The organism is Providencia sp. PROV252, from assembly GCF_033676005.1.
GTDB classification, from domain to species: Bacteria; Pseudomonadota; Gammaproteobacteria; order Enterobacterales; family Enterobacteriaceae; genus Providencia; species Providencia vermicola.
The window spans coordinates 749,727-865,069 of sequence record NZ_CP096294.1; the positions used below are offsets into that span (position 1 = coordinate 749,727).

The window sequence follows — 115,343 nt, forward strand, 5'->3', positions numbered from 1 at the left end:
GAAAGTTGCACTGCAAGACGCAGGTTTAAGTGTGAGTGAAATCAACGATGTTATTTTAGTTGGTGGCCAAACACGTATGCCAATGGTTCAAAAAGTTGTTGCTGACTTCTTTGGTAAAGAACCACGTAAAGACGTTAACCCAGACGAAGCGGTTGCAATGGGTGCTGCAGTACAAGGTGGTGTTTTAGCAGGTGATGTTAAAGACGTTCTGTTACTTGACGTAACGCCTCTGTCTTTAGGTATCGAAACCATGGGTGGCGTGATGACTTCGTTAATTTCGAAGAATACCACTATCCCAACAAAACACAGCCAAGTGTTCTCAACCGCGGAAGATAACCAAGCAGCCGTGACGATCCATGTTCTGCAAGGTGAACGTAAACGTGCGGGTGACAACAAATCACTGGGTCAATTTAACTTAGACGGTATCCAAGCAGCACCACGTGGTATGCCACAAATCGAAGTGACTTTCGACATTGATGCTGATGGTATCTTACATGTGTCTGCGAAAGACAAAAACAGCGGTCGTGAGCAAAACATCACCATTAAGGCTTCTTCAGGCCTGAACGACGAAGAAATCGAAAAAATGGTACGTGACGCAGAAGCGAACGCAGAAGCTGACCGTAAATTTGAAGAGTTAGTGCAGGTTCGTAACCAAGCTGACCAACTGGTTCACGGTACACGTAAACAAATCGAAGAAGCAGGTGACAAATTACCAGCGGACGATAAAGCAAACATCGAAAAAGCAACATCTGAGTTAGAAGCTGCAGCGAAAGGCGAAGATAAAGCAGATATCGAAGCGAAAATCCAAGCTTTAGTCACTGCATCTGCAAAACTTCTGGAAATCGCACAGCAACAAGCTCAATCAGGCGGTGCCGGTGCAGCTGGCGCAGAAGCGAAGAAAGATGATGATGTTGTTGACGCTGAGTTTGAAGAAGTTAACGACAAAGACAAAAAATAATGCCCTTAGCGGGCGCAGTAGCTGTAGCGAAGATGGTTAATAGTTACTGATACCGGATACGGGCGTTGAGGGAACTCTGCGCCCGTTCCGCATGTTAAGGGTAAATTAAATGGCAAAAAGAGACTTTTATCAGGTTTTAGAACTTGAAAAGAATGCTTCAGAAAAAGACATAAAAAGAGCGTATAAGCGCTTAGCAATGAAATACCATCCTGACCGTAATCAGGGCAATAAAGACGAATCTGAAGAAAAATTTAAAGAAATTAAAGAAGCTTACGAAGTTCTTTCCGATGAGCAAAAACGTGCCGCTTATGACCAATATGGTCATGCTGCGTTTGAACAAGGCGGAATGGGCGGCGGCGGGTTTGGCGGTGGCGCTGACTTTAGCGATATCTTTGGTGACGTCTTCGGTGATATTTTCGGAGGCGGTCGCAGACAGCAACGCCCAAGCCGTGGCTCTGATCTGCAGTACAACATGGAATTGACTCTTGAAGAGGCTGTCCGTGGAGTGACCAAAGAAATTCGTATTCCGACGCTAGAAACCTGTGATGTGTGCCATGGTAATGGTGCGAAACCAGGAACCAGTGCTGATACTTGTTCCACTTGTCATGGTATGGGCCAAGTGCATATGCGCCAAGGCTTTTTCTCGGTACAACAACCTTGCCCAACTTGCCACGGTCGCGGAAAAGTTATCAAAGACCCATGCAACAAATGCCATGGTCATGGTCGTGTTGAAAGATATAAAACACTATCAGTTAAAATTCCAGCGGGGGTTGATACGGGTGATCGCGTTCGCTTATCGGGTGAAGGTGAAGCGGGTGAAAACGGAGCTCCAGCAGGCGATTTATTCGTTCAAGTTCATGTATTACCTCATAACATTTTTGAGCGTGATGGTAATAACCTGCATTGCGAAGTACCAATTAACTTTGCCGATGCAGCTTTGGGCGGTGAAATTGAAGTTCCAACCCTTGATGGCCGTGTAAAACTGAAAATTCCAGCAGAGACACAAACAGGTAAAATTTTCCGTATGAAAGGAAAAGGTGTGAAATCTGTGCGTGGAGGTCTGCAAGGCGATTTGATGTGCCACATTGTTGTTGAAACTCCCGTAAAACTGAATGAGAAACAAAAAGCGTTACTCAAAGAGTTTGGCGAGTCTTTAGGTGGCAAAAGCGGAGAAAAAAATAGTCCGCGTTCCAAAAGCTTCCTAGATGGCGTGAAAAAATTCTTTGATGATTTAACGAACAAATAATGTGTTAATTATTTAATAAATTAGAATGGCTGGTCTGTGAAATACAGAACCAGCCATTTTTTTATGTTATTTAACCACTTCCCCGCTAGCAATAACGGTTTCACGTACTTTGTTTGCAAAGTCTTGTGCTTCTTGGATAATCACTTTTTCATCAGCGGTGAGTAATTGGCGGTCTTGCATCAAAACTTTACCGTCTACTATCGTATGGCGAACATTAGCCCCATTCGCGCCATAAACAAGTGCGGCATATGGGCTATACATTGGAACCATATTAGGTGATTTAGTATCAATAACAATAATATCTGCAAGTTTACCCGCTTCAAGTGAGCCTAATTTATCTTCCATATGCAGAACTTTAGCTGAGCCTTTGGTGGCTAGCTCGACAACAGTGAGCGGCGGCATTGCAGCTCGGTCTTTGTTCTCTAGTTTATGAATTTTACCGACTAAATTAAGCTCATTTAATGTTGTTAGAGTATTGCTCGACATTGGGCCATCGGTTCCTAACCCTACCCGAATGCCTTTTTCTAACATAGTCGTGACAGGCGCAACGCCTTTTGCTGATTTGGTGTTGGCACTGATATTATGTGCGACACCGACATCGTATTTTTTCAGCAAATCCATATCTTGCTCATTCACCATAATTGCGTGTGCAGCAATGACTTTATTATTCAGTGCACCAATGTCAGCCATGTATTGAACAGGGCTTTTACCACCTGTTCGCTTAGCAATTTCTTCTTGCTCGCGATCGGTTTCGGCTAAGTGGATCATGACTGGAACATTTAATTCTTGAGATAATGTTGAAATTTGCTGTAAATGCTCAGTTGAGTTGGTATATGGAGCATGGGGTGCAAAAGCTGGAGTTATGCGTGGATGGTCTTTGTATTGATTAATAAAACTCACTGCATATTGAATACCTTCATCTGCATTTTGCGCATCAGCAACAGGAAACTGGATCACGGACTCACCTAAAACAGCTCTTAAGCCAATTTTATCAACCGTTTTTGCCACTTCGTCTTCAAAATAATACATATCGACATATGTTGTGACGCCCCCCTTAATCATTTCAATATTGGCAAGATTCGCACCAACGCGTACCATTTCACGGCTTACCATCTTGTTTTCTAGGGGAAATATATAACGATGTAAGCGGTCTGGAACATCATCCGCCAATGAACGAAAAACAGTCATTGATGCATGAGTATGGGTATTAATTAGACCTGGCATGACAATGTCTCCCTCGACATTGAGCACATTCGTAGCTTGATAGTCTTTTGCAAGCTCTGGTCCACCTACGGCAATGATTTTATTTTCTTTAATGACAACGGTACCGTTTTTGATGATGTGGTTTTTAGCATCCATCGTTAAGACTGTACCATCAACTATCATCATATCCACAGGTGTGACAGAAAAGCTTGCAAAAGAAGACGTCATTGTTGCAAGTGCTAATAAAGACTTTGTAAAAGACATTGTTACCTCATATCCAAATGAAAAATCAGTTTTTATTCTTTATAAAAGGCTCAAGTGGATTTATTAAAAACCACACTCTAATACCTAAATATAAGGGATTGGTATTTATGTTCAGTCCCTTATCGCGGGCTAACTGCTAAGTTTGGCAAGTAAAACACCCGATAAAATAACTATGCAGGCAAGAACTCGCATTAAGTTGAACTTTTCTTTTAAAAAGACAATCGAAAGGAACATTGCAAAGAGTACGCTGGTTTCTCTGATGGCTGCTACCATAACTATAGGTGCTTGGCTCATTGCCCAAATAGCAATGCCATAGCTCACTAATTGCATTAACCCACCTAATAACCCAGAACGCCAATATTGCTGAATACCGATTACAAGTGTTGTGCGATATTTAATAATACCTGAAATAGTTAAGACGATACCATTTAATAAAAATAGCCAAAGTGTGTAGACGACAGGGTCTTCACTGGCTCGAGCTCCGTGGCCATCTGAAAGTGTGTAGCAGGCTGTGAAAAAGGCTGTACATAAGGCAAAAGTTAACGCTTTTCCTTTGATATTTAATTGAAATTTTCTTCCAGCAAAGGCGATGAGTAAAACACCACTAATAATGAGCAGTATGCCAATAAAACCCATTAATGGAATAAACTCATTGAATAATACAGCGCCAAGCAATGCTGTAATCAGTGGCGCGGAACCTCGTGAAATAGGGTAAATCTGGCTCAAATCACCGTGAGTATAGGCCTGGCTTAAAAAGTAGGTGTAGCCAATGTGGAACAATACCGATAAGGCCAACCAGTGCATTGCTTGGGGAGAAGGTAGCCCCAACCAAAATATTGCTGGAATGGCGAGCACACCCGAAAAAAAAGAAATCATGACGAGACCAAAAAAACGGTCATTACCAAATTTAACTAAGGCGTTCCAAGTTGCATGGCAAAAAGCAGCAAAAAGGACGGCGAGTAATACGTAAGTAGTCATAATTTAAGGATAAAGATTATTTTTTTGTTTGAAAAATAAATAACGTTGTTGTTGCGAAGCGCTTCGCAAAACGATTGTAACTCAGTCTCCCATATTAAAAATTATTGCGAAACCCTTCGAACAGAAAAAAATAGATGATTGCGACAAGAACATCAAAAAATGTAAATTAGAAAAACGAGAAAAAGTTGAATTTATAAAGTCACTTTTTAAAAAATTTATTATTTGTTTTTATAAAAGTTGTCTATAGTGAAATTAACGTTTTTTTATCATTTCGAGTGATCTCTAACCTAAATAGATCGTTAATTCCGAGTTTTAATGGATGAATAAACGATTTTTTACGAATTAATAATTAGCATAATATTAACATTCAAAAAATATTGAGGTTAAAATAAATGACAGCAATTATTCGTAAATTTTTAAGGTTAGAAGCAGCAGGGGGCTTACTCCTGATTATTGCTGCCATAGTTGCTTTGATTATGGCTAATACGCCATTGCAAGGCGCTTATCAGCAATTTTTAACGATCCCAGTATCGATTAAAATTTCAGACTTTGGGCTAGATAAACCATTAATTTTATGGATTAATGACTTCCTAATGGCTATTTTTTTCTTAGTCGTGGGTCTTGAGGTTAAACGTGAATTATTGGAAGGATCCTTAGCTGGTCGTGATAAAGCTATATTTCCAGCAATTGCAGCATTAGGTGGGATGATTGTTCCTGCGCTAATTTATCTGCTTTTTAATGGTGGAAATGAAATCACTCAACAAGGTTGGGCAATACCAGCGGCAACAGATATTGCATTTGCTTTAGGTGTTATGGCGTTATTAGGTAAGCGCGTACCCACTGAGTTAAAGGTCTTTTTATTGGCGCTAGCTATTATCGATGATCTTGGTGTTATTGTGATTATTGCCTTTTTCTATACAAGCTCTGTATCAATGATTGCGCTCGGCTTAGCTGCTTTATGTATTGCAATATTGGTCACTATGAATTGGCGCAAAGTGGAAAATACAGCAGCTTATTTAGTTATAGGGCTGATATTGTGGGTATGTATATTAAAGTCAGGTGTTCATGCTACATTGGCGGGGGTGATTGTTGGTTTCTTAATTCCATTAAGGGGCACAAATCAAACAAAACCTTCTGAAGAGCTTGAGCATGTCTTACATCCGTGGGTTGTCTATTTAATCTTACCTATTTTTGCATTTGCAAATTCAGGCGTTCAATTACAAGGCATCACCTTTGATGGGTTATTGAGTCCGTTACCGCTTGGTGTGGCTGCAGGGTTAGTATTGGGTAAGCCAATTGGGATTTTCTTATTTAGTTGGATTTCGGTAAAACTTGGCTTTGCGAAATTACCTGAGTCGATTAATTTGAAGCAAGTTTTTGCCGTTTCGGTGTTATGTGGGATCGGTTTTACTATGTCTATTTTTATAACTGGGCTCGCATTCGATGGTATTGATGAGGTATATAGTACTTACTCACGCCTAGGTATTTTAATTGGCTCCACAGTGGCAGCAGTGCTCGGTTATTTTATGTTAAGAGTAGTCTTACCGAAACAAAAACAGTTAGCGTGAACTAGAATTATAAAGTAATTTAGTTAATTCTTAGTAAGAATTTCCGAACTAATATTCTATGATATGCCGTAGTGTATCTTTTGCAGATACACTACGGTTATACATAATAAAAGCCCCTGATTCATGGGGACAGGTAGATATGTATGGTGAATAGCACCAAGTGTGGTTATTGACGATACAAAAGGAATCGATATGCGGGTTTCACATTTAAATTTTAACCATCTTTACTACTTTTGGCATGTATGTAAAGAGGGCTCTGTCGTGGGGGCGGCTGAAGCACTTTACCTGACTCCTCAGACCATAACAGGCCAAATCAAGGCGCTAGAAGAGCGTTTAGGTGGTAAATTATTTAAGCGACAGGGGCGTGGTTTAGTGCCTTCCGAACTCGGGCAACTTATTTTTCGCTACGCAGATAAAATGTTTATGCTTAGCCAAGAAATGCTCGATATAGTTAATTACAGCAGAGAGTCCAACTTACTATTTGATGTTGGTGTTGCTGATACATTGTCAAAACAGTTAGTTAGCCGAATATTGGAAACGACAGTTGTTGAGCATGAACAGATTCACTTGCGCTGTTTTGAATCAACTCACGAGCTATTATTAGAGCAACTTAGCCAACATAAGTTGGATATGATTTTATCGGACTGCCCAGTTGATTCATCACAGCAGGAAGGCCTGTTTTCCGTTAAATTGGGTGAATGCAGTATGAGCTTTTTTTGCCGTCAGCCAATACCGAAAAAGCCATTTCCTGAATGTTTAGAAGAGCGTCGCTTACTGATTCCTGGAAGACGTTATCTTTTAGGTCGGCATATTTTAGCTTGGATACGGAATAAAAATTTACAAGTTGAGGTATTAGGCGAGTTCGATGATGCTGCATTAATGAAAGCGTTTGGCATGCATTATAATGCTATTTTTGTTGCTCCTTCTCAGTATACACCTGACCTTTTAGGCGGAGAAGATATTGTAGAATTAGGGCGATTAGAAAATGTAAAAGAAGAATATTACGTTATTTTTGCAGAAAGAATGATTCAGCATCCAGCAGTGCAGCGAGTTTGCAATAAAGATTTTTCAGAATTATTTTCAGTGTCATTTGACAAGTTAGGGCAGTAAATTAAGCAAATAAAAAAACCGGCCTAGGCCGGTTTTTTTAGCTAATCAAGAAGCAAAATTACATTGCTTTAATTTGAGCAACTAAGTTAGCTTTATGACGTGCTGCTTTATTTTTGTGGATCAGGCCTTTACTGGCGTGACGATCAACAATAGGTTGCATGTCATTGAATGCTTTCTGAGCAGCTTCTTTATCGCCTGCAGCGATAGCAAGGTAAACTTTCTTGATAAAAGTACGTACCATAGAGCGACGGCTAGCGTTGTGCTGGCGACGTTTCTCTGACTGAACGGCACGTTTCTTAGCTGATTTGATATTAGCCAAGGTCCAACTCCCAAATGTATTCTATTGAGGACAATTCAAAGGTCGAGGAATATGCCCTTTCGCCCTGCATTTGTCAATGGATTTGTGCAAATAAACATCGTGTACTTCGATGTCCATGCGCTGTGAATGGTGCAAGATTCTATCAGCAAATATGAGAAGAATACAGATCTTAGCGTGAAAAAATGCGTAATTGATGTCAGAAAATTAAAAACAATCACGATAGAAAAAAATTTTAGCCCATCAATAAGAGGGGAGTATGATATTTGCTCGCTTATTGATTGCTTATTAATCACGAAATGTGTTTAGCTATAGGCATTGATGAGAAAACGATAAAAATTGAATATTTTTAGAGACCTCGGAACAAATTTGTTGTATTGATAATCCATTGGTTATCCCAACATTTTTTGATATCTATGCCTAATTGCTCATATTGGGTAGCATTGTGGCTTGTTGTTCACGTAAAATAGATGGCTATTAGGTCGTGTTAGAATCAAAAAAATAGGGTTTAATGTAACCTTTTGCGAACTAAGGTTAACCTTATGCGTCGTACAAGGTATAATCCTGCAATTTCCTCGGTATTGAGCCTGTTATGGAGCTAATTCGCGGTATACAGAATATCCGGGCGTGCCATCATGGTTGCGTGCTGACTATTGGTAATTTTGACGGTGTTCATCGTGGGCACCAAGTATTACTTCAAAATTTGAAACTCAAGGGTAAGGAACTTGGCTTACCTACGGTTGTGATGATTTTTGAGCCACAACCTCTTGAATTTTTTATTGGTGACAAAGCGCCTGCGCGTTTGACACGTTTAAGAGATAAAGTTAAATACCTCGCAGACAGTGGTATTGACTACCTTCTTTGTGTTGAATTTAACCAGCACTTTGCCTCTTTAACACCCGCTGAGTTTGTCTCAGATTTACTGGTTGACAAATTAGGGGTGAAATATCTCGCCATCGGTGATGATTTCCGTTTTGGGAAAAATCGCATGGGGGATTTTGCCTTTTTGCAGCAAGCAGGTGAAGAGTTTGGGTTTGAGGTTGCTGATACAGAAAGCTTTTGTGATTCAGGTCTTCGCATCAGCAGCACGGCCATTCGTAAGGCTATTCAGGTTAACGACCTTGAATTGGCGGAAAACCTGTTAGGGCATGCCTATCGTATTAGTGGGCGAGTGGTTCATGGTAACCAGCTTGGCAGAACAATAGGTTTTCCGACGGCAAACCTACCATTAAAACGTTTAGTCACACCAGTGACGGGTGTGTATGCTGTAGAAGTTTATGGTTTAGGTGATAAGCCTTTGCCTGGTGTGGCGAATATCGGCACACGACCGACTGTATCTGGAAAAGGAACGCAGTTAGAAGTTCATCTGATTGATGCCACTATGGATTTATATGGGCGTCATATCGATGTAGTGTTACGTAAGAAATTACGTGATGAGCAGCGGTTTGCTTCGTTGGAAGCGCTTAAGGAGCAAATTGCTAATGATGTAATTGCAGCAAGAGAATATCTTACTGCAATAGGAATCAGATAATTTAGCGGAAAATTGGAACTGAGAATCGATGAGTGACTATAAAAATACCCTGAATCTACCAGAAACAGGGTTCCCAATGCGTGGCGATCTTGCTAAACGCGAACCACAGATGTTAGAGCGCTGGTACAAAGAAGGTTTGTACCAAGCAATCCGTAAAGCAAAATCGGGCAAGAAAACCTTTATTCTGCACGATGGCCCTCCATATGCTAACGGCAGTATTCATATTGGTCACTCAGTTAACAAAATTCTCAAAGATATTATTATTAAATCCAAAGGATTAGCGGGTTATGATTCCCCGTATATTCCTGGTTGGGATTGCCATGGCTTACCGATTGAACACAAAGTTGAACAAATCGTGGGTAAACCAGGAGAAAAAGTTTCCGCCGCTGAATTTCGTGCACAATGCCGCCAATATGCAAAAGAGCAAATTGAAGGCCAAAAAGCTGACTTTATACGTCTTGGTGTATTAGGTGAGTGGGATAAACCCTACTTAACCATGGACTTCAAAACCGAAGCCCACATCATCAGAGCGTTAGCAAAAACCATTGCAAACGGCCATTTAGTGAAAGGTGCTAAGCCTGTTCATTGGTGTACAGCATGTGGTTCTTCATTAGCTGAAGCTGAAGTTGAGTATTATGACAAAACTTCCCCATCTATCTACGTTCGTTTCCCTGCAGTAGATAGCAAAGTGGTGTGTGAAAAATTCGGGGTTACGAGTGATAAAACGCCATCACTGGTTATCTGGACAACAACACCGTGGACATTGCCTGCTAACCGCGCAATCTCGTTGAATCCTGAATTTAAATACAACTTGGTACAAGCGAATGGCGAATTAGTCATTTTAGCAGCTGACCTTGTTGAAGATGTAATGAAAACTGTTGGTATCGACGAATGGGCAGTTTTAGGTGAATGTGAAGGTTCTGCGCTTGAACTGCTGCGTTTTGAACATCCATTTATGGGCTTTGATGTTCCTGCTATCTTAGGTGACCATGTTACATTAGATGCAGGTACAGGTGCCGTTCATACTGCGCCAGGTCATGGTCCTGAGGACTATGTGGTTGGCCAAAAATACGGTTTAGAGACAGCAAACCCTGTTGGGCCAGACGGTTGTTTCTTAGCCAATACCTATCCAACACTGGATGGTGTGTTCATTTTTAAAGCTAATGATTTAATTGTTGAGCTGTTAAATGAAAAAGGCGCGTTGCTGTATAAAAAAGCAATCACGCACAGCTACCCATGTTGCTGGCGTCATAAAACCCCCGTTATTTTCCGTGCAACACCACAATGGTTTATTGGCATGGATAAAAATGGCTTACGCGAACAATCATTGAAAGAAATTGATATCGTTCAGTGGATCCCTGGTTGGGGTCGTGCACGTATTGAGTCAATGGTTGAAAACCGCCCTGACTGGTGTATCTCTCGCCAGCGTACTTGGGGAACGCCGATGTCTTTGTTTGTTCATAAAGATACGGAAGAGCTGCATCCTCGTACGTTAGAATTAATGGAAGAAGTCGCTAAACGTGTTGAAGTTGACGGTATTCAAGCATGGTGGGATCTTGACCCAGCTGAATTACTGGGTGATGAAGCTGAAACCTACCGTAAAGTACCAGATACACTAGACGTCTGGTTTGACTCTGGGTCTACACACTTTGCCGTAGTTGATGCACGTCCTGAATTCCATGGTAATTCAGCTGACATGTACTTGGAAGGCTCTGACCAACACCGTGGCTGGTTCATGTCCTCATTGATGTTATCAACAGCAATGAAAGGCAAAGCGCCATATCGCCAAGTGTTAACGCACGGTTTCACCGTTGATGGCCAAGGCCGTAAAATGTCTAAATCATTAGGCAATACGGTAAGTCCACAAGATGTCATGAATAAACTGGGTGCAGATATTCTGCGTCTATGGGTTGCTTCGACGGATTATACAGGTGAAATCGCGGTCTCTGATGAAATCTTAAAACGTGCAGCGGATTCATATCGCCGTATTCGTAATACTGCCCGCTTCTTGTTGGCGAACCTTAATGGTTTCAATCCAGAAACGGACATGGTGAAACCTGAAGACATGGTGGTGTTAGACCGTTGGGCGGTTAGCCGTGCGCTTGAAGCACAACAAGAAATCGCCAAAGCGTATGATGAATATGATTTCCTTTCCGTTATTCAGCGTTTAATGCATTTCTGCTCTATCGAAATGGGTTCGTTCTATCTGGATATCATTAAAGACCGTCAGTACACAGCGAAAGGCGACAGCTTAGCGCGTCGTAGCTGCCAAACAGCTCTGTTCCATATCGTTGAAGCGTTAGTACGTTGGATAGCCCCAGTACTTTCTTTCACTTCAGACGAAATCTGGAATGAATTACCAGGAAAACGTGCTCAATTCGTTCTAACCGAAGAATGGTATAACGGCTTATTTGGTTTAGATGAGTCAAATGAAATGAATAACAGCTTCTGGTCTGAACTGCTGGCGGTTCGCGGTGAAGTGAATAAAGTGTTAGAGCAAGCGCGTACAGATAAACACATTGGTGGCTCACTAGAGGCTGCGGTGACGTTATATGCAGATAAAGACTTAGCAAACAAACTGCAAAGTTTAGGTGATGAACTGCGTTTCGTTCTGCTGACTTCTCAAGCGACTGTCGCGGATATTGCAACGGCGTCTGCTGATGCGCAAGAGAGCGAGTTAAAAGGCCTTAAAATTGCCTTTAGTAAAGCGGAAGGCGAAAAATGCCCACGTTGCTGGCATTATGCGAGCGATATCGGCTCATCAAGCGAGCAACCAGAAATTTGTGGTCGCTGTGTGACGAACGTAGCCGGTGACGGCGAATTGCGTAAGTTTGCTTAATGAAGACGCCTATTTGTTCTACTGGCCTGCGTTGGTTATGGCTAACCATCGTGATTATCGTGGCAGATTTAGGAATAAAGCAGTTGGTGCTAAAAGACCTGAATCTGTATGAACCACATGCTGTAATGCCATTTTTCAACATCATGTACGCCCAAAATTTTGGTGCGGCATTTAGTTTCTTGGCTGATGAAGGCGGCTGGCAGCGTTGGTTCTTTGCGGGTATTGCGGTGGGAATTTCCATTATTTTAATGGTGATGATGTACCGCCAAAGCGCGCAAAAACGCCTATCCAATATTGCTTACGCACTCATTATTGGCGGGGCAATTGGCAACCTTAGCGACCGTCTGGTTCATGGGTTTGTCGTTGATTACCTTGATATTTATGTCGGTAATTGGCACTGGCCAACATTCAACCTAGCTGATATGGCAATCTGTATTGGTGCTGCTTTAGTTATTTTGGAAGGTTTTTTACCAGAAAAGCCAAAGCAGGAAAAAGCCAAATAAATTGGTAGCACAATAGGTTACAATGTAATGACACACAGCCCAGATTTTCTGGGCTGAATTTTATGACAAAATAGGTTTGGTTTATGTCTACTCAAATACAGGCTCAGAGCGCAGTTTTACTGCATTTCACATTGAAATTGGAAGATGGCTCTACAGCCGATTCTTCACACGCACAAGGAAAGCCTGCGTTGTTTGTGTTAGGGAATGATTCGTTATCACCTGAACTTGAGGCCAAATTAATTGGGCTTAACGAAGGTGAAAAGAAAAATTTTTCATTACCTGGTGATACTGTTTTTGGTAAACATAACCCTGATTTAGTGCAGTATTTTTCATTGCGTGATTTTATGGATACAGGTATCCCTGAAATTGGGACTATCATGTTATTTACCGCAATGAATGGCAGCGAAATGCCTGGTGTAGTAAAATCGATCGAAGGTGAATCGATCACTGTTGATTTTAATCACCCACTCGCTGAGCAACAAATTAGCTTTGAAATTGAAGTGCTTGAAGTAGACCCGCAATTGGAGAATCACAATGCAAATATTAATGGCTAACCCTCGTGGTTTTTGTGCTGGTGTTGACCGCGCAATTAGCATTGTAGAAAGGGCATTAGAACTATACGGCGCACCTATCTATGTTCGTCATGAAGTGGTTCATAACCGTTATGTAGTTGATGATTTGCGTCAGCGTGGTGCTATTTTTATTGAAGAAATTTCTGAAGTACCAGATGGTTCAATCTTAATTTTTTCTGCACATGGTGTGTCACAAGCTATCCGCCAAGAAGCACGTTCTCGTGATTTGACCATGCTATTTGATGCAACATGCCCACTAGTGACTAAAGTACACATGGAAGTCGCTCGTGCAAGCCGTAAAGGTAAAGAAGCGATTTTGATTGGGCATGCGGGGCATCCAGAAGTCGAAGGGACAATGGGGCAATATAGCAACCCTGAAGGTGGTATGTATCTTGTTGAAAGCCCAGAAGATGTTTGGAAATTGAAAGTTAAAGACGAAAATAATTTATCGTTTATGACACAAACGACACTTTCTGTGGATGACACTTCAGATGTCATTGATGCACTAACCGCACGTTTCCCTAGTATTGTTGGGCCACGTAAAGATGATATTTGTTATGCAACAACCAATAGGCAGGAAGCGGCAAGAGAGCTGGCTGAGCGTGCAGATATTGTGCTAGTTGTAGGCTCTAAAAACTCATCAAACTCAAACCGTCTTGCTGAACTTGCATCAAGAATGCAAAAACCTGCATTTTTGATTGATGGTGCAGAAGACATCCAAACTGAGTGGCTAACGGATAAAAATATTATTGGTTTAACGGCTGGGGCGTCAGCGCCTGATATTTTAGTTCGTCAAGTTATTGATAGATTAAAAGAGCTTGGTGCAGACTCTGTTGTTGAACTACAAGGCCGTGAAGAAAATATTGTTTTTGAAGTGCCAAAAGAATTGCGAGTCGAAGTTAAAGAAATTAACTAATACATAGCATACATAGCAGCATATTATTCAAAGAGTCATTTTGTATCATCAAGGTGGCTCAGTCTTTTTTATTCTGATTTTTTCTTTCCTACTTTTCTTATCATCAACACTTTTTCTGATAATCAGTCCACGTTCTACGTTTTTGTTAATAACTGTCGATTAATACTGGCAGAATCTCATCATGATGGTTAATCTGTAACGCAATAATAAACTAAATTGTTTGTGAAAAATATTGATATTCACGTGAGATACTCAGTTTAAATTTAGTCATTTGCATCAATAATGAAAAAGGATGAACCATGGAAAATTCAGTGGTACGTGTTGCGATTGTCGGCTCAGGTGGTCGTATGGGACGGCAGTTAATTCAAGCGGCACAACAACAAGATGGCATTCAATTAGGCGCTGCTATTGAGCGAGAAGGCTCTTCGCTGATTGGCGCAGATGCAGGTGAGCTTGCAGGAGTTGGTAAACTAGGAATTTATATTACGAATTCTCTTGATAAAGTCGTTGATGATTTTGATGTTGTTATTGATTTCACCCGGCCTGAAGGCACGCTGCATTATTTAGCATTTTGCAAAGCTAACCAAAAGGGCATGGTTATTGGCACAACAGGTTTTGATGAACAAGGGAAACAAGCTATTGCTGATGCGGCAAAAGTCATTCCAATTGTGTTCGCGGCAAACTTTAGCGTCGGTGTTAATCTAGTCCTTAAATTACTGGAAAAAGCAGCAAAAGTGATGGGAACTTACACCGATATTGAAATTGTGGAAGCTCACCATCGTCATAAAGTTGATGCTCCGTCTGGTACTGCATTAGCTATGGGGGAATCTATTGCGGGTGCGCTAGGAAAGGATCTAAAAGACTGCGCAGTATATACCCGTGAAGGTTATACTGGTGAGCGTGAAGCTGGCACTATCGGTTTTGCAACAATTCGAGCAGGAGACATTGTTGGTGAACATACGGCGATGTTCGCTGATATCGGCGAACGCGTAGAGATCACACATAAGGCATCAAGCAGGATGACCTTTGCAAATGGTGCTATTAAAGCATCCTCTTGGGTTTTTTCTAAAAAATCTGGGTTATATGATATGAAAGATGTGCTTTGTCTTGATGATCTTTGATTTTTTATTATAAATTATCATTATAAATCAATAAATTATTTATTGTTTATTGGTTTATAATGGCTTTTGTTATTATTTTATTTTAAATTGATATTTTCCGTTTAATTCATCTGTAAAACTGACTTTTATTCGAGTTAATTTCCCTTTAATCTCAATTCAAGCTGCGTTATTATCAATTGTGCAGTTATCTTACTTGGCAACCGTTTACTTATTCATATTGGCTATCATTTTCAGTGCTCACGTTAAGTAAACTGGGGTTGTTGTCTATAAAAGTAAGATAAAAGTGTAAAAAATGCATTTTTTTCTAGACAAGACCCTATCTCATCATTAGAATGCGCGCAATTTGCCAAAAATTTGCTTAAAAACTCATTTTGGCATTGATTTAGATCGCAAAATCTGAATTAATATGCAAAAAACGTGATTTATTATTCTCCGGAGGGTGTTTTGATTAAGTCAGCTATATTGGTTCTGGAAGACGGAACCCAATTCCACGGGCGTGCCATCGGTGCTGAAGGGGCCGCAGTTGGAGAAGTCGTTTTCAATACGTCAATGACCGGATATCAAGAAATAATTACAGACCCTTCCTATTCCCGCCAAATTGTTACTCTCACTTATCCCCATATTGGTAATGTCGGCACTAATGCTGATGATGAAGAATCCCCAAATGTTCATGCTCAAGGCTTAATCATTCGTGACTTACCATTGGTTTACAGTAACTTTCGTGGGCAAGAAGGGCTATCCGAGTATCTGAAGCGCCACAAGGTTGTGGCAATTGCAGATATCGATACACGTAAACTGACCCGTTTATTGAGAGAGAAAGGGGCTCAGAATGGGTGCATTATTGCAGGAGATAACCCTGATGTGGCGCTTGCGCTAGAAAAAGCACGTAACTTTTCTGGGCTTAATGGGTTAGATTTGGCAAAAGAAGTGTGTACTAAAGAAGCCTATAGTTGGACCCAAGGCTCATGGACGCTAGAAAACGGCCAACAAGGTGCTAAATCAGTTGAAGAGTTACCATTGCATGTTGTTGCTTACGACTTCGGTGCAAAACGCAACATTCTACGCATGTTAGTTGACCGTGGTTGTCGTTTAACGGTGGTGCCTGCGACAACATCAGCAGAAGCAGTACTCGCAATGAATCCAGACGGAATTTTCTTGTCGAATGGCCCTGGCGACCCAGCGCCATGTGATTATGCAATCAAGGCGATTAAAACATTTTTAACAACGGATATCCCTGTTTTTGGTATTTGCTTAGGGCACCAATTATTGGCTTTAGCTAGCGGTGCAAATACCCTGAAAATGAAATTTGGTCATCACGGAGCAAATCATCCTGTGAAAGATTTGGATCGAGATATTGTGATGATCACGGCACAAAATCATGGTTTCGCAGTCGATGAATCTACACTTCCCGATACATTGCGTGTGACTCACAAGTCACTATTTGATGGAACACTACAAGGTATTCACCGTACAGATAAACCTGCATTTAGTTTCCAAGGCCATCCTGAAGCAAGTTCAGGGCCACATGATGCAGCCAATTTATTCGATCACTTCATTGATTTGATTAACGAATATCGTCAAACCACACCACGTCAAAACGCACAATAATCGGGAGCAAATCATGGCAAAGCGTACAGACATAAAAAGCATTCTGATTTTAGGTGCGGGTCCAATTGTTATCGGTCAAGCATGCGAGTTTGATTATTCTGGGGCTCAAGCATGTAAAGCCTTACGTGAAGAAGGTTATCGTGTCATTTTAGTTAACTCTAACCCTGCGACGATTATGACCGACCCAGAGATGGCCGATGCGACGTATATTGAGCCGATTCACTGGGAAGTGGTTCGTAAAATTATTGAAAAAGAACGTCCTGATGCAATTTTACCAACAATGGGTGGGCAAACAGCGCTTAACTGTGCGCTTGAACTTGAGCGTAAAGGGGTTCTTGCTGAGTTTGGCGTTACGATGATTGGTGCAACAGCAGACGCCATTGATAAAGCCGAAGATCGTCAACGCTTTGATAAAGCGATGAAAAAAATTGGTTTAGGTACTGCACGCTCAGGTATTGCTCACAACATGGAAGAAGCGTATGCCGTTGCAGACGATGTGGGGTTCCCTTGTATTATTCGCCCATCGTTTACGATGGGCGGAACGGGTGGTGGTATCGCTTACAACCGTGAAGAATTTGAAGAGATTTGTACGCGCGGTTTAGATTTATCGCCAACCAATGAATTATTAATTGATGAGTCATTGATTGGTTGGAAAGAGTATGAAATGGAAGTTGTTCGCGATAAAAATGACAACTGCATTATTGTCTGCTCAATCGAAAACTTTGACGCAATGGGGATCCACACTGGTGACTCAATCACCGTTGCACCCGCTCAAACCTTAACAGATAAAGAATACCAAATCATGCGCGATGCCTCGATGGCAGTTTTACGCGAAATTGGTGTTGAGACGGGGGGTTCAAACGTTCAGTTTTCGGTTAATCCAAAAGATGGGCGCTTAATTGTTATTGAAATGAACCCGCGGGTTTCTCGCTCGTCAGCGCTAGCTTCTAAAGCGACGGGCTTTCCAATCGCGAAGATTGCAGCGAAACTGGCGGTCGGTTATACCCTCGATGAACTGATGAATGATATTACTGGTGGCCGTACACCTGCTTCGTTTGAGCCTTCTATCGACTACGTTGTGACTAAAATTCCACGCTTTAACTTTGAGAAATTTGCGGGTACCAATGACCGTTTAACCACGCAGATGAAATCGGTGGGTGAAGTGATGGCGATTGGCCGCACTTTCCAAGAGTCGATGCAAAAAGCGTTACGCGGCTTAGAAGTGGGCGCAACAGGTTTTGATCCTAAAGTTGAACAGGATGACCCTGAAGCACTGACGCGCATTCGTCGTGAATTAAAAGATGCAGGCGCAGAACGCATCTGGTTTATTGCAGATGCATTCCGAGCGGGCTTGTCCGTTGATGGTGTCTTCAACTTAACCAACATTGACCGCTGGTTCTTAGTACAAATTGAAGAGCTGGTGCGTCTAGAGGAAGAAGTTGCGGAGTTAGGTATCAACGGCTTAACCAAAGATTTCTTACGCGTATTAAAACGTAAAGGGTTTGCGGATGCACGCCTAGCAAGTTTAGTTGGTGTATCAGAAGCTGAGCTACGTAAATTACGCCAAAGTTATGATTTGCACCCCGTTTATAAGCGTGTTGACACCTGTGCTGCTGAGTTTGCAACCGATACTGCCTATATGTATTCCACGTATGAAGATGAGTGTGAATCCAACCCAAACCATAGCAAGCCAAAAGTGATGGTTCTGGGGGGAGGGCCTAACCGTATTGGTCAAGGTATTGAGTTTGACTATTGTTGTGTGCACGCTTCACTCGCGCTACGTGAAGATGGCTATGAAACTATCATGGTTAACTGTAACCCAGAAACCGTTTCAACTGACTATGATACGTCTGACCGTCTCTATTTCGAACCTGTTACGCTCGAAGATGTGCTAGAAATTGTGCGTATTGAGCAGCCAAAAGGTGTGATCGTACAGTATGGTGGTCAAACGCCACTGAAATTGGCACGTGCACTTGAGGCCGCCGGTGTTCCTGTCATTGGAACTAGCCCTGATGCGATTGACCGTGCAGAAGACCGCGAACGTTTCCAACAAGCGGTTAATCGTTTGAATTTAAAACAACCGCAAAATGCGACGGTGACAGCGATTGAGCAAGCTGTTGAAAAAGCGGCTGGAATTGGTTATCCACTTGTTGTACGCCCATCATATGTTCTCGGCGGTCGTGCGATGGAAATCGTGTATGATGAAATCGACCTGCGCCGTTATTTCCAAACTGCAGTCAGTGTCTCAAATGATGCACCAGTACTACTTGACCGTTTCTTAGATGACGCTGTAGAGGTGGATGTTGACGCGATTTGTGATGGTGAAATGGTGCTGATTGGCGGGATCATGGAGCACATCGAACAAGCGGGCGTTCACTCTGGTGATTCTGCTTGTTCATTGCCAGCGTATACACTGAGCCAAGAAATTCAGGATGTGATGCGTGAGCAAGTTCGCAGCTTAGCATTCGAATTACGTGTACGTGGCTTAATGAATGTTCAATTCGCAGTCAAAAATAACGAAGTGTATTTGATTGAAGTGAATCCTCGTGCTGCGCGAACTGTCCCATTTGTTTCAAAAGCAACGGGCGTACCGCTGGCAAAAGTGGCTGCTCGTGTTATGGTTGGCCAGACATTGACCCAGCAAGGTGTGACGAAAGAAGTTATTCCTCCTTACTATTCAGTCAAAGAAGTGGTTCTGCCATTTAACAAATTCCAAGGTGTTGACCCAATTCTTGGCCCTGAAATGCGTTCAACAGGGGAAGTCATGGGAGTTGGTCGTACTTTTGCAGAAGCGTTTGCTAAGGCGATGTTAGGTAGCAGCTCAACCATGAAAAAATCAGGTCGAGCATTGTTGTCCGTGCGTGAAGGCGATAAAACTCGCGTTGTTGATTTAGCGGCTAAATTGCTAAAACATGGCTTCGAGCTAGATGCAACGCACGGTACGGCGATTGTTCTTGGTGAAGCAGGAATTAACCCGCGCTTAGTTAACAAAGTACATGAAGGTCGCCCACACATTCAAGATAGAATTAAGAATGGTGAGTACGATTACATCGTGAATACAACCGCAGGGCGTCAAGCGATTGAAGACTCAAAACTAATCCGTCGTAGCGCATTGCAGTATAAGGTTCACTATGACACGACGTTGAATGGTGGTTTTGCAACCACAATGTCACTGAGTGCAGATCCGACTGAAAAAGTGATTTCAGTCCAAGAGATGCACGCGTTGATTAAGTAATCAACGCGTATTGAATTGAGCCCCAGCGGTAGCCTGCCGACTGGGGCTTTTTTTATATATTGCTTACTTGAGGGGGAAAGGTGCAAAAAAAATAAAAAAAGGCAAAATGGTCATTGACTCTCACGTAACGTGAGGCCGTAACCTCAGTCTCACTTACAGGAGGAACGTATGCTATTTCAAGTGGGTGAAATCGCGGAAAAAACGGGGTTAACCATCCGAACACTTCATCATTATGAAGAAATTGGCTTATTGCTTCCAACTGCAAGAACCGATGCAGGTTACAGACTCTATAACATGCAATGTATTGAGCGATTAACGCAAATTCAATTACTGCGCCAAGTTGGAGTCAAACTCAAAAACATCGGTGAAATATTGGATGGTCAGAGTGGAGATATGACAAACCTTCTGCAGGAACGAATTGCTTTATTAACTGAACAAATGCAGCAAATGGCAACATTGCGTTTTCGGTTGGAGCAACTTCAAAAACAGATGCAAATGGGCGATACCTCAACTCAGGTCGATTGGTTCTCTGTATTGGAGATGATGACGATGTTTGATAAATATTTTACACCGCAAGAGTTAGAACAATTACCGCTATACACCGCACATACGCTGAAAAACCAAGAGTGGCAGCAACGAGTGGCGGCGGTGAATGCATTAATGCAACAAGGTATGACACCTCAATCAATTGAAGCACAGCAACTGGGGTATGAATGGATGGTCGCTCTGGAAAGAGATACGGGTGGAAACCCAGATTTTTTTGCAAGGTTGAATAAAATTCACTTAACAGACAACGCGTTAGCTTATTCATCAGGTATTTCTGAGTCAATGATCCAATTTGTTGCACAAGGGTTTAGTGAATATCAATTAGCGCTGTTTAAGCCCCATTTAACAGAAGAGCAGTTTGCGCTTGTTCGGCAACATTATTTTACTGCGGGGCAAGTTTGGCCTGAGCTGATTGCTGGGCTGCATAATGCATTGAAAGCACATAAATCTCCAGACTCACCTGAAGTACAAGTGCTGGCTCGTACATGGTTAGACATGTTTATTCAATTCACTGGAGGTGACCCAATCATTCAGGAAAAGATCCGCACAGTTTACCGTGAAGAACCTAAAGTTTCTCGAGGTACTTGGATGACGCCAGAAATCGGGCAATATTTATTTTCAGCGGTGAATATTTTGATGGGGAAATAATGCAAGTGGCCGCAATATTGCGGCCATAGATATTTGTGTTATTTATTGCTACTTAATGCCTTGCGGTGTTTCCAATACATCACAATAGAGCCAATTAATCCACTAATTAATAAGATAACAGGGATGATCATTAATGCGCTAATAACCACTTGCTCGTGCTCTTTTACAAACGGGATTTGGTTAAGGGCATAGCCTAAAGAAACGATAATACCTACCCACAAAAGTCCGCTTAGCCAATTGAAAAACTGAAAACGGCGATGGCTTAATTCAGAGAGCCCTGCAAGTAAAGGTAATAATGTACGAACAAAAGCTAAAAAACGACCAATAAGTAAGGCGTATAAACCTTGTTTATTAAACATATTATTTGCTTTTGCATGATACTCATCAGGAATTTGGGCTAGCCAACGCTTGACCGTTTTCGTTTCACTGAGCCATCTACCTTGCATAAACCCTAACCAACAACCCAAACTCGCAGCTGTGGCGAGCAATAAAATGGTTGGGATAAAGTGCAAAACTCCTTTGGCGATTAATGCGCCAGAAAGGATTAACAAGGTATCTCCAGGCAGAAAAGCGGCGGGAAGAACCCCATTTTCCAAAACAATAACAACAAAAAGTACGGTATAAATAACCCAAAGTACTTCGGGGTTGGAGAGTTTTAGGAAATCGTGATCCCAAAGCGCTAGTACGATTTCGCGTAGGACTTCCATAATCATTCCTGTATTTGTCTAAAAGCGAATTTCCTTATTTATATTACAGGAAAAAATAAGATTGGGTTTGATTTGTTTGGGGGTATTCATTCATTAGTCGATGAATTGCAGAAAACATTTTAGTGTTTTCTGCAATTTTCATTTTTTATTTTAAATGCGTTCAAAAGCCAATTGTAGGTCATCAATTAAATCTTGTGGGTGTTCAAGCCCCACGTGAACACGGAAAAAAGTCCCTTCGTTCAATTGAAAATCATATTGTCTCATGCTGAGTAAATCTTCTTTTTGGTAACCTAAAATTAGCGATTCAAATCCACCCCATGAATACCCCATTTTAAAATGAGCTAAATTTTCGATAAAAGCAGCGAACTGTTCAGTGGATAGGCGTGACTTAAGTTGAAAAGAAAATAAGCCATTACACCCTGAAAAATCCCGAATAAAGAATTCATGACCAGGCGAAGTTGGCAGGGCTGGATGAAAAACCTGTTCGACTTCGGGGCGTTCTTGCAGCCAGTTTGCTACTTGTATACTGTTTTCTTGGTGCTGTTTTAGGCGCGTAGGGAGGGTATGCAAACCACGATTAGCCATATAAACGGTATCGGGGTCTGCGGTTTGCCCAAGCAGATATGAATTTTCACGTAAAGTTTCGATGCAGCGCTTATTTGCTACTGCGACTCCTAACATGCCATCAGAATGCCCATTAATATATTTTGTTGCGGATTGTATTGAAATATCCACATCGAACAATAAAGGTTTGAGCAGGACACCCGCTGCCCATGTATTGTCAATCATAATGATGATTTCAGGTGCTTTGTTACGTATAGCTTGAACGAGAGCAGGTAAATCGTGGACTTCCATGGTAATTGAACCTGGAGATTCTAAAAAGACAATGCGCGTATTCGGTTGAATCAAATCTGTAATCTTTTCGCCAATGAGCGGGTCAAAGTAGGTCGTTTTAACCTGTAATTTGGTTAAAATATGGTCGCAAAAATTCTGTGTTGGGTCATAAGCGGAGCCTGTGACTAAAATGTGCTCTCCTGCAGAAATAAAGGATAAGATTGCATTGGTGATGGCAGCAGCACCTGATGGGTAAAGTACAGAACCTGCTCCACCTTCTAATTCAGCCATGGCTTCTTGGAAAGCAAAATGGGTTTGTGTGCCTCGGCGGCCATAAAAAAGCACACCATCCGCACGATGCCGAGTTGCATGACGTTTTTCTTCAAGCGTGTCAAAGATAATCGAAGATGCTCGTTGAATGACAGGATTTACACCTTTTTGTGTGAATTTAGGGTTCCGACCAATGTGCACTAATTGGGTTTCTGGTTTGGTGTTTGCCATGATCTTTCCTTTATGGTTTCAAATTTAGCCTATCCAGAGGCGTGGATACTATGACGTTAATGCATTCGTGGGGAAATGTAACTTGAGTTTTCTTCAGTATTACAAAGTTCAATAAATCGTATTGGTATAGAAGAAGGAGGGAGTATATTTGTCCATTGAATACCTTTATTGCATTAATAAGAATAAACAAGTAATACCCGTGTAATAGGCGTGGACTTCATTGTTTGAGAACAAAAAATATAAAAAAATTTGTGAATACTAATGATAATTACTATCAATTCGCGCTGTCTTTGATATCATCAGCACCGTCTTTTTGAAAAGAGACGAACAGCGCGAGTTAAATTTCGCTTTTAAAGGTTAGTCGATGAATGGCACAATCATCGATATGAATTTTTTTATACAACACTAAAAAGAGAGTAAAGGCCAACTGATGCGTAAACTAACAGCTTCTATTCTATTGGCGTTCGGCTTGATGGGGACGGCGGTCGCTGAAACCACACCAGCAACAACACCAGCTGCGTCTCAAAATACATCATCGACACCTGCTGCAAATCCTGCGGCGCCAATTACAGCACCAAATGGTGAAGTTGCTCCCGTATCTTCTGAGCCTGCAGTCAATACTGCTGTTGTGAATGAAAATATCGAAATTGCGACAGAGGCGCCAACAGGGGGTTTTGATCAGGATTTATCTGTTTGGGGTATGTACCAAAATGCGGATAATGTCGTGAAGACGGTGATGATAGGTTTGGTTATTGCATCAGTCATTACATGGGCACTCTTCTTCTCTAAAGGCCTCGAAATTTTAGTTGCTCGTCGTCGTTTAAAAGACGAAGCGAAAGCGATCGCAGAAGTGAAATCCCTTGATGAAGCCGTGAAAATTGCTGAAGGTTTCAAAGGAAATAGTATTACACGAATGCTGCTTAATGAAGCAGTAACAGAAAGAGCGTTATCGGCAAATAGTACCGACCTGTCTGGTACGAAAGAGCGGACGTCATTCCGCCTTGAAAGGGCCGTTGCTGCAATCAGCCGATATATGGGCCGTGGTAATGGTTACTTAGCGACTATTGGTGCTATCTCTCCTTTTGTTGGTTTGTTTGGAACGGTATGGGGCATCATGAATAGCTTTATCGGGATCGCTCATTCACAAACCACTAACTTAGCAGTGGTTGCGCCTGGTATCGCAGAGGCACTTCTTGCAACGGCAATTGGTCTTATCGCTGCGATCCCAGCAGTGGTAATTTATAACATTTTCGCCAGAATGATTAATAACTACCGTGGTCAGGTAGGGGATGTGGCTGCACAGTCTGCATTATTATTAGGGCGTGATCTTGATCTGGCAAATAGCAAAGCAAGGTAATTATTATGGCAATGCGTTTAGGTGACGAACAAGATGATAGCGGTGAAATGCATGAAATTAACGTAACACCGTTTATCGATGTGATGTTGGTTTTATTAATTATCTTCATGGTCGCGGCTCCCTTGGCAACTGTAGATATTAAAGTTGACTTACCTGCTTCAACCGCGAAGCCGCAGCCACGGCCAGAAAAACCTGTGTTCTTAACAGTTAAAGCGGATAGCCAGTTATTTATTGGCGATCAAGCTGTATCAAAAGAACAGCTTTCTGCAACACTTGACCAAGCAACAAGTTCAAATAAAGAAACAACGATCTTCTTCCAAGCAGATAAAAGTGTTGATTATGAAACGATGATGGATGTGATGAATGCATTACGCCAGTCGGGTTATCTAAAAATTGGCTTAGTTGGAATGGAAGCTACTTCGTCTAAATAGTCAATATCAACGATATCAACGATATCAGCGGTTATCACGCGTTTTATCTTTAAGGATAAAGCGCGTTTTTTATGAATCAAACAAAAGTGCATCAAAGCGAGTGTATAGCTGCCTGATTTTTCTATCGAATGCTAATTATTCTGTGTAATGTCATATTTATTTGTATGATTAAATCATGATTAAAAGATTTTTATCCTATATTCACGCGTTTTATTTGTGTTTGATTGAGAGGACAGAGCCTTAGTCGCATGTAAAATACTCTCTTATGGGGTATTTAGCGCTAAGATAAAGTGATAAAACAAGAAGTATATTAAAATAACTGATGAATATTCGATATTTTTTATCTGGCTTCAGATAAGGTAATTGAATGAAACCGTATTTCAACGTGACATTTTTGACTCAATTATAAGCTGAGCTTCTTTTTTTAATGCGGTTTTTCATTGAAAATGTAGCTTAGTGTAGTCTGAAATAGGGTGTATTTGACTACTTTCAATGTGATTAAACCAACAAAACATAACAAAAAATAAACCATTATATTTGAATGGTTTTATTAATAATGACTATTTTATCAATATAATAATTAAACCACATAAATCACATGGGTAAATTAAAAAATTAAAATTTAGATAAAATGATTGTTTTTTATGGGGAAATTTAGTTTTGATAGAATAGGTATATGGATGTAAATAAAAAAAGGATTATTTTTACTTCGAAGAAAGATAATGATTATGTAAATATTTTTTATGAAATTAGAATCGAGTATTTATTTTGAATATATTTACATCAGCACTTTATATTTAAAATAATATAAATATATTTAATTTAAATATAAAGTAAATAGTGAATGAATAGTAAATATGTATATATGTAAATAGATTGTAATATCTTAACAATAGGCGTTTTATGTTGCTTGGTTTCTTTAACTATTTGATATTTAGGTATTTGATTAAATTTAGATGACTTCTTAAGTTAAACAAAAAAACACTTGCGCAACCTAAGTGTTAGGCTATAATACAATCAATAACATTTGGAAACACTTTTAAATATTTTATTATACCAAGTTATTTATTTTTGAAATTTACTCGAGCTAGGGAAATAATCAAGCCATGCTAATTTTAAAAATAATTTAGATTAGCAAGATTTTAGGCTTTATATTAAAAGTAGATATAACTACTTAATTGGGTAACTCAGGTAGAACATTATATTTTTGAGTCAACATGAATGTTATTACTGGAGTCAAATGGGCTGACTACAGACTACGCATAGCAAGCGAAGCCAGAAATGGCAATTTCATATTATACTCCTCTATAGATAAAATAAGACTACATTTCCAGCGTTACCTTTAAGGTAACGCTTTTTTTTTACTCAATATTTTATCGTATAATAAATGTGTATTTTTTCGCACCAATAACATAATCAGAATGGAATAACCGCCAATCTAGCACCAAATGTCCCTTAATAATGCAGAAAATCAATCTTTTCCCTATTTTTTGATAAAAGAACTTCACGAAAAGAAATATCCGCGTATGATATTTTCACTTCGCTGTGGGGCATCGATATAACAGATTATAAAGATAATTATACAACGGCGAATTTCTCTGCCAGGATCTGGCGTGAATAAATTGGATGTAACAATGACTTGGTCTGATTTCAAATCTCACTATCTCATCGGTTTTTGGAAACCTTTGCCCGCAGTGATTGCCGCAGGTATTTTATCAACCTACTACTTTGGCTTAACGGGTACATTTTGGGCCGTTACGGGTGAGTTCACTCGCTGGGGTGGACACATTATGCAACTCTTTGGCGCTCATCCAGAAACGTGGGGTTATTTCAAAGTCATTGGCTTTGAAGGATCACCACTTGATCGTATCGATGGCGTCATGATTATTGGTATGTTTGCGGGGTGTTTTGCCGCAGCGCTTTGGGCCAATAATATTAAATTACGAATGCCACAGCATCGTATTCGCATTTTCCAAGCTATTCTTGGTGGTATTATTGCTGGATTTGGTGCGCGTTTAGCGATGGGATGTAATTTGGCAGCATTCTTTACTGGGATCCCTCAGTTTTCTCTACACGCATGGTATTTCGCTGTTGCGACTGCGGCAGGGTCATATTTTGGCGCTAAGTTTACATTGATGCCGATGTTTAGGATCCCAGTCAAACTGAAAAAAGTCAGTGCGGCATCACCATTAACGCAAAATCATGATGTGGCGAAACGACGCTTTAAGTTAGGGATGATTATTTTTACCTTAGCATTGGCGTGGGGTTTTTATACCTTGCTTGACTCTCCAGTGATGGGTTTTGCTATCCTTTGTGGAATTGGCTTCGGCTTATTAATTGAACGAGCTCAAATTTGTTTTACTTCTGCTTTTCGTGATTTATGGATCACCGGTCGAACCCATATGGCTAAAGCCATTATTATTGGGATGGCTGTCAGTGCGATTGGTATCTTTAGCTATGTTCAATTGGGGGCTACACCTAAAATTTTATGGGCAGGCCCAAATGCAGTGATTGGCGGCTTACTATTTGGTTTTGGTATTGTCCTAGCGGGTGGCTGTGAAACAGGTTGGATGTACCGAGCAGTGGAAGGCCAGGTTCACTATTGGTGGGTTGGTTTTGGTAATATTATTGGTGCCACTATCCTCGCTTATTATTGGGATGATTTAGGCCCTTGGTTAGCGACCGATTTTGACAAAGTGAATTTATTAGAGACCTTTGGGCCACAAGGTGGTCTGTTGGTGACGTATGCATTATTGGCAGTGGCTTTTGTGCTGATGTTAGTCTGGGAGAAGCACTTTTTCCGTAAGCGTACACAAAAATCACAGCAAACATCAGCGGAGGCAATATGAGTAAGAAAGAAATTATCCCTGATTATCGTTTAGATATGGTCGGGGAACCTTGCCCATACCCTGCAGTCGCAACATTAGAAGCGATGCCATCACTAAAAAGTGGCGAAATATTAGAAGTGGTAAGCGATTGCCCACAATCCATTAATAATATTCCGTTAGATGCAAAAAACTACGGCTATACGGTTTTGGATATCCAGCAAGATGGGCCGACGATACGTTATCTTATCCAAAAATAACGGATACCCGAGATACCCGTCATACTTTGCGCCGCAGCGTTGTTGACTGCGCTCACAGGCTCTAGTCACATACTTTAGTATGCTCCTAGAGCCTATTCGATTGTCGCCTAGCTGCAACACAAATTATTTAGGGTATCTTGGCGGTATGATAGGCCATATCATTCGTTGATTGACGAGGTGAATTCTTGCCGCCGCGTTATTGACTGCACTCACAGGCTCTAGTCACATACTTTAGTATGCTCCTAGAGCTTGTTCGGTGGTCGCCTAGCTGCAACACAAATTATTTAGGGTATCTTGGCGGTATGATAGGTCATATCATTCGTTGATTGACGAGATGAATTCTTGCCGCCGCGTTGTTGACTGCACTCACAGGCTCTAGTCACATACTTTAGTATGCTCCTAGAGCTTGTTCGGTGGTCGCCTAGCTGCAACACAAATTATTTAGGGTATCTTGGCGGTATGATAGGCCATATCAATCGTTGATTGACGAGATGAATTCTTGCCGCCGCGTTGTTGACTGCACTCATAGGCTCTAGTCACATACTTTAGTATGCTCCTAGAGCCTGTTCGGTGGTCGCCTAGCTGCAACACAAATTATTTAGGGTATCTTGGCGGTATGATAGGCCATATCATTCGTTGATTGACGAGGTGAATTCTTGCCGTCGCGTTATTGACTGCACTCATAGGCTCTAGTCACATCCCTATGATTGCTCCCCATATTTCAAGTGGTGGCTTTGTTGGCTTCGTTAGTCACATACTTGTGTATGCTCCGCGTATCCTCACTCGCCGTCTTGCCACCTCATGACTATTTAGAGCAATGCAGTGATTATCATGATGCAATGCATTCATATTTTGAATTAGTGGTGGTTATTCGTCCTGCCAGCTAGCAATATCTAACACCAGCTCACATTCATCATCGATGTATCCGCCAGTTGGAATAAACCCCAGTTTTTTATAAAACTCAAATGGGCTTTCTTCCCCTTCACCACAGCTATTATAAAGGCGTGGATAACCTTTCTTTTTTAGATAACGTATTACTTGGATTAATGCTTCGCGACCAAAGCCTAATTTTTGGTAAGGCTCCGCTATCATGAAGCGCCAGAGCATGATGCCATCATATTCGAGCTCGTCATCATCTAAACCAGAGTGCAGCATGATAAATCCAACGGGGGTATCATCCGCATAAATCCCTCTGTACCAGGCACAGTCTGAAAACTGTGCCTCAACCATTGAGTAAGCATTATCAGCAACCATATTACGTTGTGCTTCACTCAGTGTGTGGCTAAGTAGGCAAATTTCTGAGAAATTGTCCGCAGTGATTTTTTGTAAGGTAACTAATGAATTTTCATCCACTTCAGGTTCGATAAGCTCTTTCATGACTATTCCTTCGATAGAATATTGACCATAATTCCAATAATGGAGGCTGATATTTATTATTTTTATTTAACAAATTTGAAACTAAAGTAAATTTGTTACAGGGTTGTAATTTAATCAACCAGAGATTTCACAACCAGTCAATGACTTAATTGTGGCTATGCAAGCGGAGTCTAAAAAGAAATGGCAACTTACTTTTTAGTGCGTTGCCATCGTGAGATAAGAAAGAAAATTTAAGAAGGGTTAGTGTTCTGCTTCACCGCCCAGAACATCAATCAAGCGAGCGATTAAGGCGCTCAGTTCGCTTGTCATTAGAACATAATCCGCATCAAATTTTTGTGCGTAATCTTCTTTGCCGATGTCGTCATTTTGGTCTTTCAATGTATCACTGAATTTAAGTCTTTTTAGCGAACCATCATCAGATAACATAAATTGAATGCGCTCTTCCCAATCTAAAGCGAGCTTCGTGACGAGTTTACCTGCCTCGATATGTGTCGCAATTTCATCAGAGATCAGATCTTGCTTCTTACAGCGAATAATTCCGCCTTCTTCTAAGATAGCTTTTAGCTCAGCTTCATCCATCACAGCAAAGCCTTGAGGGAGTGAGCCTGAACGGATCCATTCGGTGAGTGTGAGTTCAATTGGGTCTTTAAATGTAAGAGGAACAACAGGAAGAGAGCCTAAACTTTTACGTAATAAGGCTAAGTTATCTTCAGCGCGTTTCGCACTTGCTGCATCGACAATAATGAGTTGATTGACGGTATCAATCCAAATATAGGTTTTGCTAAATTTACTGAATGCGCGAGGTAGTAAGGTGTGAACGACTTCGTCTTTTAAGGCATCTTTTTCAGTTTTTTTGAGTTTTCGGCCTTGGTCTGCTTCGAGTTTCTCTATTTTGTCCTGTACTTCTTGTTTAATGACAGGAGATGGCAGCATTTTTTCTTCTTTTTTAGCACAAATCAGAATTTGGTTACCTGCAGCGTGGGTTAAGGCATCTGCACCATTCATCGGCGCGACCCAACCTGTTTGCATCATGTCTTGGCTGCCGCAAGGGTGATAGGCAAGTGCGGCAAGTTGTTTTTCCAGATCGTCTGCAGAGAGTGCCAAATCTCGATTCAGGCGATAGACCAATATATTCTTGAACCACATGAAAAACCTACCTTTGTTGATAAATAGCCAGTTAGAGCAGGGGCCTATGATAACGAATTGTCGGTTATTAAGCGAAAAAAATATATTTGGCCTAAGGTCCTATTAAGGAAGTTAAGCAATCCCTCAGTTTTTATCTCTTATACTTGAAAAAAGCATCCTAGACAGGTCATGATGGTGAAGATAAACAAGAAAATCAAAGAGAGCTGCGCAATGAGAATAGGAATTGACCTAGGTGGCACGAAAATTGAAGTGATTGCATTAGATGATGATGGTGAAACCTTATTTCGTAAGCGTGTTTCAACACCAAAAGGCGACTATCCTGCAACACTCAGCGCTATTGTCGGTTTGGTAAATGATGCGGAAACGGCAACTGGGCAAACAGGAAGTGTGGGAGTTGGAATTCCAGGCACCTTATCTCCTGTGACTGGAAAAGTGAAAAATGCCAATTCAACATGGCTGAATGGCCAGTTTTTTGATGCCGATTTAGGAAAATTATTAGGGCGTGAAGTTAAAGTCGCGAATGATGCGAATTGTTTAGCGGTATCCGAAGCGGTTGATGGCGCAGGTGCGGGGGCAAAAGTGGTCTTTGCCGTGATCATTGGGACGGGGTGTGGCGCAGGTATTGCACTTGATGGGCAAGTACACTCAGGCGGCAATGGCGTAGCAGGGGAATGGGGACACAATCCATTACCCTGGCAAGATGATAGCGACAGGCAGTTCTTATCAAATGAAAACTGCTATTGTGGCTTAACAGGCTGCACAGAGTTGTTTGTCTCTGGGACAGGCTTTATGGCCGATTATGCTAAATTATCGGGTGAGGCAAAAATAGGTTTAGACATTGTTAAGTTAGCCCAAGAAGGGGATAAATTTGCTAAAATTGCGATGGATAATTATTTGAATCGACTAGCAAAAGCATTAGGGCAGGCGATCAATATGCTTGACCCTGATGTCATCGTGTTAGGGGGAGGAATGAGTAACGTAGATAGCCTCTATGAAGAGCTACCCACACGCATTCGCTCATGGGTATTTGGGCGTGAGTGTGATACACCCATTCGTAAAGCGGTGCATGGCGATTCGAGCGGGGTACGCGGCGCGGCTTGGCTATTTTCGTCCTAATTTACGTTGTGGCGGTGTTAGCTGCACTCGGCTACTCAGGTCACATACTTGTGTATGCTCCCTGAGCTAGCCTCCTTTGCCGCCTAGCCACACCGAAAATTAGTTAGAAAATAATAGGGTTCTCTATTTGTCCTAATTTACGTTGTGGCGGTGTCAGTTGTACTCGGCTACTCATTTTTTCATCATACTTCAAGCTGTGACTACGTTGGCTTCATTCAGCCACCCTAGTCACATACTTGTGTATGCTCCTAGGGATGTCTTCATTTTGCCGCCTTGCCACAACTCGAATTATTTAGAAAAAAGTGTGGATGTGATGAAAATTAACAAGAAATAGAGTTTTACGTTGTGGCTGTGTTAGCTGCACTCAGCTACTCATTTTTTCATCATACTTCAAGCTATGACTACGTTGGCTTCATTTAGCCACCCTAGTCACATACTTGTGTATGCTCCTAGGGATGTCTTCATTTTGCCGCCTTGCCACAACTCGAATTATTTAGAAAAAAGCGTGGATGTGATGAAAATTAACAAGAAATAGAGTGTTAGTTTTCATGTTTAAATAATCATCTTTTATTGCTTAAATTAAATTTATATTAATTAAAAATTAAATAATACGTATATTTATAAAACATAAAATTTAAGTTAAATAAGTTTCTCAATACTAAGTGATATCAATCACAATTCTTTTTTTCCTACGAAAATTATTCACAAAACACTAAAAAAATAATTTCAGTTATTTGGCGTGAATTTGTCATGAATAATTCATTTTTGTGACAGATATAAAAATCAGGCTCGATAAAAAGATGAAAACCGTGATTTAGTCACAAAAAATGGTTACTGTTTGCAGTGTATTATCATTAAAAATTGACGTTATGCACATTGTGTAAAATTTTAATGTCATTTTGTTGGTTATTTGCTCAATGGCATAAGGTGTGTATACGGATTCGAGAGGCAATTTTCTCTCAATAAGGCAACTAAGGGGATCAAATGAATAAAGTATTGAAGCTCTCAACACTTGCTATGTTAGTCGCATTTAATGCGAACGCGGCAACGGTTGATTTACGTGTTATGGAAACATCAGACGTTCACAGTAACCTTGTAGACTTCGACTATTATAAAGATAAACCAACAGAACAATTTGGTTATGTTCGTACTGCGACTTTAATTAAAGCGGCAAAACAAGAAGCTACAAACGCTGTACTCGTGGATAACGGAGACTTAATCCAAGGTAGCCCACTGGCTGACTATATCGTTGGTGAAGGCCTAAAAGATGGCGAATCTCACCCTGCGCACAAACTACTGAATACAATGGGTTACACCGTCGGTAACTTTGGTAACCATGAGTTCAACTTTGGATTAGATTTCTTGCATAAAGCCATTGAGGGGGCAAAATTCCCATATATCAATGCCAATATTATTGATGCAAAAACAGGTAAAAACTACTTCAACCCATACATTATTGTTGATACGCCAGTTAAAGATAGAGACGGGAAAACGCATACCATTAAAGTGGGTTACATCGGTTTTGTTCCACCTCAAATTCTTATTTGGGATAAACCAAACTTAGAAGGCAAAGTTTTAGTTAATGACATTACTGAAACGGCGAAAAAATTTGTGCCTCAAATGAAAAAAGAAGGCGCTGATTTAGTTGTTGCTATTCCTCACTCAGGTTTCTCTCAAGAGCCTTACAAGGCAATGGCTGAAAACTCCGTGTATTACCTCAGTGAAGTCCCAGGAATTGACGCCATTATGTTTGGTCACTCACATGGTGTGTTCCCAAGCAAAGACTTTAGCGATATCAAAGGTGTCGACATTGCAAAAGGAACTGTCAATGGTGTTCCAGCTGTTATGCCAGGTCAATGGGGGGATCATTTAGGGGTTGTCGATTTAGTGGTTAGCAATGACGATGGTGCATGGAAAGTGGTTGATGCAACAGCACATGCTCGCCCTGTTTATGACAAACCAAATAAAAAAGCCCTTGTTGAACGTGATGGCGACCTTGCGAAAATTATCGAAAAAGAGCACGAAGATACCCGTAAGTTTGTCGGTAAACATATTGGTAAAGCGTCTGAAAACATGTACAGCTTCTTAGCGTTGGTGCAAAGTGACCCAACGGTACAAATTGTCAATGATGCGCAAATCGATTACACCAAAAATTTCATTCAGGGTGACCCTGATCTGGCCGATTTACCCGTGTTAGCAGCAGCCGCACCGTTTAAAGCGGGTGGTCGTAAGAATTCACCAACTGAATTTATTGAAGTCGAAAAAGGTGATTTAACGTTCCGTAATGCAGCGGATCTTTACCTGTATCCAAACACGTTAGTTGTGGTTAAAGCAACGGGGGCGGATGTGGTTGAATGGCTAGAATGTTCTGCGGGTATGTATAACCAAATCGACCCACAATCAACGGCGCCACAAAGCTTGCTGAACTGGAACGGTTTCAGAACGTATAACTTCGACACAATAAGTGGCGTGGATTATCAAATCGACCTGACCCAGCCTGCGAAATATGATGTTGATTGCCAAACCGTGAATAAAGATGCTAACCGAATCAAAAACGTCACTTACCAAGGTAAACCGATTGATCCAAAAGCAACTTTCTTAGTGGCAACCAACAACTATCGTGGCTACGGTGGTAAATTCGCAGGTACAGGTGATAGTAATATTGCATTTGCTTCTCCAGATGAAAACCGTTCAATTTTAGCCGCGTATATTGCTAAAGTGTCTAAAGAAAAAGGTGAAATTTCAACGAAAGCGGCAAACAACTGGTCATTTACACCAATTAAGACAGACAAAAAACTGGATGTTCGCTTTGAAACTGCACCAAGTGAAAAAGCGGCTAACTTTATTAAAGAAAATGCACAGTATCCAATGAAAAAAGTGGGTACTGATGACATTGGTTTCGCTATCTACCAAGTGGATTTAACGGCTAAGTAAGCGTTTTAATTAACGTTATAGTGAGCCTGCCCTATTGGGTGGGCTTTTTTATATTAATAAAATAAGAAAAATGGGGTAGGAAGATATTTTGATGGTAAATAAATAACGCTCGGCGCATTTTACTGACAACTATCGAAACACGTCGAGCGGTTATTGATTTTTGACACCTAATAAATTATTCATAAAACACATTCAACATAGGTAGTTTACTGAACTTATCGTATTCGACTTTAACATACTCAGATTCTATTTTTTTGCCATTTTTTAAAGAGCCTGTCATTGAAATGTCTTTTCCTTTTCGGTAGCACACAACATTGACACGTTCTTGGTCATTCGCATTTATAGCACATTGTGGTTCATACACAGAACCAGTGAATGTGATTGTCCCTCCTGATGAGTTATTACTAGCATAGGTGAAAGAACAACTTGAAATGATTATAGCAACTACAGATGTGAGTAAAGATAAACGTTTCATAGTCCACCCCCTAAATAACACTGAGAACAGTGTTTTTTTGCCTTCACTTTTAGTGTAGTTCAATTATTAGTAATGCAAACTAAATTTTCTAAATATATTTGGATTTTAGTATTGGAGCGATTTAGTTCATTGATAAACATCAAAATTTATTTGATTCTTATATCATTCGATTGATCGTTAATCATTGTTTTTTTTGAATTAATAGCAAAGAAGGGTAGTGTGAAATTATCTTTTTATTTAAGTTAAATTTTATTGGTAAATATGTTTTTTGAATTTATTGTTCCATTAAATAAACTTTAAATATAAAAGTAATTTGGTGTTCTATTTTCTTTATTAAGGTAATCGTTAGTGATGATTTATTTTGTGGGGGATTTAAGAAATGGTGAAAATAAAATGCCCTTATAAATAGTTTTATAAGGGCATTTATTTTAAAATCTTACTGTTTCATTTTATTTGAAAACTTTGAAACGTACATCGTCATCCATAAAGGCTTTATCACCTGCTGGCGCATTAATCGAACCAAATACCATTTGAGCACGTAAGACCCAATTAGCAGGTGTGTTCCACGTTTTTTGTACATCATTATCCACTAATGGATTGTAGTGTTGTAATGATGCGCCGATATTTTCTTGAGACAACGCAGTCCACACAGCGAATTGTGCAATACCACTTGCTTGCTCTGACCAAATTGGGAAGTTATCTGCATATAAAGGGAATTGCTCTTGCAAACCTTTTACAATGTCTTGGTCTTCAAAAAACAGGATAGAACCTGCTCCCGCTGCAAAACTATCAATTTTTTGTTCGGTAGCGGCAAAAGCTTGATCTGGCACAATTTTACGCAGAGCTTCTTTGGTCATATTCCATAATTTCTTATGTTCAGCGCCAAACAGAATGACCACACGCGAAGTTTGTGAATTAAACGACGATGGTGAATGCTTTACAGCTTCTTTAATTAATTTTGTTACGTGTTCTTCAGATACAGGTAAAGCATCGCCGAGGTTATAAATAGTACGACGATTTTTAATCATTTCGATAAATGCGTTAGACATTTTAGTCTCCTAGATCTTCATTAGCGCACGGCATTTTATAGAATCTATCTTAGAAGCCGCAGTTCGTTTCAATAGTAACTACTATAACGGGGGAAAGTTAAAATCATAGAAAAAAAATTTAACCGTAAGGTTCAAAATTTTAGGCTAAGATTTATTTTTATAAATAAGTAATAAATTCAATATATTAAATTTATTTTTTTGCAGTATTTAGTTTTTGATAAGTTAAAATAGGACATTGGGCATCAAATGGGTAGAAAAAAATTGAGGATATTAAAGGGGGAAAGATGTATCAAGATAAAGGGTCTAGCGGGGGCGTAATCCCGCTAGACAAAAATGATAACTAGTTTTACTTAATTGAGTTCACTGACATCTTTGGTAATTTCAATTTTGGTTCCACCAAAGTTATCAATGATATATTTTCTGACAGCTTCAGTGTGGTACAACTGTGCTAATTTAGCAAATTTAGGGTCATCTTTATTATCCGATTTTACGACTAATAAATTAATATTGTTCTTTATAGTGTCATCATTTTGTTCTCTAAATAAAGAATCTTTTAACACATTAAGTCCACCTTCTTGTGCTGCAGTATTACCGATAATGGCAATATCGACATCAGGCAAAGCTCTTGGGCCATGTGCATATTTTATTTGTCTAAATACCAAATCTTTTGGGTTTGAAATAATATCATTAGTCGATCCAGTCGCTTGATTAAAATCAGGTTTTAATGTGATTAATTGAGCCTTTTCAAGTAATTTTAGTGCGCGTATATGATTAGCTGCATCATTAGGGATAGCCACAATGGCTTGTTTAGGCAAATCTGCAAGGTTTTTATGTTTTACCGAATAAATGCCCATTGGTTCAAAATAAGTGGTGGAAATCGCGGCCAATTTATTATTATGGTTTTTATTGAAGTCTTTTAAAAAACCCCATGATTGAAATGCATTGACATCAACGTCCCCATCAATTGTTGCCACATTAAGTGTGATCCCATCATCAATGATTTTGACATCAATATCTAAATTTGCTTCTTTCGCACTTGGAGATTGCGCAATAAATTTCCATATATCAGCATCACTTCCATGGCTGCCAATAATAATTTTTTGCGATGTTTGTTCTTGCTGATTTGGCTTATCGGTTGAACTTTCCTCTTGTGAACAAGCGGTTAGCGTAGAAAATGACAAAGCTAATAATAATGCAGATATTTTTTTCATTCGATTATCTCTAATAATTTTTGTTGGTGATATCTAATCAAACAAAAATAGTTTTTTATAAATAATATTTTATTCAGACTCTAAGCTTTTGGTTATATACAGAAAATACACATGGACTCATTCGAAATTGTTATATCGATATAGTTTTAAATTATTTTTAGCAATATTTATTGTGGTATCTAATCAGATATTAAAAATAAACGTGAAAATTCTTCACCATCTAAAAAATAATTTAAAAGGTTGATTAATTATGTCTTTAACACAATTGCCTATTATTGATTTACATGAACTTGATAATCCTGAAACCAGAGATGACTTTTATAAAAAGCTACGTTTTATCGCTCGTGAAATCGGTTTCTTTTATTTAGTTGGTCATAACATTACACCAGAATCTCGTGAGCAGCTCTTAACCACGACAAAACAATTTTTTGCCTTACCAAAGGCAGAAAAAGAAACGATTTCTATGGCGCATTCTCGCCATTTTCGCGGCTACACTGCGTCAACAGAAGAAAGCACTCGAAATCAGCCTGATTACCGTGAACAAATTGATATTGGTGAAGAGTTACCCGCGCTCGAACTGACAGAAAATGACCCAATTTGGTTTAACTTACATGGACCAAACCAATGGCCTCAGGCCTTACCCGAGCTGAAACAGCAAGCGCTGGCATGGCAAAGTGATATGCGTGCCATTGCAGTGAAGCTCATCAAAGCATTTTTGGTTGCTTTAGATCTCCCTGAAAATAGCTTTGAGCACATTATTGCTGAACCTGCCCAGCATTTATTGAAGCTTATACACTATCCCGCGAGAGAAGATAATAACGATGGAGAACAAGGTGTTGGTGCTCATAAAGATGCAGGTATTTTAACCTTATTGTGGCAAGACAACAGTGGCGGCCTACAAGTCGAAACGGATAATGGCTGGATTGATGTCGCGCCATTGGAAAATGCATTTGTTGTAAATATTGGTGAAGTGTTTGAATTAGCAACTAACGGTTATTTACGAGCTAACGTGCACCAAGTTGTGAGAAAGAAAAACAGTGATTCCCGTTATTCCATCGCTTATTTTATTACCCCAAGTGTGTTTGCTGATGAAGTGCCATTATTAACCTTACCAAGTTATTTAGCACAACAAGCTTTAGGGCCTGATAGCGATCCTCTCAACCCTTTATTTACCAATTTAGGAAAAAATGTGATTAAAGGCCGTTTACGTTCACATTTAGCTGTAACACGCAGATTTTACCCTGCGGAATATGCGCAAATAATAAATAACAGTAATATCCTATAACGAATAGAACAAATTGACATTGATAAAAGAAAATCAGTTGGAGCTAAGTATGTCAGATCAAAGTTACAAAAAAGACTTAAATGGAAGGGCATTATCGCCTGAAACCTTAATGATGAGTTATGGGTATGACCCGCAGCTTTCAGAAGGGTCGATTAAGCCTCCCGTTTTTCTGACGTCAACGTTTGTATTTAAAACGGCTCAGGAAGGAAAAGATTTCTTTAATTTGGTTAGTGGGCGCACACAAGCGCCTAGTCACCAGAAGCAAGGGCTCGTCTATTCACGATTTAATCACCCCAACAGTGAAATTGTTGAGGACCGGTTAGCGTTGTATGAAGGGGCACAAAGTGCCGCTTTATTTTCATCCGGTATGTCAGCGATTACCACTTGTTTGATGGCGGTGTTACAACCTGGAGATGTATTACTGCATTCACAACCACTCTATGGTGGAACAGAAACTTTGTTTCTCAATACGTTAAAGCGGTTTGGTATTACATCAGTGCCTTTTCAAAATGGCTGTGATTTAAACGCTGTTTTAGACGTGGCAAATAGTATTGAGCAAGGCCAAAAGATTGCGGCCATTTATATTGAAACGCCATCAAACCCGCTAAATACAGTGGTTGATATTGAGTTATTGAGCCAAGCAGCGAAACTAATTGGTCAAAAACAAGGTGGAGAAGCCCCACTATTGATTTGTGACAATACGTTATTGGGCCCTGTATTTCAAAAACCTCTCGCATTAGGTGCGGATTTAAGTGTGTACTCACTAACTAAATATGTGGGTGGACATTCGGACCTTGTTGCAGGGGCTGTTGCAGGTAGCCATGAACTGGTGAAAAAAGTCAAAGCGCAACGTAATGCCATCGGAACGCAATTAGACCCGCATTCAAGCTGGATGTTAGGACGTTCTTTGGAAACGCTGCAATTGCGGATGGAGAGGGCAAATAACAGTGCACAAACGCTGGCTGAATTTTTATATCAGCACCCGAAAGTGAGCAAAGTGCATTTCCCTGCATTTTTTCCGAAAGGCAGTGTTGAACACCACGTTTATCAGAAACAATGTAGTGGTGCAGGTTCAACGTTCTCCATTAATGTTGGAAAAGATGAAGCTGATGCGTTCCGTTTTTTAGATAATCTCGCGATTTTTAAACTAGCAGTGAGCTTGGGGGGAACGGAATCATTGGCAAGCCACCCTGCTTCAACAACGCACTCAGGTGTTGCACAAGCAGTACGTGAGAAAATTGGGATTAGTGATAACTTAGTGCGTTTATCTATTGGTATCGAGAATGTAAATGACCTAAAACATGCATTAGAGCAAGCATTAGACGCCATCTAAGCGATTAAATATTATGGAGAGGAATAGGTTTGCTCCTCTCCATTTTCTTGACTAATTTAACCGATATTGAGATGGTAGCTCGCTAAAACCAAGGCCATTGGCTTTTTTCACGTTAATCTGTACTGGAATACGCTCTTTCATCGCTTCTACATGACTAATAACGCCAATCATTTTCCCTGAAGCATTCAGACTTTCAAGAGCATCAAGGGCAATATCTAGCGTTTCGGCATCCAAAGTACCAAATCCTTCATCTAGAAATAGTGACTCTAATTGTGTGCGGTTGCTGACCATGTCTGAAAGTGCCAGTGCTAATGCTAAACTAACAAGAAAGCTTTCTCCCCCAGATAACGTTTTGATATCTCTGACAGAATCAGCCTGCCAGCTATCGATAACTTGTAACTCTAAGTTAGCTTGGTGGCTACGTTGCAATATATAGCGGCCATGGAGCTTATCGAGTTGTTGGTTGGCTAACGTTACCAAACAATCAAGCGTTAGGCCTTGTGCATAGCGGCGGAATTTATCCCCTTCAGCGGAACCAATGAGTGCATTTAAATAACTCCAATCATCGTAACTGAGTTGGCTTTTTTCTATTTCTTGCAGTAAATCTTGTTGCTGGTGGCGTTGTTGTCTATCGGTATCTAAGCGATTAATAATGCGCCCTTGTTGTTGATTATATTGTTTAATTTCCTCATCGAGGGTTGTGATAATGTCGTTTAATTGTGCCTCAGAAAGTGACGAAAAATCTGTGGAACGTTGCTGACTAAGGGCTTCGAGTGCTTGCATGCCTTCTTGATGGCGGGTCTCACTTTGCAATAGCGTTTGGCTGACTCGTTGCTTTAACGCTTCTAACTGTTGTTTTTCTTCAAGGTTTAACAATGCCTCAAGGAAGGTTTGTTGCGTGCTAAATGGGCTTTTTGCCAGTGCATCATTAAATTGCTCTTGCGCTTGTTGATGTTCGAATTTGGCTTTATTGAGTGTCTTGATAATCTCCTGCAAGCGACCATTAAGTGAGGCAATATTTTTATCAACTTCATTTAGCTGTTGACTAAGTTGTTCTTGAGCTAACGAAAGCGCCTCTTGTTGAGTATTCATCTGTTGGATAAATAGAGGTATAGGTAGTCCTGAAAGTTGTGTTTTGCGCTCAGCGTTTTTTTGCTGAAGGACTATATTAGCTTGTTTAAATTGAGTTTCTTCTTTTTCAATTTGCTGATTGAGTTGCTTTAATTGGTCGGATTCAGATTTAAGTGTGGCGCTTGTGACCTCAATTTTTTGGTTTAGAGCCTGCGCGGTGATTTTTTGAGTATTGTAAAACTCACCACGTTGAGTGATATCACTCACCCATTTATCAAAGTTTTCACTTTCTGGTAAGTTCAGATCAAAATGGACTAAAGCTGTTTGAAATTGCTCAGTTTGTTCATTTTTTCGTTGCTGTAATTGAGCTAGTTCTCTCTGCGATTCATCAAATAATTGGGTTTGATATTTTAATCGCTCTTCAATGAGTGAAAGGCCTGCTTGTTGTTGAGTTAAATACGTTTGCTGGTCGTGCTGCAACTGCTTAGCTTGCTGATATTCACGCTCTAATGTCATGAATTCATGGGTGATTTTTTGTTGTTGTGTTAGTTTAGCGGTTAGCTCATTGATAAAGGCACTCACCGCCTGCTCGTTCAGTGCTAATTCAGGTGTAAGTGCTTGCTCACATGTTTTTTTCCAGTTGTGAACCAAGCTATCTAGGTGAGCAGTGGTTTGCTGCAATTGTTGTGCTTGCTCTTTTTGGCGTAGCTGCTGTGTTTCGGATAGCGTGGATAACTTAGTTTGTTGTTGTTTAAGGTGGTCAAGCTGCTCAGTTAAGTGAATGAGTTGCTGTTGTGTTTCGCTCAGGTGAATGGATTGGTATGTTTGTACCGCTGGATGTTGCGTGGAACCACATAGTGGGCACGGTTTTCCTGAAACGAGTTGTTGACGTTCTTGCTCTAAACTGACAATTTTCTGTTCTAATTGGTACTTTTCATTGGTTAGTTTGATGCGAGGTGCCAACTCATTGATTTGAGACTCAGTCAGTTCGCGTTCTTTTTGTGTTTGGCTGCTCTGTTGCTGTAAATCAGCATGTTGCTGATTGTGTTGCTGTAATTGGTTTTGCGCACTCAGGTATTGGGACAACATTAACGGTAATAATTTGGCATGCTGTAAACGCGTTTGCAGTTGCTCAATCTGTTGATTAACTGCATAAATATCGTATTTTTCTTGGTCGGCTTTGTATTGTTGTTCTTGTCTTTTAAACGCGAGTGTGTGTTTTTCTAAGGTGGACGTAGTCTGTGTTAATTCTTCTGTGCGTTTTTGTTTATCCACTTGCAGTTGTTCAATTTCGTTTGAGAGTTTCTTTTGTTTCTGTAATAAGGTATTGAGCTGATCTCCTAATTCAAAAATAAAACGCCCTTGCTGTTTCCAACTGCCTATTTGCGCGTTGATATCTGCATCTTTTTGTTTTTCATTTAGAAATATGTTCAACTCGTTAAGTTGATGGGTTGCTTGTTGAATCTGGCCTTGTGTCTCATTTATCCACTGTTGTTTTTGTTCAAAAGTTACCTTTTTTTCAGCTATTTGTTGTTTTAATTCGTGTTGTTGCTGCGTTAACTGCAAAATTTGGTTATCGAGAGGGCGAACTGTTTCATCAATCATTTGGTTTTGTTGTTTTACAAAATCAATATGTTTGCGGTGTTCATCCTGAGATTGAATGAGTGTGGCTTGTAGCGGCGTTCGTTCGGCCTGTTGTTTTTCCAGATTGAGTTGTAACTGCTGCTGTTGTTCTGTGTATTCAGTGAGTTGCCTCTGTAGACTTTCAATATTTTGCCAAAGAGGGCGTAGCGACTCCGCAGGTTCGCCATTCGATAGTTTCTTCAGTTGTGGTTGCGCCGTTTGGTATTCAAGTTGGGCATTTTTTAGTTCATTATCAAGTGATTGTAATCTCACAGTGAGCTGGTTGTGTTGTTGCCACCAATTAAGTTCCTGTTGATGCTGTGCACGCTTTTGCTTTATTTCAGTTTCGTGTTTCAGTAACGTATTTTGCTGTTCTAGCAGCTCTTGGTGTTCTGATTCCGTAAGTAAATTAATACTTTGCGCTCTGGCTTTTAAGAGATCTAAATCTGTTTTTGCTTGCTTGTGTTGGTTAAAAATATATTTGGAGATTTGGCTATAAATTTCTGTGCCTGTAATTTCTTCAAGTAGGTCAGCGCGTTCTTTTTCGGAAGCGTTTAAGAAAGCGGCAAAGTCCCCTTGCGATAGCAAGATGGATTTTGTAAAGCGGCCAAAATCTAACCCTGTAATTTTGGTTATTTGGTCGCGAATTTCAGATACCTTAACGGTAATGATTTTGCCATCAGCCACTTGGGCAAGTTCCGCTTTCGGTGGTTGCAAGTTGCCATCTGGTTTATTACCTGCGCGGCGTTGGCTCCAAAATGCGCGATAGGCCGCACCTTTGACTTCAAATTCCACTTCAGCAAGGCAGTCCCCGGTGTGGCGGGTCATCAGCTCGTTTTGGCTTGCGGAAATTGAATCTAATCGTGGTGTCCGATGATATAGCGCTAAGCAGATAGCATCCAATAAGGTGGTTTTCCCCGCACCCGTTGCGCCTGTGATGGCAAATAGCCCCTGGCTGGCAAACGGCTCTTGCGTAAAGTCGATTTTCCATTCACCTTTGAGAGAATTAATATTTTTGAGGCGTAAGCTTAAGATTTTCATATCAATTACCCTTGCTCTTGGCGTAATGCGTCGTAGGATTGTTGGAAAAGTTGGGTTAGACGCTGTTCACGTTCAGGGTCTTCTAGCGTTTCTTCGCTAAGGCGGCGTAAGAAAACCTCTTCTACTGTAAGTTCATTCAGGGTTTCATTGGCCAACGCAAGGTTTTGCCCTTGTTTTTGCTTTCTCGCACGGCGCAGTAACACGACTTCAACGGGAAGGTTTTGTGTGAGAGCTTCGATGCGTTGTTGAATATCCGCGAGATAATCTTGAGAGGCCACCTCAATATCCAACCAAACTGCATTTTCACCTTGGTAATCTTGCCATACGCTAAGTTGTTGTTCTATTTCTTTTAATGAGCCTTTAATCGTCTGTAAGGGCTGAAAAATAGGGATCGCTAACGGGGTGATTTCGGTTAATTCGCTGCCTGTGAATTCAACTAAACAGATACTTTTTTGTTGGGCGGTTTCATCAAAACTGAGGGCAATAGGGGATCCGCAATAGCGAATATGTTGTTTTCCACCAATCACTTGAGGGCGATGAATATGGCCAAGAGCAATATAATCCGCAGGGGGGAACGCCCCTGAAGGGAAGGCTTCTAATGTGCCAATATAAATATCACGCACGGAATCGGTTAATTCCGCGCCAATGACAGTTAAATGCCCCGTAGCAATAATTGGAATATCCACGCCGAGCATTGCGCGTTGTTCGAGGGCAAATTGGTAGCTGGCTAGGTAATGGTCATGAATAGCAGTTTGTAGCGAAAGCTGTTTTTCTTCAATACTTTGCCCTGCAACACTCAATTGAATATCCCGAGGGCGTAAAAAAGGAATGGCACACACGAGGCCAATGGGTTGCGATTGTTTATTGTGTAGAGTAATAACATTCGGTTCACTGCCAGAGGTGACCACTTGGGTATTGAGGTAGCTTAATAATGCGCTCGATTCATTCAGAACGGAAACGGAATCGTGGTTACCGCTCAAAATAACCAACTGGCACCCCGTTTTTTGCAAGTCCACAATAAATTTATTATATAACTCGCGGGCATAACTAGGTGGTGACCCTGTATCAAAAATGTCCCCTGCTACGATAACGGCATCAACGTGATGAATTTCGACTTGGTTTACTAACCAATCTAAAAAGTGTTGGTGCTCAGGCGCACGGCTTTTGGTAAAAAAGTATTGGCCAAGATGCCAGTCAGAGGTATGAATAATGCGCATGAGCCATCCGTTCCTGTCTTTGATAAAGGGCATAAATTACTGCTATCCAGTATACCTGATCCTATCAAAACCTCGTGTTTTTCTCGTGTTATGGCGGAATTATTTCACTTAGATGACATTTACCCGCTAATATAAGGAGAAATATTTGATTTGCGAATAGACATTCATAATTCTGTCATAAAAGTGACGCATAATGCGTTCACATTAACAATGTCTTCTTATTTACAGGAACAATCATGGCAAGACGCATTCTAGTGGTTGAAGATGAAGCGCCCATCCGAGAAATGGTTTGTTTTGTATTAGAACAGAATGGTTTTCAGCCAATTGAAGCTGATGATTATGACAGCGCAATTGCACAGTTAGTTGATCCTCTCCCTGATTTGGTTTTATTGGATTGGATGATCCCTGGTGGTTCAGGTCTCCAAGTGATTAAACATATGAAGCGCGATAGCGCGACGCGTGATGTTCCCGTGATGATGTTAACAGCACGCGGGGAAGAAGAAGATCGAGTGAAAGGGCTTGAAGTCGGCGCTGATGATTATTTGATTAAGCCGTTTTCCCCGAAAGAGTTAATTGCTCGCGTTAAAGCTATTCTCCGTCGGATCTCTCCGATGTCGACAGAAGATATCATCGAAATGAATGGGTTAACGTTAGACCCAACCTCCCACCGTGTGACGAGTAATGACACCCCGATTGATATGGGGCCAACGGAATATAAGCTTCTGCATTTCTTTATGACTCACCCTGAGCGTGTATACAGCCGTGAGCAGCTCTTGAATTATGTGTGGGGCGCGAATGTTTACGTCGAAGATAGAACGGTGGATGTGCACATTCGGCGTTTAAGAAAAGCGCTAGAAACTGAAGGTCATGATAAAATGGTGCAAACAGTACGCGGTACGGGTTACCGTTTCTCTGTTCGTTATTAACGACAAACTAGGGAGAGACATGCGTGCTTGAACGCTTATCGATTAAACAGCTGGTTTGGGGGCTGTTTTTATTTATCTTGCCAGCGCTGATTTTGTCCATTTTTATCGGGCATTTGCCTTGGCTGTTGGTGGTTTCGTTACTGGCAGCCTTAGTGTGGCATGCATATAACCTGCTAAAACTATCTTATTGGCTTTGGTTGGATAAAAGTATGTTACCACCCGAGGGGCGAGGAGGATGGGAGCCGATATTTTACGGTATTTACCAGATGCAGCAGCGTAATCGTAAACGTCGCCGCGAATTAGGGCAGTTGATTAAACGTTTTCGTAGTGGCGCTGAATCCTTACCCGACGCCGTTGTGATGATGACCACTGAAGGCAATATTTTTTGGTGTAATCGCCACGCTCAGGCTTTGTTAGGCTTTCGCTGGCCAGAAGATAATGGCCAACATATTTTCAATTTATTGCGCTACCCTGATTTTAGTCGTTATTTTTCAATCAAAAGCTACGACCAAGCATTAACCATTGAGCTGAATAGTGGGGAAATTGTTGAGTTTCGTATCTTGCCTTATACCGAAGGGCAACTACTGATGGTGGCGCGAGATGTCACTGAAAAACGTCGGTTGGAGAAAGCGCGTAGGGATTTTTTTGCTAACGTTAGCCACGAACTACGTACTCCACTTACCGTTATTCAGGGATATCTTGAGGTAATGGATGACCAGGAAGGTATGCCAGCCGTCAATAAAAAAGCGCTGAATGTGATGCAAGAGCAAGCTCATAGAATGGATAATTTGGTTAAACAGCTTTTGCAGTTATCTCGTATCGAAATTGCACCGCAAATCAACCTTGATGAGCAGGTAAACATTCCAGTAATCCTCAAAATGATTGAGCAAGAAGCGTTAAGTTTAAGCCAGGGCCGCCAGCAATTTGAGTTTAATATCGATGAATCACTGCGAGTACATGGCAATGAGGAGCAACTGCGCAGTGCTGTGGCGAACTTAGTGTATAACGCTATTAACCATACGCCTGAAGGCACAAAAATTCGTGTGGATTGGCGCAAAACCAGTCTTGGTGCTCAATTTAGTGTGAAGGATAATGGGCCAGGGATCCCGTCAGAGCATCTTCCACGTTTGACAGAGCGTTTTTACCGTGTGGATAAAGCACGTTCACGTCAAGGTGGTGGTGGAACAGGGCTTGGGTTGGCTATTGTGAAACATGCCGTTCAGCACCATAGCAGCCAGCTGGTGGTCACTAGCCAAGTTGGTAAAGGGAGTGAGTTCTCATTTACTTTGCCACCTGTGCTAATCGTTGATGATAAAAAATTGAAAAAATCCTAAATGATCCCACTTTATTAATATAATCAACTTGTTAATAAAGTGGATCCTGCTTGCTTACCTATTAATTAATTTTGTTAATACATTATTTTTTTATATTATCCTGCCAATTAATGATTTTGATATTATATATCCTACCAGTTAGTAAAAAAAATGAATGACAAAATGATGAGTTGATTATTTTTCGAACAAATCATATAACGAGTATTGTGATTTTACTGAAAGGAATCACTGGTTCTGAAAATTAGTTTAGTTATTTCCTCTTGTTTTCGGGTTTGCTATTGCCTTTTTGCCCTATAAAAGTTCTACTTGTTGTCAGTTATTGGCGATTTTTTCTGTTTTTTGATTTTTCGTTTTGTCATAGGCAAGCAGGCATACTTTTTTATATTGTTAACAGTATGTTTATCAGAATTCTATCTCGCTATATATATTTCAAAGGGTTGCTAAGTGCATATCCGTAATTTTTTATTTTCGCTACTAAAAATTAACATAATATGGCTCATCGTTTATCATCAAGAGATATCATCGCATTAGGTTTTATGACCTTTGCGTTATTTGTCGGGGCAGGAAATATTATTTTCCCTCCGATGGTTGGCTTACAGGCAGGGGAACAAGTTTGGACCGCCGCACTTGGCTTTTTAGTCACGGGTGTGGGTCTACCTGTATTAACCGTTATTGCATTGGCGAAAGTTGGGGGCGGAATTGAAGCCCTGAGTTCGCCAGTTGGGAAAACAGCGGGTTTACTGCTAGCGGTAGTCGCTTATTTATCTGTCGGCCCGTTATTTGCCACACCAAGAACCGCAACAGTATCGTATAAAGTCGGGATCGCACCGTTATTTGGTGGCGAATCTGATATGTTACTGTTTATCTATAGCGCGGTTTATTTTGTGTTGGTAATTGGTATTTCGCTATATCCAGGGAAACTGCTGGATAGCGTAGGGCACATTTTGGCGCCTGTTAAAATGCTTGCATTGGCTATTTTGGGTGTTGCAGCGGTGATGTGGCCTGCGGGCGATCCAATTCCGTCGACGGTAGACTACCGTGATATGGCTTTTTCAAATGGCTTTATTAACGGTTACCTCACTATGGATACCCTCGGGGCGATGGTGTTTGGGATTGTTATCGTGAATGCGGCGCGTTCAAGGGGTATCGAAAACTCATCATTACTCACTCGCTACACCATGTGGGCAGGCTTAATTGCTGGGGTACTGTTGACGTTGGTGTATTTATCCTTGTTTAAACTGGGTGAAAACAGTGGCTCGTTGATCCCAAATCCAGAAGATGGTGCGGATATCCTACATACTTATGTGCAATACACGTTTGGTGGCTACGGTAGCTTCTTCCTTGCGGTATTGATTTTTGTGGCTTGTATGGTGACTGCGGTTGGCTTGACCTGTGCTTGTGCAGAGTTCTTTAGCCGCTACGTGCCAATTTCTTACCGTAAGCTGGTGTTGATCTTAGGTATTTTCTCTATGGTCATCTCAAACTTAGGTTTGAGTAAATTAATTGCCTTCTCATTACCTGTACTGGTTTCAATTTATCCACCTTGTATTGTCTTGATCTTACTGAGCTTTACATTGAAATGGTGGAAAAATCCAACGGTGGTGATAGCCCCAACGATGCTGGTAAGCTTTGTGGTCGGTTTAATTGGTGCGGTGAAAGCGTCCGAACATTTGAAAGTCTATATCCCAGAGTGGATGACAGCGATGCCATTGTATAAACAAGATTTAGTTTGGGTATTACCTACGCTTGTTGTCTTAGTTGTCGCGATTGTCTGTGACAAAGTGGTGTCACCATCAGTGCAGCATAAGCAAGCTTAATTATCTGAATTATCAAATAAAAGGGAGCCGATTGGCTCCCTTTTTCTTTTTGAGTGTTTTCAAAACTGAAATGTACTTACCAAATAAATGTAGAGTTTTTTTGTTGAAATTAGTACTCGGTACGAATGAAGTGGTGTGTATGCGCAAGGAGGTGCAGATGAACTACTTAGAGCTTATTGAAACGACAGTATTTAGTCGTGAGCGAAAGTTATTGATGGACGATGATGAGTTTCAATTATTTCAGACATTTTTGTTAGAAAATTATGAATATGGTGACACGATAAGTCACACTGGCGGATGCAAACATACTGGAATGAAGCAACAAGAGTTTGCTGAGGCGATTGGCTCAAGTGTGGATTTAGTCCGTAGTTGGGAGCAAAAGCGTAGATTCCCATCGGGCATGGCACTTAAAATTTTATTTCTTATTGAAAAAAAAACTAGCATTATCGATGAGTTAAGGAATATTCGGGTTTAACCAAGCCCATGATAGTACAGGGCTTGGTTTTGTTACGCTGAATTAATCCACGCCTACCGCACTACCTGCTGGTCGGCGAACATCATTAGAGCCGTAAATAAAGCCTTCGCGGACTTTACCAGAAACGGCGGAGTCATTACCCGATGACTTAGCACTGACGCCAGCACCATCAGGGATAGCAACCATGATTAGCTCAGCGGCGCCCCAAGGTGTTTGCTCAACCATTTTATAGCCCATCTTATCGAGGAGGGCTAAGCTATCTTTCGACACACCGCGCTCTTCGTAATATACCTCATCAGGTAGCCATTGATGGTGAATACGCGGTGCATTGACGGCTTCTTGTGGTGGCATACCGTGGTCAATGATATTCAAAGCAGTTTGCAGGGTGATAGAAATAATCCGTGAGCCTCCCGGTGAGCCAAGCACTAAGAATACTTTACCGTCTTTGGTGACAATAGTTGGGCTCATTGATGAAAGTGGACGTTTACCCGGCGCGATAGAATTTCGTTCACCTTGTACTAAGCCATAAAGGTTTTTCTCTCCAACTTTTGTGGTGAAATCGTCCATTTCATCATTAAGGAAGAAACCTGTTCCTGGAGGGATAACCACGGAGCCAAATCGACCGTTGATTGTGTAAGTAGTTGAAACGGCATTTCCTTTTTCATCAACAACCGAGTAATGCGTTGTTTCTGGCTTTTCATGAGGCCCCATACCTGGCTGAACTTGTGTTGAAGGTGTCGCTTGGTTTGGCTTGATTTCTTTGCGCAGCTCTTCGGCGTAGGCTTTGCTTAACAATTTTTCGGTTGGGTTATCCACAAACTCAGGGTCGCCAAGAAACGTATTTCGGTCCATATAGGCGTGGCGCATAGCCTCGGTTAGGGTATGAATATACTCAGCAGAATTAAAACCCATCTCTTTAAGGTCATAACCCTCTAAAATATTTAAGGTTTGGCAGATAGTCACACCACCTGAGCTTGGCGGTGGCGCAGAAATAAATTGATAGCCTCTATAGGTACAGCTAACTGGTGTTGTGTCCGTGATAGTAAAATCGGCAAAATCTTTCGCGGTGAGTATGCCGCCATTTTTCTTTGACGCCTCCTCGACCGCTTTTGGTATTTCACCTTCATAGAAAGCGGACGGCCCATTTTTGGCAATTTTTTCAAGGGTATTGGCTAAATCGGTTTGTACCAATAAGTCACCGGGCTGGAAAGCACTACCATCAGGTTTTAAGAATATACGCGCAACTTCAGGGTCTTGTTTAAAGCGCTCGGTGGTTGTATCCAGCACATCGGTATCTGCACGGGTTAGGGTGAAGCCTTCTCTGGCAAGCTTAATTGCAGGCTCCATCACTTGTTGGCGGCTCATCGTGCCGTATTTTTCTAATGCGTAATCAAGGCCTTTTACGGTACCCGGCACACCCGAAGCGAGGTAGCCGTATAAGCTTGCGTCTTTGATTAACTTACCGTCTTTATCGAGATACATATCCGCGCTTGCTGCGGCAGGGGCGGTTTCTCTAAAATTGATGAATAGGTCTTTGCCATCAGCCAAGTGAATGGTCATAAAGCCGCCACCGCCAATATTGCCACAACACGGGTTAACAACGGCTTGGGCATAGCCAACTGCCACTGCAGCATCCACAGCGTTTCCGCCTGATTTCAAGATATCTGCGCCAATTTGTGAGGCTAAATGTTGAGATGAAACGACCATGCCTTTTTTGGCTTCAACGGCAGGTTCTGATGCAGCAAAGAGTTGGCTTGAAAATAATAAGGAAAGCAATAATGCAGCAGGGCGTAATGATGTTCTGATCATTCGTATCTCCCAGTTAAGGTAAAGTTTGATGTAACACAAATCAATAATATGAATAATTTGTTAATTATTTGTGTTTTTAATGTATAGCATACAATAGTGCAGAACGTTGAATATTTGAGTTAAGAAGTGTTAACTGGGTAGGGTTATTTATCAATAAGCAGGATTTAAATATGGATAGGAAAAGGGCTCAAAAAGAGCCCATGAAGTATATTATTTCTTATTAAACAATGCCATGTGGACCCAACCATTATTGGTTAAAATGAGAGGGCTTTGCTGTGCACGTTCAGCATGTGTTTGTGCTGATTTAATTTGAGGATAAGCTGCAATCACTTTTTCATTTTTTGCCCATGCAGCAACATCCTCCAGTTTTTGCGTGTAGTTGGCGATAGAAATCTGCTGACCACCGCGCTCAGCTGGCTCAGTAAAATTAGTGACTTCGTTAACGACTAACTTACCCGTGCAGAAACTGCCACGGCCTGAAGATTGGGCTTGCTTCTCGTTATAAAATTTTTGCCCTTCACTGGTCAATGTATATTCGACGCCATCCCCTACTTGCTCTCCACTCCACATATCTTTCACGGTGACTTGTTTTTCGCTTTTTGCCAGTAAACCTGCATTCACTAAAGTATCCAGTTGTTCAATATTACGGTAGCTGAATTTGGTGATAAAGCCTGCTGGCATAGGATCTACATTGATACAAATCGCTTTCTTAGTATCGAGGTAATCTTGGATAGACTTTTTGAAGTTACTTTCTGATGCGGTTTGGCTGCTATCACATCCTGCAAGTAATGCACTGATGAGGGCGATTGAGGTGATGAGTTTTAATTTCATTTTCCGATACCTAGCTTTGTTATTTATTTGTAATTAAATGATTCTAATTGTAACGGTAATATAAATAAGGAAAGGTTTATAGTCAGAGATAAATGATAAGGGAGATTTTGGGGTTGTTTGAGATGTTTCTTAGGACGAGATTATGAAAAGAAAAAGCGGGCAGTGCCCGCTTTCGAAAAACTAAATCGATTGATTACAGTTTTGCAGAGTTTTTGGTCAGGTAGTCAGCAACGCCTTTTGGAGAAGCATTCATACCTTCTTTTCCTTTTTCCCACTGAGCTGGGCAAACATCACCGTGCTCTTCGTGGAATTGCAGTGCGTCAACCATACGCAGCATTTCGTCGATGTTACGGCCTAATGGCAGGTCGTTAACCACTTGGTGACGAACAACACCGTTTTTGTCAACGAGGAAAGAACCACGCAGGGCAACGCCTGCTTCTGGGTGGTCAATACCGTAAGCTTTCATGATTTCGCGTTTGATATCAGCAACCATCGGGTATTTAACTTCACCGATACCGCCGTTATCTACTGGGGTTTTACGCCATGCGTTATGAACAAACTCAGAGTCAAAAGAAACACCAACAATTTCAACACCGCGTTTTTTGAATTCTTCATAGCGGTGGTCAAATGCGATCAGCTCTGAAGGACAAACGAAAGTAAAGTCCATTGGCCAGAAGAAGATCACAGCTGGACGGCCGTTCAGGTGGGTTTTCAGGTTGAAGTTTTCAACGATTTCACCGTTACCTAAAACAGCAGCAGCAGTAAAGTCAGGGGCTTGACGTGTTACCAGAACCATAATTTACTCCTATGAGTTTGATTTTTGTCCGAGAGATTTTACAAAAAATTATGTATTTTCGGACATAGACTTCCAAAAGGATAAAAAATTATCTTTTGATAATAAAGACATTTAAACCAATTATTGTGATAGGTTTTAGCTATCAATTGTACTGGTTTAATAAATTAATATCAATAAGATAGTTTTATTCTGCCAAAGTGCAAGTATTAATTTATTCCTTTGCCTGTATTGTGACATCTTGTACAAAAATTTGTTGCAGCGCATTCACCATCATTTGTGGGTAAAATTGAAAGAAAATATTTTCAAGTTCACTATACTGCAATAAAAAATCATCAAATGAACCACTTAGCGCACTCAGTTTAGGCCTTCTTTTCGCCATCCCATTCAGGGATTTACCGATATAGCTTTTGTCTGCGTAGCGAATTAACCATTGCTGCGGCCAGAGATACTCATTTAGCTCCTGAAATTTTTCAGGGGTATGACAAAGCTGAGGTTCGATAATATTTCGACAATAACGCACAAATTCAGGCAATGAAATGGCTGGCTCAATTGTCGACCAATGCAAAGACAAAAAATGATCCCATACTAAATCCAAGGTGATCGGCGCAACACGCCGATATTCCTCACGAAACAGCAATTTGGCTTCTTTGACTAAGGGATGTGTGTCAGTAATTCGATCGACGGCTCGGTGCATCATAATGCCAGAGACAATTTCGGACGAGTAAATGCCCGCAGGGTTGCCGCGAACGTAGTCAGCCATTGTATTGCCGAGCAGGGAGCTGTCAGCGAGGTGGGCCAGGTGGAGGTGCGCTAAATAATTCACTTTAAAATGTCCGTCGTCTTTCAAACCACAGGGGTGTTAGCTTCGTAAAGCCACCCGAATCACATACTCATGTATGCTCATCGGGATATCTTTACTTGCTGCCTACCTGTGATTCGAAATCCATAGGACATGCAACGCAGCTTAGCTAACTTTTTGATTGCTCAAACTATAGCAGTAATTATGTTGAATTCGAAACTTACAGGACATTACTTGGTAGAGGAATAATAAAGAATTCCTCTAATTCGAAATTCATGAGGTATGAGTATTGAGAGATAAAAGGAAAAACAGAAATAATTCATTTATCGAATGGATAAATAGCGTACAGAATTTTTTGCTAACAAAATATTTGTTAAATAATGGTGGTTTTTTGTGCGATTTTGCGCTTATTTCTTGCGCCAAAGGCGGTGCGGCACTAGACTAGTCGCCTGTTTTTTTAGATTGATGTCAATACAATGCGTGTTTCTGATTTTACTTTTGAATTACCTGAAGAACTGATTGCCCACTACCCACAGGCTGAACGTAGCGCTTGCCGCTTATTAAGTCTAGATGGCGGATCGGGGCAGCTAACGCATGGTGTTTTTACGGATGTTCTAGAAAAATTGGAGAAAGGGGATTTACTGGTATTCAACAATACTCGCGTGATCCCTGCAAGGCTATTTGGTCGTAAAGTTAGCGGCGGTAAAATTGAAGTTCTCATTGAACGTATGTTGGACGAGCACCGTGTATTAGCACATGTTCGCGCCTCAAAAGCGCCGAAAGAAGGCACTGAATTGTTGCTGGGTGAAGATGAAAGCGTCAACGCCACGATGGTGGCGCGTCATGGAGCTTTATTTGAGCTGCGTTTTGATGATGAACGGGATGTGCTGAGCATTTTGAACCAAATTGGTCATATGCCATTGCCACCTTACATCGACCGACCTGATGAAGAAGCGGACAAAGAGCTTTATCAAACCGTGTATAGTGAAAAACCGGGGGCTGTCGCAGCACCAACGGCTGGCCTACACTTTGATGAGCCTTTGCTTGAAGCTTTGCGCCAAAAAGGTGTCGAAATGGCGTTTGTCACGTTACATGTTGGCGCGGGGACGTTCCAGCCTGTTCGTGTTGATACCATCGAAGACCACATCATGCACTCCGAATATGCGGAAGTGCCACAAGATGTGGTTGATGCGGTATTGGCGTGTAAAGCGCGTGGTAACCGTGTTATTGCAGTGGGAACAACGTCAGTTCGTTCATTAGAAAGCGCAGCTAAAGCCAGCCAAGATGCCTTAATTGCTCCATTTTTTGATGATACCCAAATTTTTATTTATCCAGGTTATGAATATCAGGTGATTGATGCACTCATCACTAACTTCCATCTGCCTGAATCGACATTAATTATGTTGGTTTCTGCATTTGCTGGATATAAAAACACAATGAATGCGTACAAAGAAGCGGTTGCTGAGCAATACCGTTTCTTTAGCTATGGTGATGCGATGTTTATCACCCCCAATGCGAATGCAAAATTCGAAAAAATTGGCGAATAATCAGTGATAAGCGGTGGCATCAGCTGCTTGCTTAGCAAATTAATACTATCGATAACATCAGACTGTTTTTCTGATGTTTGGAGGCAAACGTGAAATATGAATTACAAACGACCGATGGCAATGCACGCCGTGGCCGTTTAGTGTTTGAGCGCGGCGTGGTTGAAACCCCTGCATTTATGCCAGTGGGCACCTACGGTACCGTAAAAGGCATGACCCCAGAAGAAGTGAAAGAAACGGGCGCTCAAATCCTGTTAGGCAATACTTTCCACCTGTGGTTACGCCCTGGCCAAGAAATCATGAAGTTGCATGGTGACCTCCATGACTTTATGCAATGGCAAGGTCCAATTTTAACGGATTCGGGCGGTTTCCAAGTCTTTAGTCTTGGCGCGATGCGTAAAATTAAAGAAGAAGGCGTACATTTTCGTAACCCAATTAACGGTGAGAAAGTTTTCTTAAGCCCTGAAAAATCGATGGAAATTCAGTACGACCTCGGTTCAGATATCGTAATGATATTCGACGAATGTACGCCATATCCAGCAGATTGGGATTATGCAAAGACCTCAATGGAAATGTCACTGCGCTGGGCTGCGCGTAGCCGCCAACGTTTTGATGAGTTAAACAATAAAAATGCGTTGTTTGGTATCATCCAAGGCAGTGTTTACGAAGATTTACGTGATATTTCGGTTAAGGGGCTGGTGGAAATTGGCTTTGATGGTTACGCTGTAGGCGGCCTCGCCGTTGGCGAACCGAAAGAAGATATGCACCGTATTTTAGAGCATGTTTGCCCACAAATTCCGGCAGAAAAACCGCGGTATTTAATGGGTGTCGGTAAACCAGAAGATTTAGTGGAAGGCGTTCGTCGTGGTATCGACATGTTCGACTGTGTGATGCCAACACGAAATGCACGAAATGGGCATTTATTTGTCACGAATGGCGTGGTAAAAATTCGTAATGCGAAGTATAAATCTGACACATCAACGCTCGACGCGGATTGTGACTGCTATACTTGTCGTCATTACAGTCGTGCCTACTTGCATCATCTTGATAGATGTAATGAAATTCTTGGCGCAAGGCTCAATACCATCCATAATTTACGTTATTATCAACGTTTAATGGCGTGTATCCGCCAAGCCATTGAAGACGGTAATTTCGAAGAGTTTGCGAAAGATTTCTATCAAAAGATTGGAAAACCTGAACCTTCGTTAAATATCGAATGAATTTAAGTGCGAAATCACGCTAATCTGTGTAGCATAGTTAGCTTGGTTTATTCGTTAGACTTCGAATATAAACGCACTGAATTAGTTAGAGTCTGTACTTAAAATTGCTTTCAATAAAACAATGAGGAAAGTTGAATGAGTTTTTTTATTTCTGAAGCAGCGGCATCAGCAGGTGCACCAGCGCAAGGTAGCCCATACACCATGGTTATCATGCTTGTTGTTTTTGCGCTGATCTTCTATTTCATGATTTTGCGTCCACAGCAAAAACGTGCGAAAGAACACCGTAAATTGATGGAATCTATCACTAAAGGTGATGAAGTTTTAACAACTGGCGGTTTAATCGGACGTGTGACTAAAGTGTCTGAAACAGGTTATGTTGTTCTTGAACTGAGTGAGAACACAGAAGTAACCATCAAACGTGATTTCGTTGCTGCTGTTTTACCTAAAGGCACAATGAAAGCAATTTAATTCTGATTTTCCCGAAGGGAACTGCCGTGCTAAACCGTTATCCTTTGTGGAAGTATCTGATGTTGATCGTTGCGATCCTCATCGGTCTGCTTTATGCGCTTCCTAACCTATATGGTGAGGATCCGGCTGTTCAGATCACTGGCGTGCGGGGAACCGCCGCCAATGAACAAACGCTGGTCCAAGTCCAAAAATCGTTACAAGATGACAACATTGAGAGTAAGTCTATCTCTCTGGAAAATGGGGCAATTTTAGCCCGTTTCAACAACTCTGATGTTCAGTTACGTGCTCGTGAAGTCATCATGAATGCACTGGGTGACCAGTATGTTGTTGCATTAAACCTTGCACCTGCGACGCCTAAGTGGCTCGAAGCTGTCGGCGGTGAGCCGATGAAGCTGGGTCTTGACCTGCGTGGTGGGGTTCACTTCCTGATGGAAGTTGATATGGACACTGCATTAGGTAAGTTGCAGGAACAAAACATGGATGGTTTGCGTAATGACCTGCGTCAAGAAGGCATTGCGTACTCTTCTATTCGTAAAGGCAATGATTACAGCGTTGAAGTTCGCTTCCGTAATGCTGACGATCGTAGCCAAGCAGAAAAAGCACTAACACGTAAATATCCAGACCTCGTGTTTAGTGATGGCAGCGACAACACGATGATCGCTGTGATGACCGACGAGCGCTTACGTGAAGCTCGTAACTATGCTGTTTCTCAAAACATTACTATCATCCGTAACCGTGTAAACCAATTAGGTGTTGCTGAGCCTTTAGTTCAACGCCAAGGTGCAGACCGCATTGTGGTTGAGTTACCGGGTATTCAAGATACAGCACGTGCTAAAGAAATCTTAGGCGCAACCGCTACATTAGAATTCCGCCTTGTCAATACCAGCGTGGATTCATCCGCTGCAGAAAGTGGCCGTGTACCAGGTGACTCTGAAGTTAAATATGACCGTGAAGGGGCGCCATATGTCCTGTATAAACGCGTTATTTTAACGGGGGACCATATCACTGACTCCACCTCTGAAGCCGATGAAAACGGTGCACCGCAAGTGAGCATCAGCCTTGATAGTTCTGGTGGTTCTATCATGTCTGACTTTACGCGTGATAACCAAGACAAGCTAATGGCAACGCTGTTTGTTGAATATAAAGACAGCGGTAAAAAAGATGCGACTGGCCGTTCAATCTTGGTGAAAGACGAAAAAGTTATCAATGCTGCACGTATTTCTGCACGTTTTGGTAGCAAATTCCGTATCACTGGTATCAATAATGGTAATGAAGCACGCCAGCTTTCATTATTATTACGTGCAGGTGCGTTGATTGCGCCAATTCAAATCGTTGAAGAACGTACTATCGGTCCAACACTGGGTATGCAAAATATCGAGCAAGGTCTGAAGGCGTGTATCGCGGGTCTGTTAGCGTCTATCCTGTTTATGATTATCTACTATCGTAAATTTGGTTTGATTGCGAGTAGCGCGCTGTTAGCGAACTTGGTGTTAATTGTGGGTGTGATGTCGTTGTTGCCAGGTGCAACACTTACCATGCCAGGTATTGCGGGTATCGTATTAACCCTTGCGGTTGCGGTCGATGCCAACGTACTGATCAACGAACGTATTAAAGAAGAGCTGAAAAACGGGCGATCCGTTCAGCAAGCGATTCATGAAGGTTATAAAGGTGCCTTCTCAAGTATTATCGATGCAAACTTAACGACATTGATCACCGCTATCATTCTATATGCAGTGGGGACGGGGTCGATTAAAGGCTTTGCAATTACGACAGCGATTGGTGTCGCAACCTCTATGTTTACAGCGATTGTAGGTACACGTGCGATTGTGAACCTGCTATATGGTGGTAAACGTATTAACAAGCTGTCAATTTAAGGAGCACGTTGTGGCACAGGATTATACTGTTGAACAATTGAACTATGGCCGTAAAGTCTATGACTTTATGCGCTGGGACAACGTTGCCTTCACGATTTCAGCTCTGTTATTGGTTGCATCAGTTGTCATTATCGGACTAAAAGGGTTTAACTGGGGTCTAGATTTCACTGGGGGGACGGTTATTGAGATTAACCTAAGTCAACCTGCTGATTTGGATAAAATTCGTGATAGCTTGTCTAACTCGAACCATAAAGACCCATTGATTCAAAACTTTGGTAGCAGCCGTGACATCATGATCCGTATCCCGCCAATTGAAGGTACTGCGGGTCAAGAAGTCGGCAAAGAGATTATTACGATTATCAACCAAAACGTTGATGATAAAGCCACTGTAAAACGAATCGAATTCGTGGGGCCGAGTGTCGGTGCAGAGTTGGCGCAAACAGGGGCATTAGCTCTGTTAACTGCGCTTATCTGTATTTTGATTTATGTCGGTTTCCGTTTCGAATGGCGTCTGGCAGCGGGTGCCGTATTGTCTCTTGCCCATGACGTGGTGATTACCTTGGGTATTCTGTCTCTGTTCCATATTGAGATAGATATGACCATCGTAGCATCATTGATGTCGGTTATTGGTTACTCGCTGAACGACAGTATCGTTGTTTCCGACCGTATCCGTGAAAACTTCCGCAAAATTCGTCGTGGTACACCGTACGAAATCATGAACGTCTCTTTGACGCAAACATTGAGCCGTACCATCATGACATCAGCCACCACATTATTAGTGGTTCTGATGCTGTACCTGTTCGGTGGCGCAATGTTGGAAGGCTTCTCACTGGTTATGTTAATCGGTGTAACTATCGGTACTATCTCATCTATTTATGTGGCTTCTGCATTAGCACTGAAGATGGGTATGAAGCGTGAACACTTGATGCAAGTAAAAGTCGAAAAAGAAGGCGCAGACCAAGAGTCATTACTGCCTTAGTTTTTAAAAACGATAAATAACTAAGCCAATTAGTACTCAAAATAGTTTGTGTTGTGAGTAGGCAGCAAGCGAGCGATATCCCTAGGAACATAGTAAACTATGTGACTAGGGTATCGGAGTGCAGCTAAAACCCTCACAACACGAAATATGAAGAGTTACGAACACCTTGTAAGTTACCTTACAAGGTGTTTTTTCTTGCATAGTAGGGTAAACTATCCCTCCGTAAATAGGACTCAGGAAACGCTATGCATTGCCCATTTTGCTCAGCTGTAGATACGAAAGTCATCGACTCGCGTCTGGTTGGTGAAGGTGCTCAAGTCCGTAGACGCCGCCAATGTTTGCTTTGTCATGAACGTTTTACCACGTTTGAAGTGGCAGAACTTGTCATGCCCCGAGTCATTAAAAGTGATGAAGTGCGTGAGCCGTTTGATGAAGAAAAACTCAATCGCGGTATGCAAAAAGCGTTGGAAAAACGCCCTGTTAGCTCTGATGATATTGAACAAGCTATTATTTCCATTAAGTCCCAGCTCCGTGCGACAGGGGAACGTGAAGTTCCGTCGAAATTAATTGGTAGCTTGGTAATGGATGAGCTGAAAAAGCTCGATAAAGTGGCGTATATCCGTTTTGCCTCGGTTTATCGTAGTTTTGAAGATGTGCGTGAGTTTGGCGAAGAAATCGCGAAACTACAGGATTAGCGCCAATGATTGAACAAGATAACATTTACATGGCGCGTGCTTTTGAATTAGCACGTCTTGGCCGTTTTACCACATCACCGAATCCAAACGTCGGGTGTGTGATTGTACGTGATGGCGAAATTGTGGGCGAAGGCTATCACCAAAAAGCGGGTGAACCCCATGCGGAAGTGCATGCACTGCGAATGGCGGGCGAGAAAGCGAAAGGGGCAACGGCGTATGTCACCCTTGAACCTTGTAGCCATCATGGCCGTACACCACCTTGTGCAGAAGCATTGATTAACGCAGGCGTGAGTCGTGTTGTTGCCGCGATGCAAGACCCCAACCCACAGGTCGCTGGGCGTGGTCTGTACATGTTGTCTCAAGCGGGAATTGAAACTCGCAGTAATGTTTTATTAGAGGAAGCCGAAGCGGCAAACCGCGGTTTCTTAAAACGCATGCGTACTGGCTTCCCGTATATTCAGTTAAAACTTGCCGCCTCACTCGATGGTAAAACCGCGTTAGAGACAGGCGAAAGTAAGTGGATCACCAGTGCTGCGGCACGTAAAGATGTCCAAGAGTTTCGTGCCCAGGCTAGCGCCATCTTAAGTACCAGTAGCACTGTGATTGCGGATGACCCATCTCTGACAGTGCGTTGGAACGAGCTCCCCGCGGATATTCAACACGTTTACCCAGAAAGCCAAGTGCGCCAGCCAATCCGTATTGTGCTGGATAACCACAACCGCGTGACGGCTGACCATAAAGTCACACAACTTGAAGGTGAGTGTTGGTTAGTTCGCGCAACCCCAGAAGCAAACACATCATGGCAAGGAAAAGTTGAGCAGATTGCCGTTCCCGCTGATGATAACGGCACTGATCTGGTTATTTTAATGATGCAGCTGGCGAAACGTAACGTAAACAGTATTTGGGTAGAAGCGGGGGCCAAATTAGCGGGATCGTTACTCAAGCTGGGTATTGTTGATGAACTGATTGTGTATATTGCCCCTAAATTACTGGGCAACAATGCACGTGGTTTGGTTGATTTCCCTGCATTAAATGCCTTGGTGGATGCGCCAAGATTTGAATTTACAGATGTGACGAAAGTCGGTGATGACCTGCGTGTCAGGCTACGCCCTGTCTGGTAAGTGCGTTTTTTTGAAATTCGCGCATACGATAAACGAAAGAATGTGATAAAATCCGCGCCCCGCGGGTTATAATTAATATTAGAGGAAGACTATGAACGTAATTAAAGGTGTTGTTGCTGCGCCGAAAGCGCGTGTTGCTATCGCTATTGCTCGTTTTAACAACTTTATTAATGATAGTCTGCTGGAAGGCGCTGTTGATGCGTTAGAGCGTATTGGCCAAGTTTCAAACGACAACATTACTATCGTTTGGGTCCCGGGTGCCTATGAACTGCCATTAACCGCGAAAGCGCTAGTTGAAACTAAAAAATATGATGCCGTTATTGCACTAGGTACGGTTATCCGTGGTGGTACTGCTCATTTTGAATACGTTGCGGGTGAGTGCAGCTCTGGCCTGTCCCATGTTGCAATGAATAGCGAAGTGCCTGTAACTTTTGGTGTATTAACCACTGAAAATATCGAGCAAGCTATTGAACGTGCGGGTACTAAAGCGGGCAACAAAGGCGCTGAAGCTGCCTTAACAGCACTTGAAATGATTAATGTGATTAAAGCCATCAAAGGCAAATAATACACAAATAATGTGACGTCGCGGAGAGTGTGTAAACCTCTTTGCGACACAAATTATTGTGTATAGTTTTTAAATTTAAGGGGAATCTTGTGAAACCTGCTGCTCGTCGCCGCGCTCGTGAGTGTGCTGTACAGGCCATTTATTCATGGCAATTATCTGGCAATCCAATTGCTGAAGTCGAATATGAGTTTATTGCTGAACAGGACATGTCAGACGTTGACGTAAACTATTTTCGTGAACTGTTATCAGGCGTTGCGACCAATGCAACTAAGCTTGATCAACTGATGGCGCCTTATTTATCTCGTCAACTCGAAGAGCTGGGTCAGGTAGAAAAAGCGATTTTACGTGTCTCTATGTTTGAATTGAGCTTCCGTGAAGATGTGCCTTACAAAGTCGCAATTAATGAAGGTATTGAATTAGCGAAAGTATTCGGCGCAGAAGATAGCCATAAATTCGTTAACGGTGTATTAGATAAAGCGGCACCAGCGGTTCGCCGTAAAAAATAATAATATCAGGGTTCCCTCCTGTAACACTACAGTAGTCGAGAGGTAGGCTGGGTTTCAGTCTACCTTTGTACTTATAGGCTCGTCATACTTTAAGTTACAGGTGTATTGGCTAGAATTGGCTCAAATGCAGGTTTTAGTCTATTTTAGGAAGTGCAGTCATTTGCCGCCTATTTGTAACTTGAATTATTCAGAGTATAAATTATTTATTTCGTTTAAAACGAAAATAGAGATAGCGAAAACGGAAAATCTACCATGTCATATGGCGAATTTGACCTCATCGCACGTTACTTTAACCGTCAAACCACTAACCGACGTGATGTGAATATCGGTATTGGTGATGATTGTGCGTTGATGACCATCCCGGAAAAACAGCAACTTGCTGTGAGTACTGACACTCTCGTTTCCGGCATTCATTTCCTACCTACGATTTCTCCCGCTGACCTTGCGTACAAATCATTAGCCTCTAATTTAAGTGACCTTGCTGCAATGGGGGCTGATCCTGCATGGGTTTCTTTAGCTATTACACTGCCTTGTGTCGATTGTGAATGGTTGCAGTCTTTTAGTGATAGTTTGTTCGAACAACTAAATTATTATGGAATGCAATTAATTGGTGGTGATACGACTCGTGGGCCTATGAGCTTAACCTATACAGTGCATGGCTTAGTGCCAGTTGGTAAAGCAATGTCCCGTTCTGGTGCGCGTAATGGCGATTGGATTTATGTGACAGGCACATTGGGGGATAGCGCGGCAGGGCTCGCTATTTTGCAAGATAAACTGCATGTTGCGAACACCGAAGACAATGCGTGGTTAGTTGCACGCCATTTGCGTCCTCAACCGCGTATTTTACAAGGCCAAGCCCTGCGTAATTTAGCCTCTTCAGCGATTGATATTTCTGATGGCTTGGTTTCCGATTTAAACCATATTTTAAAAGCCAGTGGCTGCGGTGCGCGGATCAACTTAGATTCGTTGCCACAATCGGAGGCGTTAAAACAAAGTTGTAGTGTAGAACAAGGGCGCTTATGGTCGCTCAGTGGCGGTGAAGATTATGAATTGTGCTTCACAGTACCTGAAATCAACCGTGGTGCGCTAGAAATGGCGTTAGCACATACAGGCTCTGGTTTTACCTGTATTGGGCAGATCAAACCCCAATCCGAAGGGATCCGCTACTTTTGCAATAACCAAGAAGTTGATGTAAACCTTAAAGGTTTCGATCACTTTGTTTCGGAAGGTGTTTATGGCGACTAGCCAAGAAAAAGTAGAAGCGAAAAAACGGCTAAACATGCGTAACCCATGGCATTTACTTGCTACGGGGTTTGGCAGTGGATTATCGCCGATTGTTCCTGGAACGATGGGCTCACTCGCTGCAATCCCATTCTGGCTATTGATGTCAGGGATGCCCGTTTGGAGTTTATGGGTGGTGATTGTTGCAGGCTTCTGGATTGGCTGTATGATTTGCCAACGCACGTCGGACGACATGAAAATTCATGACCACGGCAGTATTGTCTGGGATGAGTTTATCGGTATGTGGATTACGTTGATGGCGATCCCTGTGGTGGATTTTGAGTGGGTTGTCACCGCTTTCTTTATTTTCCGTATTTACGATATGTGGAAGCCTTGGCCGATCCGTATTTTTGACCGTAAAGTTGGCGGCGGTTTTGGCATTATGATCGACGATATCATCGCGGCGATTTTCGCTTATGTAACTGTCTGGCTATGTGTTAAGTTTAATTTGCTCTCATTTTTATGAGTAAAATAAGAAGGCCATCAATGGATGGCCTTGCTTGCTTGTCATCATTAACAAAATTATTCCTTTCGACGACTAATTCCCATTACTGATGTTTGTGCTAGCGTTAACCCTTTGGTTTCTGGAGCAAACAATATCGAAACGACTAAACCTAATAACGACACTCCCGCCCCCATCAATACCACATTACTAATACCATATTCACTGATAAACACAGGCAGAGCCCACGTAGAAAAGATGGTTCCGATACGGCTAATTGACATGATCACACCGACGGCAGAAGCACGGATATCCGTTGGGAACAGTTCATTTGGATAGAGCCATTGTAAGATCCCAGGCCCTCCAGAGAAAAAGGCGTAGATCCCAAACATAATGATCACCAGACAGATCCCAAGGTTGGAAAATAGCCCGAGGGTCGCTAGTGCAAGTGTCATAATGGCAAAGCTGCCAATAAGTAAGGGACGTCTGCCCATTTTATTGAGCCAATACATGGCAGGCAGGCAACCTAACATAAAGAATAGGCTGATCACGACGTTACCGAGTGCGGCGTTTTTACCTTGATCCCAACCGAGCTGCCCAACAATTTGTGGGCCGAAGGTATAGATGGCGAACATTGGGATCACTTGGCAAGTCCAAATAATTGCGGTAAATAAGACGAAGGAAAAATGACGTTTAGTGAATAATTGCAGGAAATGTGTTTTCTTCTGTTCTTCCGCTTCAAACACCACGGGTTGCCCGAATAGTTTTTCCATCATTTTTTCACATTCTTTAATTCGCCCTTTACGTATCAACCACAGTGGCGATTCAGGCAAATCAAAGCGACCGATCAAAATAACGATGCAAGGGATTACTGCGCTGCCTAGCATCCAGCGCCAGCCGCCTTCGACATCGTACAGCACATAGCCCACAAGGTTGGCGCAAGTTGCCCCCACATACCACATCGCCGCAATAAAGCCGACGGCAAATGCCCTTTGTTTGGTGTTTGAAAATTCGGTGATCATTGAGGTAGCGATGGGGTAATCAGCGCCAATCACAATGCCAATCAAAAAGCGCATGAGAAGTAGCTGCAATGGCGTGGAGACAAACATGGTTGCGACAGAAATGACGCCGATCGCCACAATGTCAATGAGGAACATTTTGCGTCGACCGACTTGGTCACATATATAGCCAAAGAGCGATGTACCGATAAATAACCCTGCAAGGGTTGCTGCGCCGAGTAAGCCTATCCACTCGCTGCTTAAATTGAGTAAAGGGGTGAGTTGTTCAAGTGCGACACCGATCAGAACCAATACATAACCATCAAGAAAAGGCCCGCCGCTGCCCCACAGCATGATCCGCCGATGCACGGAGGAGAATTGAATATCATCAAAACTTTTCGGTTTCATTGTGTATCCCAGTGTCAGCGTAAAATACGCTATAAAACTCTCGAAGTCTTTGAAACTTCGAGAGTAATACTAATCAGCCGTAACGAAATTCAATGCCGAAAGTGCCACGTGGGTATTCCCACTTTTCGAGTGCACTCTCTAAGCCTAAAATACGGCAAGTACCGCACTCAAGGCAGCCAGCATAGTCAAAACGGACTGAGCCATCTTCTTGTTTTTTATATAAACCTGCGGGGCAGGCCTTTGTTAAAGTGTCGAGCACTTGCATATCAGGGTGTTCTTTGATGACGATATGTGGATTTTCTTCATCGACATTAAATTTATTGATACCAAGTTTGACATCAACGTTAACTGGCTGGCTCATATTGCTCTCACTCCTTTAATTCCATCCTTGATTAAATTCATGAAGCCCACTTTTTTCGCATGTTGCAGCATGGTTTTACGCAGTGGAACAGGCGCTTCATCCGAAATGGTAAATAATTTTTTCGCAATCCCAATCGCCATTTCTGGGTAAGCGGTAAACATACGTGGGTTATCCAAAAACTCAGGCATTTTTTGGTACATCTTCATGTCACGCAGTGGGCCTTCATTTAATAGTGAAAGATATTCACTGAGCCCTTGCTTGCTAAAGTCTTCTTTTTTCATTGCATTAAGCACAGTTTTAGCTGCCGCTTCACCCGAGGCAACGGCTAAATCCATGCCGCGAATGGTAAACCCAAGGTTCATACACATACCCGCTGCATCACCCGCAATTAACACGCCATCACGGACAAGTTCCGACTGCATTTTTAAGCCCGCTTCTGGCACAACGTGTGCAGCGTATTCAATCATCTTGCCGCCTTCAATTAACGGGGCGACAGCGGGGTGCTGCTTAAAATCTTCTAACATTTGTGGAACAGATTTTTTGGCATCTTTGATATGATGCAAACCACAAACCAGACCTAAAGAGACAGTGTCCTCATTGGTATATAAGAATCCCCCCCCCATTAGCCCATCAGTTGGCGAGCCAGCAAATAGCCATGCAACGCCTTCATTGTCTTTAATATTGAAGCGATTACATAAAACATCTTTAGGGAGTTCGATTAATTCTTTAACCCCAACAGCGACATGTTCAGCGCTCACACGCTTCGTCATGCCAATTTGTTCGGCGAGCAGTGAATTCACCCCATCAGCCAAAATAACAACTTTGGCTTCAAGCACATCACCATCCGCTTCGACACCAACGATTTTGCCGTCCCGCTCGACCAGTTTATCAACTCGGATACCTGTAATGCATTGCGCTCCCGCATTTTCAGCTTGTTCTACCAGCCACGGATCGAGTTTTCCCCGTAAAACAGACCAAGATGTTTCGTCTGGGCTCTGCTCGGCGCTATTTTGAAAATCGACGGTGACGGCACCGGTTTCAGTCATAAATGACAGCCTTTCACGGGTGATCATGCGTTCGATAGGCGCTTCTTGGGTAAATCCAGGAATAATGCGTTCTAAACTATGGGCGTACATCCGCCCACCTGTGACGTTCTTCCCGCCAGCGTAGTTTCCTCTTTCAATTAGGAGAACTTGCGCACCTTCACGGGCAAGCACCAGTGCAGCGACAGAACCCGCTAGGCCTGCGCCAACAATGATTGCATCAAAAATATCATCGGACATAGTTTCTCCAAATCATACTAAGCAGTGGAGTGACAACTCCACTGCGATAGGCTTATTTCGCCAATTGTTGCGTTAAAGCAGGCAGAATTTTGAATAAATCACCGACAATGCCGTAATCGGCAAATTGGAAGATAGGTGCGTTTTTATCTTTGTTAATGGCAACGATAGTTTGTGCGCCATTTGCCCCGACCATGTGCTGGATTTGCCCTGAAATACCGACAGCAAGGTAAAGTTCAGGTTTGAGCATTAAGTTGGAAATCCCAACGTAGCGCTCGTGCTCCATCCATTTTTCATTTTCAGCGACAGGGCGGGAGCAGGCAATTTCAGCACCTATGGCATCCGCAAGCGTTTTGGCAATGGCAATGTTTTCTTGGCTGCCGATTCCGCGACCCACACTCACTACAAGGCGAGCTTTGTCTAATTCCACGGAGTTGCCTGCTTTTTTCTGAACCGAGGTACGTACAACAGATTGTTTTGGTTCGACCCATTGTGCAGTTTGAGCCGTTCCGCTGCGTGATGCATCACTTGCAGCTGCTTCAAAGGTGCCTGTGGTAACGGTTGCAATGGAAAAGATGCTATTTAAGGTTTCTTGGCCAAAAGCTAAGCCGCCGTAGACCATATGTTTAATGACTGCTTTGTCGGCTTCGATAGCAATCGATGCCGCATCATTCGATACGGCAGCTTGCAGTCTTGCACCTAAACGAGCAGCCAGTAATTTTCCACGACGTGTATTCGGTAGTAGTAACAGGCCTTTGTCGCCATGTTGTTTAATGGTCGCAACGATGGTGTCAGCGTAGTCTTCCAAAATACGGTCATCAGGTTTGCCCGTTAATTGAAAGACTTGTGTTGCACCCAATTGAAATGCTTGGGAACTTTGTGCTTCATCTAATGCTAATACATTCACTTGCTCACCGAGGGTGAGTGCTCCGCCAATCAATTCGGGTAGACGGGAAGCCATATCGCTAAAGACCCAAACGGTTGATAATTTGCTCATGACGCCTCCGATTAAATAATTTTTCTTAAATGTTCAGCAAATTGTGCAATTTGGTCTTCGCCATCACCTTCAATAATGATGCGTTGACGCACTTTTTGCTTCGGTGCTGCAATCGATTGAGCCGATAAAGCGGCGACATCTGTGAGTGCAATATCAGCGATGCCCCATGCTTGAACTGGCTTTTTCGCAGCGCCTAAAATTGCTTTCATAGACGGAATAACAGGGACGTTAATATCGGAGGTCACTGCAATAATGGCTGGCAGCGGAAGCGACAATGTTTCAATTTCATCTTCAAGTTCGCGCTCAACGACAATGTTATCTGCCCCAAGAGAAACAATTTTCTTCACGCCATTAATGGCAGGAATTTGCAGGCTTTCACCTAGTAGAATGCTGACTTGCTGCGCATTGAGGTCAGCAGAACCGTCACCACAAATGATTAAGTCAAAACCTATTTTTTGTGCGGCTGCACCAAGGGCAATGGCACTTTGATGAGGAAGGGCATGTTCGAATTGGTCATCAATAACCACGACTAATTCATCTGGGCCGCGAGATAACACGTCTTTACGGCCTTTCATGTTGGTCAGCGCTTTGCCACCAATACTTAATGCTGTGATTTTGCTATCGGGTTGTTGTGCTTTAATTTGATTAGCCGCTTCGATGGCATTTAAATCATATTGACTAATTTTGGTATCCGCACGGGAAAAATCTAAAGAGCCATCTGAGCTATTAATAATAATATCTTGTTCATCAGGAACAGATTTATAGCATGTAATAATATTCATTACATCTCCTAAAAATATATTTAATAAATATGATCCGTTTTGGTTTCGGATTATATAATTATCATGAACTGGATATTTAAAAATAAAACCTAGGTCACCAATATTGAAAACTTGAAATTAAACGTGTTTTAAATATTCATACTGCTACCTTACTCACCAATATTGTAAAAATCATCAACTTAGCGACGAAATGTTCAATATTGCTACCCTAATCACCAATACTGAAGGTATTTAATAACATTGCCGTTACAAGATATTTTATCTATTTGTATTGATTGGTTATTTTGATAATAAAAACACGAAAAAACAGTAACAAATATTTATCACGAATAATATTGTGACCTTAATAACAGAATTGTTAATGATGAGCCGACATGATTTGAATAGTGATTGGATTAATAGTTAATTAAATTTATAGGAATTAAATAATAAATAAGTGGAGAGGTATTGCGAATAATATCTATTTTAAAACTTATGTATTAAATAATAAATCGGGATCGAACTATGAGCAAAGAAAATAAAAAGGGTGGGATAGAACCGAAAGTGTTTTTTCCTCCATTGATCATTGTTGGACTATTGTGTTGGTTAACCGTCCGTGACCTTGATGCTTCGAATGAAGTGATCAACCAAGTGTTTAGCTACGTGACAAACGTGTGGGGCTGGGCATTTGAATGGTATATGGTCGTGATGCTTGGTGGCTGGTTTTGGTTGATTTTAGGGCCATATGCGAAAAAAACCCTAGGGGAAGAGAAGCCTGAATTTAGCCGTGCGAGCTGGATTTTCATGATGTTCGCTTCGTGTACATCGGCAGCGGTACTTTTCTGGGGGTCTATTGAAATTTATTATTATATTTCAACGCCGCCTTTTGAATTTGCCCCTTATTCAACTCAGGCGAAAAGTATTGGGCTTGCCTATAGCTTATTCCACTGGGGGCCATTACCGTGGGCAACCTATAGCTTCTTAACGGTTGCTTTTGGTTACTTCTTCTTTGTACGTAAAATGGATGTTATCCGCCCAAGTAGTACATTAGTACCGCTGGTCGGTGAAAAACGCGTTAATGGTTGGTTCGGAACAATTGTTGATAACTTCTATTTAGTGGCGTTAATCCTTGCGATGGGCACTAGTTTAGGGTTAGCAACTCCGCTAGTGACTGAATGTATTCAGTATTTATTCGGTATCCCTCACACTTTACAGCTTGATGCGATCATTATTTTCTGCTGGATTGTTTTGAACGCAATCTGTGTGGCATTCGGTCTGCAAAAAGGGGTGAAAATTGCCAGTGATGTACGTAGCTACCTGAGTTTCTTAATGCTTGGATGGGTATTCATTGTTGGTGGTGCAAGTTTTATCGTTAACTACTTTACCGATTCTATCGGGGTATTAATGATGTATATGCCGCGCATGCTGTTCTATACAGATGCGGTCGGTAAAAGCGGTTTCCCACAAGGCTGGACAGTATTCTATTGGGCTTGGTGGGTTATCTACGCAATTCAAATGTGTATTTTCCTCGCACGTATCTCTAAAGGTCGTACCGTTCGTGAACTGTGTATTGGTATGGTCGCGGGTCTGACCGCAGGTACCACTCTGATTTGGACGATTTTAGGCAGTAACACACTGCAACTTGTCGACCAAAATATTATTAACATTCCAAAACTGATTGATGAGTTTGGCGTTCCACGCGCCATCATTGAGACATGGGCTGCCTTACCTTTGAGTACTGTAACAATTTGGGGCTTCTTCATCCTCTGCTTTATCGCCACTGTGACACTAATTAATGCTTGTTCTTACACCCTCGCCATGTCGACTTGTCGCGCAGTGAAAGACGGTGAAGAGCCGCCATTGTTAGTGCGCATCGGTTGGTCTGTTTTAGTTGGTGTCATCGGCATTGTTTTACTGGCTCTAGGCGGATTGAAACCAATTCAAACAGCGATAATTGCCGGAGGATGCCCACTTTTTTTCGTCAACATTATGGTAACGCTCTCGTTTATTAAAGATGCCAAAGTGCATTGGAAAGATGACTAATTTACTCAGAAACAACATTTAAGAGGTTATTGATATGGATTTTAGATTGAATGATGAGCAGGAGCTGTTTGTCGCAGGGATCCGTGAACTGATGGCCAGTGAAAACTGGGAAAGCTACTTCGCACAATGCGACCGCGACAGCCAATACCCTGAACGCTTTGTCAAAGCGTTAGCGGATATGGAAATCGATAACCTGCTGATTCCAGAAGAGCATGGTGGTTTAGATGCAGGGTTTATCACCGTTGCTGCGGTGTGGATGGAACTGGGGCGTTTAGGTGCGCCAACATACGTGCTGTATCAACTGCCGGGTGGTTTCAATACCGTACTGCGTGAAGGGACGCAAGAACAGATTGATAAAATCATGGCGTTCCGCGGCACGGGGAAACAAATGTGGAACTCAGCCATTACTGAGCCGGGCGCGGGTTCTGACGTGGGTAGCCTGCAAACTACTTATCAGCGCCGTAACGGTAAAGTTTACCTGAACGGAAGCAAATGTTTTATCACCAGTAGCGCCTATACGCCATACATTGTGGTGATGAGTCGCGATGCAGATTCGCCAGATAAACCCGTCTTTACTGAGTGGTTCTTGGATATGAGCAAACCAGGTATCAAGGTTAACAAACTTGAAAAGCTGGGCCTGCGCATGGATAGCTGCTGTGAAATTACTTTTGATAACGTCGAACTAGATGAAAAAGACATGTTCGGTCGCGAAGGAAACGGCTTTAACCGCGTAAAAGAAGAGTTTGACCATGAACGTTTCTTAGTGGCGCTAACTAACTACGGTACAGCGATGTGTGCATTTGAAGATGCGGCGCGTTATGCCAACCAACGCGTTCAATTCGGCGAAGCAATCGGTCGTTATCAATTAATTCAAGAAAAATTTGCACATATGGCGATCAAGCTCAATTCAATGCGCAACATGTTATACGAAACTGCATGGAAGAGTGATAACGGGCTGATCACCTCAGGTGATGCAGCAATGTGTAAATACTTCTGTGCAAATGCCGCATTCGAAGTGGTGGACTCTGCGATGCAAGTACTGGGTGGCGTTGGTATCGCGGGTGAACATCGGATCGCACGTTTCTGGCGCGACCTGCGTGTTGACCGCGTATCGGGTGGTTCAGATGAAATGCAAATACTGACACTAGGCCGCAGTGTACTGAAACAGTACCGCTAATGACGTAACCGTCGTGGATTGACCCTTTGATCATGGTTAGAGGGTCAACCGAGTTTCACAGGAGAATCGAACATGGCAGCGCATTTACCTATGCCTGAATTTGGCCCGCTTTCTGGGGTTAAAGTCGTATTTTCAGGAATTGAAATTGCAGGCCCATTCGCGGGGCAAATGTTTGCGGAATGGGGGGCAGAAGTTATTTGGATTGAGAACGTGGCATGGGCAGACACTATTCGTGTCCAGCCAAATTACCCGCAGCTATCGCGACGTAATTTACGGGCGCTCTCATTGAATATCTTTAAGGATGAAGGACGAGAAGCATTTCTTAAGTTAATGGAAACGACGGATATATTTATAGAGGCGAGTAAAGGCCCTGCTTTTGCCCGCCGAGGGATCACGGATGAAGTGCTGTGGGAGCACAATCCAAAATTGGTTATCGCTCACTTATCGGGCTTTGGCCAGTATGGCGACCCGCAATATACCAATCTTGCTGCATATAACACCATTGCTCAAGCCTTCAGTGGCTACCTGATTCAAAACGGTGATAAAGACCAACCAATGCCCGCTTTCCCATATACGGCAGACTATTTCTCGGGTATGACCGCCACAACCGCGGCATTAGCTGCGTTATATAAAGCGCGCGAAACAGGGAAAGGGGAAAGCATCGACGTGGCAATGTATGAAGTGATGCTGCGTATGGGGCAATACTTCATGATGGATTATTTCAATGGTGGTGAAGTTTGCCCACGTATGACCAAAGGGAAAGACCCGTACTATGCAGGTTGCGGCCTGTATAGCTGTAACGATGGTTATATTGTCATGGAAATTGTCGGTATCACGCAAATCCAAGAAATTTTCAAAGATATTGGTCTCGCACATTTATTGGGTACTCCTGAGATCCCAGAAGGCACACAACTGATTCACCGTGTTGAATGCCCATATGGGCCACTCGTTGAGGAAAAATTAGATGAGTGGTTAGGCGCACGTTCCATCGAAGAGGTACTTGCAAGGTTAGCTGAGCTGAATATTGCGAGCGCTAAAGTGTTAACCATTCCTGAGTTAGAAACTAACCCACAATATATTGCCCGTGAATCCATCACCAGTTGGCAAACCATGGATGGGGAAACCTGTCGTGGCCCAAATGTGATGCCAAAATTCAAAAACAATCCAGGACAAATCTGGCGTGGTATGCCATCTCACGGTATGGACACCACTGAAATACTAAAAAACATTGGCTACAACGAAAATGATATTCGGGAGCTGGTCGATAAAGGGCTAGCGAAAATTGTTGAGTAATTAAGTGATTATTCAGGTCAATCTTTCCTGTTGGCCTGAATGTTCATTGGGGAAATAGAGGGAAAACAATTAATGGATGTAATCGGTAGACAAAATTTGCGTCAAATGTGGGACGACCTTGCGTTAACTCACCAAGACAATAAGGCGCTTATCTTTGAGTCTTGCGATGGAAATATTCGTGAATTCAGCTATTTAGAAATGAATGAGCAAATCAATCGCACAGCGAATCTCTTTTTAGCCTATGGCATTCAAAAAGGGGATAAAGTTGCCTTACATCTGGATAATTGCCCTGAATTTTTCTTTTGCTGGTTTGGTTTAGCGAAAATCGGCGCAATTATGGTGCCCATCAACGCACGGTATAAATATAACGAAAGCGCGTGGATTATGCAGAACTGCCAACCTCGTATGGTAGTGACTTGCACCGTATTTTTAGATATTTATCAACGTGTTTTGGCGGATGAAAGCACTTGTCTTGAACGTGTTTTTTTAATTGCAGATACACCCGTCCGACAACAAGATGGCATTTCGGACTTTTTATCAGAACAAGCGGCTCAGCCAGCGGCGCTCACACAAATTGTTGAGCTCAGTGTGAGCGATACTGCGGAAATCTTATTTACCTCAGGAACAACGTCAAAGCCTAAAGGGGTGATTATCACCCACTATAATTTACGTTTTGCGGGGTACTACTCTTCATGGCAAAACGCGTTACGTGCCGATGATGTGTATTTAACGGTGATGCCTGCTTTCCACATTGACTGTCAATGTACGGCATCGATGGCAGCTTTCTCCGTTGGTGCAACGTTTGTCTTAATCGAAAAATACAGTGCGCGGCGTTTTTGGCAGCAAATTGTTAGGCATCGTGCCACTGTGACTGAGTTAATCCCAATGATGATCCGAACGTTATTAAGCCAACCGCTGGCGGATAACGAAAAAGAGCATTGCCTGCGAGAAGCCATGTTTTATCTCAATTTAAGCGATGAAGAAAAAGAGCAATTTATGGCACGTTTTGGCGTGAAACGCTTTTTAACTTCTTATGGTATGACCGAAACGATAGTGGGGTTGATTGGGGACAGACCTGGTGATATCCGCCGCTGGCCATCAATTGGCCGCCCTGGTTTTTGTTACCAAGCGCAAATTCGGGATAAAAACAACCAACCCGTTGAAACAGGAGTGATTGGCGAACTGTGTGTTAAAGGTGAGCGCGGTAAAACGCTGTTTAAAGCGTATTACAACAACCCCGAGGCTACAGAAAAAGCCTTTGATGGCGCAGGTTGGATGCATACAGGGGACTTCGCTTACCAAGACGAAGACGGTTTTTTCTATTTTGTTGATAGAAGCAGCAATATGATCAAACGCGGTGGTGAGAACGTCTCTTGTAGTGAAATCGAAAATATCATTGCCTCACACCCTGCCATTGTGGATGTAGCGGTCATTGGTGTTGCGGATGATATACGTGACGAAGCCATTAAGGCGTTTATTGTGCTGGAAGAAGGGGAAACCTTAACGCAGGAGGAGTTCTTTGCCTTTTGTGAAAAACAAATGGCGAAATTTAAAGTACCAACGTGTGTTGAAGTGCGCAAAGATTTACCGCGAAATTGTTCTGGGAAAGTACTGAAAAAACATCTGCAATAATCGGATCATTCTATTAATTCTGAGGATCCCTCTGTTTATTACTTAAAACAGAGGGATCCCCCTATGATGACGAAAGGATTGCACTATGAGTGAATCATTAAAAATTACCCGTAATGGCTCCATTTTGGAAATCGTACTCGATAGGCCTAAAGCGAATGCGATAGATGCAAAAACCAGTTTCAAAATGGGTGAAGTTTTTCTTAACTTTCGAGATGACCCATCTTTAAGAGTCGCCATTATTACAGGGGCAGGGGAACGTTTTTTCTCTGCAGGGTGGGATCTAAAATCCGCTGCGGAAGGTGAAGCCCCTGATGCGGATTTTGGTCCTGGTGGCTTTGCTGGGTTGACTGAGATTTTTAATCTTAATAAACCCGTGATTGCGGCGGTTAACGGTTATGCATTTGGTGGCGGTTTCGAACTCGCATTGGCGGCAGATATGATTATTTGTTCAGAAAATGCCAGTTTTGCGTTGCCAGAAGCCCAATTAGGGATTGTTCCAGACAGTGGCGGTGTTTTACGTCTGCCAAAAATAGTGCCTGCACCTATCGTGAATGAAATGGTAATGACAGGCAGGCGTATGGATGCTCAAGAAGCATTGCGTTGGGGCGTTGCGAATGATGTGGTGCCTATTGAAAAATTGATGGATAGAGCCCGTGAGCTGGCAGAGCAAATCACGCAAAGCGCACCATTAGCGGTTGCGGCATTAAAAGAAATTTTCCGTGCAACTGGGGAGTTGACCGTCGAAGAGGGTTACAAACTGATGCGCAGTGGGGTATTAACCAATTACCCAGCGGTTTTACACTCTGAAGATGCGACAGAAGGGCCGTTAGCGTTTGCAGAGAAACGTTCTCCAAGTTGGAAAGGCCGATAATCTAGCCACCTGAGAGGTCAATTGTGAGCTTCTATTCATTTGAAGGCGTAAGGCCCGTGGTACACCCAACGGCGTATGTTCATCCTTCCGCGGTCGTGATTGGTGATGTAATTATCAAAGAAGGAGTATTTGTTGGGCCGAATGCGTCACTCAGAGGGGATTATGGGCGCTTAGTGATTGAAAAAGGGGCCAATATTCAAGATTGCTGCATTATGCACGGTTACAGTGATGTAGAAACGATTGTGCGGGAGTGCGGGCATATTGGTCATGGCGCTATTTTACACGGGTGTATCATTGGCCGCGATACTTTAGTCGGAATGAATAGCGTCATCATGGATGGCGCCGTGATTGGTGAGGAAAGCATTGTTGCTGCAATGAGTTTTGTTAAAGCTGGTTTTCAAGGCGAACCACGGCAAATGTTAGTGGGGAGCCCCGCACGATTTCTTCGTCAGGTTAAGGATGAAGAACTACATTGGAAGCAATTGAATACAAAAGAGTACCAGGATCTTGCTGGGCGCTATCTTGTTGGGTTAGAAGAGACTAAGCCCCTCACTGAAATTGAAATTAATCGACCAAAACTATTTGGTACCACAGAAGTGAAGCCTAAAGGGCAATAATAGGTATTGGTCGGAAATAAAAAAACGCGGGTTTAAAACCTGCGTTTTTTTATTGATATAACATATTAACTAGCGGCGCTGTGCTTTGGATAACATCCATTGCCATTTCTGTTCTCTATTCAGTTCACTTGGTGGCATTGAAGCCGCTTTCACGGGGGAATCTATGGTGACTTTTTCCGATTGGTGGTTTCTTAAACGAGAATAAAGTTGGTTATCAATTTTACTCACTTTAATTAAACGCTGGCATTGGCACCCACGACCCGATAGTTTATTCGGGATCATTTTAACTTCACATTGGATCTCAGCCACATCCGATAGAATATAAGAAACAATATTAACAGCATTAGGATGCGGAATATCGAAATTGTTAGATATTTCTCTGGCGGTTGTCCAACGACCTTGCTTCATTACCCAATGTGCTATGGATAAATACAAGGGTTCGTTAATATATTGTCCACACATAAGCGCTCCCAAATCTAATTATTAAAATTGAATAAATAAAGAGAAACTATATGTAAATTGTAGTTGGAATAATGTTATTTATCTCCCGTAATAAATTAAAGGAAAATAATTAATTATTAAAGCCTGGTTAAAATTGTTAAAATAATATATTTGTTATTGATTTATTTTACTTTGCTTTTAGATAGTTAAGTAATTTATAACGAATATAAGTCAGAGCCTAAATTGCGCAGTCATACAGTGACAAGGTTCATAATAATAGATTTAAAAATAATTTGCATGTGTTTATTTTTGAAAATTACATTCAAGGTAATAATTTTGTTTATATTCTATTTTTGGGTGAAGAGATAAACATTGTTGTTTATTATCTGATTATATTTGGTTTTTTTATTGGAAGGGATGTTATTAAACTAAGGGGAATATGTAAATGTTGTTATTTTAGATAACTATTTTTATAACAAATTAATCTAATACTCAATTAATGCGTATTTGAAAGAAAATGAGAGTCATTACACGAAATAATGACTCTCATTTAATAAAAGGTTATTTATTCAGGTAGCTTGTGATTGAATTAACAATGCCTTTGGCATTTAATCCAAGATCGGCAATCAGCTCTTCTTGGCTACCTTGGGAGATAAAGTAGTCTGGCAAGCCAAGGTTTAATACAGGAATTATTTTCTTTTCATGCATTAAAAACTCGTTCACGCCACTCCCTGCGCCACCCATGATGGCATTTTCTTCGAGTGTCACTAACACATCATGGCTATTTGCCATCTCGAGGATCAATGCTTCATCCAAGGGTTTCACAAAGCGCATATCCACAACGGTCGCATTTAATTGCTCTGCGGCTTCAAGCGCGTGGCTGAGTAAGGTCCCGAAGCACAGAATAGCCACTTTTTCACCTTGGCGGCGGATGACTCCTTTACCAATAGGTAATGGTGCTAAAGGCTGGAGTTCAGCCCCTGTACCCGTACCACGAGGGTAACGGACAGCACTTGGACCATCGTTATAGTGGTAGCCAGTGTGTAGCATCTGGCGGCACTCATTTTCATCACTAGGGGCCATGATAACCATGGTTGGTATACAGCGCAGGAATGAAATATCAAAAGACCCTTGGTGAGTTTGCCCATCGGCACCTACGATCCCTGCGCGATCAATTGCAAACATCACGGGGACTTTTTGGATTGCTACATCATGAATAACTTGGTCATAGCCACGTTGCAAGAACGTTGAATAGATAGCGACAATCGGTTTATAACCACCAATCGCTAAACCTGCAGCAAAGGTTACAGCGTGTTGCTCAGCGATAGCGACGTCGAAGTATTGGTCTGGAAATTCTTTTGAAAAACGCACCATACCAGAGCCTTCACGCATGGCTGGCGTGATAGCCATTAATTTGCCATCATCTTTTGCTTCGTCACACAACCAATCACCAAAAATTTTGGAGAATGTTGGGCCAGTTTCTTTGCTTTTCGGTAACGTAAAGGTACTTGGGTCAAATTTAGGTACTGCATGCCAGCTAATTGGGTCTTTTTCCGCAGGCTCATAACCGCGGCCTTTTTTGGTCATGATGTGCAGAAATTGTGGCCCTTTTAAGTCACGCATATTTTTCAATGTTTGGGTGAGTGCAACAACATCGTGCCCATCGACAGGGCCAATATAGTTGAAACCAAGCTCTTCAAACATTGTACCAGGCACCACCATACCTTTGATGTGTTCTTCGGTTTTCTTCAGTAATTCTTTAATCGGTGGCATGTTAGAGAACACTTTTTTGCCACTTTCGCGTAATGTGGTGTACAGCTTGCCAGAAAGTAAGTGCGCCAAATGGTTATTGAGCGCGCCAACATTTTCTGAAATCGACATTTCGTTGTCGTTGAGGATAACCAGCATATCTGGCGCGGCATCTCCTGCGTGGTTCATGGCTTCAAATGCCATCCCTGCCGTGATTGCACCATCGCCAATGACACACACGGTTTTACGGTTTTGTTTCTCTTTTTCTGCCGCAATGGCCATACCTAAACCAGCACTAATGGATGTTGAGGAATGGCCAACGCTTAAAATGTCATACTCACTTTCACCACGCCATGGAAATGGATGTAAACCATTTTTTTGACGAATAGTATCAATACGGTCACGGCGTCCCGTTAAGATTTTATGGGGATACGCTTGGTGGCCGACATCCCAAACTAGGTTATCAAAGGGGGTTTTGTAGACATAATGCAAGGCAACAGTCAGTTCTACTGCACCAAGACCAGAGGCAAAGTGACCGCTAGAGCGACCCACGCTACTCAGTAAAAATTGTCTGAGTTCATCACAAAGCTTAGGTAAGCTTTCTTTGGGCAGCAGACGAAGCTCATCAGGCGTCTCAGCCAATGCTAGCGTTGGATATTTAGCGATATCAATACTCATTAGGTGCTCACTTATAATTAATCAAAAATACCCATCCTATTTTCAGCGACAGTAAAGGGCTGTATTTTCTTACGCTAGACATACATAAAAATCGATGTTTCGCGATTTGTTCTATTAGCCACTGACCCATCACATCAAATAGTTAAGGTAAAGCCCGTTTTACAGCTTAAACTACATCGGGTAATCAATGCCGTAATTATCAGTCTTCTTAATGCCTAAAGGCAAAGCATATTGTCAGCTTTTACGCTCAATAATAAAATTAGCTAAAGCACTTAGCATCTCTATATTATACCCATGGGATTGGATCGTCTCTAAAGCGTCTATTGCATCATGATATAGCTCACGCGCTTTTTTCTGTGCAGCCTCAAGGCCGAGTAGCGATGGGTAAGTACTCTTTTCATGTTCAGCATCCGCGCCTTGGCGCTTACCCGTTACCGCACTATCCCCAATGACGTCTAGGATATCGTCTTGAACTTGAAAGGCAAGTCCAATGGATTCGGCATATTTATCTAAGGCTGGTAACAATTGATGGCCTTTATCGCCAGCGGCATATGCCCCAAGACGAATCGCTGCACGAATGAGCGCACCAGTTTTATGTTGATGAATACGTTCTAATGAAGCAAGGTCAACATGTTTGCCTTCTGCATCTAAATCAAGGGCTTGGCCACCACACATTCCTGCTAGGCCACTGGCGTAAGCTAGTTCAGCTATCATCGCGATACGGTCTTTATCAGAAATATCAGGCATTTTCGCTGAAGCAAGTAACTGAAACGCGAGGGTTTGTAAGGCATCACCCGCTAAAACGGCATTACCTTCACCATACTTGATATGGCAAGTCGGCTGGCCGCGACGTAAATCATCATCGTCCATAGCGGGTAAATCATCATGAATCAATGAATAAGCATGAATACATTCAACTGCTGAGGCGGGGGCATCAAGGTTTTCTTCACTGACACCCAGCATGGAGCCGACTGCATAGGTTAGAAAGGGGCGTAAACGTTTCCCACCTAATAATGCACCGTAACGCATTGCATTGGCTAATGGCAGTTCTGCAAAAGGCAGTGCATTTAGCGTATCTAATAGGTATTGGTTAACTCTGTCGTAGGCATGTTTTTGTTGCAGTGCAAAGCTATCTGGAAGTTGTTCAGACATAATTTATTCAGTTTCAGGTGAAAAATCGGCAAGGGGTTTATTTTCATCATCGCTAAGCAATATTTGTACGCGTTGTTCGGCCTGTTGCAGTACTTTTTGACCTTGTTTGGCGATTTGGACACCACGCTCGAATTCATTGAGCGCATCTTCTAGTGGAAGATCGCCAGATTCGAGGCGAGCAACAATTTGCTCCAGCTCTTGAAGTGAGTTTTCGAAACTAACAGTTGGAACTTGCTGAGATTTTTCTTTAGCCATGTTATTTAGCCACTAATGTTAAATCAATATATTTGGAGTATTTTAAATATTTAGCAGACTAACGCAGTCTTGCTACGGTTACAATTTATTATTGGTGTTTTTAGATTCAGTCCGCAAGATAGTGTTATAATACGCCTCTTTATTGACAATTGGTAACGTGTACATGTGTCACTGTGAGATACATTCGTTAGCCCCAACAACCATGAACATGCAGCTATTATGAAGTTTATCATTAAGTTATTCCCAGAAATTACCATTAAAAGCCAAACTGTTAGGCTACGTTTTATTAAAATTTTGACCAGTAATATCCGTAACGTGCTTAAGTCACTTGGCGAAGAAATTTCGGTTGTCCGTAATTGGGATAACATAGAAGTGCGTGTGAAAGGGGAAACGAAGCATGACGAAATTTGTGACATGCTCGGTCGTATTCCAGGTATTCACCATATTCTTGAAGTTGAAGAAAAACCGTTTACCAGTTTGCACCATATCTTTGAAATGGCCCACGAAGCTTACGGCCCATCATTGGAAAATAAAACCTTTTGTGTGCGTGTAAAGCGCCGCGGTAAACATGAGTTTTCATCTATTGAAGCTGAGCGCTACATTGGCGGTGGGTTAAATCAACACATTGCTTCTGCGAAAGTGAAGCTTAAAGACCCTGATACCACCGTACATTTAGAAATTGAAGATGACAAACTCATCCTAGTGAAAGCGCGTATTGAAGGGATCGGTGGTTTCCCAATTGGTACTCAAGAAGATGTTTTATCGTTAATTTCAGGCGGTTTTGACTCAGGCGTTTCCAGCTACATGCTAATGCGCCGTGGCTGTCGCGTGCACTATTGTTTCTTTAATTTAGGCGGCGCAGCCCATGAAATTGGTGTGAAACAAATTGCGCACTATTTATGGAACCGTTTTGGGAGCTCCCATAAAGTGCGCTTTATTGCCGTTAACTTTGAACCTGTCGTCGCAGAAATTTTAGAAAAAGTCGACGATGGCCAAATGGGTGTTGTATTAAAACGTATGATGGTGCGTGCGGCGTCGAAAGTTGCAGAGCGTTATGGTGTGCAAGCGATTGTGACGGGGGAAGCACTTGGGCAAGTTTCTAGCCAAACCTTAACAAACTTACGTTTGATTGATAATGCGTCTGATACGTTAATATTAAGACCGCTGATTTCCCATGACAAAGAGCACATTATCAAATTAGCTCGTCAAATTGGGACGGAAGATTTTGCGAAAACCATGCCAGAATATTGTGGTGTGATTTCGAAAAGCCCAACAGTGAAAGCGGTAAAAGCACGGATCGAAGCGGAAGAAGCTAATTTTGACTTTTGTATTTTAGAGTCTGTTGTTGAGCAGGCACAAAATATCGATATTCGCCAAATCGCACAAGAAAGTCTAGAGAAAGTCCCTGAAATTGAAATGGTCAGTGAGCTTTCAGTGGAAAATGAAGTGATTGTGGATATCCGCTCTATTGATGAGTTCGAAGATAAACCTTTGAAAGTTGAAGGTATGGAAATCAAACATATTCCATTCTACAAACTCAGCACACAATTTGGTGACTTACCAAAAGATAAAACCTATCTATTATATTGTGACCGTGGGGTGATGAGCCGTTTACAGGCGTTGTACCTCAAAGAACAAGGGTTTGATAATATTAAGGTTTACCGCCCATAAGCGAGACAGGGTGCTTGTATCATCCAAAACTTATCAAAGAGAAATGTGGGGGAGATAACCCCCCCACAAGACTACTTACCGCACGATAAAGTAGCTTGAACCAGAGTATTTCCGCTACTGATGCTTAACGAACACAATCTTTCTTGCATCATGCCTGAAAAACTCAATACCGTAAGACACACGGTAATTAACCCTACAAGGGCAATTTTGGCCATTCCTCTTGACTACTTTTCTAAAAGGAGACAGAATCAAACTGTTAGGTTTTTGAGACTGCCTCGGATTAAGATTAACATCTAAATTCGGGGCTTTCGTCTTTTTGGCTCTGGCAAATGCTTGAACCAAAATGATCCAAGCACCCGTCGCAATCATAACAAAAAGCCGTGAGCTTCAAAGGCTTTTTCAGTCATTATCTGTAAAATAAATCATTTTAATTCAGTGTCTTAATTGATTTTTAATCAATTATTCATGGTGGGTATGAATAGAGGGTTTATCTTCCAAATAGTCGTTGATTCCATTCGGTAAAACCAATCACCTCGGGGTATTTTGGTGGCGATAATTAGACAGGGTGCTTGTACCACAAACCGACAATAGAAAGAGAAATGTGGGGGAGATACCCCACCACAAGACTACTTACCGCACGATAAAGTAGCTTGAACCAGAGTATTTCCACTACTGATGCTTAACGAACACAATCTTTCTTGCATCATGCCTGAAAAACTCAATACCGTAAGACACACGGTAATTAACCCTACAAGGGCAATTTTGGCCATTCCTCTTGACTCCTTTTCTAAAAGGAGACAGAATCAAACTGTTTGGGTTTTGAGACTGCCTCGGATTAAGATTAACATCTAAATTCGGGGCTTTCGTCTTTTTGGCTCTGGCAAATGCTTGAACCAAAATGATCCAAGCACCCGTCGCAATCATAACAAAAAGCCGTGAGCTTCAAAGGCTTTTTCAGTCATTATCTGTAATATAAATCATTTTAATTCAGTGTTTTAATTGATTCTTAACCAATTATTCATGGTGAGTATGAGTAGAGGGTTTATCTTCCAAATAATCGTTAATTCCATTCGGTAAAACAAGCTGCCCAGCAACGATTCCTGCGATTTCTCGACCAACTAATAATTCAATTAGTTTTAATGCAAAATCAAAGGACGTAGCGGGCCCTTGGCTGGTCAACAAATTGACGCGTTCATCAAAGTAAACTCGCCGATCAACCCATTTACTCGCAGGAATTTTATCTTTCATCGACGGATAGCAGGTCATATTACCAAGGGGAAATAGTTGGTGGTGTTCTAATACAATGGCAGGGGCAGCACAGATTGCTGCAACAATGTTACCGTCCAGATGCATACGGCGAACTTTTTCAACGACTAATGGGCTATCACGAAATGTTTCAGCGCCTTGGATGCCGCCAGGTAGAACGATAGCGTCAAAAGGTTCATCAGCCACTTTAATTAATGGGATGTCTGCGACGATTTTCATACCCCGTGAGGCGGTGATTTGCAGGGAGCCGTCTTCATTAGCACTAGCAAGAGTGACTTGAATGCCTGCTCTGACTAATAAATCCGCAGTAGTGACAATTTCAATCTCTTCACTACCATGGGTGATGCAAATTAGAACGGAAGTCGTCATATTGTTGTTCTCTATTTTTGACTAAATGATATAAACGGTCATTTTCAGGGGTATTTAGGCCATGAGCTCGGGCTTGTTTGATTAAAAATCCCGTGATGTAATCAATCTCTGTGCGACGATTATTGCGAATATCCTGTAACATGGACGAGTAGTTATTAGCGGTATTTTGAATAATGCCATTAATATACTCAGTCAGTTCTGTTTTATCGGTGTGTAACCCTTCTGCTGCCATAACGTGGCAGATTTCATCAATAACCCGTGAAATTTGCTCTGTGTGGTAAGTTAATTCACCATTTTTACAATTATGTTCTACCGTGAGAGGGTTGATAGCACAATTAGCGATCAGTTTTCGCCAACAGGTGGTCAAAATCTGATTGTGCCAAGCAACGTCAGGAAGTGCTTCATGTAGGATATCTGCAATAGGGTAATAAGCTTGTGCTTGTGAATTGATTGCCCCAATATGTGTCATTCCGTGAGCAACATGAAATACTTGGTTGTTTTCTTGCCAAGCCGCATGGGTTGTCACACCAGCTAAAACGGGGTGTCGCAAAGGTGCTAGCTCTTCTATTGTCCCCATTCCATTATGGAGGAGTAAAATGGGTGTTTTTTCAGGAATATTGCCAAGTAGAGGCAATAAGGCATCGGAAACTTGCCATGCTTTTAAGCAGACAATCACCAGTTCACTGGTTTGTAGATGATTGATATTATTACAAGGAATTAGTTCGCGAAAAGTACGTCCACCAGGTTCATTCACATCGACAAACAAATCGGGCTGAGCCACACGCAGCCAGCCTTGAGTATCATGGCCTTGTAAGGTGAGGCCAGCAAGCCAAAGCTTACCGATAGCACCACAACCGATCAGGGTTATTTTCATAGTGTCCCTCTGAAATATGTGCTCTGACACCTTGTCATCTCTGACATTGGCTATCTAACCAAGTATATACCTTAGTGTGCGTTAATTATAGCGTAAGGAAGGAGAGAGCCCTGATAACTTGAAGTGCAGTGGCTAAAAACGTTATCATGCATGCAACAAAAAATATCCTTAGAGGTCTGAACAATGCCATCATTTGATATTGTGTCTGAAGTTGAAATGAATGAAGTGCGTAACGCGGTAGAGAATGCGCAGCGCGAGCTTACGAGCCGCTGGGACTTTAAAAATGTTGAAGCAAGCTTTGAACTTAACGATAAAAATGAATCAGTAAAAATCACCAGTGAATCGGATTTCCAAGTCCTCCAACTGGTCGATATTTTAAGGGAAAAAATGGCGAAGCGTGGTATTGATGGCGCAGTGCTAAATGTCCCTGACGATATTGTTCATAGTGGGAAAACTTATAGCGTTGAAGTGACGTTCAAACAAGGCATCGATGCGGCTATTGCTAAAAAAATCATTAAGTTAATCAAAGACAGCAAACTGAAAGTCCAAGCGCAAATTCAGGGTGACCAAGTGCGAGTGACAGGTAAAGCACGCGATGATTTACAGTCGGTTATGGCACTAGTGCGTGGCGGGAATTTAGGCCAGCCTTTCCAATTTAATAACTTCCGTGATTAATTACGACGAGTAAGTTATCAATAAAAATAGGCCTACAATTTTGCAGGCCTATTTTTTATTGCTGAATAATCGCTTCCAGTTGCTCGCGATTAATGATTTTTCGATCAACTTTAACGTAGGCACTTAATTCCTTGTCGACAACTAAAGCTTCCATAACCCCATTTTGAGCTCGTAGCTTTTGTTCTAGGGCGCGAGTATTTTTTAAGTGTGTGGGCAATTCGATACGAATACTACTGACGTATGGCGGTTGTTTCATGGTTAGACTAACGACAAACCAAAGGATTGTCAGGATCAAACCACCAATAAAGACAGTATTTGCCCCTTCAAAATTATATAACCATCCACCGACAATCCCCCCAAGTGCGACACCTAAAAATTGGCTGGTGGAATAAACCCCCATCGCGGTTCCTTTATAGCCTGCGGGTGCTTCCTTACTAATCAATGATGGCAAAATGGCTTCCATAATATTGAAGCCAATAAAAAAGATCTGTAAGCCAAGGATGATGATCCATAACTGGCTACCTGAGAACCACAATGTGATTTCTGCAACTGCCAATAGTGCGATGCAGACCAGGAAGACTTGCTTCATTTTACGATATTTTTCTGCGTAGATTATAAAAGGCAAAACAGTCACAAAGGAAATTAGCATTGTGACCAAATAGGCTTTCCAGTGATCTTGGGCGAGAAAGCCTGCTTTTGTCATAATCAGTGGCAGAGCAACAAAGCTCGACATTAGCAATGTATGTAGGCACAAAATACCGATATTTAATTTTAATAATTGAGGCTGAGCTAAAACGGTTTTTAAATTGCCTTTCACAAAGGCAGATTCACGGTTCAAAACATGGGTGTTGGTGTTTGGTACAACAAAAATGGTGAGTACAATCGCGCCAACGGCAAGTAGGGCTATCCCCCAAAATAAACCATTTAGCCCAATTAGATGGGTAATGATAGGCCCTAAAACAAGCGCAATCGCAAAAGTTAACCCAAAGCTTATCCCTAGAAATGCCATTGCTTTGGTGCGATTTTGTTCGCGGGTTAAATCAGATAGTAACGCCATGACAGCTGCTGAAATCGCACCAGCGCCTTGCAATGCGCGGCCAATAATAATACCCCAAATTGAGTTACTGAGCGCTGCAATAATACTCCCAATAATAAAAATGATTAAGCCAATAACAATGAGTGGCTTACGACCGATTTTGTCTGACATCAAGCCAAAAGGGATCTGAAAAAGTGCTTGGCTAAGGCCATAAATACCAATGGCAATGCCCACTAAAAATTCATTTGCCCCTTGTAAGTGCATTCCATAGCTGGTCAAAATGGGTAAAACCATAAACATACCAAGCATTCGCAAGGAGAACACAGAACCTAATCCCCACGTGGATCTGAGCTCTGCTGATGTCATTTTGTTATCGTTCATTTTTATTCTTCATATTTCGAGCTGTAGCGGTATTGGCTTCTCTTAGCTAGCTAGGTCTCACATATTAGTAATTCAAACTATTTTAGATAGTGTCTAATTACATTAAAAATATGTTGAAATATCAGCTTATTAGCCATTTTTAATAGTGCATTTTATATCTAGCTTATAATAGCAAGGGGCTATTTAACCATAAAATAGATTCATAAGGATAGGCAGAATGCGTAAAAGTGAGTTGTAAAAGCCATCAGAGACAAATAAAAACGGCGGGGAAAGCCCGCCGTTTAGACATTGTTATCATCAGAGAGCAGATAGGTTATCTGACGAGAGCTATAACAGTATCGGTTGAAACGGTAGGATCAACAGACATCATTACACTCAATGCAGTAATTGCTACGATTGAGAAAATGAATAGTTTTCTTGCCCAGACTCGGTCGTCGTTCTCGGTTTTGAAACCTGAAATCGCCATACCCAGCCACCACAAGCTAACTGCTGCACCCACGACCAAATACTTATAGCCCGCGTATCCGCTGATAGCTAACATTAACGTTGCAACCATAAACGCAAGGATGTACAGGAAAATATGTGTCTTAGCGACAGAAATTCCTTTAATCACCGGTAACACGGGAATGTTCGCGGCTTTGTAATCCTTAAAGCGGAAAATGGCAATGGCATACGAGTGAGGCATCTGCCACAAACTGAAAATTAATAACAGGATTAGAGCCCCTGCATCAAATTCATTGGTGACAGCGCAGTAACCGATAACGGGTGGTGCTGCGCCAGACAAGCTGCCAATTAGCGTGCCATAGACTGACTTACGTTTCATATACAGGCTATAAATGCCTACATAAACAATGAAACCGATGACTGCAAGTAGCATTGCCAAGGCATTGGCTGCTACGAGTAGCAGCACCATACCAGCAATACCTAATGCAGCGGCGTAAATCAGGCTAACTTTCGGGTCAATCAGCCCTTTAACTAAAGGGCGATTCTTAGTTCTTTCCATGATACGGTCGATATCACGGTCGATGTAGTTGTTGAAAACACAACCAGAAGCCACGACCAGTGATACACCCAGCAAAGTCGCAACGAACAGCGGGTAATCAATTGACCCTTTTGAGGCCAAAAGAAAACCGCCGATCACAGAAATCAAGTTTCCGAATATAATTCCTGGTTTGGTCACTTGCAGGTATTGCTTAAACATATCGGCAACTCTTTAGTCGAGCATCATATTGATGTTCAGGTTGTACATAATCCACAGCGAGCCGACAACAACGATGCCGACAATAAGCATGGTGAACAGAAATGCAACCAAGTTCCAACGCTCATCAGATGAGGTATTCATATGTAAGAAACATACTAAGTGAACGAAGATTTGCACGACTGCCATACCGACAACAGTCCAAAGGATTGTTGACGTCGTCGCTGTGCCTTCCATCACCATCCAGAACGGGATAACCGTTAGGATAACTGACAGAATAAAGCCAATCAGGTATGTCTTAACGCTACCGTGGCTTGCTCCAGTGTGAGCATCTTTTGCATGACTCATTTAAATAGCCCCCAGAAGATAAACAACGGTAAATACACAGATCCAAACCACGTCTAAGAAGTGCCAGAACAGGCTCAGGCAGTTCAAACGTGTTTTGTTAACGTCAGTCAAACCACGACGAGTGACTTGAATCATCATGATAACAATCCAAATCAGACCCGCAGAAACGTGCAGACCGTGCGTTGCAACCAGTGCAAAGAAACCAGATAAGAAACCACTACGGTCAGGGCCAAAGCCTTCAGCGATCAGTTCGTGGAACTCATAGACTTCCATGATAACGAAGCCAAGGCCTAACAGGAATGTCGCGAACAGCCATAAGTTAACTGCACCGATTTTTCCTTTATGCATCGCAATCATAGCGAAGCCGTAAGTAATACTACTTACTAACAGTAAGAAGGTTTCGCCTAATACGAACTTCAGACTGAAGATATCTTTACCAGCGGGACCGCCAGCAGTTCCATCGGCCAAAACAACATAGGTTGCAAACAAACAAGCAAACAGGATCAAGTCGCTCATGATATAGAGCCAGAAACCGAATACTTTAGTGCCACCTGCATCGTGGTGCCCATGCTCAGCATGGGCGATATTTTGGTTAGTCATTGTATTAGTTGACATCGTTCACACCTGCCTTACGTAATTCTTCAAAGTGCTTATTCTCGATTTCTTCGATTTCAGCCACAGGTACGTAGTAATCAACATCTTCGTCGAAGCTTTTTGCAATCCAAGTTACGATCATTCCACCGAAACCAATGATTGCCATCCACCAGATGTGCCAGATCATTGCGAAACCTAAAACTAAGCTAAATGCTGCGATGATAACGCCAGCGCCAGTATTTTTCGGCATATGAATTTCTTCATATGAAGTTGGTTTCTTATGAGCAAGACCTTTTTCTTTCAAATCCCACCAAGCATCACGAGTTTGAACGTGTGGTTCAATCGCAAAGTTATAGAATGGTGGTGGTGAAGAAGTTGCCCACTCAAGAGTACGTCCACCCCATGGATCTCCCGTTAAATCACGGTTTTCATGGCGGTCACGAATACTCACAATGATTTGGATAACTTGGCATGCAATACCGATAGCGATTAACGCAGCACCGCCTGCAGCAACAACCAACATTGTGTGGTAGGTCGGGTCAATATTCTGGCTTAAACGACGAGTCATCCCCATAAAGCCCAGAATGTATAACGGCATGAATGCTAAGAAGAAACCGATGATCCAGAACCAGAATGCACGGACACCCCATTTTTCATTCAGTGTAAAGCCGTAAGCTTTCGGGAACCAGTAAGTCATACCCGCGAAGCATCCGAACACCACACCACCGATGATAACGTTATGGAAGTGAGCAATCAGGAATAGACTGTTGTGCAGAACAAAGTTTGCACCTGGTACAGCTAACAGAACACCTGTCATACCACCCACAGAGAAGGTGATAATGAAACCAATAGTCCACAGCATTGGTGATTTAAACTCAATGCGACCTTGGTACATAGTAAACAGCCAGTTGAAGATCTTAACCCCTGTTGGGATTGCGATAATCATGGTGGCGATACCGAAGAAGGCGTTTACGTTCGCACCTGAACCCATCGTAAAGAAGTGGTGCAGCCATACGATGAAGGACATAACGGTGATAACGATTGTTGCCCAAACTAATGAGGTATAACCGAATAAACGTTTTTTCGAGAAGGTTGCTGCAACTTCAGAGAATACACCGAACACTGGTAGAACAAGGATATACACCTCAGGGTGACCCCATGCCCAAATCAGGTTGATGTACATCATCATGTTGCCACCCATATCGTTAGTGAAGAAATGGGTACCTAAATAACGGTCTAACGTCAGAAGCGTCAGAGTGACGGTTAAGATAGGGAAAGCAGCAACAATCAATACGTTAGTACATAACGCAGCCCAGCTGAATACAGGCATTTTCATCATCGACATACCCGGAGTACGCATACGGATAATCGTGGCGATGAAGTTAACCCCTGTTAATAACGTACCAATACCCGATATCTGGAGACTCCAGAGCCAGTAATCGACCCCGACCCCTGGGTTGTACTCCAAGCCTGATAATGGCGGATAAGCTAACCAACCTGTTTGTGCGAATTCACCTACCCCTAAAGAGATGTTGATTAAGACAACACCAACTACAAAGAACCAGAAGCTCAATGAGTTAAGGAATGGGAAGGCAACGTCGCGCGCACCAATTTGCAGAGGTACAACGAGGTTCATCAAACCGACAACAAATGGAGTTGCCATGAAGAAAATCATGATAACGCCGTGTGCGGTAAAGATTTGGTCATAGTGATGAGGGTTTAAAAAGCCCTCTTGCCCAGCAGAAGCAAGCACTTGCTGACCACGCATCATGATGGCATCCGCAAAACCACGGAACAACATAACCATCGCTACAATGATGTACATGACACCAATTTTTTTATGGTCAACCGAGGTTAACCACTCTTTCCACAGCCATTTCCATTTACCGAAATAGGAGATCACACCGACTAAGCCAAGCCCACCAAGGACAATAGCAATCAGTGTGACAACGATGATCGGCTCGTGGAGCGGAACTGCATCTAGTGTTAATTTTCCGAACATGCCCTTATTCCTCAGCGCCTGCTGCATGAGCATTATGGCTCATATGCATAGAATGACCTGTAGATTCTTCTTTGGTTTCTACAGGAGCGTGACCTTTATGGTGCTCATGACCAAACTTCAGAACGATATCGTTATAAAGGTTAGGTTTCACGCTAGAGAAGTAGGTAACAGGAACATTTGTGCTTGGCTTAGCGACTTCGTCGAATGCCTGCATTGTATCCATTGTCTTAGGAGACGCTTTTACCTTTTGTACCCACTCATCAAAGCCTTGGCGGTCAGGGGTTGCAATCGCATTGAACTTCATATCAGAGAAGCCATGGCCACTGTAGCTTGCAGAGAAGCCTTTATAGGTGCCTGGTTCATTGGCGATTAAGTGAAGTTTAGTTTGCATACCTGCCATCGCGTAGATTTGGCCACCTAAAGATGGAATGAAGAACGAGTTCATCACCGAATCAGACGTGATTTTGAAGTTAACTGGCACACCAGTAGGGAATGCGATTTCGTTAACTGTAGCAATACCTTGCTCTGGATAGATAAAGATCCATTTCCAGTCAGCTGAAATAACTTCGATTGTGACAGGTTCCTGATCACTCACTAATGGCTGATACGGGTCCAGCTCATGTGTCGTCTTCCAAGTGATAGCACCCAGAATGATGATAATGATGATAGGAACAGTCCAGCAGACTAACTCAATTTTATTTGAGTGAGCCCAGTTTGGACGGTATGTAGCAGACGTGTTGGATTCACGATATTTTCTGGCGAAGATAATCGTCATAAAAATAACGGGAATAACAACAAGCAGCATTAAGCCAATTGCAATAAGAATTAGCTCTTTTTGTTTTACGCCTACGGCGCCTTTTGGATCCATCAACACCATGTCGCAACCACCTAATAATAAGGTTGCTACAACGAGTGAGATTGCTCCGATACTTTTTTTGTAGTTCATAAGTCTCATCCACGACCCCAAATGACAAGATTCTAATTGTCGTTTCATCAGTGCGGGCATTTTACGGTAAGGTTATGCGAGTGTAAATGATTGTAAGGCAAAGAAACGGAATTGTTAGCTCTTTATGTTAATATGATCACATGTAAAGAACTTATAAAGAAAAAGTTAAAATTGATACGGATTATAAGTATATATTGATAAAAGCCCTTTAATACTAAATTATCTTAGTAATTTTTCAAAGAAAAATATATACAAAAGAAGTGAAAAAATGACAAAACTGATATGAATCATAAGCAATATGGTAAGGGAAATTACGTTTTTTATTGCCGATAAAGCTATTTAAGTCGCTTTATCGGCAAAATAGTTTAGAAAAATTATTACTATTTTGATTTAAAAAGAAAATTAATAAATCGCCATACAATTTTCAATAACGCATTAGAACGTATACTTTAATGTATAAATGATTGCGTCTTGATAAAATGTATCGCCTAATTTATTGTCAGCATAGCGATATTGCACACCCGCAGCTAAATGTGGCGTCGCATTCCACCAAAAAGCCATAGCACCATTAATGCCATTTCGCTTTCCTCCGTTGTAGCGTTTATTGCGTGCAAATTCCATTTCGTGCCAGTTGGTTATCATGAAGTTTTCTTCAAACGCGCTGAAATTATAACCCGCTACCCACCCAGCGGTATAACCGTTGTTACCAGAATAGAATGTTTGATCAGTATAGTTTAGGGCGATAAAAGGCTTAAACCACAAGTCACCAAAAGCGGTGTTGTAACCGATACCATATAATGTATTCACATCATGGAAATTCCCGCCATATTTTGTTCCTGGCAATGACCATGTACCGTAAACGTGACCGTACAGATTAAAACCAGTATCACCTAAATAAAAACGGCCTGTTGTTTTGATGGTGTAGCGTTTATTACGTCCTGAATCGGTATGCTGTGTATGGAGAGGGTTTTCCACATCAAAGAAACCGTAGAGTTCACCCCAATTAAAATTAGCTCCACCTTCTAATTCAACATAAGCAAAATCTTTTTTACGAGTCGTTTTCTCCGTTTTGGTCTCAGTACGGTGAGACCAGTCTAAATAGTTAATGTTGATATCAGCAAAACCATTTTGATAGCCTAAAAGATCATCAGAATATGCCGTACCTGCCACAGAAGCTAAGGCGGCAATATAAAGGAGTTTTTTCATAATAGATTATTTTCGTTAATTAATTAATGGGGTTGAGTAGTGCACTATTCGTTAACGTGTTATCTAACTAGTCTCTAACATGTGATATATTAGGCTTTAAAATTGCAATTAAGAAATATTTTTCATTGGATGAGTGATCATAATCACGATCATAAAGTGATTTTGAGGTGTTTTGTGATTAAGGGCTATTTTATTTGAATGATCAGATTCCCTAAACTAATAAGTTAGTCTTAGGGAATCAATTAAATAGATAAGTAAATGTGAGAGAAAAAAGAATTATTGTTTGACAGTTTTACGCACAGCGAGGAAATCTAAACTCCCCCCAATAATTAAACTGATGGCACCAATGCTAATCCCAGCATTAAACAAAATATTTTGGTAACTAGGGATAGCCAGCCAAAATTCAATTTGCGTGGTGAATAGGTAAACTTTCATTCCACTAAAAGAAAATGCCAATAGAGAAAGTAGCCAAATCGCAAGGCAAGTTACTGCAGCAAGTAGGGCATAAACAGCGAAACGATAGCCATTTGCGTATAGCTCACGGCGCTGGAACAGCCCTGTAGCCTGGGTATATAGCAAAGAACTGCGACAGGCTAATAACAATAAGATCCCTGGAACGGCAACGCCAATGGAGATCAAATAAAAAAGTGGCCAGCCATAGTTACTGACGAAAATACTGGCGACTGGGCCAATATATACCCGTCCTACCGCAGAAAGGGCAGAGAGGAGTGCAAACTGCGTTGCGGATAAGGATTTATTACACAGCGTCATTAGCAGTGCAACAAATGCTGCGGTACCCATCCCTGAAAAAATATTCTCAAGGAAAATAATGGAGCCCATCGTCATGATATGAGGCGGGGTGACAGCGAGGAACCAATAACCAATGTTCGACCCACCTTGGAGCAAGCCAAAAAGAAACAGAGCCTTAAACAAGCTCATGTTTTTCATTAAGTAACCACCTAATAATGCACCAATGATAGTAGCAGCCATTCCGACTGTTTTATTCACTGTACCGACTTCACTAAGGCTAAAGCCCAGCGCATTGAGTAAAAAGTTAGTATTGAGCGCCATAACAAAAGCATCGCCCAATTTATAAAACACTAATAATAATAAGACGAGCCATGCGTTGTTACGGCTAAAAAACTCAGCTAGAGGTTCATAGATGGCTTTTTTTAACGAGGTAGGCGGGACGCTATTTTCTTCGGGCTCTTTGGCTAGCAAAGTCGCAATAACACCGATGACCATTAACCCTGCCATGACAAGGTAAAGCTGTTTCCATGTAAGGAACTTATCGGCGAGCCAAAGGGCTAACCCACCAGAAACTAACATGCTGATTCGATAGCCCATCACTGAGGTTGCAGCACCAATTCCGCGTTCTTCTGCGCTTAGCAAGTCAGTCTTATAAGCATCAAATACAATATCTTGGGATGCAGAACAAAAAGCGACTGTAACGGCTAATGCGGCGAGATACCATAAATGCTCAGAAGGGTTCATGAATCCCATTGCGGCAATACTAATAATAAGAAGAATTTGTGTGGTTAACAGCCAGCCTCTACGACGCCCCAAAAAAGGCGGTGTATAACGGTCCATCATAGGAGACCATAAAAACTTCAAAACATAAGCTTGCCCGACTAAGGAAAAGAAACCAATTGTTTTGATATCAACGTTTTCAACCGTTAACCAAGCTTGCAATGTCCCTGCAGTCAGCGCTAAAGGTAAGCCAGAAACGAAGCCTAAAAGGATTAAAGTAATATTATTCGGTAGTGTGAAACGAGGCATTGTTCCCTCTAAGCCTAAGGTGATTTTGCTGCAATACATAGCGCTGCAGAGGTATTGACCGCGCAAAGCTATCCAAGTGTTAACTTGGATAGCTTAATACGAAATGATGGTATTCGCTCGTTTAATAGCGTGAATTTTGTCTGATAAAATCGGTAATTTCTTGATCGGATGCCATGTCGGCAATTAAATCAGCTAATGCACTATTAATTGCAGCTTCAATTTTTGCATTATTCGCCGCTAACAATTCTTGTGTATTAAAATTACGGGTGAATGAGCGCGTTTTTGTTGAGCCATTTGGTGCAGTTGCTGTGATGCTTACACTTGAATTAACAGTAATATTATGACGTAGACTACCTTCAGCAACTTTAGTGTCCAATTTGTTCAATTGAACGACTAAATTAACATTGGCGGGTGAAGTGACCATAAAGCCACGAGCAGCCATCTGTTTTTCAACGGCTTCTTGCATCAAATAGCGGGGATCACGGGATGGATTAAGCACCACTAGGCTACCATTACGATTGACTTCCGCTAATGATTTATTGGTACGGTTGTCTACGCTGCTAACGCTAATTGAGGTTGCATTCAGCGTCGGATTTTTAGCGGGTAACGCTATTTTGGGTTCGAGCGAGAGTGTATTGCTGCTAGTTGCACATCCAGCAAGTAGAAACAACGCAAAAAGTGGAAAACACAGTTTTCTTAACATAATTTTTTCCAGTTCATCTTTCCTAATTGAAAATGTTTCGTTATGGTGCGGGTAGCCGCCACTCGATATAAAGTCGAGTGGCCAAATTATCCTGAACTATTAGACAACAGTTTTTGAAAAAATTCGCACTAATGTGTCGATATCATAACATTGCCAAGTCATGATCGGATATTTCTATAATAAGAAGATAGCAATAATCAAGATGTGCAATATAGTTTACTGAACTTATCAATACTAGAGCGGGTCGCTATTAAGGAGTATTTTATGGTCGCCAATGCATCACAAAGTATGCAGTCTCGTGTGAGCCAAAAATTACAAGATGCTTTTGAACCAAGTCACTTGAATGTCATTAATGAAAGCCATCAACATAATGTATTACCTGGCTCGGAAAGTCATTTCAAAGTCATCTTAGTCACTGATAAATTTGAAAATAAACGAATGCTTGGCCGTCACCGTGAAATTTATGCTATTTTAGCCGATGAATTAGCGGGGGGCATCCATGCTCTTGCTCTGCATACCTATACACCAAAAGAATGGGATGAATTGGCAGATACCGCGTTAAAATCGCCAGCTTGTCGTGGTGTAGGTGGCGTTAGTCGTTAATTTGTGTAGCCAATTGGCCTTTACTTGGGACGATTGGAATTATCCATCAAACCTAAAAGGAGTCTGATGGGTATTTTTTCTTCAATTTTCGTGAGGAAATAAAAATTTTAGTCAGAAAAGTCACAAATAAAGAGGAAAAATCGCTTCTTTTATCTGCTTTTCTCGACTCAGGGCGCTGTCATCGGTATAATGCTGCGTCTAATTTTCAGTAAGGTTTCGGGACGCTTCTGATATCAGGGATTGACCGTTACGTAAGTAACGCCCCCGGTTCTGGAAGGGAGAAGGCCATTAATTGCTTAATGGCATAACTCTGGAGTAGACCGATCACTAAGATTTATTTTGAGGTAAGAAGATGCAAGTTTCTGTTGAAACGACTCAAGGCCTTGGGCGTCGTGTAACAATCACCGTTCCTGCCACTGATATTGAAAAAGCAGTAAATAGCGAGCTGGTTAGCGTTGCTAAGAAAGTACGTGTTGATGGTTTCCGTAAAGGGAAAGTACCAATGAACATCGTTAAACAACGTTATGGTGCGTCTGTTATGCAAGACGTTCTGGGCGATGTGATGCAACGTAACTTCATCAATGCAATCATCGAAAACAAAATCAACCCAGCTGGTGCGCCTAGCTACAAGCCAGAGCAACTGGAAGATGGTAAAGATTTTGTTTACGCAGTTGAGTTTGAAGTTTACCCAGAAATCGAATTAACCGGTTTAGACACTATCGAAGTTGAAAAACCAGCGGTTTCTGTTAAAGACGAAGACCTGGAAAACATGTTAGATACTCTGCGTAAACAACAAGCAGAGTGGAAAGAAGTTGACGAGGCAGCAGCAGCTGATTCACGCATCACTATCAACTTCACAGGCTCTATCGACGGTGAAGAGTTCGAAGGCGGTAAAGCAGAAGATTTCGCACTGGTTATGGGCGAAGGCCGCATGATCCCTGGCTTTGAAGACGGCGTTGTTGGCCACAAAGCTGGCGAAGAGTTCGATATCGAAGTTAACTTCCCAGAAGATTACCACGCTGAAAACCTGAAAGGTAAAGCAGCGAAATTCGCTATCGTTCTGAAGAAAGTAGAACAACGTGAACTGCCAGAATTTACTGAAGAATTCATCAAGCGTTTCGGTATCGCTGATGGTACTTTAGACGGTCTGCGTGCAGAAGTTCGTAAAAACATGGAACGTGAGCTGAAAAATGCGGTGCGTAACCGTGTTAAAGCACAAGTTCTTGATGGTTTGATCAAAGCGAACGACATCGAAGTTCCAGCAGCAGTGGTTGATGGTGAAATCGATGTTCTGCGTCGTCAAGCGGCACAACGTTTTGGTGGCAACGAACAACAAGCGATGGAATTACCACGTGAACTGTTCGAAGAACAAGCAAAACGCCGTGTTGTTATCGGTCTGCTGTTAGGCGAAGTGATCAACAAAAACGAACTGAAAGCTGACGAAGATCGTGTTAAAGCGCTGATCGAAGAAATGGCATCTGCATACGAAGATCCTGCTGAAGTTATCGAATACTACAGCAAAAACGAAGAGCTGATGAACAGCGTTCGTAACTTAGCATTAGAAGAACAAGCGGTTGAAACTGTTCTGGCTGTTGCTAAAGTCACTGAAAAAGAAACTAATTTCACTGAGCTGATGAACCAAGTTCAAGCTGGTTAATTTATTTCTTGTTGTACAAAATAAAAACCCGCGGTGTCTTACTGCGGGTTTTTTTGCAATTAAAGCTTTTGAATAACAACTTTTTTGTGAATTAAGATAGGGTAACCTTGAAAATCACATTTAAACCCTAATTATATCCCTAATACTTCATCTAGCATGTATTCAGTTTTGCTTGCGATTTGAACTATTTTGTAGAGCAAATATCAAAAGAGAGACGAATTCCACCAAAAGAGTTATTTCGTCATTTTTGAAAATCAATTATGGTTTTCTAATGGGATAATACCGTGTAAGTAAACAGACTTGTGTTAAACTTATTGAAAGAGCGTCTTATTGACTTCAGCACAGTTTACTGCACTTTCTTCTTATTTCACCCGTAATCAGTCCAATATAGGCTAAAATAGAGAAATAAGAGGATCGTGAAAGTTTGCAAAAAAAGGTATTTTTAAACATGTTGTTTTGCAACACTCCCTTTGCTCAAGATGATGGTTAGCAGATAGCAAATTAGGCGCAAGCACCAGAAAGTTTTTAATAGGAGATTTCGATGTCACATTTTGGCGGTCAGGAACAATTAGCATCCCAAATGGCTCTTGTGCCAATGGTCATTGAGCAAACCTCTCGAGGTGAGCGCTCATATGATATTTATTCACGTCTATTAAAAGAACGTATCATCTTCCTGACGGGTCAAGTGGAAGACCATATGGCGAACTTAATCGTCGCTCAAATGTTATTCCTTGAAGCAGAAAACCCTGAAAAAGATATCCAACTGTACATCAACTCACCAGGTGGTGTGATTACGGCAGGTATGTCTATCTATGATACCATGCAATTTATTAAGCCAGATGTTAGTACTATTTGTATGGGGCAAGCGTGCTCTATGGGCGCATTTTTGTTGACTGCTGGCACAAAAGGTAAGCGTTTTTGCTTGCCAAATTCGCGTGTAATGATCCACCAACCGCTAGGTGGCTATCAAGGCCAAGCAACGGATATTGAAATCCATGCACAAGAAATTTTAAAAGTGAAAACTCGTATGAATGAACTCATGGCTCACCACACGGGTAAGTCCATTGAAGAAATCAGCCGTGACACTGAGCGTGACCGTTTCTTGTCAGCTAATGAAGCGAAAGAGTACGGTTTAGTCGACCAAATTTATAGTAGCCGCTAATTGGTTAACTTTTGGTATAATTAATTCATACCATAAACTATTTTAAGAAAATCGTTGCTGTGTTTCCTGTTTTAATCAAACAAAAACAAGGCAATATGGATAAAAGTGAGGTCAACTGATGACAGAGAAACGCAAAGAGGGAACGGGTAAACTGCTTTACTGTTCTTTCTGCGGAAAAAGTCAGCACGAAGTACGTAAGCTGATTGCCGGTCCGTCAGTCTATATCTGTGATGAATGCGTAGACTTATGTCTTGATATCATCCGTGAAGAAATTAAAGAACTTGCGCCACACCGTGAGCGCAGTGAACTACCTACGCCACATGAAATTAGGCAACACCTTGATGATTACGTCATCGGTCAAGAAAAAGCGAAAAAAGTCTTGGCGGTTGCGGTTTATAACCATTACAAGCGCTTGCGTAATGGCGACAAAACCAGTGATGGTGTCGAATTAGGCAAAAGTAATATCTTGTTAATTGGTCCAACGGGGAGTGGTAAAACGCTGCTGGCTGAGACCTTAGCACGTTATTTGGATGTGCCATTTACTATGGCCGATGCCACGACATTAACCGAAGCAGGTTATGTGGGTGAAGACGTCGAAAATATTATCCAAAAATTACTGCAAAAATGTGACTATGACGTAGAAAAAGCGCAGCGTGGTATCGTGTATATCGATGAAATTGATAAAATTTCTCGTAAATCTGATAACCCATCCATTACCCGCGATGTTTCGGGTGAAGGTGTGCAGCAAGCACTTTTGAAACTTATCGAGGGTACCGTTGCGGCTGTTCCTCCACAAGGTGGGCGTAAGCATCCACAACAAGAGTTTTTACAGGTAGATACCTCGAAGATTCTGTTTATTTGTGGTGGCGCATTTGCTGGTTTAGATAAAGTGATTGGTCAGCGTTTAAATACCCGTTCAGGTATTGGGTTCGCGGCAGAAGTAAAAGGCGAGTCAGACAAAGCAACAGAAGGTGAATTATTAACACAAGCTGAGCCAGAAGATTTAATTAAATTCGGTTTAATTCCGGAGTTTATTGGTCGTCTGCCAGTGGTTGCTACGTTGACTGAGCTGAGCGAAGAAGCGCTAATTCAAATTTTACAAGAGCCGAAAAATGCATTAACTAAACAGTACCAAGCGCTGTTTAGTCTTGAGGGAACTGAACTTGAGTTTCGAGAAGAAGCGTTAAAAGCTATTGCGAAAAAAGCGATGGCACGTAAAACGGGTGCCCGTGGCTTGCGTTCAATTGTTGAAGCTGCTCTGTTAAATACCATGTATGACCTTCCTTCTATGACGGATGTCGAAAAAGTCGTCGTTGATGAAAATGTCATTAACGAACAATCAGAACCTTTGTTGATCTACAGCAAGCCAGATGCTCAAGCTTCAGGTGATAACTAATCTTTAAGAAAGCGTTCAATAAATAATCAAACAAAATGAGGGATATCCCTCATTTTGTTTTTTATGTTTAACTACCCATTGAATGCTAAAATCTTGTCCCCATATAGTTTATATTCTGAGGTGTGGTTTCCTTGTTTTTGAGAATATTTTTCAAGCGAGAGACAGAAACCCTTAAACTAGCGTGAGCTAAACGAAGAGAGAGCTTTATGAATCCAGAGCGTTCCGAACGCATTGAAATACCAGTATTGCCTCTGCGTGATGTAGTGGTATACCCACATATGGTGATCCCACTGTTTGTTGGACGTGAAAAATCCATTCACAGTCTGGAAGCAGCGATGGATCATGACAAACAAGTGATGCTGGTTGCGCAAAAAGAAGCCTCGACTGATGAGCCAGGGGTGAACGATTTATTTGCTGTTGGTACAGTTGCATCCGTTATTCAGATGCTAAAACTGCCAGACGGCACAGTGAAAGTCTTAGTTGAAGGCTTAAGACGTGCGCGTATTACTAGCTTGACGGATAACGGCGAGTATTTCCTCGCGCAAGCTGAGTATTTAGCATCTGAACAAGATAAACACGCTGAAGGTGCCGTTTACGACGAAACCACAGCGGGCACTCCAGCATCAATTCTTGATGAAAAAGAAAATGAAGTGCTGTATCGCACCATTGTGAGCCAGTTTGAAAGCTATATTAAGCTCAACAAAAAAATTCCACCAGAAGTGCTGACTGCATTGCACTCGATAGAGCAAGACCAGCTTGATAAACTTGCAGACACTATTGCATCCCACATGCCGCTAAAATTAGCGGATAAACAGCGCGTTCTTGAAATGGCAAATATTGCTGAACGTGTTGAGTTCCTGATGGCGATGATGGAGTCAGAAACAGAATTACTGCAAGTCGAAAAACGCATCCGTAATCGCGTTAAAAAGCAGATGGAAAAAAGTCAGCGCGAGTACTATCTGAATGAGCAAATGAAAGCTATTCAGAAAGAACTGGGTGAAATGGATGACGCGCCAGATGAATATGAATCGCTAAAACGTAAAATCGAAGAAGCGAAAATGCCAAAAGAGGCACAAGAAAAAGCAGAAGCAGAATTGCAGAAGCTGAAAATGATGTCTCCAATGTCTGCAGAGGCCACGGTTGTCCGTAGTTATATCGACTGGATGGTGCAAGTACCATGGCATGCGCGTAGCAAAGTCAAAAAAGACTTAGTTAAAGCACAAGAAGTGTTGGATACCGATCATTATGGCCTTGAGCGTGTTAAAGACCGTATTTTAGAGTATCTGGCAGTACAAAGCCGTGTCAGTAAAATCAAAGGGCCAATTCTTTGCTTGGTAGGGCCTCCAGGGGTTGGTAAAACCTCTTTGGGTCAATCTATTGCGAAGGCAACGGGTCGCCAATACACCCGCATGGCGTTAGGTGGTGTGCGTGACGAAGCAGAAATCCGTGGTCACCGTCGTACCTATATTGGTTCAATGCCAGGTAAACTTATCCAGAAAATGGCAAAAGTTGGTGTGAAAAACCCACTGTTCCTACTGGATGAAATAGACAAAATGTCTTCAGACATGCGCGGAGACCCTGCATCAGCATTATTAGAAGTGCTTGATCCAGAACAAAATATCGCGTTTAACGACCACTATTTAGAAGTGGATTACGACTTGTCTGACGTTATGTTTGTTGCAACGTCAAACTCGATGAATATCCCTGCGCCACTACTGGATCGTATGGAAGTGATTCGCCTTTCAGGTTATACCGAAGACGAAAAACTGAATATTGCTAAAAAACATTTATTATCGAAACAAATTGAACGTAATGCCTTGAAAAAAGGCGAATTAACGATCGATGATAGCGCATTAATGAGCATTATTCGTTACTATACGCGTGAAGCGGGTGTGCGTGGTTTAGAGCGCGAAATTTCGAAATTGTGTCGTAAAGCCGTTAAAGCATTATTAATGGATAAAAAACTCAAACACATCGAAATCAACGCAGATAATTTAAAAGATTATCTGGGGGTTCGTCGCTTCGACTACGGCCAAGCAGATACTGAAAACCGTGTCGGCCAGGTGACTGGTTTAGCGTGGACTGAAGTGGGTGGGGACTTACTTACCATTGAAACTGCGTGTGTACCAGGTAAAGGCAAGTTGACTTATACAGGTTCTTTAGGTGAAGTAATGCAAGAGTCGATCCAGACGGCCTTAACCGTGGTGAGAGCTCGTGCTGAAAAACTGGGTATTAACAGCGATTTCTATGAGAAACGCGATATCCACGTTCACGTTCCTGAAGGTGCAACACCAAAAGATGGCCCAAGCGCAGGTATTGCGATGTCAACAGCCTTGGTTTCTTGTTTAACAGGTAACCCAGTTCGTGCTGACGTGGCAATGACGGGAGAAATCACATTAAGAGGGTTAGTTTTCCCAATTGGTGGGTTAAAGGAAAAATTATTAGCTGCACACCGTGGCGGAATAAAAACCGTATTAATCCCTAAAGAAAACGAACGTGACTTAGAAGAAATTCCTCAAAATGTGATCGCTGATTTAGAAATTCACCCAGTGAAAACCATTGAAGAAGTTCTTTCTTTAGCTTTAGTTAACCCGCCTTTCGGGGTTGAGGTTGTTAAAAAGAAAGCGAAAAGAGTGAGCTGAATCAAGAAGTTTGCATAAAACTAAGGCTGACAGCTAATTTAGGGCTTGTCAGCCTTTTTTTTCATCGTTAATTTAGCGATGATTCTGATAATTGTTTGTATGCAATCTGTTCTCTTGCCATTGGTAATCAGGATTGATATAACGGCTAAATCATTAATTAGCTGTACGAATAGAAGCTAGCTGCTATAGTTAATTTGATGGTTTATAGTCCAACTAATAATGGGGATGATAAGAGTGAATAAAGCTCAACTGATTGATCAAATCGCTTCTGATGCGAATATTTCTAAAGCTGCTGCAGGTCGCGTTGTTGACGCGTTCGTTGCTACTGTAACGAGTTCTTTGAGTAAAGGAGACGATGTTGCTTTAGTTGGCTTTGGTAATTTCACTGTTCGTGAGCGTGCTGCACGTACAGGCCGTAACCCACAAACGGGCAAAGAGATTAAAATCGCTGCGGCGAAAGTTCCAGCTTTCCGTCCAGGCAAGGGTCTTAAAGACGCTGTTAATAGCTAATTAAGTATTTTAGTTTGTCTTTCTTGCATTTTTGCAAAAACTCAAACTGACGGAATGCCTTTAATCAGCTAATATATAAGCGCACCATGGAAATGGTGCGCTTTTTTTTCTTTCTGAGTTAAGATTAGCGTATTATTAAGAAATTGAATTCAACAAAGCGGAGTTAAGCCTTTTTATGATGGAAAATCTACGCACGAAGGCCAACAGTCCTTTTATTAAAATTTTGCTAGGGCTCATTATGCTGTCATTCGTGCTGACAGGCGTTATGATGGGCGGCTTAGGTGGCAATAGTGCCAACAAAGCAGCAGAAGTTAATGGGCAGCCAATTAGCAAGGAACAGTTACAGCAGGCTTTTCAGCAGGAACGCCAATCATTACAAGAATACTTGGGAGATAAATTCTCTGAAGTGGCGAGTAATGAAGAAAGCATGAATTTGCTGCGTCGCCAAGCGCTTGATAATTTGATTAACAATGAATTGATTAATCAATATGCTAATGAACTGAATCTCTCAGCAAGCGATCAACAGATTGAGCAATCCATTTTCTCTATGCCAATCTTCCAAACTGATGGTCGGTTTGATAGCGACAAATATCGCGAAATCTTAAGTCGTTATAACATCAATGCGGATAGTTTTGCGGCACAAATTCGCCAAGATTTAACACGTGCTCAGCTAGGGAAATCTTTTACTGGGACGGACTTCGCTTTACCATCAGAAGTTAAAGCATATGCTGAATTATTTATGCAAGAGCGTGAAATTCGCACTGCAACTTTGTCCTTAGCTGATGTGCAAGCGAAACAAACGATATCTGAAGAAGAGTTGAAAGCATACTACGATGCGAATCAAAATAGTTTTATTTCACCGGAAAAAGTGAAAGTCAGCTATGTTGAAATGGACGCAGCATCTATGCCAGAAGCCACGGTTTCTGATGAAGAAGTGAAAACGTATTATGAGCAAAACCTGAAAAATTACACTCAGGCAGAGCAAAAACAATACAGCATGATCCAAGTAGCTTCAGAAAAAGAAGCGAACGACATCATCAATGAAATCAAAGCAGGTGCAGATTTTGCAACGCTAGCGGCTGAAAAATCAACGGATAAATTCAGTGCGGGTAACAAAGGCCTGATTGGTTGGATGGAGGCCGCTTCAACGCCGAGCGAAATTATCACTGCAAACTTAACAGAAAAAGGCCAACTTTCGGCACCAGTTAAAGCGCAGGATAACTACGTTGTTTTCCGTTTAGATGATATTAAGCCTGAGTCAACAAAACCGTTTGAACAAGTTTCTGAAACCATCAAAGTTAGCTTGCTGCAAGATAAAAACATCAAGCAGTTCTATGACTTACAACAAAAAGTCAGTGAGGCTGCCACAAGCGATATGGAATCATTAGTTTCAGTTGAATCTGTTTCTGGCTTGAAAATGGTGACAACAGATTGGTTTGATCGTAACAATCCACCTGCGGCGTTAAATTTCCCTAAAGTTATCAATGAAGTCTTTAGCGACCGTCTAGTTGATAAAAATGGCTCTAAAGGGATTAACTCTGACGTAATTAACGTTGAAGGTGACCGTGCATTTGTTGTTCGTGTGACTGAGTACAAACCAGAAAGCACAGAGCCGTTTGAAACAGTTAAACCTGCGATTGAAACATTAGTTAAGCGCCAGAAAGCCGATGCAGAACTAAAAGCAACCGCAGACAAGCTACTTGCTGACTTGAAAGCTGGTAAAGGCGAAGAAGCGTTAAGTACAGCGGGCGTTAAATTTACTGGCGTGCAAACTGTTTCGCGTTTAATGCCACAAACCGCGACGATTAACACAGCAATGGACATGGCTCAACCTGTTGATGGTAAGCCTGCCTACTCTATTGCACGTGATGAATCTGACAACTATGTTGTTATTCAGTTGGATAAAGTGACTTTAGGCCAGCCAACGGAAGACGAGCTGAAACAGTTATCCCGTGAATACCAAGGTGTGATGAGCTCTGCTGTGAATGAAGCGTTGATGCTTAATTTACGTGAAAATGCGAAAATTGAAGTTCTGAATCTTGAATAATTGCGAGTAGCTTCGCAATTTAAGTTGTAAGCATATTATTAAAAGGCCACCTTTGGGTGGCCTTTCGCATTTTTATTTTTCGCAAAATGCTGAGATGATTTTTTTCTGGCACTGTGATGTCTCTACATACATAGGAGAAACATCATGTCATGGAAAACAATTGTTAAACGTAGTTTAGCGACAGCATTATGCTTAGCATTATTGGGGGGCTTTTCATCTTTAACATGGGCGAAAAAAAACACAGCAGAGAAAAACGCAATAACACACTCTCAGCCAACTGAATCTACAGAAAGCGTAAAAGCTATTGATATCAACCAATCAAATAAAGTGAGTATTAATAACGCAACGGCAGAAGAGCTGGCTCAAAAATTGAATGGTATTGGCAAACAAAAAGCAAAAGCTATTGTCGAGTACCGGGAAAAATACGGTGCGTTTAATACCATAGAAAATATTTTGGAAGTCCAAGGAATTGGCCCTGCGTTTTTAGAAAAAAATAAGAATAAACTCATGCTTTGATGTCATGGCTCCTCATTCGAATGATTGGGGAGCTACTTATGATATGGCTATTTATTAATCTGATTTACTGTTTTATGGTAAATAATTTGAGAGCTAAGTCTTATTCGTGATATTTATTCAGCATATTTTCCGTACATTTGTTATTTTTATGTTATCGGAATATAAACTGGTCGGAGTAGTTATGACAACAAAGATTAAAGTTCATGGTTATCATATTGATGTATTCCAGCACGTAAACAATGCACGCTATTTAGAGTTCTACGAGGCAGACCGCTGGGAGTGGATGAATAAGCGCAACTTTATCAGTTGGGCAATACAAAGCAATTTAACCATGGCTGCCGTGAATATCAATGTGAACTATATTCAGGGGGTATTGCTGGGGGATGAACTCACTGTTGTGACACGGATGGATAAAATCGGTTCTAAAAGCGCGGTGTGCTATCAACAAATTATTCGTAATAAAGCAGGGCAATCAGAAGTCGTCTCTGATGCTTATGTCACTTTCGTATTTATTGATAACCTCACTAATAAAGCGATTATGATTGATGAAGAGCTGCGTGAGAAGCTGGAGTCATTTAATGCGGTTATTGATGATTTTATTAGTTAATTAAATGAAAGCCTACCTGATCTTGATTATCAGGTAGGTAAACTTGCTTACTGCATTATTTAGCTTGTAGTTGTTTTAATGACTGTATTACAGCTTCTTTTTGGTTTAAGTATTCGTTTAAGCCATTGCTTCTTAAATGGCAGGCTGCACATTCACCGCAGCCATCGCCTTGAATACCATTATAGCAAGTTAGCGTTTGTTCTTTGATGGTGTTAAGGTGACCGTAACTATCAGCTAACGCCCAAGTTTGGGCTTTGTTTAGCCACATAAGGGGCGTTTCGAAGCGAATATCCTTTGCTAAACCAAGAGTGACGGCGTGATTAAGCGCTTTAACAAATTCATCACGGCAATCGGGGTAACCTGAAAAATCGGTTTCGCATACGCCAGTAATCACTGCTTCTGCTTGGACCTGATAAGCGTAGATTGCTGCTAGGGTCAGAAATAAGATATTGCGCCCAGGTACGAAGGTACTCGGTAATCCACTCGCCTCGCTTTTTTCAAAATCAGGGACAGGGATGTTGTTTCGCGTCAAACTACTCACGGCTAATTCATTGAGTAATGTGACATCTAAAACTTTATGGGCTGTTGCGCCTAATGATGCACTTAATTTCAGCGCAACTTCAATTTCTTGACGATGTCGTTGTCCATAATCGAAAGTGACACAATGCACCTCATCATAATTTTCTAAGGCTTGGATCAGACAAGTTGTTGAGTCTTGCCCACCACTAAAGACGACAACCGCGCGTTTCATAGTCACTCCTTGGTGATAATTCATGTAATTCAAGAAAATGAGGTTTTAGTTTTCCATGTTAGCGAGGTGATAACATAATTAACAGTTTTATTTTTATAGGTTTAGTCTATTTGATGTGCTATTTATCCTATTATTCTTTAATTTGTATAAAATTATTCTATAATAAAGCGAATTGGTGACGCTATTATTTTTTTTGAATGATGATGTTTTGCATAATAAGGTTTCCAATATTAAAAACATAACAAAAAGCATTTACATCTAAGCCAAGAGAGCAATCATGTTAGATAAAATAGACAAAAAACTGCTTTGTTTATTGCAAAATGACAGTAGCTTATCCCTCAATACACTCGCTGAAGCGGTTAATTTAACCTCTACACCGTGTTGGAAGCGCCTAAAACGTCTCGAAGATGAAGGCTACATTCGTGGACGAGTTACGCTACTTGACGGCGAAAAGCTGGGGTTAGGCTTGACGGTTATCGTAACGATAAAAACTCAGCACCATAATAGTGAGTGGTATGAGCAATTTGTGTCATTTGTTAGTCAGATGCCAGAGGTACTGATGTTTTACCGTATGGCGGGGGAATATGATTACCTGATGCAAGTTGAAGTGCATGATATGAAATCTTATGACCTTTTTTATAAAAAGCTGGTGAATGGTGTTCAGGGTTTAATTGATGTCACTTCAAGCTTTGCGATGGAAAAAATCAAATATACAACAGTGTTACCTATCCCTGATTAGATTGTCGGCAGAAAAGACAATATAAGGCAGCTTAAGGCGTATAAATTAATTAAAATCATTCAAGGCAGCAATACGTGCGATTATTTTCACAACTAAAATGGTATTTTTTAAGTGAATGGCGGCGCTATCTCGGCGCTGTTTGCTTTTTGATTGTCATTGCTATCTTACAGCTCATTCCTCCTCGCATTGTTGGCGTGGTTGTTGATGGGATTAGCAAAGAAACCATGCCGAGAAGTCAACTAGTCAACTACGTCCTGCTAATGTTATTCATTGCATTAATTGTTTATGGCTTGCGATATGTTTGGCGGCTTTGGCTATTTGGAGCCTCTTATAAACTGGCTGTTCAACTACGCCAGAAATTCTATCGCCAATTAAGTCTGCAAAACCAAGCATTTTACCTGAAATATCGTACAGGGGATCTCATCGCTCGTACGACAAATGACGTAGATCGTGTCGTATTTGCAGCAGGGGAAGGGGTGTTAACGCTAGTTGACTCGTTGGTTATGGGATGCGCTGTTTTAATTATGATGAGTGTTGAGATCAGCTGGCAGCTAACCTTACTGGCGTTGATTCCGATGCCAATTATGGCTATCGTCATCAAGCGTTATGGGGATCAGCTTCACCATCGGTTTAAGCATGCCCAAGGCGCATTTTCATCATTAAACAACCATGCACAAGAAAGTTTAACAAGCATTCGCATGATCAAGGCTTTTGGTCTTGAAGACCATCAATCTAACCAGTTTGAGCAAGTGGCGACCGAAGCAGGCCGCCGTAATATGCATGTCGCAAAAATTGATGCGCGTTTTGACCCAACGATATTTATGGCAATCGGCATGGCGAATTTACTCGCTATCGCGGGTGGGAGCTGGATGGTATTAGATGGTTCGCTCACGTTAGGTGAACTCACTAGCTTTATTATGTATTTAGGGCTAATGATTTGGCCAATGTTAGCCCTGGCTTGGATGTTTAATATTGTTGAACGCGGTAGTGCCGCTTATAGCCGAATTTTAAGCTTATTAAATGAGCCACTGGTGATTAACGATGGCTCGCATTCATTGCAACCTGAAAAAGGTGAATTGAGTGTGAACATTAGCGCTTTTAGCTACCCAGAAACAGCTCGAACCTCGCTATACAATGTCCAATTCAACTTAAAACCAGGACAGTTTTTAGGTATTTGTGGGCCGACTGGATCAGGAAAATCCACATTATTAACGTTATTACAGCGACAATTTGATGTGACTGACGGGGACATTTGCTATCAAGGGTTGCCGTTATCTGAAATTAAACTAGATGAATGGCGTGCAAGGTTATCGATTGTGAACCAATCCCCTTTCTTGTTTTCAGATACTGTGGCAGGAAACATTGCTCTTGGCAGACCAGATGCCACGCAAGCTGAAATCGAAGAAGCGGCACGAATTGCCTGTGTGCATGATGATATTTTGCGTTTGCCAGAAGGTTATGAGACGCAAGTGGGTGAGCGAGGCGTTATGCTTTCAGGGGGGCAAAAACAACGTATTTCTATTGCACGGGCAATTTTACAAAACGCAGAAATATTGGTGTTGGATGATTCCCTTTCCGCAGTGGATGGGCAAACAGAATTTACTATATTGCAGAACTTAAGCCACTGGCGACAAGGACGAACGTTAATTATTAGTGCTCATCGGTTATCTGCCTTAGTGGAGGCCGATACTATTTTAGTGCTATCTCAAGGGACAATAACCGCTCAAGGTGAGCATGAATCTCTAATAAGTCAGCCAGGCTGGTATAAAGATATGTATCATTATCAACAAATTGAAGCGGCTTTGGATGGTGAACTATGAGCCAGAAAAAACCACTTTGGCCAGCATTAAAACGGCTTCTCTCCTACGGGAAAATTTACCGTGGCACGATGGGTATTGCTATTGGTATGTTATGGCTAGCTGCAATTGCGGAGGTCAGTGGGCCTCTGCTCGTTAGCTACTTTATTGATAATATGGTGGCTAAAAAAGAAATTATCATGCCACTGACCTTGTATATGGTTATTGGTTTTATATTGCTACAGGTAATTGCTGCGCTACTGCATTATTACCAAATCATTTTATTTAATAAAGCCGCTGTCGGCGTGGTGCAAAACTTGCGTACTGATGTGATGAATGCGGCGCTTCGGCAACCGTTAAGTGCATTTGATAAACAGCCCGTTGGTCAGCTAATTTCTCGCGTTACTAATGATACTGAAGTGATCAAAGACCTTTTTGTTATGGTTGTTCCGACGGTGTTTCGTAGCTTAGCGCTGATTTGCGCCATGTTAGTCGCGATGTTTTCCCTTGAATGGCGAATGGCATCAGTTGCAGTAATGATTTTTCCTGCTGTATTTGTTGTGATGATAGCTTATCAACGTCTAAGCACACCGATTATTCGTCGAGTCCGTTCATATCTTGCGGATATAAATAACGGTTTTAATGAAGTTATTAATGGTATGACGGTGATCCAACAATTTTTGCAGCAAGCTCGGTTTGGCGCAAAAATGCAGGATGTGAGTCAAGAGCATTATAAAGCGAGAATGAAAGCATTAAAGCTGGATGGTTTGTTGCTACGTCCATTACTTAGCTTATTTTCTGCTTCTATCCTGTGTGGTTTACTATTCTTATTTGGCATTGAAGGGACAACAACGATTGGGGTAGGCGTTTTATATGCTTTTATTAATTATTTAGGCCGATTAAATGAACCGCTAATTGAATTAACATCACAGCAATCGATGTTGCAGCAAGCCGTGGTTTCTGGTGAGCGTGTTTTTGAGTTAATGGATAGCCCACAGCAAGGCTATGGCGAAAGCATTGCTCCATTACAAGGTGGCTCAATTACCATTAATCACCTTTCTTTTGCCTATCGCGATGATAAATTAGTTTTGAATGATATTAATCTGCATGTGCCGAATAACCACTTTATTGCGTTGGTTGGTCACACTGGAAGCGGTAAAAGCACGATTGCTAACCTGATTATGGGGTATTACCCATGGCAAAAAGGTGAAATATTGCTGGATGGTCGTGATTTACACACGTTGTCTCACCAAACTTTGCGTAACGGTATTGCGATGGTTCAGCAAGACCCTGTCGTATTAGCGTCTTCATTTTTTGATAATGTGGCATTAGGGCGTGATGTTAGCCAAGGTAAAGTATGGGAAGTGCTTGAAACTGTGCAACTTGCAGGCTTAGTTCGACAGCTTCCGGAGGGTTTAGATACTGTACTTGGCGAGCAAGGAAATACACTGTCTGTTGGGCAGCGGCAGCTATTAGCGATGGCTCGGGTGCTAGTAGTTACGCCTAAAATTCTTATTTTGGATGAAGCAACTGCAAATATTGATTCAGGCACAGAACAAGCGATTCAAAAGGCGTTACGTGTTATTCGTGAAAATACAACGCTGGTGGTAATTGCGCATCGCTTATCAACCATTGTTGATGCTGATGAAGTGATTGTGCTGCATCGTGGTGCAATTGTTGAGAAAGGGACTCACTCGCATCTTTTACAACAAAAAGGGCGTTATTATCAAATGTACCAGTTGCAACAGGTCGGTGAATCCTTAAATGCCCGCTGTGATGCTGGGATTGAGGTTGTAACTAGCTAATTATTCTGCACTATTATAATGCATCCTAGAAAACCACTCATTCGAGTGGTTTTTTATTTTGTTGTTTCTAATTGAATTTAAACAATAAATAGTTTTTGGCATGAGATTTGCTCATAAGTCAGTAGCGCTCATAGAGGATGAGCGTGCTATTGAGATGACTTATAGGAGTGAGAATGAAATATATCATCGTAATCATTAAGCCATTTAAATTAGATGAGGTTCGCGAGGCGTTGTCCGAAATTGGCATTCAAGGGATGACAATGACAGAAGTGCGTGGTTTTGGACGACAAAAAGGGCATGCTGAATTATACCGAGGGGCAGAATATACCGTCGATTTTTTACCTAAAGTGAGAATGGAGATTGCCGTTCCAGATGAGTTAGTCGAGTTAGTCATTGAAACAGTCGAGAGAAAGGCACACACCGGTCAAGTTGGCGATGGAAAAATATTCATTTTGCCACTTGAGCAAGCAGTACGAATTCGTACGGGTGAAAAACAAGATGAAGCACTTTAGGAGAACGGCGATGCGTAAATGGTTTCAATATATATTAATAGCAGCAAGTAGTTTTCCAATGACCGTTTTGGCTTCCCAAGAGGGATTAGATAAAGCAGATAATGCCTTTATGATGATATCCACGGCCTTGGTGATTTTCATGATTGTACCAGGTATTGCTTTGTTTTATGGCGGGTTATTAAGAAGCAAAAACGTACTTTCACTTATGGCACAGACGACAGTAATTCTAGCGTTGGTTTCTGTTATTTGGATTGTTTATGGGTACAGCTTAGCATTTAGTGAGGGGAATGCATTTTTTGGTGGATTTAGCCTTGTGATGTTAAAGGGAATTACAGTGGAAAGCTTATCCGCAACAATTCCGCAGTTTGTTCATGTTGCATTCCAAGGGGCATTTGCATGTTTAACCGTGGCGCTAGTGATCGGAGCTTTAGGCGAGAGGATTAAATTTTCAGCCGTTTTAATTTTTACTGTTATTTGGACCACTTTTGCTTATTTACCTATGGCACATATGGTTTGGGGGGGCGGAATTCTTTCACAAGATGGGGCATTGGATTTTGCGGGAGGAACTGTCGTACATATTAATGCGGCAGTCGCAGGCTTAGTTGGTGCTTACTTACTTGGCCATCGTACAGGGCTTGGTAAAGAGGCGATTAAACCACACAACTTGCCGATGGTATTTATGGGGACATCCATTTTGTTTATTGGTTGGTTTGGATTCAATGCAGGCTCTGCGGGAAGTGCTGATGGTATAGCTGCTTTAGCCTTTGTTAACACCGTTGCAGCGGCTTCTGGTGCGATTTTATCGTGGACATTGGCGGAATGGATTTTTAGGGATAAACCGTCTTTACTTGGTGCTTGCTCGGGTTGCTTAGCTGGACTTGTTGGGGTCACTCCTGCGGCTGGAACTGTTGGCGTTGGCGGCGCATTAATCATTGGGCTGCTTTCAGGGATTGCGGGTTTATGGGGCGTGGTAATATTAAAACGTAAGCTGAGAGTCGATGATGTTTGTGACGTTTTTGGCGTTCATGGTGTCTGCGGTATTTTAGGTTGCTTGCTGACAGGGGTATTTACCTCAAGTTCATTAGGAGGAAGTGGCTTTGCGGAAGGCATCACGATGCTAAAACAGGTCGGTATCCAAGCGTTTAGCATCTTAGTGTGTGTTGTATGGACCGCTGTTGTTGCATTTATTGCTTTTATGGTTGCAGCGAAGACATCAGGGTTAAGAATTGGTGTCGAAAAGGAAAGAGAAGGTTTGGATATTACTTCCCACGGTGAAAGTGCTTATAACTAAGGCTGCCACGTACTTTTATTTATGAATTCAGGATAAAACTGTGTTCTATTCAAATTGATAATGGCAGTATACACAACACTGCCATTACCTTTTTGCTGAGTAAGTAATCACTTACTTTTCAATCGATGTTGTCTAGCGAGGTTGCCTTTGACGTATAACACCTTCTTGCACAGCAGTTGCAACAAGATCACCTTGAGGATTGTAAATTTGCCCTTTCACAAAGCCTCTTCCGCCAGACGCTGATGGGCTTTCGACTGCATAAAGTAACCAATCATCGATTTTAAAAGGGCGATGGAACCACATTGAGTGATCAATGGTCGCGACTTGTAAATCTCTTTCCATAAAACCACGACCGTGGGGCTGTAAAGCGGCAGGTAAAAAATTATAGTCAGAAGCGTAGCCTAATAAATAATGATGTAGTGAAGGTATATTGGGTAATTGCCCTTTAGCTTTAAACCAAATATAGCGGAATGGCTCTTGAGGTGGCGCATCAAATGGGCTGTAGAATTCAACTGGTCTAAATTCGAAAGGGTTAGGCCTTAAGGCATATTTTTTGACGGCTTCAGGCAATTTATCGGCCAATGCTTGCACAATATCATCTTGAGAAATTAATTGAGAAGGAGGTGGAACGTCAGGCATCAAGTTTTGATGTGAATATCCATCTTCTTGGGTTTGAAATGAAGCCGTCATAAAGAATATTGGTTGGCCATTTTGAATGGCACTGACACGGCGTGCACTAAAACTTCCACCATCACGTAAAATTTCCACGTCGTACACAATAGGGCGAGAGCTATCGCCAGGACGTAAGAAATAACTGTGAAAAGAGTTAATAAAGCGATCTTCAGGAAGCGTTTGTTCAGCGGCATACATGGCTTGCCCAACAACTTGACCACCAAAAACTTGTGGTAAACCAAGGTCTTCGCTTTGCCCTCTGAAAATACCTTCTTCAATTTTTTCTAGTTCAATGAGGCTAATTAAGTTCTGTAATTCTGGGCTCATAATTACCTTAATACCGTTAAAAATAATGAGATGTCGGTATTTTCCCATTATTTTACCAAAATAGGTAGATAGATTGTGTAAGGGTAAACTAACGCTTACTTGCAGTTACAAT

At 41.8% G+C, this 115,343-nt stretch carries 98 protein-coding genes (1 of these 98 only partly in view); 58 read left to right on the forward strand and 40 right to left on the reverse strand.

Annotated elements, in window-relative coordinates:
• Positions 1–958 carry the 3' portion of a molecular chaperone DnaK gene (gene dnaK, locus M1F05_RS03225; protein WP_206084526.1) on the forward strand. The gene continues 959 nt to the left of window position 1, outside the view, so only the last 958 of its 1,917 coding nucleotides appear in the window; its start codon lies off the left edge, out of view; it ends in the stop codon at positions 956–958.
• A 109-nt stretch (positions 959–1,067) separates the two neighbouring features.
• Entirely contained in the window at positions 1,068–2,204 is a 1,137-nt protein-coding gene (gene dnaJ / locus M1F05_RS03230; RefSeq protein ID WP_206084527.1) for a molecular chaperone DnaJ, read from the forward strand.
• 66 nt (positions 2,205–2,270) lie between these two features.
• Here dnaJ and M1F05_RS03235 read toward each other — a convergent pair whose 3' ends face one another.
• On the reverse strand, positions 2,271–3,671 hold the full coding sequence (locus tag M1F05_RS03235) for an amidohydrolase (protein WP_206084528.1): 1,401 nt from the start codon (positions 3,669–3,671) through the stop codon (positions 2,271–2,273).
• Positions 3,672–3,800: 129 nt separating this feature from the next.
• Complete coding sequence (locus M1F05_RS03240) at positions 3,801–4,649, reverse strand: EamA family transporter (protein WP_206084529.1); 849 nt, start codon at positions 4,647–4,649, stop codon at positions 3,801–3,803.
• Between the two features lie 392 nt (positions 4,650–5,041).
• Here M1F05_RS03240 and nhaA point away from each other — a divergent pair, with 392 nt between their 5' ends.
• Both nhaA and nhaR read left to right on the forward strand, forming a co-directional pair.
• Positions 5,042–6,217, forward strand: coding sequence for a Na+/H+ antiporter NhaA (nhaA, locus tag M1F05_RS03245; RefSeq protein WP_206084530.1), 1,176 nt, complete (start codon positions 5,042–5,044; stop codon positions 6,215–6,217).
• Positions 6,218–6,409: 192 nt separating this feature from the next.
• Positions 6,410–7,327 (forward strand): transcriptional activator NhaR, encoded by a 918-nt coding sequence (nhaR, locus tag M1F05_RS03250; RefSeq protein ID WP_206084531.1) that lies wholly within the window; start codon positions 6,410–6,412, stop codon positions 7,325–7,327.
• Between the two features lie 58 nt (positions 7,328–7,385).
• On the opposite strand, the gene rpsT is transcribed toward nhaR, so the two are convergent.
• Positions 7,386–7,646 (reverse strand): 30S ribosomal protein S20, encoded by a 261-nt coding sequence (rpsT, locus tag M1F05_RS03255; protein WP_006662810.1) that lies wholly within the window; start codon positions 7,644–7,646, stop codon positions 7,386–7,388.
• Between the two features lie 589 nt (positions 7,647–8,235).
• On the opposite strand from rpsT, the gene ribF reads away from it, so the two are divergent.
• The 9 genes from ribF (at position 8,236) to M1F05_RS03300 (ending at position 21,162) form a co-directional block, all read left to right on the forward strand.
• On the forward strand, positions 8,236–9,174 hold the full coding sequence (gene ribF / locus M1F05_RS03260) for a bifunctional riboflavin kinase/FAD synthetase (RefSeq protein ID WP_206084532.1): 939 nt from the start codon (positions 8,236–8,238) through the stop codon (positions 9,172–9,174).
• 28 nt (positions 9,175–9,202) lie between these two features.
• Positions 9,203–12,013: an isoleucine--tRNA ligase gene (gene ileS, locus M1F05_RS03265; protein WP_206084533.1), complete on the forward strand. Its 2,811-nt coding sequence runs from the start codon at positions 9,203–9,205 to the stop codon at positions 12,011–12,013.
• Positions 12,013–12,516 carry a signal peptidase II gene (gene lspA, locus M1F05_RS03270; protein WP_206084534.1) on the forward strand — a complete coding sequence of 168 codons (504 nt, stop codon included), beginning with the start codon at positions 12,013–12,015 and terminating at the stop codon, positions 12,514–12,516. Before ileS ends, lspA begins: the two co-directional genes overlap by 1 nt.
• A gap of 83 nt (positions 12,517–12,599) precedes the next feature.
• Entirely contained in the window at positions 12,600–13,070 is a 471-nt protein-coding gene (gene fkpB, locus M1F05_RS03275; protein ID WP_206084535.1) for an FKBP-type peptidyl-prolyl cis-trans isomerase, read from the forward strand.
• Positions 13,051–14,004, forward strand: coding sequence for a 4-hydroxy-3-methylbut-2-enyl diphosphate reductase (gene ispH / locus M1F05_RS03280; protein WP_206084536.1), 954 nt, complete (start codon positions 13,051–13,053; stop codon positions 14,002–14,004). Before fkpB ends, ispH begins: the two co-directional genes overlap by 20 nt.
• Before the next feature lie 299 nt (positions 14,005–14,303).
• On the forward strand, positions 14,304–15,125 hold the full coding sequence (gene dapB, locus M1F05_RS03285; protein WP_206084537.1) for a 4-hydroxy-tetrahydrodipicolinate reductase: 822 nt from the start codon (positions 14,304–14,306) through the stop codon (positions 15,123–15,125).
• A 444-nt stretch (positions 15,126–15,569) separates the two neighbouring features.
• A complete protein-coding gene (gene carA, locus M1F05_RS03290; RefSeq protein ID WP_206084538.1) occupies positions 15,570–16,733 on the forward strand; it encodes a glutamine-hydrolyzing carbamoyl-phosphate synthase small subunit in 1,164 nt (387 codons plus the stop codon).
• Positions 16,734–16,746: 13 nt separating this feature from the next.
• Positions 16,747–19,968, forward strand: a complete 3,222-nt coding sequence (gene carB, locus M1F05_RS03295) for a carbamoyl-phosphate synthase large subunit (protein WP_206084539.1) — start codon at positions 16,747–16,749, stop codon at positions 19,966–19,968.
• Positions 19,969–20,136: 168 nt separating this feature from the next.
• Entirely contained in the window at positions 20,137–21,162 is a 1,026-nt protein-coding gene (locus M1F05_RS03300; RefSeq protein ID WP_206084540.1) for a MerR family transcriptional regulator, read from the forward strand.
• Positions 21,163–21,200: 38 nt separating this feature from the next.
• On the opposite strand, the gene M1F05_RS03305 is transcribed toward M1F05_RS03300, so the two are convergent.
• Complete coding sequence (locus tag M1F05_RS03305) at positions 21,201–21,869, reverse strand: DedA family protein (RefSeq protein ID WP_206084541.1); 669 nt, start codon at positions 21,867–21,869, stop codon at positions 21,201–21,203.
• A 150-nt stretch (positions 21,870–22,019) separates the two neighbouring features.
• Positions 22,020–23,204: a cystathionine beta-lyase gene (metC, locus tag M1F05_RS03310; RefSeq protein ID WP_206084542.1), complete on the reverse strand. Its 1,185-nt coding sequence runs from the start codon at positions 23,202–23,204 to the stop codon at positions 22,020–22,022.
• A gap of 430 nt (positions 23,205–23,634) precedes the next feature.
• Between metC and exbB the strand changes: the two genes are divergently transcribed.
• The 4 genes from exbB to yedF all read left to right on the forward strand — a co-directional run bounded on the left by exbB (position 23,635) and on the right by yedF (position 28,077).
• On the forward strand, positions 23,635–24,561 hold the full coding sequence (gene exbB, locus M1F05_RS03315) for a tonB-system energizer ExbB (protein ID WP_206084543.1): 927 nt from the start codon (positions 23,635–23,637) through the stop codon (positions 24,559–24,561).
• A gap of 5 nt (positions 24,562–24,566) precedes the next feature.
• Positions 24,567–24,992, forward strand: a complete 426-nt coding sequence (gene exbD / locus M1F05_RS03320; protein ID WP_206084544.1) for a TonB system transport protein ExbD — start codon at positions 24,567–24,569, stop codon at positions 24,990–24,992.
• Positions 24,993–26,626: 1,634 nt separating this feature from the next.
• The gene (yedE, locus tag M1F05_RS03325) at positions 26,627–27,841 is read left to right on the forward strand and encodes a selenium metabolism membrane protein YedE/FdhT (protein ID WP_206084790.1); all 1,215 of its coding nucleotides are present in this window, start codon (positions 26,627–26,629) and stop codon (positions 27,839–27,841) included.
• Positions 27,838–28,077, forward strand: coding sequence for a sulfurtransferase-like selenium metabolism protein YedF (gene yedF / locus M1F05_RS03330; protein WP_206084545.1), 240 nt, complete (start codon positions 27,838–27,840; stop codon positions 28,075–28,077). Before yedE ends, yedF begins: the two co-directional genes overlap by 4 nt.
• Positions 28,078–28,944: 867 nt before the next feature.
• Here the strand turns inward: yedF and M1F05_RS03335 are convergent.
• The gene (locus tag M1F05_RS03335) at positions 28,945–29,454 is read right to left on the reverse strand and encodes a GNAT family N-acetyltransferase (RefSeq protein WP_206084546.1); all 510 of its coding nucleotides are present in this window, start codon (positions 29,452–29,454) and stop codon (positions 28,945–28,947) included.
• A gap of 240 nt (positions 29,455–29,694) precedes the next feature.
• The gene (rdgC, locus tag M1F05_RS03340; protein ID WP_206084547.1) at positions 29,695–30,600 is read right to left on the reverse strand and encodes a recombination-associated protein RdgC; all 906 of its coding nucleotides are present in this window, start codon (positions 30,598–30,600) and stop codon (positions 29,695–29,697) included.
• Positions 30,601–30,810: 210 nt separating this feature from the next.
• On the opposite strand from rdgC, the gene mak reads away from it, so the two are divergent.
• A complete protein-coding gene (gene mak / locus M1F05_RS03345; RefSeq protein WP_206084548.1) occupies positions 30,811–31,716 on the forward strand; it encodes a fructokinase in 906 nt (301 codons plus the stop codon).
• Between the two features lie 984 nt (positions 31,717–32,700).
• On the forward strand, positions 32,701–34,650 hold the full coding sequence (locus M1F05_RS03350; RefSeq protein WP_206084549.1) for a bifunctional 2',3'-cyclic-nucleotide 2'-phosphodiesterase/3'-nucleotidase: 1,950 nt from the start codon (positions 32,701–32,703) through the stop codon (positions 34,648–34,650).
• A gap of 175 nt (positions 34,651–34,825) precedes the next feature.
• Here the strand turns inward: M1F05_RS03350 and M1F05_RS03355 are convergent, their stop codons facing one another.
• From M1F05_RS03355 to M1F05_RS03365, 3 genes are all read right to left on the reverse strand, one after another.
• Positions 34,826–35,125 carry a type 1 fimbrial protein gene (locus tag M1F05_RS03355; RefSeq protein ID WP_206084550.1) on the reverse strand — a complete coding sequence of 100 codons (300 nt, stop codon included), beginning with the start codon at positions 35,123–35,125 and terminating at the stop codon, positions 34,826–34,828.
• 449 nt (positions 35,126–35,574) lie between these two features.
• Positions 35,575–36,174 (reverse strand): nitroreductase family protein, encoded by a 600-nt coding sequence (locus M1F05_RS03360; protein ID WP_206084551.1) that lies wholly within the window; start codon positions 36,172–36,174, stop codon positions 35,575–35,577.
• A gap of 350 nt (positions 36,175–36,524) precedes the next feature.
• Positions 36,525–37,385, reverse strand: a complete 861-nt coding sequence (locus M1F05_RS03365; RefSeq protein WP_206084552.1) for a MetQ/NlpA family ABC transporter substrate-binding protein — start codon at positions 37,383–37,385, stop codon at positions 36,525–36,527.
• A 250-nt stretch (positions 37,386–37,635) separates the two neighbouring features.
• Between M1F05_RS03365 and M1F05_RS03370 the strand changes: the two genes are divergently transcribed.
• Positions 37,636–38,670, forward strand: coding sequence for an isopenicillin N synthase family dioxygenase (locus M1F05_RS03370; RefSeq protein ID WP_206084553.1), 1,035 nt, complete (start codon positions 37,636–37,638; stop codon positions 38,668–38,670).
• Between the two features lie 49 nt (positions 38,671–38,719).
• Positions 38,720–40,003 carry a cystathionine gamma-synthase family protein gene (locus M1F05_RS03375; protein ID WP_206084554.1) on the forward strand — a complete coding sequence of 428 codons (1,284 nt, stop codon included), beginning with the start codon at positions 38,720–38,722 and terminating at the stop codon, positions 40,001–40,003.
• A gap of 51 nt (positions 40,004–40,054) precedes the next feature.
• Here M1F05_RS03375 and M1F05_RS03380 read toward each other — a convergent pair whose 3' ends face one another.
• A complete protein-coding gene (locus M1F05_RS03380; RefSeq protein WP_206084555.1) occupies positions 40,055–43,738 on the reverse strand; it encodes an AAA family ATPase in 3,684 nt (1,227 codons plus the stop codon).
• A 5-nt stretch (positions 43,739–43,743) separates the two neighbouring features.
• Complete coding sequence (sbcD, locus tag M1F05_RS03385; RefSeq protein ID WP_206084556.1) at positions 43,744–44,955, reverse strand: exonuclease subunit SbcD; 1,212 nt, start codon at positions 44,953–44,955, stop codon at positions 43,744–43,746.
• Positions 44,956–45,191: 236 nt separating this feature from the next.
• On the opposite strand from sbcD, the gene phoB reads away from it, so the two are divergent.
• The 4 genes from phoB to M1F05_RS03405 all read left to right on the forward strand — a co-directional run bounded on the left by phoB (position 45,192) and on the right by M1F05_RS03405 (position 49,507).
• A complete protein-coding gene (gene phoB / locus M1F05_RS03390; RefSeq protein WP_206084557.1) occupies positions 45,192–45,881 on the forward strand; it encodes a phosphate regulon transcriptional regulator PhoB in 690 nt (229 codons plus the stop codon).
• A 23-nt stretch (positions 45,882–45,904) separates the two neighbouring features.
• Positions 45,905–47,215 (forward strand): phosphate regulon sensor histidine kinase PhoR, encoded by a 1,311-nt coding sequence (gene phoR / locus M1F05_RS03395; RefSeq protein WP_206084558.1) that lies wholly within the window; start codon positions 45,905–45,907, stop codon positions 47,213–47,215.
• Between the two features lie 491 nt (positions 47,216–47,706).
• A complete protein-coding gene (gene brnQ / locus M1F05_RS03400; protein ID WP_206084559.1) occupies positions 47,707–49,032 on the forward strand; it encodes a branched-chain amino acid transport system II carrier protein in 1,326 nt (441 codons plus the stop codon).
• Between the two features lie 157 nt (positions 49,033–49,189).
• Positions 49,190–49,507 (forward strand): helix-turn-helix domain-containing protein, encoded by a 318-nt coding sequence (locus M1F05_RS03405; RefSeq protein ID WP_206084560.1) that lies wholly within the window; start codon positions 49,190–49,192, stop codon positions 49,505–49,507.
• A gap of 42 nt (positions 49,508–49,549) precedes the next feature.
• Here M1F05_RS03405 and ggt read toward each other — a convergent pair whose 3' ends face one another.
• From ggt to M1F05_RS03425, 4 genes are all read right to left on the reverse strand, one after another.
• Positions 49,550–51,316 carry a gamma-glutamyltransferase gene (gene ggt / locus M1F05_RS03410; protein ID WP_206084561.1) on the reverse strand — a complete coding sequence of 589 codons (1,767 nt, stop codon included), beginning with the start codon at positions 51,314–51,316 and terminating at the stop codon, positions 49,550–49,552.
• A 210-nt stretch (positions 51,317–51,526) separates the two neighbouring features.
• Entirely contained in the window at positions 51,527–52,147 is a 621-nt protein-coding gene (locus tag M1F05_RS03415; RefSeq protein WP_206084562.1) for a hypothetical protein, read from the reverse strand.
• Positions 52,148–52,340: 193 nt separating this feature from the next.
• On the reverse strand, positions 52,341–52,943 hold the full coding sequence (locus M1F05_RS03420) for a peroxiredoxin C (RefSeq protein WP_206084563.1): 603 nt from the start codon (positions 52,941–52,943) through the stop codon (positions 52,341–52,343).
• 211 nt (positions 52,944–53,154) lie between these two features.
• Complete coding sequence (locus tag M1F05_RS03425) at positions 53,155–53,766, reverse strand: ACP phosphodiesterase (protein ID WP_206084564.1); 612 nt, start codon at positions 53,764–53,766, stop codon at positions 53,155–53,157.
• Between the two features lie 452 nt (positions 53,767–54,218).
• Between M1F05_RS03425 and queA the strand changes: the two genes are divergently transcribed.
• The 11 genes from queA (at position 54,219) to pgpA (ending at position 64,461) form a co-directional block, all read left to right on the forward strand.
• The gene (gene queA / locus M1F05_RS03430) at positions 54,219–55,289 is read left to right on the forward strand and encodes a tRNA preQ1(34) S-adenosylmethionine ribosyltransferase-isomerase QueA (protein ID WP_206084565.1); all 1,071 of its coding nucleotides are present in this window, start codon (positions 54,219–54,221) and stop codon (positions 55,287–55,289) included.
• Positions 55,290–55,378: 89 nt separating this feature from the next.
• Positions 55,379–56,506, forward strand: a complete 1,128-nt coding sequence (gene tgt / locus M1F05_RS03435; protein ID WP_206084566.1) for a tRNA guanosine(34) transglycosylase Tgt — start codon at positions 55,379–55,381, stop codon at positions 56,504–56,506.
• A 135-nt stretch (positions 56,507–56,641) separates the two neighbouring features.
• Positions 56,642–56,974, forward strand: a complete 333-nt coding sequence (gene yajC / locus M1F05_RS03440; RefSeq protein WP_004905542.1) for a preprotein translocase subunit YajC — start codon at positions 56,642–56,644, stop codon at positions 56,972–56,974.
• A 26-nt stretch (positions 56,975–57,000) separates the two neighbouring features.
• A complete protein-coding gene (secD, locus tag M1F05_RS03445) occupies positions 57,001–58,848 on the forward strand; it encodes a protein translocase subunit SecD (protein WP_206084567.1) in 1,848 nt (615 codons plus the stop codon).
• Between the two features lie 10 nt (positions 58,849–58,858).
• Positions 58,859–59,827, forward strand: coding sequence for a protein translocase subunit SecF (gene secF, locus M1F05_RS03450; RefSeq protein ID WP_206084568.1), 969 nt, complete (start codon positions 58,859–58,861; stop codon positions 59,825–59,827).
• A gap of 245 nt (positions 59,828–60,072) precedes the next feature.
• Positions 60,073–60,522, forward strand: a complete 450-nt coding sequence (gene nrdR / locus M1F05_RS03455; RefSeq protein WP_206084569.1) for a transcriptional regulator NrdR — start codon at positions 60,073–60,075, stop codon at positions 60,520–60,522.
• An 8-nt stretch (positions 60,523–60,530) separates the two neighbouring features.
• Positions 60,531–61,643: a bifunctional diaminohydroxyphosphoribosylaminopyrimidine deaminase/5-amino-6-(5-phosphoribosylamino)uracil reductase RibD gene (ribD, locus tag M1F05_RS03460; RefSeq protein ID WP_206084791.1), complete on the forward strand. Its 1,113-nt coding sequence runs from the start codon at positions 60,531–60,533 to the stop codon at positions 61,641–61,643.
• Positions 61,644–61,734: 91 nt separating this feature from the next.
• A complete protein-coding gene (ribE, locus tag M1F05_RS03465) occupies positions 61,735–62,208 on the forward strand; it encodes a 6,7-dimethyl-8-ribityllumazine synthase (protein WP_206084570.1) in 474 nt (157 codons plus the stop codon).
• A gap of 89 nt (positions 62,209–62,297) precedes the next feature.
• Positions 62,298–62,714: a transcription antitermination factor NusB gene (nusB, locus tag M1F05_RS03470; protein WP_036958557.1), complete on the forward strand. Its 417-nt coding sequence runs from the start codon at positions 62,298–62,300 to the stop codon at positions 62,712–62,714.
• A gap of 252 nt (positions 62,715–62,966) precedes the next feature.
• A complete protein-coding gene (thiL, locus tag M1F05_RS03475; RefSeq protein ID WP_206084571.1) occupies positions 62,967–63,959 on the forward strand; it encodes a thiamine-phosphate kinase in 993 nt (330 codons plus the stop codon).
• Positions 63,949–64,461: a phosphatidylglycerophosphatase A gene (gene pgpA / locus M1F05_RS03480; RefSeq protein WP_206084572.1), complete on the forward strand. Its 513-nt coding sequence runs from the start codon at positions 63,949–63,951 to the stop codon at positions 64,459–64,461. Before thiL ends, pgpA begins: the two co-directional genes overlap by 11 nt.
• A 56-nt stretch (positions 64,462–64,517) precedes the next feature.
• Here pgpA and M1F05_RS03485 read toward each other — a convergent pair whose 3' ends face one another.
• The 5 genes from M1F05_RS03485 to fixA form a co-directional block, all read right to left on the reverse strand.
• Positions 64,518–65,843, reverse strand: coding sequence for an MFS transporter (locus M1F05_RS03485; RefSeq protein WP_206084573.1), 1,326 nt, complete (start codon positions 65,841–65,843; stop codon positions 64,518–64,520).
• Between the two features lie 73 nt (positions 65,844–65,916).
• On the reverse strand, positions 65,917–66,204 hold the full coding sequence (fixX, locus tag M1F05_RS03490; RefSeq protein WP_206084574.1) for a ferredoxin-like protein FixX: 288 nt from the start codon (positions 66,202–66,204) through the stop codon (positions 65,917–65,919).
• Positions 66,201–67,487, reverse strand: a complete 1,287-nt coding sequence (gene fixC / locus M1F05_RS03495; protein ID WP_206084575.1) for an FAD-dependent oxidoreductase FixC — start codon at positions 67,485–67,487, stop codon at positions 66,201–66,203. Before fixC ends, fixX begins: the two co-directional genes overlap by 4 nt.
• A 52-nt stretch (positions 67,488–67,539) precedes the next feature.
• On the reverse strand, positions 67,540–68,481 hold the full coding sequence (locus M1F05_RS03500; protein WP_206084576.1) for an FAD-binding protein: 942 nt from the start codon (positions 68,479–68,481) through the stop codon (positions 67,540–67,542).
• Between the two features lie 11 nt (positions 68,482–68,492).
• On the reverse strand, positions 68,493–69,263 hold the full coding sequence (fixA, locus tag M1F05_RS03505) for a putative electron transfer flavoprotein FixA (protein WP_206084577.1): 771 nt from the start codon (positions 69,261–69,263) through the stop codon (positions 68,493–68,495).
• Positions 69,264–69,767: 504 nt separating this feature from the next.
• Between fixA and caiT the strand changes: the two genes are divergently transcribed.
• From caiT to caiE, 6 genes are all read left to right on the forward strand, one after another.
• Positions 69,768–71,285 carry an L-carnitine/gamma-butyrobetaine antiporter gene (gene caiT / locus M1F05_RS03510; protein ID WP_206084578.1) on the forward strand — a complete coding sequence of 506 codons (1,518 nt, stop codon included), beginning with the start codon at positions 69,768–69,770 and terminating at the stop codon, positions 71,283–71,285.
• A 34-nt stretch (positions 71,286–71,319) separates the two neighbouring features.
• Positions 71,320–72,462, forward strand: coding sequence for a crotonobetainyl-CoA dehydrogenase (caiA, locus tag M1F05_RS03515; RefSeq protein ID WP_102139025.1), 1,143 nt, complete (start codon positions 71,320–71,322; stop codon positions 72,460–72,462).
• A 72-nt stretch (positions 72,463–72,534) separates the two neighbouring features.
• Positions 72,535–73,755, forward strand: a complete 1,221-nt coding sequence (gene caiB / locus M1F05_RS03520) for an L-carnitine CoA-transferase (protein WP_206084579.1) — start codon at positions 72,535–72,537, stop codon at positions 73,753–73,755.
• A 72-nt stretch (positions 73,756–73,827) separates the two neighbouring features.
• Positions 73,828–75,387 (forward strand): crotonobetaine/carnitine-CoA ligase, encoded by a 1,560-nt coding sequence (gene caiC, locus M1F05_RS03525; RefSeq protein WP_206084580.1) that lies wholly within the window; start codon positions 73,828–73,830, stop codon positions 75,385–75,387.
• Between the two features lie 85 nt (positions 75,388–75,472).
• On the forward strand, positions 75,473–76,258 hold the full coding sequence (gene caiD, locus M1F05_RS03530; protein WP_206084581.1) for a crotonobetainyl-CoA hydratase: 786 nt from the start codon (positions 75,473–75,475) through the stop codon (positions 76,256–76,258).
• A 23-nt stretch (positions 76,259–76,281) separates the two neighbouring features.
• On the forward strand, positions 76,282–76,875 hold the full coding sequence (caiE, locus tag M1F05_RS03535) for a carnitine operon protein CaiE (RefSeq protein ID WP_206084582.1): 594 nt from the start codon (positions 76,282–76,284) through the stop codon (positions 76,873–76,875).
• A 69-nt stretch (positions 76,876–76,944) separates the two neighbouring features.
• Here caiE and caiF read toward each other — a convergent pair whose 3' ends face one another.
• The 4 genes from caiF to xseB all read right to left on the reverse strand — a co-directional run bounded on the left by caiF (position 76,945) and on the right by xseB (position 81,150).
• A complete protein-coding gene (gene caiF, locus M1F05_RS03540) occupies positions 76,945–77,337 on the reverse strand; it encodes a carnitine metabolism transcriptional regulator CaiF (protein ID WP_206084583.1) in 393 nt (130 codons plus the stop codon).
• A gap of 540 nt (positions 77,338–77,877) precedes the next feature.
• Entirely contained in the window at positions 77,878–79,743 is a 1,866-nt protein-coding gene (gene dxs / locus M1F05_RS03545) for a 1-deoxy-D-xylulose-5-phosphate synthase (protein ID WP_206084584.1), read from the reverse strand.
• 234 nt (positions 79,744–79,977) lie between these two features.
• Positions 79,978–80,895: a (2E,6E)-farnesyl diphosphate synthase gene (gene ispA, locus M1F05_RS03550; RefSeq protein WP_206084585.1), complete on the reverse strand. Its 918-nt coding sequence runs from the start codon at positions 80,893–80,895 to the stop codon at positions 79,978–79,980.
• A gap of 3 nt (positions 80,896–80,898) precedes the next feature.
• Positions 80,899–81,150, reverse strand: coding sequence for an exodeoxyribonuclease VII small subunit (xseB, locus tag M1F05_RS03555; RefSeq protein WP_206084586.1), 252 nt, complete (start codon positions 81,148–81,150; stop codon positions 80,899–80,901).
• Positions 81,151–81,369: 219 nt separating this feature from the next.
• On the opposite strand from xseB, the gene thiI reads away from it, so the two are divergent.
• On the forward strand, positions 81,370–82,821 hold the full coding sequence (gene thiI / locus M1F05_RS03560) for a tRNA uracil 4-sulfurtransferase ThiI (protein ID WP_206084587.1): 1,452 nt from the start codon (positions 81,370–81,372) through the stop codon (positions 82,819–82,821).
• A gap of 71 nt (positions 82,822–82,892) precedes the next feature.
• On the opposite strand, the gene M1F05_RS03565 is transcribed toward thiI, so the two are convergent.
• From M1F05_RS03565 to panE, 4 genes are all read right to left on the reverse strand, one after another.
• A complete protein-coding gene (locus tag M1F05_RS03565; RefSeq protein WP_206084588.1) occupies positions 82,893–83,036 on the reverse strand; it encodes a Hok/Gef family protein in 144 nt (47 codons plus the stop codon).
• A 411-nt stretch (positions 83,037–83,447) separates the two neighbouring features.
• On the reverse strand, positions 83,448–83,591 hold the full coding sequence (locus tag M1F05_RS03570; RefSeq protein ID WP_206084588.1) for a Hok/Gef family protein: 144 nt from the start codon (positions 83,589–83,591) through the stop codon (positions 83,448–83,450).
• 244 nt (positions 83,592–83,835) lie between these two features.
• Complete coding sequence (yajL, locus tag M1F05_RS03575; RefSeq protein ID WP_206084589.1) at positions 83,836–84,456, reverse strand: protein deglycase YajL; 621 nt, start codon at positions 84,454–84,456, stop codon at positions 83,836–83,838.
• On the reverse strand, positions 84,419–85,330 hold the full coding sequence (gene panE, locus M1F05_RS03580; RefSeq protein ID WP_206084590.1) for a 2-dehydropantoate 2-reductase: 912 nt from the start codon (positions 85,328–85,330) through the stop codon (positions 84,419–84,421). The genes yajL and panE overlap by 38 nt, the downstream gene beginning before the upstream one ends.
• A 183-nt stretch (positions 85,331–85,513) precedes the next feature.
• Between panE and M1F05_RS03585 the strand changes: the two genes are divergently transcribed.
• Complete coding sequence (locus tag M1F05_RS03585) at positions 85,514–86,005, forward strand: YajQ family cyclic di-GMP-binding protein (RefSeq protein ID WP_042846924.1); 492 nt, start codon at positions 85,514–85,516, stop codon at positions 86,003–86,005.
• 55 nt (positions 86,006–86,060) lie between these two features.
• On the opposite strand, the gene M1F05_RS03590 is transcribed toward M1F05_RS03585, so the two are convergent.
• The 9 genes from M1F05_RS03590 to M1F05_RS03630 all read right to left on the reverse strand — a co-directional run bounded on the left by M1F05_RS03590 (position 86,061) and on the right by M1F05_RS03630 (position 96,198).
• Positions 86,061–87,422, reverse strand: coding sequence for an MFS transporter (locus tag M1F05_RS03590; protein WP_206084591.1), 1,362 nt, complete (start codon positions 87,420–87,422; stop codon positions 86,061–86,063).
• Positions 87,423–87,735: 313 nt separating this feature from the next.
• The gene (cyoE, locus tag M1F05_RS03595) at positions 87,736–88,623 is read right to left on the reverse strand and encodes a heme o synthase (protein WP_206084592.1); all 888 of its coding nucleotides are present in this window, start codon (positions 88,621–88,623) and stop codon (positions 87,736–87,738) included.
• A gap of 12 nt (positions 88,624–88,635) precedes the next feature.
• Complete coding sequence (locus tag M1F05_RS03600; RefSeq protein WP_206084593.1) at positions 88,636–88,968, reverse strand: cytochrome o ubiquinol oxidase subunit IV; 333 nt, start codon at positions 88,966–88,968, stop codon at positions 88,636–88,638.
• A complete protein-coding gene (locus M1F05_RS03605) occupies positions 88,969–89,583 on the reverse strand; it encodes a cytochrome o ubiquinol oxidase subunit III (protein WP_206084594.1) in 615 nt (204 codons plus the stop codon).
• Positions 89,573–91,564 (reverse strand): cytochrome o ubiquinol oxidase subunit I, encoded by a 1,992-nt coding sequence (cyoB, locus tag M1F05_RS03610; protein WP_206084595.1) that lies wholly within the window; start codon positions 91,562–91,564, stop codon positions 89,573–89,575. The genes M1F05_RS03605 and cyoB overlap by 11 nt, the downstream gene beginning before the upstream one ends.
• Positions 91,565–91,568: 4 nt before the next feature.
• Complete coding sequence (gene cyoA / locus M1F05_RS03615; protein ID WP_206084596.1) at positions 91,569–92,519, reverse strand: cytochrome o ubiquinol oxidase subunit II; 951 nt, start codon at positions 92,517–92,519, stop codon at positions 91,569–91,571.
• 426 nt (positions 92,520–92,945) lie between these two features.
• Positions 92,946–93,716 carry an outer membrane protein OmpK gene (locus tag M1F05_RS03620; protein ID WP_206084597.1) on the reverse strand — a complete coding sequence of 257 codons (771 nt, stop codon included), beginning with the start codon at positions 93,714–93,716 and terminating at the stop codon, positions 92,946–92,948.
• A gap of 276 nt (positions 93,717–93,992) precedes the next feature.
• On the reverse strand, positions 93,993–95,495 hold the full coding sequence (locus M1F05_RS03625) for an AmpG family muropeptide MFS transporter (RefSeq protein ID WP_206084598.1): 1,503 nt from the start codon (positions 95,493–95,495) through the stop codon (positions 93,993–93,995).
• A 121-nt stretch (positions 95,496–95,616) separates the two neighbouring features.
• A complete protein-coding gene (locus tag M1F05_RS03630; RefSeq protein WP_206084599.1) occupies positions 95,617–96,198 on the reverse strand; it encodes a YajG family lipoprotein in 582 nt (193 codons plus the stop codon).
• Positions 96,199–96,462: 264 nt separating this feature from the next.
• Here M1F05_RS03630 and bolA point away from each other — a divergent pair, with 264 nt between their 5' ends.
• The 9 genes from bolA to M1F05_RS03675 all read left to right on the forward strand — a co-directional run bounded on the left by bolA (position 96,463) and on the right by M1F05_RS03675 (position 107,338).
• On the forward strand, positions 96,463–96,801 hold the full coding sequence (gene bolA, locus M1F05_RS03635; RefSeq protein WP_206084600.1) for a transcriptional regulator BolA: 339 nt from the start codon (positions 96,463–96,465) through the stop codon (positions 96,799–96,801).
• A 352-nt stretch (positions 96,802–97,153) separates the two neighbouring features.
• Positions 97,154–98,458, forward strand: a complete 1,305-nt coding sequence (tig, locus tag M1F05_RS03640) for a trigger factor (protein ID WP_206084601.1) — start codon at positions 97,154–97,156, stop codon at positions 98,456–98,458.
• 541 nt (positions 98,459–98,999) lie between these two features.
• Positions 99,000–99,620 (forward strand): ATP-dependent Clp endopeptidase proteolytic subunit ClpP, encoded by a 621-nt coding sequence (gene clpP, locus M1F05_RS03645; protein WP_206084602.1) that lies wholly within the window; start codon positions 99,000–99,002, stop codon positions 99,618–99,620.
• A gap of 118 nt (positions 99,621–99,738) precedes the next feature.
• On the forward strand, positions 99,739–101,016 hold the full coding sequence (gene clpX, locus M1F05_RS03650) for an ATP-dependent protease ATP-binding subunit ClpX (RefSeq protein WP_206084603.1): 1,278 nt from the start codon (positions 99,739–99,741) through the stop codon (positions 101,014–101,016).
• 206 nt (positions 101,017–101,222) lie between these two features.
• Positions 101,223–103,658 (forward strand): endopeptidase La, encoded by a 2,436-nt coding sequence (gene lon, locus M1F05_RS03655; RefSeq protein WP_206084604.1) that lies wholly within the window; start codon positions 101,223–101,225, stop codon positions 103,656–103,658.
• A 234-nt stretch (positions 103,659–103,892) separates the two neighbouring features.
• Complete coding sequence (hupB, locus tag M1F05_RS03660; RefSeq protein WP_206084605.1) at positions 103,893–104,168, forward strand: nucleoid-associated protein HU-beta; 276 nt, start codon at positions 103,893–103,895, stop codon at positions 104,166–104,168.
• Positions 104,169–104,343: 175 nt separating this feature from the next.
• A complete protein-coding gene (gene ppiD / locus M1F05_RS03665; protein ID WP_206084606.1) occupies positions 104,344–106,215 on the forward strand; it encodes a peptidylprolyl isomerase in 1,872 nt (623 codons plus the stop codon).
• A 144-nt stretch (positions 106,216–106,359) separates the two neighbouring features.
• Positions 106,360–106,731, forward strand: coding sequence for a ComEA family DNA-binding protein (locus M1F05_RS03670; RefSeq protein WP_206084607.1), 372 nt, complete (start codon positions 106,360–106,362; stop codon positions 106,729–106,731).
• Between the two features lie 181 nt (positions 106,732–106,912).
• Positions 106,913–107,338: an acyl-CoA thioesterase gene (locus tag M1F05_RS03675; RefSeq protein ID WP_206084608.1), complete on the forward strand. Its 426-nt coding sequence runs from the start codon at positions 106,913–106,915 to the stop codon at positions 107,336–107,338.
• Positions 107,339–107,393: 55 nt separating this feature from the next.
• On the opposite strand, the gene queC is transcribed toward M1F05_RS03675, so the two are convergent.
• Positions 107,394–108,089 (reverse strand): 7-cyano-7-deazaguanine synthase QueC, encoded by a 696-nt coding sequence (gene queC / locus M1F05_RS03680; protein ID WP_206084609.1) that lies wholly within the window; start codon positions 108,087–108,089, stop codon positions 107,394–107,396.
• Between the two features lie 277 nt (positions 108,090–108,366).
• On the opposite strand from queC, the gene M1F05_RS03685 reads away from it, so the two are divergent.
• The 5 genes from M1F05_RS03685 to amtB all read left to right on the forward strand — a co-directional run bounded on the left by M1F05_RS03685 (position 108,367) and on the right by amtB (position 114,232).
• On the forward strand, positions 108,367–108,828 hold the full coding sequence (locus tag M1F05_RS03685; protein WP_206084610.1) for an Lrp/AsnC family transcriptional regulator: 462 nt from the start codon (positions 108,367–108,369) through the stop codon (positions 108,826–108,828).
• Between the two features lie 74 nt (positions 108,829–108,902).
• Complete coding sequence (locus tag M1F05_RS03690; RefSeq protein WP_206084611.1) at positions 108,903–110,648, forward strand: SmdA family multidrug ABC transporter permease/ATP-binding protein; 1,746 nt, start codon at positions 108,903–108,905, stop codon at positions 110,646–110,648.
• Positions 110,645–112,429 carry a SmdB family multidrug efflux ABC transporter permease/ATP-binding protein gene (locus M1F05_RS03695; protein WP_206084613.1) on the forward strand — a complete coding sequence of 595 codons (1,785 nt, stop codon included), beginning with the start codon at positions 110,645–110,647 and terminating at the stop codon, positions 112,427–112,429. The genes M1F05_RS03690 and M1F05_RS03695 overlap by 4 nt, the downstream gene beginning before the upstream one ends.
• A gap of 173 nt (positions 112,430–112,602) precedes the next feature.
• The gene (locus M1F05_RS03700; RefSeq protein WP_206084614.1) at positions 112,603–112,941 is read left to right on the forward strand and encodes a P-II family nitrogen regulator; all 339 of its coding nucleotides are present in this window, start codon (positions 112,603–112,605) and stop codon (positions 112,939–112,941) included.
• Between the two features lie 10 nt (positions 112,942–112,951).
• On the forward strand, positions 112,952–114,232 hold the full coding sequence (amtB, locus tag M1F05_RS03705; RefSeq protein ID WP_206084616.1) for an ammonium transporter AmtB: 1,281 nt from the start codon (positions 112,952–112,954) through the stop codon (positions 114,230–114,232).
• Positions 114,233–114,364: 132 nt separating this feature from the next.
• On the opposite strand, the gene tesB is transcribed toward amtB, so the two are convergent.
• The gene (gene tesB, locus M1F05_RS03710) at positions 114,365–115,231 is read right to left on the reverse strand and encodes an acyl-CoA thioesterase II (protein ID WP_206084617.1); all 867 of its coding nucleotides are present in this window, start codon (positions 115,229–115,231) and stop codon (positions 114,365–114,367) included.
• Between the last annotated feature and the right edge of the window lie 112 nt (positions 115,232–115,343).

What these genes read in the sequence shown, in the direction of transcription:
- caiB (WP_206084579.1), top strand. Translation starts at nt 72,535, where the DNA reads ATGGCAGCGCATTTACCTATGCCTGAATTTGGCCCGCTTTCTGGGGTT.
- yajC (WP_004905542.1), top strand. Translation starts at nt 56,642, where the DNA reads ATGAGTTTTTTTATTTCTGAAGCAGCGGCATCAGCAGGTGCACCAGCG.
- M1F05_RS03605 (WP_206084594.1), bottom strand. Translation starts at nt 89,583, where the DNA reads ATGTCAACTAATACAATGACTAACCAAAATATCGCCCATGCTGAGCAT.
- M1F05_RS03335 (WP_206084546.1), bottom strand. Translation starts at nt 29,454, where the DNA reads ATGAAAGAGCTTATCGAACCTGAAGTGGATGAAAATTCATTAGTTACC.
- M1F05_RS03380 (WP_206084555.1), bottom strand. Translation starts at nt 43,738, where the DNA reads ATGAAAATCTTAAGCTTACGCCTCAAAAATATTAATTCTCTCAAAGGT.
- cyoE (WP_206084592.1), bottom strand. Translation starts at nt 88,623, where the DNA reads ATGTTTAAGCAATACCTGCAAGTGACCAAACCAGGAATTATATTCGGA.
- tesB (WP_206084617.1), bottom strand. Translation starts at nt 115,231, where the DNA reads ATGAGCCCAGAATTACAGAACTTAATTAGCCTCATTGAACTAGAAAAA.
- ribE (WP_206084570.1), top strand. Translation starts at nt 61,735, where the DNA reads ATGAACGTAATTAAAGGTGTTGTTGCTGCGCCGAAAGCGCGTGTTGCT.
- sbcD (WP_206084556.1), bottom strand. Translation starts at nt 44,955, where the DNA reads ATGCGCATTATTCATACCTCTGACTGGCATCTTGGCCAATACTTTTTT.
- carB (WP_206084539.1), top strand. Translation starts at nt 16,747, where the DNA reads ATGGCAAAGCGTACAGACATAAAAAGCATTCTGATTTTAGGTGCGGGT.
- panE (WP_206084590.1), bottom strand. Translation starts at nt 85,330, where the DNA reads ATGAAAATAACCCTGATCGGTTGTGGTGCTATCGGTAAGCTTTGGCTT.
- yedE (WP_206084790.1), top strand. Translation starts at nt 26,627, where the DNA reads ATGACTTGGTCTGATTTCAAATCTCACTATCTCATCGGTTTTTGGAAA.
- caiF (WP_206084583.1), bottom strand. Translation starts at nt 77,337, where the DNA reads ATGTGTGGACAATATATTAACGAACCCTTGTATTTATCCATAGCACAT.
- amtB (WP_206084616.1), top strand. Translation starts at nt 112,952, where the DNA reads ATGCGTAAATGGTTTCAATATATATTAATAGCAGCAAGTAGTTTTCCA.
- ispH (WP_206084536.1), top strand. Translation starts at nt 13,051, where the DNA reads ATGCAAATATTAATGGCTAACCCTCGTGGTTTTTGTGCTGGTGTTGAC.
- M1F05_RS03630 (WP_206084599.1), bottom strand. Translation starts at nt 96,198, where the DNA reads ATGTTAAGAAAACTGTGTTTTCCACTTTTTGCGTTGTTTCTACTTGCT.
- caiC (WP_206084580.1), top strand. Translation starts at nt 73,828, where the DNA reads ATGGATGTAATCGGTAGACAAAATTTGCGTCAAATGTGGGACGACCTT.
- M1F05_RS03370 (WP_206084553.1), top strand. Translation starts at nt 37,636, where the DNA reads ATGTCTTTAACACAATTGCCTATTATTGATTTACATGAACTTGATAAT.
- fixC (WP_206084575.1), bottom strand. Translation starts at nt 67,487, where the DNA reads ATGTCCGATGATATTTTTGATGCAATCATTGTTGGCGCAGGCCTAGCG.
- M1F05_RS03565 (WP_206084588.1), bottom strand. Translation starts at nt 83,036, where the DNA reads ATGGCCAAAATTGCCCTTGTAGGGTTAATTACCGTGTGTCTTACGGTA.
- exbD (WP_206084544.1), top strand. Translation starts at nt 24,567, where the DNA reads ATGGCAATGCGTTTAGGTGACGAACAAGATGATAGCGGTGAAATGCAT.
- dxs (WP_206084584.1), bottom strand. Translation starts at nt 79,743, where the DNA reads ATGAGTATTGATATCGCTAAATATCCAACGCTAGCATTGGCTGAGACG.
- ispA (WP_206084585.1), bottom strand. Translation starts at nt 80,895, where the DNA reads ATGTCTGAACAACTTCCAGATAGCTTTGCACTGCAACAAAAACATGCC.
- dnaJ (WP_206084527.1), top strand. Translation starts at nt 1,068, where the DNA reads ATGGCAAAAAGAGACTTTTATCAGGTTTTAGAACTTGAAAAGAATGCT.
- ppiD (WP_206084606.1), top strand. Translation starts at nt 104,344, where the DNA reads ATGATGGAAAATCTACGCACGAAGGCCAACAGTCCTTTTATTAAAATT.
- M1F05_RS03300 (WP_206084540.1), top strand. Translation starts at nt 20,137, where the DNA reads ATGCTATTTCAAGTGGGTGAAATCGCGGAAAAAACGGGGTTAACCATC.
- M1F05_RS03600 (WP_206084593.1), bottom strand. Translation starts at nt 88,968, where the DNA reads ATGAGTCATGCAAAAGATGCTCACACTGGAGCAAGCCACGGTAGCGTT.
- dapB (WP_206084537.1), top strand. Translation starts at nt 14,304, where the DNA reads ATGGAAAATTCAGTGGTACGTGTTGCGATTGTCGGCTCAGGTGGTCGT.
- M1F05_RS03485 (WP_206084573.1), bottom strand. Translation starts at nt 65,843, where the DNA reads ATGAAACCGAAAAGTTTTGATGATATTCAATTCTCCTCCGTGCATCGG.
- M1F05_RS03305 (WP_206084541.1), bottom strand. Translation starts at nt 21,869, where the DNA reads ATGGAAGTCCTACGCGAAATCGTACTAGCGCTTTGGGATCACGATTTC.
- M1F05_RS03685 (WP_206084610.1), top strand. Translation starts at nt 108,367, where the DNA reads ATGTTAGATAAAATAGACAAAAAACTGCTTTGTTTATTGCAAAATGAC.
- M1F05_RS03570 (WP_206084588.1), bottom strand. Translation starts at nt 83,591, where the DNA reads ATGGCCAAAATTGCCCTTGTAGGGTTAATTACCGTGTGTCTTACGGTA.
- clpX (WP_206084603.1), top strand. Translation starts at nt 99,739, where the DNA reads ATGACAGAGAAACGCAAAGAGGGAACGGGTAAACTGCTTTACTGTTCT.
- M1F05_RS03695 (WP_206084613.1), top strand. Translation starts at nt 110,645, where the DNA reads ATGAGCCAGAAAAAACCACTTTGGCCAGCATTAAAACGGCTTCTCTCC.
- caiA (WP_102139025.1), top strand. Translation starts at nt 71,320, where the DNA reads ATGGATTTTAGATTGAATGATGAGCAGGAGCTGTTTGTCGCAGGGATC.
- M1F05_RS03375 (WP_206084554.1), top strand. Translation starts at nt 38,720, where the DNA reads ATGTCAGATCAAAGTTACAAAAAAGACTTAAATGGAAGGGCATTATCG.
- M1F05_RS03675 (WP_206084608.1), top strand. Translation starts at nt 106,913, where the DNA reads ATGACAACAAAGATTAAAGTTCATGGTTATCATATTGATGTATTCCAG.
- thiL (WP_206084571.1), top strand. Translation starts at nt 62,967, where the DNA reads ATGTCATATGGCGAATTTGACCTCATCGCACGTTACTTTAACCGTCAA.
- M1F05_RS03420 (WP_206084563.1), bottom strand. Translation starts at nt 52,943, where the DNA reads ATGGTTCTGGTAACACGTCAAGCCCCTGACTTTACTGCTGCTGCTGTT.
- cyoA (WP_206084596.1), bottom strand. Translation starts at nt 92,519, where the DNA reads ATGAGACTTATGAACTACAAAAAAAGTATCGGAGCAATCTCACTCGTT.
- mak (WP_206084548.1), top strand. Translation starts at nt 30,811, where the DNA reads ATGAGAATAGGAATTGACCTAGGTGGCACGAAAATTGAAGTGATTGCA.
- caiD (WP_206084581.1), top strand. Translation starts at nt 75,473, where the DNA reads ATGAGTGAATCATTAAAAATTACCCGTAATGGCTCCATTTTGGAAATC.
- cyoB (WP_206084595.1), bottom strand. Translation starts at nt 91,564, where the DNA reads ATGTTCGGAAAATTAACACTAGATGCAGTTCCGCTCCACGAGCCGATC.
- bolA (WP_206084600.1), top strand. Translation starts at nt 96,463, where the DNA reads ATGGTCGCCAATGCATCACAAAGTATGCAGTCTCGTGTGAGCCAAAAA.
- brnQ (WP_206084559.1), top strand. Translation starts at nt 47,707, where the DNA reads ATGGCTCATCGTTTATCATCAAGAGATATCATCGCATTAGGTTTTATG.
- nhaR (WP_206084531.1), top strand. Translation starts at nt 6,410, where the DNA reads ATGCGGGTTTCACATTTAAATTTTAACCATCTTTACTACTTTTGGCAT.
- ggt (WP_206084561.1), bottom strand. Translation starts at nt 51,316, where the DNA reads ATGATCAGAACATCATTACGCCCTGCTGCATTATTGCTTTCCTTATTA.
- tig (WP_206084601.1), top strand. Translation starts at nt 97,154, where the DNA reads ATGCAAGTTTCTGTTGAAACGACTCAAGGCCTTGGGCGTCGTGTAACA.
- fixX (WP_206084574.1), bottom strand. Translation starts at nt 66,204, where the DNA reads ATGAGCCAGCCAGTTAACGTTGATGTCAAACTTGGTATCAATAAATTT.
- M1F05_RS03670 (WP_206084607.1), top strand. Translation starts at nt 106,360, where the DNA reads ATGTCATGGAAAACAATTGTTAAACGTAGTTTAGCGACAGCATTATGC.
- lspA (WP_206084534.1), top strand. Translation starts at nt 12,013, where the DNA reads ATGAAGACGCCTATTTGTTCTACTGGCCTGCGTTGGTTATGGCTAACC.
- M1F05_RS03240 (WP_206084529.1), bottom strand. Translation starts at nt 4,649, where the DNA reads ATGACTACTTACGTATTACTCGCCGTCCTTTTTGCTGCTTTTTGCCAT.
- M1F05_RS03365 (WP_206084552.1), bottom strand. Translation starts at nt 37,385, where the DNA reads ATGAAAAAAATATCTGCATTATTATTAGCTTTGTCATTTTCTACGCTA.
- metC (WP_206084542.1), bottom strand. Translation starts at nt 23,204, where the DNA reads ATGGCAAACACCAAACCAGAAACCCAATTAGTGCACATTGGTCGGAAC.
- rdgC (WP_206084547.1), bottom strand. Translation starts at nt 30,600, where the DNA reads ATGTGGTTCAAGAATATATTGGTCTATCGCCTGAATCGAGATTTGGCA.
- M1F05_RS03590 (WP_206084591.1), bottom strand. Translation starts at nt 87,422, where the DNA reads ATGAACGATAACAAAATGACATCAGCAGAGCTCAGATCCACGTGGGGA.
- thiI (WP_206084587.1), top strand. Translation starts at nt 81,370, where the DNA reads ATGAAGTTTATCATTAAGTTATTCCCAGAAATTACCATTAAAAGCCAA.
- ribF (WP_206084532.1), top strand. Translation starts at nt 8,236, where the DNA reads ATGGAGCTAATTCGCGGTATACAGAATATCCGGGCGTGCCATCATGGT.
- M1F05_RS03700 (WP_206084614.1), top strand. Translation starts at nt 112,603, where the DNA reads ATGAAATATATCATCGTAATCATTAAGCCATTTAAATTAGATGAGGTT.
- M1F05_RS03360 (WP_206084551.1), bottom strand. Translation starts at nt 36,174, where the DNA reads ATGTCTAACGCATTTATCGAAATGATTAAAAATCGTCGTACTATTTAT.
- clpP (WP_206084602.1), top strand. Translation starts at nt 99,000, where the DNA reads ATGTCACATTTTGGCGGTCAGGAACAATTAGCATCCCAAATGGCTCTT.
- M1F05_RS03620 (WP_206084597.1), bottom strand. Translation starts at nt 93,716, where the DNA reads ATGAAAAAACTCCTTTATATTGCCGCCTTAGCTTCTGTGGCAGGTACG.
- ileS (WP_206084533.1), top strand. Translation starts at nt 9,203, where the DNA reads ATGAGTGACTATAAAAATACCCTGAATCTACCAGAAACAGGGTTCCCA.
- M1F05_RS03500 (WP_206084576.1), bottom strand. Translation starts at nt 68,481, where the DNA reads ATGAGCAAATTATCAACCGTTTGGGTCTTTAGCGATATGGCTTCCCGT.
- xseB (WP_206084586.1), bottom strand. Translation starts at nt 81,150, where the DNA reads ATGGCTAAAGAAAAATCTCAGCAAGTTCCAACTGTTAGTTTCGAAAAC.
- M1F05_RS03405 (WP_206084560.1), top strand. Translation starts at nt 49,190, where the DNA reads ATGAACTACTTAGAGCTTATTGAAACGACAGTATTTAGTCGTGAGCGA.
- nrdR (WP_206084569.1), top strand. Translation starts at nt 60,073, where the DNA reads ATGCATTGCCCATTTTGCTCAGCTGTAGATACGAAAGTCATCGACTCG.
- lon (WP_206084604.1), top strand. Translation starts at nt 101,223, where the DNA reads ATGAATCCAGAGCGTTCCGAACGCATTGAAATACCAGTATTGCCTCTG.
- pgpA (WP_206084572.1), top strand. Translation starts at nt 63,949, where the DNA reads ATGGCGACTAGCCAAGAAAAAGTAGAAGCGAAAAAACGGCTAAACATG.
- phoB (WP_206084557.1), top strand. Translation starts at nt 45,192, where the DNA reads ATGGCAAGACGCATTCTAGTGGTTGAAGATGAAGCGCCCATCCGAGAA.
- exbB (WP_206084543.1), top strand. Translation starts at nt 23,635, where the DNA reads ATGCGTAAACTAACAGCTTCTATTCTATTGGCGTTCGGCTTGATGGGG.
- caiT (WP_206084578.1), top strand. Translation starts at nt 69,768, where the DNA reads ATGAGCAAAGAAAATAAAAAGGGTGGGATAGAACCGAAAGTGTTTTTT.
- M1F05_RS03625 (WP_206084598.1), bottom strand. Translation starts at nt 95,495, where the DNA reads ATGCCTCGTTTCACACTACCGAATAATATTACTTTAATCCTTTTAGGC.
- M1F05_RS03355 (WP_206084550.1), bottom strand. Translation starts at nt 35,125, where the DNA reads ATGAAACGTTTATCTTTACTCACATCTGTAGTTGCTATAATCATTTCA.
- M1F05_RS03585 (WP_042846924.1), top strand. Translation starts at nt 85,514, where the DNA reads ATGCCATCATTTGATATTGTGTCTGAAGTTGAAATGAATGAAGTGCGT.
- fkpB (WP_206084535.1), top strand. Translation starts at nt 12,600, where the DNA reads ATGTCTACTCAAATACAGGCTCAGAGCGCAGTTTTACTGCATTTCACA.
- nhaA (WP_206084530.1), top strand. Translation starts at nt 5,042, where the DNA reads ATGACAGCAATTATTCGTAAATTTTTAAGGTTAGAAGCAGCAGGGGGC.
- M1F05_RS03415 (WP_206084562.1), bottom strand. Translation starts at nt 52,147, where the DNA reads ATGAAATTAAAACTCATCACCTCAATCGCCCTCATCAGTGCATTACTT.
- yedF (WP_206084545.1), top strand. Translation starts at nt 27,838, where the DNA reads ATGAGTAAGAAAGAAATTATCCCTGATTATCGTTTAGATATGGTCGGG.
- queC (WP_206084609.1), bottom strand. Translation starts at nt 108,089, where the DNA reads ATGAAACGCGCGGTTGTCGTCTTTAGTGGTGGGCAAGACTCAACAACT.
- queA (WP_206084565.1), top strand. Translation starts at nt 54,219, where the DNA reads ATGCGTGTTTCTGATTTTACTTTTGAATTACCTGAAGAACTGATTGCC.
- M1F05_RS03235 (WP_206084528.1), bottom strand. Translation starts at nt 3,671, where the DNA reads ATGTCTTTTACAAAGTCTTTATTAGCACTTGCAACAATGACGTCTTCT.
- M1F05_RS03350 (WP_206084549.1), top strand. Translation starts at nt 32,701, where the DNA reads ATGAATAAAGTATTGAAGCTCTCAACACTTGCTATGTTAGTCGCATTT.
- yajL (WP_206084589.1), bottom strand. Translation starts at nt 84,456, where the DNA reads ATGACGACTTCCGTTCTAATTTGCATCACCCATGGTAGTGAAGAGATT.
- fixA (WP_206084577.1), bottom strand. Translation starts at nt 69,263, where the DNA reads ATGAATATTATTACATGCTATAAATCTGTTCCTGATGAACAAGATATT.